The sequence below is a fragment of the Lentzea sp. NPDC004782 genome, assembly GCF_040609115.1.
GTDB lineage: Bacteria > Actinomycetota > Actinomycetes > Mycobacteriales > Pseudonocardiaceae > Lentzea.
The window spans coordinates 57124-166048 of sequence record NZ_JBEXJN010000008.1 but is presented as its reverse complement, the minus strand read 5'-3'; the positions used below and the strand labels follow the sequence as shown (position 1 = coordinate 166048).

Annotated in this window: 118 protein-coding genes, 1 tRNA gene, 1 pseudogene and 1 riboswitch (2 of these 121 running past the window's edge); of the genes and pseudogenes, 76 read left to right on the top strand and 44 right to left on the bottom strand. The window is 68.8% G+C overall.

All coding sequences use genetic code 11. The features are described from left to right. Together ABZV40_RS10365 and ABZV40_RS10360 are read left to right on the top strand one after the other, a co-directional pair. Positions 1-48 carry the 3' portion of a S28 family serine protease gene (locus ABZV40_RS10365; RefSeq protein ID WP_355438248.1) on the top strand. Its footprint begins 1323 nt before the window's first position, so the window shows 48 of its 1371 coding nt (coding positions 1324-1371); its start codon lies off the left edge, out of view; it ends in the stop codon at positions 46-48. Between the two features lie 15 nt (positions 49-63). Continuing rightward, positions 64-408 carry an NTP pyrophosphohydrolase gene (locus ABZV40_RS10360; RefSeq protein ID WP_355438246.1) on the top strand — a complete coding sequence of 115 codons (345 nt, stop codon included), beginning with the start codon at positions 64-66 and terminating at the stop codon, positions 406-408. On the opposite strand, the gene ABZV40_RS10355 is transcribed toward ABZV40_RS10360, so the two are convergent. Next, entirely contained in the window at positions 405-1178 is a 774-nt protein-coding gene (locus ABZV40_RS10355) for an HAD family hydrolase (RefSeq protein ID WP_355438244.1), read from the bottom strand. The two genes, ABZV40_RS10360 and ABZV40_RS10355, sit on opposite strands and share 4 nt — an antisense overlap. 306 nt (positions 1179-1484) lie before the next feature. Here ABZV40_RS10355 and ABZV40_RS10350 point away from each other — a divergent pair, with 306 nt between their 5' ends. Both ABZV40_RS10350 and ABZV40_RS10345 read left to right on the top strand, forming a co-directional pair. Then, complete coding sequence (locus tag ABZV40_RS10350; RefSeq protein ID WP_355438242.1) at positions 1485-1715, top strand: hypothetical protein; 231 nt, start codon at positions 1485-1487, stop codon at positions 1713-1715. Positions 1716-2023: 308 nt separating this feature from the next. After that, entirely contained in the window at positions 2024-2692 is a 669-nt protein-coding gene (locus ABZV40_RS10345; protein ID WP_355438240.1) for a dienelactone hydrolase family protein, read from the top strand. On the opposite strand, the gene ABZV40_RS10340 is transcribed toward ABZV40_RS10345, so the two are convergent. Continuing rightward, complete coding sequence (locus ABZV40_RS10340) at positions 2689-3708, bottom strand: NAD(P)-binding domain-containing protein (RefSeq protein WP_355438238.1); 1020 nt, start codon at positions 3706-3708, stop codon at positions 2689-2691. The genes ABZV40_RS10345 and ABZV40_RS10340 overlap by 4 nt on opposite strands. Before the next feature lie 221 nt (positions 3709-3929). On the opposite strand from ABZV40_RS10340, the gene ABZV40_RS10335 reads away from it, so the two are divergent. From ABZV40_RS10335 to ABZV40_RS10320, 4 genes are all read left to right on the top strand, one after another. After that, a complete protein-coding gene (locus ABZV40_RS10335; protein ID WP_355438236.1) occupies positions 3930-5750 on the top strand; it encodes an NHL domain-containing thioredoxin family protein in 1821 nt (606 codons plus the stop codon). Positions 5751-5786: 36 nt separating this feature from the next. Then, positions 5787-6080: a co-chaperone GroES gene (locus ABZV40_RS10330; RefSeq protein ID WP_355438346.1), complete on the top strand. Its 294-nt coding sequence runs from the start codon at positions 5787-5789 to the stop codon at positions 6078-6080. Between the two features lie 282 nt (positions 6081-6362). Next, the gene (locus ABZV40_RS10325; RefSeq protein WP_355438344.1) at positions 6363-8147 is read left to right on the top strand and encodes a VanW family protein; all 1785 of its coding nucleotides are present in this window, start codon (positions 6363-6365) and stop codon (positions 8145-8147) included. Positions 8148-8256: 109 nt separating this feature from the next. Then, entirely contained in the window at positions 8257-8985 is a 729-nt protein-coding gene (locus ABZV40_RS10320; RefSeq protein ID WP_355438342.1) for a DUF1206 domain-containing protein, read from the top strand. Positions 8986-9024: 39 nt separating this feature from the next. Here ABZV40_RS10320 and ABZV40_RS10315 read toward each other — a convergent pair whose 3' ends face one another. From ABZV40_RS10315 to ABZV40_RS10305, 3 genes are all read right to left on the bottom strand, one after another. Next, on the bottom strand, positions 9025-9477 hold the full coding sequence (locus ABZV40_RS10315) for a hypothetical protein (RefSeq protein ID WP_355438234.1): 453 nt from the start codon (positions 9475-9477) through the stop codon (positions 9025-9027). A 138-nt stretch (positions 9478-9615) separates the two neighbouring features. Beyond that, positions 9616-11451, bottom strand: a complete 1836-nt coding sequence (locus ABZV40_RS10310) for an acyl-CoA dehydrogenase (protein WP_355438232.1) — start codon at positions 11449-11451, stop codon at positions 9616-9618. A 151-nt stretch (positions 11452-11602) separates the two neighbouring features. After that, positions 11603-12637, bottom strand: coding sequence for an NAD(P)/FAD-dependent oxidoreductase (locus ABZV40_RS10305; protein ID WP_355438230.1), 1035 nt, complete (start codon positions 12635-12637; stop codon positions 11603-11605). A gap of 83 nt (positions 12638-12720) precedes the next feature. Here ABZV40_RS10305 and ABZV40_RS10300 point away from each other — a divergent pair, with 83 nt between their 5' ends. Continuing rightward, positions 12721-13299 (top strand): TetR/AcrR family transcriptional regulator, encoded by a 579-nt coding sequence (locus tag ABZV40_RS10300; protein ID WP_355438228.1) that lies wholly within the window; start codon positions 12721-12723, stop codon positions 13297-13299. Here the strand turns inward: ABZV40_RS10300 and ABZV40_RS10295 are convergent. Beyond that, positions 13261-13899, bottom strand: coding sequence for a response regulator transcription factor (locus ABZV40_RS10295; protein WP_355438226.1), 639 nt, complete (start codon positions 13897-13899; stop codon positions 13261-13263). The genes ABZV40_RS10300 and ABZV40_RS10295 overlap by 39 nt on opposite strands. Before the next feature lie 241 nt (positions 13900-14140). Here ABZV40_RS10295 and ABZV40_RS10290 point away from each other — a divergent pair, with 241 nt between their 5' ends. Further along, positions 14141-15661 carry a sodium:solute symporter family protein gene (locus ABZV40_RS10290; RefSeq protein ID WP_355438224.1) on the top strand — a complete coding sequence of 507 codons (1521 nt, stop codon included), beginning with the start codon at positions 14141-14143 and terminating at the stop codon, positions 15659-15661. Here the strand turns inward: ABZV40_RS10290 and ABZV40_RS10285 are convergent. Continuing rightward, positions 15651-16016 (bottom strand): hypothetical protein, encoded by a 366-nt coding sequence (locus ABZV40_RS10285; protein ID WP_355438222.1) that lies wholly within the window; start codon positions 16014-16016, stop codon positions 15651-15653. The two genes, ABZV40_RS10290 and ABZV40_RS10285, sit on opposite strands and share 11 nt — an antisense overlap. A gap of 91 nt (positions 16017-16107) precedes the next feature. On the opposite strand from ABZV40_RS10285, the gene ABZV40_RS10280 reads away from it, so the two are divergent. Beyond that, positions 16108-16524: a hypothetical protein gene (locus tag ABZV40_RS10280; RefSeq protein WP_355438220.1), complete on the top strand. Its 417-nt coding sequence runs from the start codon at positions 16108-16110 to the stop codon at positions 16522-16524. 352 nt (positions 16525-16876) lie between these two features. Here the strand turns inward: ABZV40_RS10280 and ABZV40_RS10275 are convergent. After that, positions 16877-16947, bottom strand: a tRNA-Gly gene (locus tag ABZV40_RS10275). A 72-nt stretch (positions 16948-17019) separates the two neighbouring features. Between ABZV40_RS10275 and dcd the strand changes: the two genes are divergently transcribed. Continuing rightward, positions 17020-17601 carry a dCTP deaminase gene (gene dcd, locus ABZV40_RS10270; protein ID WP_355438219.1) on the top strand — a complete coding sequence of 194 codons (582 nt, stop codon included), beginning with the start codon at positions 17020-17022 and terminating at the stop codon, positions 17599-17601. Between the two features lie 3 nt (positions 17602-17604). On the opposite strand, the gene ABZV40_RS10265 is transcribed toward dcd, so the two are convergent. After that, on the bottom strand, positions 17605-18585 hold the full coding sequence (locus ABZV40_RS10265; protein WP_355438217.1) for a cation diffusion facilitator family transporter: 981 nt from the start codon (positions 18583-18585) through the stop codon (positions 17605-17607). Between the two features lie 489 nt (positions 18586-19074). Here ABZV40_RS10265 and ABZV40_RS10260 point away from each other — a divergent pair, with 489 nt between their 5' ends. The 3 genes from ABZV40_RS10260 (at position 19075) to ABZV40_RS10250 (ending at position 21420) form a co-directional block, all read left to right on the top strand. Further along, positions 19075-19626 (top strand): MarR family transcriptional regulator, encoded by a 552-nt coding sequence (locus ABZV40_RS10260; RefSeq protein ID WP_355438215.1) that lies wholly within the window; start codon positions 19075-19077, stop codon positions 19624-19626. Between the two features lie 160 nt (positions 19627-19786). After that, complete coding sequence (locus ABZV40_RS10255) at positions 19787-21007, top strand: LPXTG cell wall anchor domain-containing protein (protein ID WP_355438213.1); 1221 nt, start codon at positions 19787-19789, stop codon at positions 21005-21007. Between the two features lie 32 nt (positions 21008-21039). After that, positions 21040-21420, top strand: a complete 381-nt coding sequence (locus tag ABZV40_RS10250; RefSeq protein ID WP_355438211.1) for a phage holin family protein — start codon at positions 21040-21042, stop codon at positions 21418-21420. Positions 21421-21483: 63 nt separating this feature from the next. Here the strand turns inward: ABZV40_RS10250 and ABZV40_RS10245 are convergent, their stop codons facing one another. After that, on the bottom strand, positions 21484-23703 hold the full coding sequence (locus tag ABZV40_RS10245; protein ID WP_355438209.1) for a (Fe-S)-binding protein: 2220 nt from the start codon (positions 23701-23703) through the stop codon (positions 21484-21486). A gap of 158 nt (positions 23704-23861) precedes the next feature. Between ABZV40_RS10245 and ABZV40_RS10240 the strand changes: the two genes are divergently transcribed. From ABZV40_RS10240 to ABZV40_RS10205, 8 genes are all read left to right on the top strand, one after another. Further along, positions 23862-24185, top strand: coding sequence for a multidrug efflux SMR transporter (locus tag ABZV40_RS10240; RefSeq protein ID WP_355438340.1), 324 nt, complete (start codon positions 23862-23864; stop codon positions 24183-24185). Further along, positions 24182-24757 (top strand): TetR family transcriptional regulator, encoded by a 576-nt coding sequence (locus tag ABZV40_RS10235; RefSeq protein ID WP_355438338.1) that lies wholly within the window; start codon positions 24182-24184, stop codon positions 24755-24757. The genes ABZV40_RS10240 and ABZV40_RS10235 overlap by 4 nt, the downstream gene beginning before the upstream one ends. Positions 24758-24761: 4 nt before the next feature. After that, positions 24762-25316, top strand: a complete 555-nt coding sequence (locus ABZV40_RS10230) for a hypothetical protein (protein WP_355438207.1) — start codon at positions 24762-24764, stop codon at positions 25314-25316. Positions 25317-25398: 82 nt separating this feature from the next. Continuing rightward, positions 25399-26229, top strand: coding sequence for a DUF4097 family beta strand repeat-containing protein (locus ABZV40_RS10225; protein WP_355438206.1), 831 nt, complete (start codon positions 25399-25401; stop codon positions 26227-26229). A gap of 191 nt (positions 26230-26420) precedes the next feature. Next, a complete protein-coding gene (dnaK, locus tag ABZV40_RS10220) occupies positions 26421-28280 on the top strand; it encodes a molecular chaperone DnaK (RefSeq protein WP_355438204.1) in 1860 nt (619 codons plus the stop codon). Beyond that, positions 28277-28912 carry a nucleotide exchange factor GrpE gene (gene grpE / locus ABZV40_RS10215; RefSeq protein ID WP_355438202.1) on the top strand — a complete coding sequence of 212 codons (636 nt, stop codon included), beginning with the start codon at positions 28277-28279 and terminating at the stop codon, positions 28910-28912. Before dnaK ends, grpE begins: the two co-directional genes overlap by 4 nt. 20 nt (positions 28913-28932) lie before the next feature. After that, complete coding sequence (gene dnaJ / locus ABZV40_RS10210; protein ID WP_355438200.1) at positions 28933-30090, top strand: molecular chaperone DnaJ; 1158 nt, start codon at positions 28933-28935, stop codon at positions 30088-30090. After that, positions 30087-30524, top strand: a complete 438-nt coding sequence (locus ABZV40_RS10205) for a helix-turn-helix transcriptional regulator (RefSeq protein WP_355438198.1) — start codon at positions 30087-30089, stop codon at positions 30522-30524. The genes dnaJ and ABZV40_RS10205 overlap by 4 nt, the downstream gene beginning before the upstream one ends. A gap of 15 nt (positions 30525-30539) precedes the next feature. On the opposite strand, the gene ABZV40_RS10200 is transcribed toward ABZV40_RS10205, so the two are convergent. Next, positions 30540-31421, bottom strand: a complete 882-nt coding sequence (locus ABZV40_RS10200) for an SDR family oxidoreductase (RefSeq protein ID WP_355438197.1) — start codon at positions 31419-31421, stop codon at positions 30540-30542. Positions 31422-31507: 86 nt separating this feature from the next. On the opposite strand from ABZV40_RS10200, the gene ABZV40_RS10195 reads away from it, so the two are divergent. After that, positions 31508-32083: a helix-turn-helix domain-containing protein gene (locus ABZV40_RS10195; RefSeq protein WP_355438195.1), complete on the top strand. Its 576-nt coding sequence runs from the start codon at positions 31508-31510 to the stop codon at positions 32081-32083. Here the strand turns inward: ABZV40_RS10195 and glyA are convergent. Then, complete coding sequence (gene glyA / locus ABZV40_RS10190) at positions 32066-33283, bottom strand: serine hydroxymethyltransferase (RefSeq protein WP_355438193.1); 1218 nt, start codon at positions 33281-33283, stop codon at positions 32066-32068. The two genes, ABZV40_RS10195 and glyA, sit on opposite strands and share 18 nt — an antisense overlap. Positions 33284-33296: 13 nt before the next feature. Continuing rightward, a riboswitch (ZMP/ZTP riboswitch) is annotated at positions 33297-33381 on the bottom strand. Between the two features lie 5 nt (positions 33382-33386). After that, on the bottom strand, positions 33387-34490 hold the full coding sequence (locus tag ABZV40_RS10185; protein WP_355438191.1) for an FAD-binding oxidoreductase: 1104 nt from the start codon (positions 34488-34490) through the stop codon (positions 33387-33389). A gap of 456 nt (positions 34491-34946) precedes the next feature. Here ABZV40_RS10185 and ABZV40_RS10180 point away from each other — a divergent pair, with 456 nt between their 5' ends. Further along, positions 34947-35408 (top strand): pyridoxamine 5'-phosphate oxidase family protein, encoded by a 462-nt coding sequence (locus ABZV40_RS10180; RefSeq protein WP_355438189.1) that lies wholly within the window; start codon positions 34947-34949, stop codon positions 35406-35408. Positions 35409-35593: 185 nt separating this feature from the next. Then, positions 35594-37153, top strand: coding sequence for an MDR family MFS transporter (locus tag ABZV40_RS10175; protein ID WP_355438187.1), 1560 nt, complete (start codon positions 35594-35596; stop codon positions 37151-37153). Here ABZV40_RS10175 and ABZV40_RS10170 read toward each other — a convergent pair. Continuing rightward, entirely contained in the window at positions 37150-37533 is a 384-nt protein-coding gene (locus ABZV40_RS10170; protein WP_355438185.1) for a VOC family protein, read from the bottom strand. The genes ABZV40_RS10175 and ABZV40_RS10170 overlap by 4 nt on opposite strands. Before the next feature lie 147 nt (positions 37534-37680). Here ABZV40_RS10170 and clpB point away from each other — a divergent pair, with 147 nt between their 5' ends. Both clpB and ABZV40_RS10160 read left to right on the top strand, forming a co-directional pair. Then, entirely contained in the window at positions 37681-40263 is a 2583-nt protein-coding gene (clpB, locus tag ABZV40_RS10165; protein ID WP_355438183.1) for an ATP-dependent chaperone ClpB, read from the top strand. Positions 40264-40301: 38 nt separating this feature from the next. Then, positions 40302-40742: a hypothetical protein gene (locus ABZV40_RS10160; RefSeq protein ID WP_355438181.1), complete on the top strand. Its 441-nt coding sequence runs from the start codon at positions 40302-40304 to the stop codon at positions 40740-40742. A gap of 164 nt (positions 40743-40906) precedes the next feature. On the opposite strand, the gene ABZV40_RS10155 is transcribed toward ABZV40_RS10160, so the two are convergent. Next, positions 40907-42070 carry a cytochrome P450 gene (locus ABZV40_RS10155; RefSeq protein WP_355438179.1) on the bottom strand — a complete coding sequence of 388 codons (1164 nt, stop codon included), beginning with the start codon at positions 42068-42070 and terminating at the stop codon, positions 40907-40909. Between the two features lie 89 nt (positions 42071-42159). Between ABZV40_RS10155 and ABZV40_RS10150 the strand changes: the two genes are divergently transcribed. From ABZV40_RS10150 to ABZV40_RS10120, 7 genes are all read left to right on the top strand, one after another. Continuing rightward, positions 42160-42894 (top strand): hypothetical protein, encoded by a 735-nt coding sequence (locus ABZV40_RS10150; protein WP_355438178.1) that lies wholly within the window; start codon positions 42160-42162, stop codon positions 42892-42894. Positions 42895-43096: 202 nt separating this feature from the next. Beyond that, positions 43097-43273 carry a peptidase gene (locus ABZV40_RS10145; RefSeq protein WP_355438176.1) on the top strand — a complete coding sequence of 59 codons (177 nt, stop codon included), beginning with the start codon at positions 43097-43099 and terminating at the stop codon, positions 43271-43273. Positions 43274-43323: 50 nt separating this feature from the next. Beyond that, the gene (locus ABZV40_RS10140; RefSeq protein ID WP_355438174.1) at positions 43324-44097 is read left to right on the top strand and encodes an SDR family oxidoreductase; all 774 of its coding nucleotides are present in this window, start codon (positions 43324-43326) and stop codon (positions 44095-44097) included. A 37-nt stretch (positions 44098-44134) separates the two neighbouring features. Next, a complete protein-coding gene (gene pyrE / locus ABZV40_RS10135; RefSeq protein ID WP_355438336.1) occupies positions 44135-44689 on the top strand; it encodes an orotate phosphoribosyltransferase in 555 nt (184 codons plus the stop codon). A 62-nt stretch (positions 44690-44751) separates the two neighbouring features. Next, entirely contained in the window at positions 44752-45120 is a 369-nt protein-coding gene (locus tag ABZV40_RS10130; RefSeq protein ID WP_355438172.1) for a DUF2784 domain-containing protein, read from the top strand. Continuing rightward, positions 45080-45757, top strand: coding sequence for a TrmH family RNA methyltransferase (locus ABZV40_RS10125; protein ID WP_355438170.1), 678 nt, complete (start codon positions 45080-45082; stop codon positions 45755-45757). The genes ABZV40_RS10130 and ABZV40_RS10125 overlap by 41 nt, the downstream gene beginning before the upstream one ends. A 25-nt stretch (positions 45758-45782) precedes the next feature. Beyond that, positions 45783-46880: a glycoside hydrolase family 76 protein gene (locus ABZV40_RS10120; protein ID WP_355438168.1), complete on the top strand. Its 1098-nt coding sequence runs from the start codon at positions 45783-45785 to the stop codon at positions 46878-46880. Here ABZV40_RS10120 and ABZV40_RS10115 read toward each other — a convergent pair. Then, positions 46870-47601, bottom strand: a complete 732-nt coding sequence (locus ABZV40_RS10115) for a TIM barrel protein (protein WP_355438166.1) — start codon at positions 47599-47601, stop codon at positions 46870-46872. The genes ABZV40_RS10120 and ABZV40_RS10115 overlap by 11 nt on opposite strands. Beyond that, on the bottom strand, positions 47595-48569 hold the full coding sequence (locus tag ABZV40_RS10110) for a LacI family DNA-binding transcriptional regulator (RefSeq protein ID WP_355438164.1): 975 nt from the start codon (positions 48567-48569) through the stop codon (positions 47595-47597). Before ABZV40_RS10110 ends, ABZV40_RS10115 begins: the two co-directional genes overlap by 7 nt. Positions 48570-48602: 33 nt before the next feature. Between ABZV40_RS10110 and ABZV40_RS10105 the strand changes: the two genes are divergently transcribed. Further along, positions 48603-49448 carry a PfkB family carbohydrate kinase gene (locus ABZV40_RS10105; RefSeq protein WP_355438162.1) on the top strand — a complete coding sequence of 282 codons (846 nt, stop codon included), beginning with the start codon at positions 48603-48605 and terminating at the stop codon, positions 49446-49448. After that, on the top strand, positions 49412-50047 hold the full coding sequence (locus tag ABZV40_RS10100) for a nucleoside/nucleotide kinase family protein (RefSeq protein WP_355438160.1): 636 nt from the start codon (positions 49412-49414) through the stop codon (positions 50045-50047). The genes ABZV40_RS10105 and ABZV40_RS10100 overlap by 37 nt, the downstream gene beginning before the upstream one ends. Here ABZV40_RS10100 and ABZV40_RS10095 read toward each other — a convergent pair. Continuing rightward, positions 50015-50680 (bottom strand): DedA family protein, encoded by a 666-nt coding sequence (locus ABZV40_RS10095; protein ID WP_355438158.1) that lies wholly within the window; start codon positions 50678-50680, stop codon positions 50015-50017. The genes ABZV40_RS10100 and ABZV40_RS10095 overlap by 33 nt on opposite strands. Before the next feature lie 150 nt (positions 50681-50830). Between ABZV40_RS10095 and ABZV40_RS10090 the strand changes: the two genes are divergently transcribed. Further along, positions 50831-52213 (top strand): FAD-linked oxidase C-terminal domain-containing protein, encoded by a 1383-nt coding sequence (locus tag ABZV40_RS10090; protein ID WP_355438156.1) that lies wholly within the window; start codon positions 50831-50833, stop codon positions 52211-52213. Here the strand turns inward: ABZV40_RS10090 and ABZV40_RS10085 are convergent. From ABZV40_RS10085 to ABZV40_RS10060, 6 genes are all read right to left on the bottom strand, one after another. Beyond that, positions 52210-53637 carry an amidohydrolase family protein gene (locus ABZV40_RS10085; RefSeq protein WP_355438154.1) on the bottom strand — a complete coding sequence of 476 codons (1428 nt, stop codon included), beginning with the start codon at positions 53635-53637 and terminating at the stop codon, positions 52210-52212. The two genes, ABZV40_RS10090 and ABZV40_RS10085, sit on opposite strands and share 4 nt — an antisense overlap. A 67-nt stretch (positions 53638-53704) precedes the next feature. Then, positions 53705-54376 carry a VTT domain-containing protein gene (locus ABZV40_RS10080; RefSeq protein WP_355438334.1) on the bottom strand — a complete coding sequence of 224 codons (672 nt, stop codon included), beginning with the start codon at positions 54374-54376 and terminating at the stop codon, positions 53705-53707. 68 nt (positions 54377-54444) lie between these two features. Further along, complete coding sequence (locus ABZV40_RS10075; RefSeq protein WP_355438152.1) at positions 54445-54639, bottom strand: hypothetical protein; 195 nt, start codon at positions 54637-54639, stop codon at positions 54445-54447. Next, complete coding sequence (gene nagA / locus ABZV40_RS10070; protein WP_355438150.1) at positions 54632-55795, bottom strand: N-acetylglucosamine-6-phosphate deacetylase; 1164 nt, start codon at positions 55793-55795, stop codon at positions 54632-54634. Before nagA ends, ABZV40_RS10075 begins: the two co-directional genes overlap by 8 nt. Beyond that, positions 55792-56703, bottom strand: a complete 912-nt coding sequence (locus ABZV40_RS10065; RefSeq protein ID WP_355438148.1) for an ROK family protein — start codon at positions 56701-56703, stop codon at positions 55792-55794. The genes nagA and ABZV40_RS10065 overlap by 4 nt, the downstream gene beginning before the upstream one ends. Before the next feature lie 107 nt (positions 56704-56810). Then, the gene (locus ABZV40_RS10060) at positions 56811-57347 is read right to left on the bottom strand and encodes a SigE family RNA polymerase sigma factor (RefSeq protein WP_233439237.1); all 537 of its coding nucleotides are present in this window, start codon (positions 57345-57347) and stop codon (positions 56811-56813) included. A gap of 67 nt (positions 57348-57414) precedes the next feature. Between ABZV40_RS10060 and ABZV40_RS10055 the strand changes: the two genes are divergently transcribed. After that, positions 57415-57699 carry a YciI family protein gene (locus ABZV40_RS10055; protein ID WP_109629507.1) on the top strand — a complete coding sequence of 95 codons (285 nt, stop codon included), beginning with the start codon at positions 57415-57417 and terminating at the stop codon, positions 57697-57699. Here the strand turns inward: ABZV40_RS10055 and ABZV40_RS10050 are convergent. Together ABZV40_RS10050 and ABZV40_RS10045 are read right to left on the bottom strand one after the other, a co-directional pair. Continuing rightward, entirely contained in the window at positions 57689-58540 is an 852-nt protein-coding gene (locus ABZV40_RS10050) for an SDR family oxidoreductase (RefSeq protein WP_355438145.1), read from the bottom strand. The genes ABZV40_RS10055 and ABZV40_RS10050 overlap by 11 nt on opposite strands. Positions 58541-58585: 45 nt before the next feature. Beyond that, a complete protein-coding gene (locus ABZV40_RS10045) occupies positions 58586-59512 on the bottom strand; it encodes an aldo/keto reductase (RefSeq protein WP_355438144.1) in 927 nt (308 codons plus the stop codon). A 30-nt stretch (positions 59513-59542) separates the two neighbouring features. Here ABZV40_RS10045 and ABZV40_RS10040 point away from each other — a divergent pair, with 30 nt between their 5' ends. Then, entirely contained in the window at positions 59543-60343 is an 801-nt protein-coding gene (locus tag ABZV40_RS10040; protein ID WP_355438142.1) for a TIGR03620 family F420-dependent LLM class oxidoreductase, read from the top strand. Here ABZV40_RS10040 and ABZV40_RS10035 read toward each other — a convergent pair. Beyond that, complete coding sequence (locus ABZV40_RS10035; protein WP_355438139.1) at positions 60333-60617, bottom strand: DUF427 domain-containing protein; 285 nt, start codon at positions 60615-60617, stop codon at positions 60333-60335. The two genes, ABZV40_RS10040 and ABZV40_RS10035, sit on opposite strands and share 11 nt — an antisense overlap. Positions 60618-60762: 145 nt before the next feature. On the opposite strand from ABZV40_RS10035, the gene fbaA reads away from it, so the two are divergent. Beyond that, a complete protein-coding gene (gene fbaA / locus ABZV40_RS10030; RefSeq protein ID WP_204764862.1) occupies positions 60763-61797 on the top strand; it encodes a class II fructose-bisphosphate aldolase in 1035 nt (344 codons plus the stop codon). A 60-nt stretch (positions 61798-61857) separates the two neighbouring features. On the opposite strand, the gene ABZV40_RS10025 is transcribed toward fbaA, so the two are convergent. After that, positions 61858-62670 carry an NAD(P)H-binding protein gene (locus ABZV40_RS10025; RefSeq protein ID WP_355438137.1) on the bottom strand — a complete coding sequence of 271 codons (813 nt, stop codon included), beginning with the start codon at positions 62668-62670 and terminating at the stop codon, positions 61858-61860. Positions 62671-62755: 85 nt separating this feature from the next. Here ABZV40_RS10025 and ABZV40_RS10020 point away from each other — a divergent pair, with 85 nt between their 5' ends. Further along, positions 62756-63151, top strand: a complete 396-nt coding sequence (locus ABZV40_RS10020; RefSeq protein WP_355438135.1) for a helix-turn-helix domain-containing protein — start codon at positions 62756-62758, stop codon at positions 63149-63151. Here ABZV40_RS10020 and ABZV40_RS10015 read toward each other — a convergent pair. Further along, positions 63116-64231, bottom strand: coding sequence for a hypothetical protein (locus ABZV40_RS10015; RefSeq protein WP_355438133.1), 1116 nt, complete (start codon positions 64229-64231; stop codon positions 63116-63118). The genes ABZV40_RS10020 and ABZV40_RS10015 overlap by 36 nt on opposite strands. A 250-nt stretch (positions 64232-64481) precedes the next feature. Between ABZV40_RS10015 and ABZV40_RS10010 the strand changes: the two genes are divergently transcribed. The 3 genes from ABZV40_RS10010 (at position 64482) to ABZV40_RS10000 (ending at position 66847) form a co-directional block, all read left to right on the top strand. Continuing rightward, positions 64482-64892, top strand: a complete 411-nt coding sequence (locus ABZV40_RS10010; RefSeq protein WP_355438131.1) for a DUF3151 domain-containing protein — start codon at positions 64482-64484, stop codon at positions 64890-64892. Positions 64893-65068: 176 nt separating this feature from the next. Then, positions 65069-65614, top strand: coding sequence for a hypothetical protein (locus ABZV40_RS10005; RefSeq protein WP_355438129.1), 546 nt, complete (start codon positions 65069-65071; stop codon positions 65612-65614). 93 nt (positions 65615-65707) lie between these two features. Next, a complete protein-coding gene (locus tag ABZV40_RS10000) occupies positions 65708-66847 on the top strand; it encodes an FUSC family protein (protein ID WP_355438127.1) in 1140 nt (379 codons plus the stop codon). Here the strand turns inward: ABZV40_RS10000 and ABZV40_RS09995 are convergent. The 3 genes from ABZV40_RS09995 to ABZV40_RS09985 all read right to left on the bottom strand — a co-directional run bounded on the left by ABZV40_RS09995 (position 66756) and on the right by ABZV40_RS09985 (position 68349). Beyond that, a complete protein-coding gene (locus ABZV40_RS09995; RefSeq protein WP_355438125.1) occupies positions 66756-67007 on the bottom strand; it encodes a hypothetical protein in 252 nt (83 codons plus the stop codon). The two genes, ABZV40_RS10000 and ABZV40_RS09995, sit on opposite strands and share 92 nt — an antisense overlap. After that, complete coding sequence (locus tag ABZV40_RS09990; protein WP_355438123.1) at positions 67007-67636, bottom strand: HNH endonuclease family protein; 630 nt, start codon at positions 67634-67636, stop codon at positions 67007-67009. The genes ABZV40_RS09995 and ABZV40_RS09990 overlap by 1 nt, the downstream gene beginning before the upstream one ends. Before the next feature lie 104 nt (positions 67637-67740). Next, positions 67741-68349: a hypothetical protein gene (locus tag ABZV40_RS09985; RefSeq protein ID WP_355438121.1), complete on the bottom strand. Its 609-nt coding sequence runs from the start codon at positions 68347-68349 to the stop codon at positions 67741-67743. Positions 68350-68459: 110 nt separating this feature from the next. Between ABZV40_RS09985 and ABZV40_RS09980 the strand changes: the two genes are divergently transcribed. Beyond that, the gene (locus tag ABZV40_RS09980; protein ID WP_355438119.1) at positions 68460-69749 is read left to right on the top strand and encodes an adenylosuccinate synthase; all 1290 of its coding nucleotides are present in this window, start codon (positions 68460-68462) and stop codon (positions 69747-69749) included. A gap of 4 nt (positions 69750-69753) precedes the next feature. On the opposite strand, the gene ABZV40_RS09975 is transcribed toward ABZV40_RS09980, so the two are convergent. Then, positions 69754-72162: a M48 family metalloprotease gene (locus ABZV40_RS09975; RefSeq protein WP_355438117.1), complete on the bottom strand. Its 2409-nt coding sequence runs from the start codon at positions 72160-72162 to the stop codon at positions 69754-69756. 144 nt (positions 72163-72306) lie between these two features. Here ABZV40_RS09975 and ABZV40_RS09970 point away from each other — a divergent pair, with 144 nt between their 5' ends. The 4 genes from ABZV40_RS09970 to ABZV40_RS09955 are packed head-to-tail and all read left to right on the top strand — an operon-like array spanning position 72307 to position 75884. Continuing rightward, complete coding sequence (locus ABZV40_RS09970; RefSeq protein WP_355438115.1) at positions 72307-73116, top strand: ABC transporter permease subunit; 810 nt, start codon at positions 72307-72309, stop codon at positions 73114-73116. Next, entirely contained in the window at positions 73101-73802 is a 702-nt protein-coding gene (locus ABZV40_RS09965) for an ABC transporter ATP-binding protein (RefSeq protein WP_355438113.1), read from the top strand. Before ABZV40_RS09970 ends, ABZV40_RS09965 begins: the two co-directional genes overlap by 16 nt. Further along, the gene (locus tag ABZV40_RS09960; protein ID WP_355438111.1) at positions 73783-74766 is read left to right on the top strand and encodes an ABC transporter substrate-binding protein; all 984 of its coding nucleotides are present in this window, start codon (positions 73783-73785) and stop codon (positions 74764-74766) included. The genes ABZV40_RS09965 and ABZV40_RS09960 overlap by 20 nt, the downstream gene beginning before the upstream one ends. After that, entirely contained in the window at positions 74763-75884 is a 1122-nt protein-coding gene (locus ABZV40_RS09955) for an LLM class flavin-dependent oxidoreductase (protein ID WP_355438109.1), read from the top strand. The genes ABZV40_RS09960 and ABZV40_RS09955 overlap by 4 nt, the downstream gene beginning before the upstream one ends. On the opposite strand, the gene ABZV40_RS09950 is transcribed toward ABZV40_RS09955, so the two are convergent. Then, positions 75874-76956, bottom strand: coding sequence for a glycerophosphodiester phosphodiesterase (locus ABZV40_RS09950; protein WP_355438107.1), 1083 nt, complete (start codon positions 76954-76956; stop codon positions 75874-75876). The two genes, ABZV40_RS09955 and ABZV40_RS09950, sit on opposite strands and share 11 nt — an antisense overlap. Positions 76957-77040: 84 nt before the next feature. Continuing rightward, complete coding sequence (locus tag ABZV40_RS09945; protein ID WP_355438105.1) at positions 77041-78609, bottom strand: Na+/H+ antiporter; 1569 nt, start codon at positions 78607-78609, stop codon at positions 77041-77043. A gap of 173 nt (positions 78610-78782) precedes the next feature. On the opposite strand from ABZV40_RS09945, the gene ABZV40_RS09940 reads away from it, so the two are divergent. Genes ABZV40_RS09940 through ABZV40_RS09925 form a run of 4 tightly spaced genes read left to right on the top strand, consistent with a single transcriptional unit; the run spans position 78783 to position 83820 of the window. Beyond that, positions 78783-80672 carry a TRAP transporter fused permease subunit gene (locus ABZV40_RS09940; RefSeq protein WP_355438331.1) on the top strand — a complete coding sequence of 630 codons (1890 nt, stop codon included), beginning with the start codon at positions 78783-78785 and terminating at the stop codon, positions 80670-80672. Next, positions 80662-81639 carry a TAXI family TRAP transporter solute-binding subunit gene (locus ABZV40_RS09935; protein ID WP_355438330.1) on the top strand — a complete coding sequence of 326 codons (978 nt, stop codon included), beginning with the start codon at positions 80662-80664 and terminating at the stop codon, positions 81637-81639. Before ABZV40_RS09940 ends, ABZV40_RS09935 begins: the two co-directional genes overlap by 11 nt. 16 nt (positions 81640-81655) lie before the next feature. After that, positions 81656-82912 carry a phosphoribosylamine--glycine ligase gene (gene purD, locus ABZV40_RS09930; protein ID WP_355438103.1) on the top strand — a complete coding sequence of 419 codons (1257 nt, stop codon included), beginning with the start codon at positions 81656-81658 and terminating at the stop codon, positions 82910-82912. Further along, positions 82909-83820, top strand: coding sequence for an ADP-ribosylglycohydrolase family protein (locus ABZV40_RS09925; RefSeq protein WP_355438101.1), 912 nt, complete (start codon positions 82909-82911; stop codon positions 83818-83820). Before purD ends, ABZV40_RS09925 begins: the two co-directional genes overlap by 4 nt. Here the strand turns inward: ABZV40_RS09925 and ABZV40_RS09920 are convergent. After that, positions 83810-84658, bottom strand: a complete 849-nt coding sequence (locus ABZV40_RS09920) for an AraC family transcriptional regulator (RefSeq protein ID WP_355438099.1) — start codon at positions 84656-84658, stop codon at positions 83810-83812. The genes ABZV40_RS09925 and ABZV40_RS09920 overlap by 11 nt on opposite strands. A 49-nt stretch (positions 84659-84707) precedes the next feature. Further along, the gene (locus tag ABZV40_RS09915) at positions 84708-86027 is read right to left on the bottom strand and encodes a hypothetical protein (RefSeq protein ID WP_355438097.1); all 1320 of its coding nucleotides are present in this window, start codon (positions 86025-86027) and stop codon (positions 84708-84710) included. 206 nt (positions 86028-86233) lie between these two features. Here ABZV40_RS09915 and ABZV40_RS09910 point away from each other — a divergent pair, with 206 nt between their 5' ends. The 8 genes from ABZV40_RS09910 to ABZV40_RS09875 all read left to right on the top strand — a co-directional run bounded on the left by ABZV40_RS09910 (position 86234) and on the right by ABZV40_RS09875 (position 92204). Next, positions 86234-86686 (top strand): hypothetical protein, encoded by a 453-nt coding sequence (locus ABZV40_RS09910; protein ID WP_355438096.1) that lies wholly within the window; start codon positions 86234-86236, stop codon positions 86684-86686. Between the two features lie 26 nt (positions 86687-86712). After that, on the top strand, positions 86713-87279 hold the full coding sequence (locus tag ABZV40_RS09905) for a DUF3558 domain-containing protein (RefSeq protein ID WP_355438094.1): 567 nt from the start codon (positions 86713-86715) through the stop codon (positions 87277-87279). A gap of 9 nt (positions 87280-87288) precedes the next feature. Beyond that, positions 87289-88554, top strand: coding sequence for a hypothetical protein (locus ABZV40_RS09900; protein ID WP_355438092.1), 1266 nt, complete (start codon positions 87289-87291; stop codon positions 88552-88554). A 22-nt stretch (positions 88555-88576) separates the two neighbouring features. Next, positions 88577-89314 (top strand): ESX secretion-associated protein EspG, encoded by a 738-nt coding sequence (locus ABZV40_RS09895; RefSeq protein WP_355438088.1) that lies wholly within the window; start codon positions 88577-88579, stop codon positions 89312-89314. Between the two features lie 104 nt (positions 89315-89418). Continuing rightward, positions 89419-89724 carry a hypothetical protein gene (locus ABZV40_RS09890; protein WP_355438086.1) on the top strand — a complete coding sequence of 102 codons (306 nt, stop codon included), beginning with the start codon at positions 89419-89421 and terminating at the stop codon, positions 89722-89724. Between the two features lie 10 nt (positions 89725-89734). Further along, on the top strand, positions 89735-90889 hold the full coding sequence (locus tag ABZV40_RS09885) for a transglycosylase SLT domain-containing protein (protein ID WP_355438328.1): 1155 nt from the start codon (positions 89735-89737) through the stop codon (positions 90887-90889). Between the two features lie 21 nt (positions 90890-90910). Next, complete coding sequence (locus tag ABZV40_RS09880; protein ID WP_355438084.1) at positions 90911-92041, top strand: pyridoxal phosphate-dependent aminotransferase; 1131 nt, start codon at positions 90911-90913, stop codon at positions 92039-92041. A 13-nt stretch (positions 92042-92054) separates the two neighbouring features. After that, positions 92055-92204 (top strand): hypothetical protein, encoded by a 150-nt coding sequence (locus ABZV40_RS09875; protein WP_355438082.1) that lies wholly within the window; start codon positions 92055-92057, stop codon positions 92202-92204. A 1-nt stretch (position 92205) separates the two neighbouring features. Here the strand turns inward: ABZV40_RS09875 and ABZV40_RS09870 are convergent, their stop codons facing one another. Together ABZV40_RS09870 and ABZV40_RS09865 are read right to left on the bottom strand one after the other, a co-directional pair. Continuing rightward, entirely contained in the window at positions 92206-92802 is a 597-nt protein-coding gene (locus tag ABZV40_RS09870; RefSeq protein ID WP_355438080.1) for an HAD-IA family hydrolase, read from the bottom strand. A 1-nt stretch (position 92803) separates the two neighbouring features. Then, positions 92804-93805 carry a GntG family PLP-dependent aldolase gene (locus ABZV40_RS09865; RefSeq protein WP_355438326.1) on the bottom strand — a complete coding sequence of 334 codons (1002 nt, stop codon included), beginning with the start codon at positions 93803-93805 and terminating at the stop codon, positions 92804-92806. A 123-nt stretch (positions 93806-93928) separates the two neighbouring features. Between ABZV40_RS09865 and ABZV40_RS09860 the strand changes: the two genes are divergently transcribed. The 7 genes from ABZV40_RS09860 to ABZV40_RS09830 are packed head-to-tail and all read left to right on the top strand — an operon-like array spanning position 93929 to position 99353. Continuing rightward, positions 93929-94447 carry a SigE family RNA polymerase sigma factor gene (locus ABZV40_RS09860; RefSeq protein ID WP_355438078.1) on the top strand — a complete coding sequence of 173 codons (519 nt, stop codon included), beginning with the start codon at positions 93929-93931 and terminating at the stop codon, positions 94445-94447. A gap of 26 nt (positions 94448-94473) precedes the next feature. Next, complete coding sequence (locus ABZV40_RS09855; protein ID WP_355438076.1) at positions 94474-95163, top strand: hypothetical protein; 690 nt, start codon at positions 94474-94476, stop codon at positions 95161-95163. Between the two features lie 27 nt (positions 95164-95190). Continuing rightward, complete coding sequence (locus ABZV40_RS09850) at positions 95191-95775, top strand: TetR family transcriptional regulator C-terminal domain-containing protein (RefSeq protein ID WP_355438074.1); 585 nt, start codon at positions 95191-95193, stop codon at positions 95773-95775. A 57-nt stretch (positions 95776-95832) separates the two neighbouring features. Then, positions 95833-96366 carry a SigE family RNA polymerase sigma factor gene (locus ABZV40_RS09845; protein ID WP_355438072.1) on the top strand — a complete coding sequence of 178 codons (534 nt, stop codon included), beginning with the start codon at positions 95833-95835 and terminating at the stop codon, positions 96364-96366. Then, a complete protein-coding gene (locus tag ABZV40_RS09840) occupies positions 96363-97118 on the top strand; it encodes a hypothetical protein (RefSeq protein WP_355438070.1) in 756 nt (251 codons plus the stop codon). Before ABZV40_RS09845 ends, ABZV40_RS09840 begins: the two co-directional genes overlap by 4 nt. A 25-nt stretch (positions 97119-97143) precedes the next feature. Further along, positions 97144-98562: an adenylosuccinate lyase gene (gene purB / locus ABZV40_RS09835; RefSeq protein WP_355438068.1), complete on the top strand. Its 1419-nt coding sequence runs from the start codon at positions 97144-97146 to the stop codon at positions 98560-98562. Further along, positions 98559-99353, top strand: coding sequence for an MOSC N-terminal beta barrel domain-containing protein (locus ABZV40_RS09830; protein WP_355438066.1), 795 nt, complete (start codon positions 98559-98561; stop codon positions 99351-99353). The genes purB and ABZV40_RS09830 overlap by 4 nt, the downstream gene beginning before the upstream one ends. Here the strand turns inward: ABZV40_RS09830 and ABZV40_RS09825 are convergent. Beyond that, on the bottom strand, positions 99350-99742 hold the full coding sequence (locus ABZV40_RS09825; RefSeq protein WP_355438064.1) for a hypothetical protein: 393 nt from the start codon (positions 99740-99742) through the stop codon (positions 99350-99352). The two genes, ABZV40_RS09830 and ABZV40_RS09825, sit on opposite strands and share 4 nt — an antisense overlap. Before the next feature lie 124 nt (positions 99743-99866). On the opposite strand from ABZV40_RS09825, the gene ABZV40_RS09820 reads away from it, so the two are divergent. Together ABZV40_RS09820 and ABZV40_RS09815 are read left to right on the top strand one after the other, a co-directional pair. Beyond that, positions 99867-100742, top strand: a complete 876-nt coding sequence (locus tag ABZV40_RS09820) for a phosphoribosylaminoimidazolesuccinocarboxamide synthase (protein ID WP_355438062.1) — start codon at positions 99867-99869, stop codon at positions 100740-100742. A gap of 50 nt (positions 100743-100792) precedes the next feature. Continuing rightward, entirely contained in the window at positions 100793-101443 is a 651-nt protein-coding gene (locus tag ABZV40_RS09815; RefSeq protein WP_355438060.1) for a DUF2334 domain-containing protein, read from the top strand. Here ABZV40_RS09815 and ABZV40_RS09810 read toward each other — a convergent pair. Together ABZV40_RS09810 and ABZV40_RS09805 are read right to left on the bottom strand one after the other, a co-directional pair. Then, positions 101406-102029, bottom strand: a complete 624-nt coding sequence (locus tag ABZV40_RS09810) for an MBL fold metallo-hydrolase (protein ID WP_355438058.1) — start codon at positions 102027-102029, stop codon at positions 101406-101408. The genes ABZV40_RS09815 and ABZV40_RS09810 overlap by 38 nt on opposite strands. Positions 102030-102154: 125 nt before the next feature. Continuing rightward, the gene (locus ABZV40_RS09805; RefSeq protein ID WP_355438056.1) at positions 102155-103135 is read right to left on the bottom strand and encodes an NAD-dependent epimerase/dehydratase family protein; all 981 of its coding nucleotides are present in this window, start codon (positions 103133-103135) and stop codon (positions 102155-102157) included. Here ABZV40_RS09805 and ABZV40_RS09800 point away from each other — a divergent pair. The 4 genes from ABZV40_RS09800 (at position 103134) to purL (ending at position 106808) form a co-directional block, all read left to right on the top strand. Beyond that, the gene (locus tag ABZV40_RS09800) at positions 103134-103556 is read left to right on the top strand and encodes a hypothetical protein (protein ID WP_355438054.1); all 423 of its coding nucleotides are present in this window, start codon (positions 103134-103136) and stop codon (positions 103554-103556) included. The genes ABZV40_RS09805 and ABZV40_RS09800 overlap by 2 nt on opposite strands. Before the next feature lie 95 nt (positions 103557-103651). Further along, complete coding sequence (purS, locus tag ABZV40_RS09795; RefSeq protein ID WP_355438052.1) at positions 103652-103891, top strand: phosphoribosylformylglycinamidine synthase subunit PurS; 240 nt, start codon at positions 103652-103654, stop codon at positions 103889-103891. Next, complete coding sequence (purQ, locus tag ABZV40_RS09790) at positions 103888-104559, top strand: phosphoribosylformylglycinamidine synthase subunit PurQ (protein WP_355438050.1); 672 nt, start codon at positions 103888-103890, stop codon at positions 104557-104559. Before purS ends, purQ begins: the two co-directional genes overlap by 4 nt. Continuing rightward, a complete protein-coding gene (gene purL / locus ABZV40_RS09785) occupies positions 104556-106808 on the top strand; it encodes a phosphoribosylformylglycinamidine synthase subunit PurL (protein WP_355438048.1) in 2253 nt (750 codons plus the stop codon). Before purQ ends, purL begins: the two co-directional genes overlap by 4 nt. Before the next feature lie 70 nt (positions 106809-106878). On the opposite strand, the gene ABZV40_RS09780 is transcribed toward purL, so the two are convergent. Further along, the gene (locus ABZV40_RS09780; RefSeq protein ID WP_355438046.1) at positions 106879-107670 is read right to left on the bottom strand and encodes a lysozyme; all 792 of its coding nucleotides are present in this window, start codon (positions 107668-107670) and stop codon (positions 106879-106881) included. Positions 107671-107712: 42 nt separating this feature from the next. Beyond that, the gene (locus ABZV40_RS09775) at positions 107713-108552 is read right to left on the bottom strand and encodes an aldo/keto reductase (RefSeq protein WP_355438044.1); all 840 of its coding nucleotides are present in this window, start codon (positions 108550-108552) and stop codon (positions 107713-107715) included. 78 nt (positions 108553-108630) lie between these two features. Between ABZV40_RS09775 and ABZV40_RS09770 the strand changes: the two are divergent. Further along, positions 108631-108925: pseudogene (locus ABZV40_RS09770) on the top strand (LysR family transcriptional regulator); its annotated part runs 509 nt beyond the window's last position; the annotation flags it as partial.

Genomic DNA, 108925 nt, shown 5'->3' with positions numbered 1-108925 from the left:
GACGAGGGACCGGACTCGCTGGACGCGCTGCGGGCGCGTCGGGGCTGAGGCACGCTGAGGGGCGTGAAGCCGTTGCTCGTGGTCGATGCCGCCAACGTCGTGGGTTCGGTGCCCGACGGGTGGTGGCGCGACCGGGCGGGCGCGGCCGAACGCCTCCGCGACGCGCTGCGGGGCCGGGACGAGGAGGTCGTCCTCGTGGTGGAAGGCAAGGCGCGCAACGTGTCCAGCGTCGACGGCGTCCGCGTGGTCGCGGCCTCCGGCGACGGTGACGACAAGATCGTCGAGGTGGTGCGGGCCGAGGGCGCCGGCCGTCCGGTGACCGTGGTGACCGCCGACCGCGAGCTGCGGCGGCGGGTGACAGCGCTGGGTGCAGAGGTGGCCGGACCCACCTCGGTGCCGCGCCGTTAGAGGTTGAACAGCTTTTCGAGGACCTGGGCGACGCCGTCCTCGGTGTTCGGCGGCGCGTGGTTGCGGCACGCCTGTTTGACGAGCGGGTGCGCGTTGCCCATCGCATAGGCGGTGCCGGCCCAGCCGAGCACCGACAGGTCGTTCGGCATGTCCCCGAACGCGATCACCTCTTCGCTGCCGATCCCCCTTGCGCGGCAGAGGGATTCGAGCGTCGCGGCCTTCGACACACCGGGCGGGCTGATCTCCAGCAGACCCGTGCCGCCGGAGTGCGTGACCGTGACGTGCTGCCCGACCGCCTCCCTGGCGATCTCCATCATGTGGTCGCTCTCGCGCTCCGGCGCCCACGCGAGCATCTGCACGACCTGGTGCGCCTCCTCGAAGACGTGGTCGAGCAGTTCGAGTGTCCGATGTGGATTCTTCGGCCCGAAGCCCCGGAAACCGGGCTCCGACAACACCTCCAGCCCGGTCTCGACCGCGATGCCGACGTCCGGGATCACCGAGGCCAGCGCCTCCGCCACCTTCCGCACCACGTCGAACGGCACCGTCTGCGCGTGCGTGACCTCCCGGTTCGTCAGGTCGTAGATCATGGCGCCGTTCGAGCAGATCGCCGTGCCGGTGAGCGCGAGGTCCTGCACGAACCGCGGCGGCCGTGCCGTGACGACCACGACGTCCGCGTCGACGGCGTCGAGCGCGGCACGGGTGCGGTCGCTCAGCACCCCACCGGGTTGCAGCAGCGTGCCGTCGAGGTCGGTCGCGACCAGTCTGATCATCGGCCGATTATCGGGCAGGATCTTCGCTCGTACGAAGGACTTAGCCCGGCTTGGACGTCCTGGCCGGATGAGGCCTGGGCCTCGAATATCCGTGCGGTGGCAATCAGTTGGAGGCGGTTGTCCGTTCCGTTCTGCCCGGAAACCCTTGCGGATACCCGTTCTGGTGAGTGCTGATGAGGAAACGGAGAAGTTCCATGTTCAATTCGGGCGCCCTGCGTCGGTCTGTCCTCGGGACCGTGGCAGCCACCATCGCGGTTGGTTCCGTTCTGACATCGTCCGCCGGCGCCTTCGCGGGGTGAGAGCGAGATGAGGGCGTCTGACTTCGGTCAGGTCGCCGCCGCTCCGGTGGAGAACAACGGGTCGATCGACGGCCTCGTCACCACGGCCGGTGCGCCGCTGGTCAACGTCAACGTCAACGTCCCGTGCCCCGCTCCGTGGCAGCAGGGTGGCCTGTTCGGCTCTGACTACAACGCCTGCAGCAACGCTCCGGTGTACCAGCAGGACGCGGTCGTCAAGGGCAGCCTGATCGGCCGGTAAGGCTCGATCTGCCGACACCGAAGCCACATCCTGAAAGTGACGGGGTGGATGTCGCCGCCGAGGGCTCGGGCGACATCCACCCCGTTCTCCCCAGCCGTTCTCGCGCTTGCGGGAAATGCTGGAAAGTTCGCTGATTTCCGTTGTCCGCCGGGTCGGCCGGATCTTCGGGGCCGCCTACCTGAAACACGGTTGTTCGGGTAGGCAGACGGATGGCCTCCACGAGCGGAACGAGGAAGCCCTGTTCGCTGCCACGGCAACCCCCGGGGCTTCTTCGGCTTCTCTTCTCGCTGATCGGGCAAGATCGGTCCATGACCCATCGAATTGACGGCATGCCCCTGCCGGTGTGGCTGCCCGAGTCCGGTTCCGGGCCCGGCATCGTCCTGATCCAGGAGATCTTCGGGCTGGACGGGTACCTGCGAGGTGTCGCGGAGAAGCTCGCGGCCCTCGGCTACGTCGTGGCCGTGCCCGAGCTGTTCCACCGCTTCGAGCCGGGCTGGGTGGGTGAGCACGACGAGGCGGGCATCCGGAAGTCGATGGAGGTCGTGGGCAACCTCGACTTCCCGCTGGCCGTGCAGGACGTCACCGCGTCGGTCGAGCACCTGCGGGGCCTGCCGGAGGTGACCGGTGGTGTCGGCGTGCTCGGCTTCTGCCTCGGCGGCACCCTGGCCTACTCGGCGGCCGTCGCCGCCGGCCCGGACACCGCCGTGTCGTTCTACGGTTCGGGCGTCCCCGACCAGATCGGCACGCTGGACCAGGTGTCCTGCCCGATCCTGTTCCTCTTCGGCACCGAGGATCCGTACCTCCCCGGCTACCAGAAGGTCGTGGACGCGGCGGAAGGCCATCCCGGCGCCGAGATCCACCTGGAGGCGGCGGGCCACGCGTTCCTCAACCACCTCGGCCCCTGGTACGCCGAGGAAGCCGCTCACCGCGCCTGGGACGTGACCACGGCGTTCCTCGCCCGCGCCCTGCCGGTCTAGGAGATGCACGGCACCGCGAGCTGCTGCGAGAAGAACCTCTCCAGCGGCTTGCGGTGCAGCCGGTGTTCCACGGCGATCAGCTCGTTCTTCCGGTAGTGGCTGATCTGCGTGCTGGTGACGACGAACCCGTTGCGCTCGGTCGTGGGCATCTCGTCGTAGAGGATCGCGTGCTGTCCTTGCGGCACAACCACATCCGCCAATCCCTCGGGAATCTGCCGCGCCCGGCTCGCGATGGTCGCGGCCAACGAGTCCGGCCGGTTCCTGAGCTTGCGGTGCGGCCACGGCACCCCGTGGTGCTCGGCCTCCAACGTCCGGTGCAACGCCCGCGCGGAATGCCTGATGGCCTTGATCGAGTCGCCGGTGATGACGTGCGCGTCGGGCCGGTCGAGGCTCGTGTCCCGCCGGAAGCCCGCACACACGATCACCTTGTCGTACCGCAGCTCCCCGGTGCCGTCGATGGCGACCACGAACTCGTTGCCCTGCTTGACGATCCGCTGCACCGCCCGCCCCACCGTGTGCGTGAGCCGCGCCGTGGCCGCGATGTTGTCGGCCGTCTCGAACGCACTGCGCCCGCGCCCGATGATCAGCACCCGCTTCCTCGCGTACAGGGTCGGATCCGTGCCGGCACTCGCGTAGGTGTCCGCGTGCTCGATCCCAGGGATGCTCGGCACGTGCGGCTTCTTGCCGATCGCGAGGATCACGTGCCGCGCCCGGTATTCCGCAGGGTCGCTGACGCGCGTGCCGTACCGGATGTGCAACGGCCGCGCGAAGTCCTCCAGATACCGCACCAGATCGTCCGCATCGGGAAACGCCCGCTTGCTGTACCGCCCGAACGGCACCCCGTCGAACAGCGAGTTGTCGTCCGTGGCGAGCACCCGATGCCTCGGGAACTCGCGGAAGAAACTCGCCGGTTCCGATTCCGCTTCCAGGATCACGTAGTCGCGGCCCGCCCGGTGCAGGAAACTCCCGATCTGCAAGCCCGCTGGGCCCGCACCGATCACCAGGTACTCCACCATCACGCACCTCCCGGCGTCCTCTACGCCGAAGCAGGCGCAAAGGTTCAGACGGGCGGTCTGCTTCCATCATCGCGGACTATGGGCGACTTCGGCCAATCAGAAGGCACATAAGCATTGTTGTGCTGATCGGCCGAACCGTCTTCGCCCTTGGTCGGGAACGGTGGTCGTCCACATGATGGACGCCGGAATGGACACCCTGTTCCACAGTGTTGGATACGGTCGTGACGACTGCCAAGCGCCGTGCCCGCGTCCGTGCCCCTGAACTGGTAGGACGCGGCTGGCTGAACACCGGTGACGCCGCGGTCAGCCTCAAGGACCTCCGCGGCAAGATCGTGCTGCTCGACTTCTGGACGTTCTGCTGCATCAACTGCCTGCACGTCCTGGACGAGCTGCGGCCCCTCGAGAAGGCGCACGAAGACGTCCTGGTCACCATCGGCGTGCACTCGCCGAAGTTCGTGCACGAGGCCGACCCGGACGCCCTGAAGGCGGCCGTCGAGCGCTACGAGGTGCACCACCCGGTCCTGGACGACCCGGAGCTCACGACCTGGCAGAACTACGCCGTGAAGGCGTGGCCCACGCTCGTGCTGGTCGACCCCGAGGGCTATGTCGTGCACGTCGCCGCTGGTGAGGGTCATGTGGAGGCGCTCGACACGATCATCAGGGAGCTGGTCGAGGAGCACGACGCCAAGGGCACGCTGCACCGCGGCACTGGTCCGTACGTCGCCCCGGAGCCGACGAACACCACGCTGCGGTTCCCCGCCAAGGCGATCGTCACCCCGAGCAACACGATCCTGGTGAGCGACTCCGCCCACCACAGCGTCGTGGAGCTGGAAGCGGACGGCGAGACCGTCATCCGCCGCATCGGCACCGGCGAGCGGGGCAGGGCCGACGGGCTGAACCCGACCTTCTCCGAGCCCGCGGGCCTCACGCTCGTCCCCAACACCCGCGGCTACGACGTCGTCGTCGCGGACACCGTGAACCACCTGCTGCGGGGCCTCAACCTGGAGACCGGCGAGGTCACGACCCTCGCGGGCACCGGTGAGCAGTGGCGCGACGGCGAGACCGACGGGCCCGCCGACAAGATCGACCTCACGAGTCCGTGGGACGTGGCCTGGTGGAACGGCGGCGTCGCCATCGCCATGGCGGGCAACCACACGCTGGGCTTCTTCGACCCCGAGACCAACACCACGAGAAGGCTCGCCGGCACCACGGTCGAAGGCATCAACGACGGACCCGCGGACCAGGCCTTCTTCGCGCAGACGTCCGGGCTCGCCGCGGACGGCGACCGGCTCTGGATGGTCGACTCCGAGACGAGCGCGCTGCGCTACCTGGAGAACGGCGAGGTGCACACCGTCATCGGCAAGGGGCTGTTCGCGTTCGGGCACAAGGACGGCGACGCCGACGAGGCCCTGCTGCAGCACCCGCTGGGCGTCACGGTGCTCGCGGACCACTCGGTCGCCATCTCGGACACCTACAACAACGCCATCCGGCGCTACGACCCCGGGACCGGCACCCTGACCACGATCGCGACGGACATCGCCGAACCGTCCGACGCCCTCCAGATCGACAACGAGCTGGTGGTCGTGGCGTCTGCGGCGCACCGGCTCGAACGCTTCTCCGCGGCCGCCACGAAGATCGACGGTCAGGAGCACGCGGTCAAGCGGCCGTCCACCGACATCGCGCCCGGTGAGCTGGAGCTCGCGGTCATCTTCACCCCGCCGACGGGGACGAAGCTGGACGAGAGGTACGGGCCCTCGACGCGGCTGGAGATCACCAGCTCACCGCCTGAGCTGATCGTCGAAGGCGCCGGGGTGAGCACCGAACTGGTACGGGCGTTGCGGATCAACGATCAGGTCACGAACGGCGTTCTGCACGTCGTAGCGCAGGCCGCCAGTTGCAGTGACGATCCTTCCGACGAACACCCGGTCTGTCGCCTGACCAGGCAGGACTGGGGCGTTCCGGTTCGAGTGGTCGCCGATGCACCTGCCCGGTTGCCGTTGCTGATGGGCGGCATGGACGAGGCCGGTCCGGCAGGCACGTAGACTCTGCGGGTGCCTGATGTCAAGCTCGAGATCCAGATGCTGTTCGACCGCGTCATGGTGCGCATCTCGCCGGAGGACGGCGAGCGGCGTTCCAGCGGAGGCATTGTGATCCCCGCTACGGCCCAGATGGCGAAGCGGTTGGCGTGGGGTGATGTGTTCGGAGTCGGTACCAGCGTGCGACACGTGAAGGTGGGCGACCGGGTGCTCTTCAACCCGGAAGATCAGCTTGAGGTCGAGGTGCAGGGCACCACGTATCTCGTGATGAGGGAACGCGACCTGCACGCTGTGGCCAGTGAGCTCACCGAGCACGGTACTGGTCTGTACCTATGAGCCGCCGGTTCGTGATCTGCGCCTGATAGCTACACACACATATGCCGCCTCAGGAGAGACAGGGCAACGGGGAGAGCTGTGCCGTACGACGCTGACAAGACGAGAGCGATGCCGCCGGTCCAGTCCGGCGGCACCGCCTCCGAGCAGACGACGAAGATCGCGCCCGTGAGCATCGACGCGCCCACCGCGGCGTGGCCGTCCGAGGAGCCGGACAACGAGGCGACCGTCGCCGCGCCCGTGCCCGGCGTCGGCTTTCCAGCCGGCGAGGACGCCACCGAGTTCATGCTGCCGGTGACGCAGGCGCAGCCGCGGCCTGAGGACTCCGGCGTCTACGGACCGGTGATGATCGAGCCGGGCGAGGACGAGGCGGCGCCCAAGAACGGCAAGAAGAAGGCCCTCCTCGTGGCCGCGGCCGTCGTCGGCGCGTTCGGCCTGCTCTACGGTCTCGACATCCTCGTGTCCAGCGGCAACGTGCCGCGCGGCGTGACGGTGGCCGGGGTCGACGTCGGCGGTATGAGCCACGCCGACGCCGAGAAGAAGCTCCGTGACTCGATCGGCCCGCGCCTGAGCAAGCCGGTCGCGCTCAAGGCCGGTGACGTCACGGCCGAGCTCGACCCCAAGTCCGCGGGTCTGGAGCTCGACTGGGACGCCACGATCGATCGTGCGGGCAGCCAGCCGCTCAGCCCGATCACCCGCGTCACCTCGTTCTTCACCAGCCGCGAGGTCGGTGTCGCGACGAAGGCGGACGACAAGTTGCTCGGTGGGGCGCTGGAGGCCATGCGGCCCAAGCTCGACCACGAGCCGATCGAGGGCACCATCAAGTTCGAGGGCGCCAGCCCCGTCGCCGTCGAGCCGCACGACGGCCAGAAGCTCAAGGCCGAGGAGGCCGTCGGCGCCGTCGTCGCGAACTGGGCGTCCGGCAACCCGGTCGCGGTCCCGATGGACTTCACCCCGGTCAAGACGACCAAGCAGGGCGTGGAGAAGGCCCTCAACGACGTGGTGAAGACCGCGGTCTCCGGTCCGGTCAAGATCAAGGGTGAGGGCAAGGACGCGACCCTCACGCCCGAGCAGATCGCCGGCACGCTGGCGTTCGAGCCGGGCGACGGCGGTGCGCTGAACGTCAAGCCCAACAAGGACAAGCTCGTCGAGGCGGTCGCACCGCAGCTCAAGGACACGATCAAGGAGGGCAAGGACGCCCAGATCGTGTTCGAGGGCGGCAGGCCGACCGTCAAGGAGTCGGTGGACGGCCTCGACGTCGACTGGGACAAGAACCTCCAGCCCTACTTCGACACGCTGACGAAGACCGACGGGCGCGAGGTCAAGTTCGAGTACAAGCACGCGCCCGCGAAGGTCACCACCGAGCAGGCGAACAAGATGGGCATCAAGGAGGTCATCGGCGAGTTCCAGACCGGTGGCTTCGCCGCTGCGTCCGGCGTCAACATCCGGGTCGTCGCCGAGAAGGTGAACGGCGCGATCGTCAAGCCGCACGAGACGTTCAGCCTCAACAAGTACACCGGCCCCCGCGGCACCGCGCAGGGGTACGTCGAGGCGGGCATCATCAACGACGGCATCCCCGACAAGGCGGTCGGTGGCGGTATCTCGCAGTTCGCGACGACGCTCTACAACGCGTCCTACTACGCGGGCATGAAGGACGCGGGCCACAAGGAGCACAGCTACTGGATCACGCGGTACCCGAAGGGCCGCGAGGCCACGGTGTTCATGGAACCCGACGGCACCAGCCTGATCGACATCGCGTTCACGAACCCGGACGACACGGGCGTCGCCATCCAGACGATCTGGACCCCCTCGTCGATCAAGATCGTGTTGTGGGGCACCAAGAACTACGACGTCACCGGCTCCACGAGCGCCGACTTCAACCCCACCCAGCCGCAGGAGAAGAAGGTCAGCAAGGCCGGGTGCTCGCCGAGCAACGGCGCCCCCGGCTTCTCGGTGACGGACACCCGCACGATCAAGGACCGCCGCACCGGCCAGACGCGCAGCGAGTCGCGCACGGTCCGCTACGACCCGCAGTTCAAGATCGTCTGTGAGCCGCCACCAGGCGGCTGAGCCTTCCGCAGGTTCGCAGTGGCCACGCGCGGGTATTCACCCGTTCGTGGCCACTGTTGCGAACGAGGCGCGAAGACACCCCGCCGTCCAGACGCTGGGGCGGGTGGGGATGGTTGTGTACGGAGCGGTCCACGTGCTCATCGCGTGGCTGGCACTCCAGGTCGCGTTCGGCGGCGACGCCGAGCGGACGGATTCGAAGGGCGCGCTGAGCGAGATCGCGCAGAACGGTGCCTGGCTGTTGTGGGCCGTGGGCATCGGACTGGTGTTCTTCGCGCTCTGGCAGCTGCTCCTGGCCTGCGTCGGCTACACCTACGTCACCAAGCAGCGCAAGCGGATCTCCAAGCGCGTCGGGTCCGCCGCCCGCGCCGTCACCTCGGGCGGTATCGCGCTCGGTGCGTTCAAGTACGCCACGAGCGGCAGCACCAAAGACCAGACGCAGCAACAACAGGAGCTGACCGGGCAGGTGCTCTCGTGGCCCGGCGGCCAGTGGATCGTCGGCGCGATCGCGATCGGCGTGATCGTCACCGCGGGCGTCATCGTCTACAAGGGCATCAAGAAGTCCTTCGAGAACGACCTCGACATGGGACGCGCGCCGTCGTGGATCGAGCCGGTCGGCCGGATCGGGTGGATCGGCAAGGGCGTCGCGTACGGCGTGATCGGTGTCCTCGTCGGACTGGCGGCGATCAAGGCGGATCCGCAGCAGTCCGGCGGCCTGGACAAGGCCCTGCACACGTTGGCGGCACAGCCTTTCGGCATGTTCCTGCTCAGCGCGGTGGCGATCGGCATCGCCGCGTTCGGCGTCTACTGCTTCGTGGCCGCGCGAGCGCTCCGGGGCTGATACGGCGGCGTAACGCCTGGTCGCACCAGTGACCAGGCGTTACGCGGTGCCGGTCGAAGTCATCCTGTGCCAATGACGTGCCGCGGCTTCTTGTGCGCTCGGCGACATGGCCGACAAGACCTGGCCCGGCATCACGTAGAAGACGTTGGGGTTGTGGTTGTGCGGGCCCCATCCGGAACTCCCCCGCAGCAGCAGGAGATCACCAGGCGTCGGGCTCATGTTCTGGAACCAGGAGTCCTGGCTGACCCCCGTCTTCTGCCACACGATCACGGCTTTGGTGCCGCGTCGCGCTCGTTGGTACACCTGCACGACGCTCGCCAACTCGGCTCCCGGCGAACTCGCGCACAAGGCGGTCATGTGCTGCCGGTGCCGGAACCACAGCTCGTCGCGGCTCTCCTGCCGCCTCTTCTGATACCGCCCGAGGAGGATCGCGATGAACACGAATCCGGCCGCCACGCCGAGCAGCAACACCACGCTCAAGAGTTCTGCCACAAGCCCCCCAAGCCGGTCAGCAGTTCACGCCGCACGATCTTTGAGGCCGAATGAGGCGTTGTCAACAACAGAAACGGGCCCCGCACCTCGGGCAGGAGGTGCGGGGCCCGTCGTCAGTTGTTCAGCAGCAGGAGCGACTCAGAAAGCGCTCTCGTCGATGTCCATCAGCGAGTTGTCGGTGGACTCGGCGATCTTGCGGCGGGCGGAGAGCTCCGGCAGCACGTTCTTCGCGAAGAACGACGCCACGGCGACCTTGCCCTCGTAGAACGCCTTGTCCTTGGCCGACGGCGTGCCGTCGAGCTTCTGCAGCGCGACCTCGGCCTGGCGCAGCAGCAGCCAGCCGACGAGCACGTCACCCGCGGTCATCAGCAGGCGGACCGAGTTCTGGCCGACCTTGTAGAGGTTGCGGACGTCCTCCTGCGACGAGGTCAGGAAGCCGACCAGGGCGCCCAGCATGCCCTGCAGGTCCTCGAGACCCTGCTTGAGCAGCGCGCGCTCCTCCTTCAGCCGGCCGTTGCCGCCCTCGTTGTCGAGGAAGGACTGGATCTCGCCGTTGATGAACGCGAGCGCCTGGCCCTTGTCACGGATGATCTTCCGGAAGAAGAAGTCCAGCGACTGGATGGCCGTGGTGCCCTCGTACAGGGAGTCGATCTTCGAGTCGCGGATGTACTGCTCGATCGGGTACTCCTGCAGGAAGCCCGAGCCGCCCAGGGTCTGCAGCGACTGCGCCAGCTGCTCGTACGCGCGCTCCGAGCCGACGCCCTTGACGATCGGCAGCAGCAGGTCGTTGACCTTGGTCGCGAGCTCCGCGTCCTCGCCGCCGAGCATCACCTTGTCCTGGAACGTCGCGGTGTACAGGTACACGGCGCGCAGGCCCTCGGCGTAGGCCTTCTGCAGCATGAGGCTGCGGCGCACGTCCGGGTGGTTGGTGATGGTGACGCGCGGGGCCGTCTTGTCCGTCATGCGGGTCAGGTCGGCGGACTGGACGCGCTCCTTGGCGTAGGACAGCGCGTTCAGGTAGCCGGTCGACAGCGTCGCGATGGCCTTGGTGCCGACCATCATGCGGGCGTACTCGATGACGTCGAACATCTGCGCGATGCCGTCGTGCACCTCGCCGAGCAACCAGCCCTTGGCGGGCACGCCGTGCTGGCCGAACGTCAGCTCGCACGTGGTGGACGCCTTGATGCCCATCTTGTGCTCGACGTTGGTCACGAAGGCGCCGTTGCGCTCGCCCAGCTCACCGGTCTGCGGGTCGAAGTGGAACTTCGGCACGAGGAACAGCGACAGGCCCTTGGTGCCCGGCTTGGCCTCGATGCCTTCGCCCTCGGGACGCGCCAGCACCATGTGCATGATGTTCTCGGTCAGGTCCTGGTCGCCGGACGTGATGAAGCGCTTCACGCCCTCGATGTGCCAGGAACCGTCGTCCTGCTTGATCGCCTTGGTGCGGCCGGCGCCGACGTCGGAACCGGCGTCCGGCTCGGTCAGCACCATCGTGGCGCCCCAGCCGCGGTCGATCATGATCTGCGCCCAGTGCTTGTCGCGCTCGGTGCCGTTGTTGTAGACGACCGTCGCGAAGCTCGGGCCCGCCAGGTACATGTAGATCGGCGGGTTGGCGCCCAGGATCATCTCCGACGCGGCCCACGCGACCGACGGGGGCGTGCCGAAGCCGCCCAGCGCCTCCGGCAGGAACATGCGGTACCACTCGCCGTCCCAGATCGCCTGGTACGACTTCTTCAGCGACTCCGGCAGGGTCGCGGAGAACGTGGCCGGGTCGTACTTCGGCGGGTTCCGGTCGGCGTCGGCGAACGAGTCCGCGAGCGGACCCTCCGCCAGGGTCTTCATCTCGGCCAGAACGCCGCGCGCGGTGTCCTCGTCGGACTGCTCGAACGGCCCCTTGCCGAGGTGGTCCTGCACGTTGAAGACCTCGAACAGGTTGAATTCGAGATCCCGGACGTTGCTCTTGTAGTGGCCCATCTCGTCAGCTCACTCCTCAGGGTCGCGGCGGGGTCGCCTACTGACCGGTAACAACAGGGTATTACTCGACAGTAACCCCGGCAAGGGCGACCACCCACTGGTGGCGAAGTAGACAGTCCCTCCGGCGACCTGAATCGGGCGTGAGCGCCGGTCAGACGCGTACCGGGCGTTCGGGGACCATGTCCTGCAGTCCCGCGTTCGTGCGTTCCTGTGCGTCGACTGCGCGCGGCAACATGACAGATTCGTAGGCTCGCACCCCGTCTCGGACACCGTGCTCGGCGATCGCGAGCGCGAGGTCGGCGGCGTCCTCCATGGCGAGGTTCGCGCCGACGCCCAGCGGTGGCATCAGGTGTGCGGCGTCGCCGAGCAATGTGACGCCCGGTGTGTGTTCCCACGCGTGGGGTACGGGCAGTGCGTACAGCGGCCGGTGGATGAGCTCTCCGGCGAGGAACGCCTTCAGCGACGGGTGCCAGTCCGCGTACAACTCCAGCAGTTCGGCGTTGGACGGCCTCCAATCCTCACGCGCGCGCATGCACGCGTACGCGCGGATGTGATTGCCGCTGTTGCGTTGCACCCACAGCAACAGGCCCTCGTGTGCCGCGACCATCGTGCCTTGGCCCGTGAGCTCGAGCAGCTCCTCGTCGTTGTCGTGGCTGGTCTCGACGAACGCCACGCCGGTGTACTGCGGCGTCGCGGGCGAGACCGCGGGGCGCACTCGGGACCAAGCTCCGTCCGCGCCGATGACCAGGTCGAACGTGTCGGCCGTGCCGTCCGGGAACGTGACCTCGCCCGGTGCCGCGGACTCGATGCCGAGGCCCCAGCTGACGGTGCCGGGCATGAGCGAGTCGAGCAGCAGCTGACGCAGCTGGCCGCGGTCGATCTCCGGCCGGAAGTCGCCCTCCGCCGGCTGGTGCTCGATCAACGCGGCCGTGGCGTGGTCGACCTCGCGCTGCTCCTGGCCCTCGAACCGGGCGAGCGCGCGCCACTCGTCGTAGAGGCCGGCGGTGCGGATGGCCTCCTGGCCGCTGCCCGCGTGCAGGTCGATCGTGCCGCCCTGCTGACGGGCGTCCGGCGAACTCTCGCGCTCGAAGACGGTGACGTTCTCGAAGCCGTGCAGCTGGAGAACGCGGGCACAGGTGAGGCCGCCGAGCCCGGCCCCTGCGATGGCGATGCGTGGTGTGGTCATGCCTTCGATGAAACCGCATCGACTTAAAAAGTGCAATGACTACACTTTTGAAGTGGCTCAACCCGCGAGGTAGGATCCCGCTCGTGACCGAACTCGGCCGCCGCGAGCGCAAGAAGCTGCAGACCCGCCAGTCGATCGCCGACGCGGCGCTGGAGCTGTTCCTGGCGCGCGGGTTCGACGCCGTGGGCGTGAAGGAGATCGCCGACCGTGCGGACGTGTCGGTGACGACGCTGTTCAAGCACTTCCCGAGCAAGGAGGCGCTGCTCTTCGACGAGGACGAGGAGACGGAGGCGGCGCTGGTCGCGGCCGTGCGCGACCGGCCGGCCGGGCAGTCGATCCCGCAGGCGCTGAAGAACCACTTCCTGAGCGTGGCCACCAACCACGCCGACCACCCGTTGTTCGCCACCTTCGTTCAGCTGGTCGAGAGCACGCCGTCCTTGCGCGCGTACCAACGTGCCCTGTGGCTCAGGCAGGGGACGTCGCTGGCGCACGCCATCGCCGAGGAGATCGGCGCGCCGCCGGACGACGTCAGGTGCGCGGGGCTGGCCCGGTTCGCGCTGGAGGCCCGAGACGTGATCTTCGGCCGCCAGGACCGCGAGAAGGTGGCGGAGACGTTGTTCGGGCTACTCGAGCACGGCTGGGCGGCCGATCAGCAGTCCTGACCGGTAGGCGAGCGACACCGCGTGCGTGCGGTCGCGCGCGCTCAGCTTGCGCAGGATGCCCTTCACGTGGGTGCGCACGGTCTCCACGGACACGATCAGCTCGTCGGCGACCTGCTGGTTCTCCAGCCCGTCCGCGATGAGCGTGAGCACCTCGTACTCGCGCCGGGTCAGCGTCGGCCGCTCCTTCGGCCGCAGGTCCGGGTGCACGTACCCGCGTGAACGGCACGTCTCGCCGATCACCCGCACGATCTGCTCAGGCTGAGCCGACCGCGGCACGACGCCGCGCACGCCCGCCTCCAGCGCGGTCGTCACGTAGTTCGCGTGCGAGTGCGCGTCCCGGACCAGCCCGATGACCAGCAGGTCCGGGTCCCGTTCGACCAGCAGCCGGGCGAGATGGCCGACCGGGTCGAGCACGGAGTCGATGAGCAGCACGTCGGGGCGCAGTCGTTCGTGCAGGCGAACGGCCGCGTGCAGATCACCGGTCGAGCCGAGCCAGCGCAGCCCGGCGGTGTGCTTCACCAGGGCGGACAGGCCCTCGCGGTAGAGCGGTACGGGGTCGATCAGCGCGACGCCGGGAGCAGGCCGGCCGGTCGGGAGCATCGGCACCTCCGTTCGTGCTTCCGGAGGTGAGACGCACGTCCCCTGGACGTGTTACGTGGAAAGTGCTGTTCATGTGGATGAACAAGGGTCACGAATGTGATTCAAGACCGGCGTAGGTCTTCCGTCACCCCGCAACGGTCTCGTAAGACCTACGTCACATATCCCGTGCGGATGTGCCAGGTTCCGCCGCCATAGGCCTGGTGCTCTCGCGGGCACACGTGTGTGCACGCAAGGAGGTCACATGGGCACCCTCGATTGGGTCGTGGTCGTCGGCTACTTCTTCGTGATGGTCGCGATCGGGCTCTGGTCGCGCGGGCGCGTCCACAACATCGCCGACTTCTTCACGGCAGGCGGCAAGATGCCGTGGTGGTTGTCCGGCATCTCGCACCACATGTCGGGCTACAGCGCGGTCATGTTCGTCGCGTTCGCCTCCGAGGCGTACCGGCTCGGCCTGACGGTCTACGTGTGGTGGTCGCTGACCATCGGCATCGGCGTCGGCATCGGTGCGTTCTTGTTCGCACCGCGCTGGAACCGGTTGCGCGCGAAGCACAACGTCGCGTCGCCGCTCGAATACCTGGCCAAGCGCTACAACCTGCCCACCCAGCAGGTCATGGCCTACGCGGGTGCACTGCTCAAGGTCGTCGACATCGCCGCCAAGTGGGCGGCCGTGGCCATCCTGCTCCGCGGCTTCGCGGGCGTCCCGATCACCTGGGGCATCATCATCATCGGCCTGGTCACGATGGTCTACTCCGTGCTCGGCGGCCTCTGGGCCGACGCGCTCACCGACTTCGGCCAGTTCGTCATCCAGGCGGCCGCGGGCTTCGCGATGTTCTTCGCCGTCGCCGGTCGCCTCGGCTGGGACTTCCCGGCGACGATCTGGGACAAGCTCCCGGAGAGCCACAGCGACCCGCTGGCCGGCCCGTACACGTCGACGTTCCTCATGGCGCTCTTCCTGATCAAGACGCTCGAGTACAACGGCGGCATGTGGAACCTGGCGCAGCGCTACATGGCCGCGCCGTCCGGCTTCGCGGCCAAGCGTTCCGCGCTGCTGTCGTCCGTGCTGTGGCTCGTGTGGCCGCTCGTGCTGTTCTTCCCGATGTGGGCGGCGCCGCTGATCGTGCCGGGCCTCGAAGGGGCCCAGGCGGAGAACGCGTACATCGAGATGGGCAAGCAGATGCTGCCCGCCGGCATGATCGGCCTGGTCCTGGCCGGCTTCTTCTCGCACACCATGGCGATGGTGTCGTCGGACGCGAACGTCATCGCCGCCGTCATCGACCGCGACATGCTGCCCCACGTCTGGAAGAGGGTGAAGTCGTTCTCCGCGGACGGTCAGCTGCTGCTCGCCCGCATCACGACGTTCACCTTCATCGGCGTCAGCATGATCATCGCGATCGCCTCCGGAGGCCAGGGCTTCGTGCTCAAGGTGGTGGTCGACCTGGTCGCCGCCACGATGGGCCCGATCGCGATCCCGCTGATGCTCGGCCTGCTCCCGTGGTTCCGCAAGATCGGTTCGACGGCGGCGATCGCCTCGGTCGTCGGCGGCCTCGCCATGTGGGCGTTCCTGTACATCGAGCAGATGAACAAGGCCGCCTGGGTCACCAAGGGCGTGCTCGTGTCGTGGCCCCTGCTGCTCTCGCTGGTGCTCTACCTGTCGATCGGCTTCCTGAAGAAGGAACCGTCCGCCGAACGCGACGTGCTGCTCGACTCGCTCAACACCGACGCCGACGCCGGCGAGACCGAGCCGGAGAAGGTCAGGGCGTAGCAGCCCGTTCGTTCTTCATGATCCTCGCTGCGGCGCACCCGAACAGGGTCGCCGCCGCGAGCCAGATGTAGGGCATCGGCGTACCGGTGTACGTCTGGGCCGTGGTCGCCAGAACCCCCGTCGCACCCGCCACGAGCCCGGTCGTGTGCGTGACCGGGGACGGGCTCTTCAGCACGGTGATGACGGCGATCGGCACGAGCAGGAAGCCGTAGGCCAGCACGCGGGTCAGCAGGTTGGCGTGGTCGACGACCTCGTACTTGAGCGCCGGCACCGCGAGCACCGTCAGCAGCACGCCGATCGCGAGCCCGATCGCGAGACTCAGCAGCACGGTCCGCCCTTGCCACATTCGCGTCATGCGGTTCAAGACGCGCACATCACCCGATGGTTGCCGTGGCGTGCGTCATCGTCACGAGACTCGCGCGGGCCGCGCATGCACAGTGGATGGCATGGGTGCGTGGTGTCCTGCAGATGACGCGGAACTGGCCGCGGGGTGGCGGCTGTGGCTGGAGCTGAGCGACCGCGTCTACCCGGACCCGTCCTGGGACGGCACCCCCGCCGACGCGATCCGGCAGGTCCGCGAGCTGCTGGCGGCCTGCGAGTCGATCCGCCTGGACTACCTCGCCGAGACCGCACGGCCGTCGGTCGCCCTCTTGCAGCTGCTGCAGTCGATGCCGTTCGTGGCGTCGTTCCCGGTCGACCTGTGGCACGACGACACGCACCCGTTGGACGTCGAACGCGCCGAACTGCTGCACGGCGACCTCGCGTCGTTCGCCGACCACGTGGCAGGTGTGCGCGCTGCACTGGCCCGCGGCGGCGGCTGGGTGGAACTGGACCGCCGCCCCTGGGGCCTACCGGTCGACTAACTAGCCGAGGGGCGGAAGCCCTCCGGCCGCGTCCATGGTTTCGGAGGCGCAGTCTCTGGCCGGGTCTGGATATCGGGGGCGAAGCCTCCGGTCGCCGGTGATGGGGGTCTGGGGGCGCAGTCTCTGGCCGGGTCTGGATATCGGGGGCGAAGCCTCCGGTCGCCGGTGATGGGGGTCTGGAGGCGCAGTCTCTGGCCGGGTCTGGATATCGGGGGCGAAGCCTCCGGTCGCCGGTGATGGGGGTCCGGGGGCGCAGCCCCCGGCTGGGGTCTGGGGGCTTGGCCCCCAGAAAAAAGCCGAGAGGCCGAGGAAGGTCTGCGCGTTCTGCAGACACACCTCGGCCTCGGTCGCGAGCGGGTGACGGGAATCGAACCCGCCTCTACAGCTTGGGAAGCTGTCGTTCTACCAATGAACTACACCCGCATGAGCAAGCTCGGAGCCGATCATACACAGCGCGGCAACGCCTCGTCGCGGAGTCTCGGTTAGCCTGTCCGGGTGCTGCTGAGTGACCAGGATCTGCGCAAAGAGGTCGAGTCGGGCCGTCTGCTGCTCGACCCGTTCGACGTCGAGATGGTTCAGCCGTCGAGCATCGACGTGCGACTGGACCGGTTCTTCCGGGTCTTCAACAACACCAAGTACACGCACATCGACCCGTCGGTGCAGCAGGACGACCTGACGAGCCTGGTGGAGGCGCCGGAGGGCGAGCCGTTCGTGCTGCACCCCGGCGAGTTCGTGCTCGGGTCCACCTACGAGCTGGTGACGCTGCCGGACGACCTGGCGGGGCGGCTCGAAGGCAAGTCCAGCCTCGGCAGGCTCGGACTGCTCACGCACTCCACCGCGGGCTTCATCGACCCCGGTTTCTCCGGTCACATCACGCTGGAGCTGTCCAACGTCGCGAACCTGCCGATCACGTTGCACCCCGGCATGAAGATCGGGCAGCTGTGCCTGTTCAAGCTGTCGAGCCCGGCGGAGCACCCGTACGGTTCGAAGCAGGCGGGCAGCCGGTACCAGGGGCAGCGCGGGCCGACGCCGAGCCGCGCCTACCTCAACTTCCACCGCACCGACACGCGCCGCTGACGCTCAGCTCAGCTCGCCGTACCGGTCGAGGACTCGCCGCCGGAGGTCGGGATCGGTGCGGGGCACCGGTTCCAGGAAGATCTCGTCGAGGTCCGGGAACGACGCGCGCAGCTCCGCGGAGACGCGCACGCAGGCGTTTTCGAGCTCGAACGCCGTGAGCGCGTCGTCGAAGTCGAGGCGCGCGCACAGCAGGACGCGGTCGGTGCCGATCAGCATCGTCAGGATGTCCACGACGGCGTCGACCTCGGGCACCTCGGCCAGTCGGCGCCAGATCGCCTTCACCATCACGGGATCGGCCTGCCGTCCGATCAGCAGTCCCTTGTTGGTGCGGGCGAGGGTGTACGCCACGAGCGCCAGCAGGACGCCGATCGCGAGCGAGGCCAGGCCGTCCCAGAACGACGAGCCGGTGAGCTGGTGCAGGCCGAGTCCGGCGAACGCGAGCACGAGGCCGACCAGCGCGGCGGAGTCCTCCAGGAAGACCGTCTTCACGGTCGGGTCGTCGGACAGGCGCAGGAAGTCGAAGAACCCGCGGCCGTGCGCGGAGGCCTCGGAGCGCACCTGCCGGAACGCCTGCGTCCACGACACGCTCTCCAGGACGAAGGCCAGGGCGAGCACGATGTAGCCGACCAGCGGCCGCGTCTGCTCCTCCGGTTCGCCGAAGATCGTGTGGAAGCCTTCGTAGAACGCGAACATCGCGCCGGAGGCGAAGATCGAGACGGCCGCCAGCAGCGACCAGAAGTAGCGCTCCTTGCCGTAACCGAACGGGTGCCGGCGGTCGGCCGGTCGGTCCGAGCGGCGCAGTGCGGTCAGCAGCAGCGCTTCGGTGAACGTGTCGGCCACCGAGTGCGCGGCTTCGGAGAGGATCGCCGCCGAACCGGTCAGCACGCCCGCGACCGCCTTGGTGACGGCGATCGCCAGATTCACCAGCAGCGCCAGAACCACGGTGAGTGTGCTTTCGCCAGAGCCCGGCTGCTTCTCGCTCATGGCGATCACTCTAGGCCTACGGACGCTGGCCCACAGTGCTGAGCCGAACCGCCCCTGACCGGCGAAAATCACGGTTGATCTCGGTCGGCAGCCGGGTACACCCCCTCGAACGACGCGATGGCGACCGGACGCTGGAGCGGCTGGGAAAACCTGCTGGGAATGTGCGGCTCTATTTGTGCTGAGCAAACCCCGGTGGTAGGAAAATGAGCATCAAGATTCGTGCCGCAGCCGACCGGTTGCATCAGGGGTGTTGTCTCCAGTGACCCCCTGGGCACGGGCGGCCTGGGGCGCTGACCCTCGGCGGCCCGGCCTGGTCGTTACTGCATTCGAGTGACATTCGCGGGGCCGCGCAACATTCCGAAGCCTTGCGGTGTCTTAAGGCTGGGATCTGCTCCGGGGGGACGCTGATCACCAGGGGGTAAGACGGAACGGCCCGCGTCCGGGAGAGACGCGGGCCGTTCCGCATGCGCCCGCAACTACCATCGTGGGATGGGCAAGCGTGGTGCGGACGACACCGATGCCGAGGTCGAGTCGTGGAGGGCCATGGTTCCGGCGATCGATCCGGTGGTCGAAGGCGTGGTCGACCGGGTGCACCAGATCAGCAAGTACCTCGACTTCCTCGCCACGGAGATCGCCGCGCCGCACGGGCTGAACCGCGCCGACTACGAGATCCTCGCCCGCCTGTTCTGGATCGGGCCGCCGCACCGGCTCACGCCCAAGCAGCTCGCGAACGGCACGCTGAGCCCGGCCACGACGATCACGAGCCGCCTCGACCGGCTGGAGAAGGCCGGTCTGGTGATCCGCGAGCTCGACCCGAGCGACCGCCGGTCGTTGCCCGCGACGCTGACCGACGCGGGCCGCGAGATCTTCCTGCAGATCGTCGCGGGCCAGGCCGAGCGGGAGAAGGACCTCTTCACCGCGCTGCCGGGCGGTGACCTCGAGAACCTGCGCGACCTGCTGCGGCAGGTGATGGAGGTGCTGGCGGGCGAGCTGGGCCCGGCCCACCGCCGCACGAGACTGGCACTCGACGACAAGGAGTAATTGCTACGAAGTCGTACTATCCGATATCGTGCTAACTGGGGCGCGAGAGGGAGGGGTGCGACATGGGTGGCTATCCGCTGTCGGAGTGACGGGGGTCACGAAACGCCGAAGCCCCTCAATTCCGATTACCCATTTGGAGTAATCGGAATCTGGGGGACAAGTGAAGAAGATCTCCGCCGTCGTGATGACGGCTGCCCTCGTGCTGCCGGCCGTGGCCACCTCCGCCGCGGCGGAGGACGAGAAGATCACCGTCGACGGTCTGGTCTGGCTCGACCGCGACCAGAACACGAAGCACGACCCGTCCGAGCCGGTGCTCGGCAACTGGCGCGGCGTTCAGGTCAAGAAGGTCGGCACCGACGAGGTCGTCGGCGAGTTCCCGACCGACGCCAACGGTCGTTACCGGGCCGAACTGCCCGCTGGGCGGTACATCATGACCGTGCTGGCCAACGGCGAGTACTCGACGACCAACGGGATGACGCGACTGGTCGGCAGCACCGCCACCTTCGACTTCGGCCTTCGCGGTGCCTCGATCGCCGGCAGGTCTTTCGCCGACATGAACCGGGACGGTCTTCGTCAGGCCGACGAGGAACTGCTCTCGCCGGGCACGCTCAACGGCAAGCCCGTGCCGATGCCTCGTGAGGACGGTCAGTTCAGCGTCGAGGACCTGCCGTACGGCAAGTACAAGTTCGTCCCGGCCGACTACACGAGCCACCGTCTCGTGCTGGCCGCGCCGAACGGCACGTTCGAGTTCACCCTGGGCGAGCTCGAGGGCCCGAGCCCGCTGGACGTCAGGTACATCAAGCCCAAGGGCGACCTGACGATCTCGACTCCCGCGCTGTCGCCGGCCAAGGACGTCTACGTCGTCGGCGACGAGGTCGAGGCGACGTTCCAGATCACGAACAAGGGTGAGGCGCCGGAGTCGCCGACCTTCACGACCGGGAAGTGGTCGTTGACCACGTTGGCGCACAGCGACAACGTCGAACCCACGCCGGGCTCGTACGACGAGTTCGCGGTCAAGTCGCCGTTGCTGCCGGGGCAGAGCATCGACGTGAAGATCCGCGTCAGGTTCGACAGCACCGAGCCCGAGCAGGTCAACGTCCTGGTACGGCCCAGCAGGTGGGGCGACGACCCCTTCAAGGACAACGTGCGGATCGTGCCGATCAAGGTCGCGGAGAGGAGCGCGGAGATCAGCACGCCTCCGGCTTCGAGCACGACCACCGCGCCGCCTGCCACCACGACCACGCCGGCCGTGGCCAAGGCCGGCGACAAGTCCGGTCTTGCCTCGACCGGTGCCTCGCCGCTGGGCTTCCTCGCTCTCGGCGCACTGCTGCTCGCGGCCGGGCTGGGCGCGTTCTTCGTGGCGCGCCGCCGCCGTTCCTGACCACATAGGACCCGCCACGGTTAGTCTGCGGCATGGGCATTCTGGTGCATGTGCTGCTGACTGCCGTGGCGGTCTGGGTCTCGACGGCCCTCCCCGGCATCGATCTGGGCGAGGGCAGCACCGGATCGCGGATCCTCACGCTGATCGGCGTCGCGGTGATCTTCGGTCTGGTGAACGCCGTGGTGAAGCCGCTCGTGAAGTTCTTCGGCTGCCTGTTCTACCTGCTGACGCTGGGCCTGATCGGGCTCGTCGTGAACGCGTTGCTGTTCATGTTCACCGGGTGGATCGCGGAGCGGCTCGACCTGCCGTTCCGCGTCGACGGCTTCTGGCCCGCGTTCTGGGGCGCGATCATCGTCGCCCTGACCGGCTGGGTGCTGAACGTGATCTACGACAAGATCACCGAGAACGACTGACCCCGCAAGAGCGAAGAGGCCCTCGGTCCACACCGGACCGAGGGCCTCTTCGCGTCGCAGTGCTTACGCGTTCGCCTCTTCCGCGGCCGGAGCCGCCTGGCCGCGCTTCACGGATTCGAGCAGCATCTGCGCCACGTCCACGACCTCGACGTGCGCACCGGCCTGGCCGTCGGACTGACGGGCCGTCACGCCGTCGGTGAGCATCACGCGGCAGAACGGGCAGCCGGTCGCGATCTTCGACGGCGCGGTCGACAACGCCTCGTCCACGCGGTCGATGTTGATCCGCTTGCCGATCCGCTCTTCCATCCACATCCGGGCGCCACCGGCACCGCAGCACATCGAGCGTTCCTCGTGGCGCGGCATCTCGCGCAGCTTCGCGCCGGACGCGCCGATGAGCTCGCGCGGTGCCTCGTAGACCTTGTTGTGGCGGCCCAGGTAGCACGGGTCGTGGTAGGTGACGTCCTCGGTGACCGGCGCGACCGGCACCAGGCGGCGCTCGCGCACCAGCTTGTTCAGCAGCTGCGTGTGGTGGACGACCTCATAGGTGCCGCCGACCTGCGGGTACTCGTTGGCCAGCGTGTTGAAGCAGTGCGCGCACGTGACGACGATCTTGCGCTGGCCGGCGGGCCGGTCCTCGAAGACCGAGTTGAGGACCTCGACGTTCTGCTGCGCGAGCATCTGGAAGAGGAACTCGTTGCCGGCGCGGCGTGCCGGGTCACCGGTGCAGGTCTCCTCCGGGCCGAGCACCGTGTACTTGACGCCCGCGGTGTGCAGCAGCTCGGCGACGGCACGGGTGGTCTTCTTCGCGCGGTCCTCGAACGCACCGGCGCAGCCGACCCAGAAGAGGTACTCGGCGTCGCCGAGCTCGCCGTCGAACACCGGCACCTCGAACTCCAGGCCCTCGGTCCACGCGAGGCGGTCCTTGGCGTTCTGGCCCCAGGGGTTGCCCTTGTTCTCCAGGTTCTTGAACATGCCGCCGAGCTCGGTCGGGAAGTTCGACTCGATCAGCACCTGGTAGCGGCGCATGTCGACGATGTGGTCGACGTGCTCGATGTCGACCGGGCACTGCTCGACGCACGCGCCGCAGGTCGTGCAGGACCACAGCACCTCGGGGTCGATGACGCCGAGCTCGTCGGGGCCGCCGACCAGCGGGCGCTCGGACTCGGCCATGGCCAGCACGTCGATCGACTCGAGGCGCTTCTTGTAGTCCTCGTACTTGTCCTCGACCAGGCCGACCTCGTCACCGGCCATGTCGCGCGAGCCGCCGGCCAGCAGGTACGGCGCCTTGGCGAACGCGTGGTCGCGCAGCTGGGTGATGACCAGCTTGGGGGACAGCGGCTTGCCGGTGTTCCAGGCGGGGCACTGCGACTGGCAGCGGCCGCACTCGGTGCAGGTGGAGAAGTCGAGCCAGCCCTTCCAGGAGAAGTCCTCGACCTTGCCGACGCCGAACACGTCCTTGTCCGGGTCGGCCTCTTCGAGGTCCAGGACCTTGCCGCCGGACATCATCGGCTTCAACGCGCCCAGCGCCACGCCGCCGTCGGCCTCGCGCTTGAAGTAGATGTTGAAGAACGCCGAGAACCGGTGCCAGGCAACGCCCATGGTCAGGTTCCGGCCGACCACGACCAGCCAGATCATGCCGGACAGCAGCTTGACCAGCGCCATGACCGACACCCAGATGGCGGCGGACGGCAGCAGGTGGGCCAGCGGCTGCGTCACGAACGACGTCCACAGCGGCGCTTCCTCAAGACCGCTCGACTGCTTGAACGCCTTCACGCCGAGGATGCCGAGACCCTCGATGATCACGACCGCCTCGACGAAGTACGCCGACTTGAAGTCCGAACCCTGGAAGCGGGAGACGCGGTCGGCGCGGCGCGGGTGGTTGCGCTGGCGGATGATCGCGAGCGCGACGCCACCGACGACGGTGCCGAGACCCAGCAGCTCGACCAGCAGCAGCCAGACGGACCACGTGCCGATGATCGGCCAGTGGAAGTGCGGGTCGAACACCTCGCCGTAGGCCTCGAACAGCACCGCGGAGCCGATCAGGAAGCCCCACATCACCATCCAGTGCCACGGGGCGACCGACCGGAACTTGGCCATCCTGGTGTGCGCGACGAACTCGACGATCAGCGTCCTCAGCCGCGGCCAGAACGGACCGTTGCGGGTCGCGTCCGGCTGGCCCAGCCGGATGATCTTGATCATCTTCCAGATGCCGGCGACGAACACGGCCCAGGCGACGACGCTCACCGCTACCGCGACGAGTCCGAGAACCAGCTGGAGGGTCATGGCGGGAGTCTAGGCCACGTTACTCGTGGGTAACCACTTGGACGTGGCCGGTGTCTCCTCACGTACCGGTCAAGTACCCGGAAGTTGATCAAAAACTTATGGAACAATTGTTCCAGTAGTTCGTGCTGCGTCCACTTTTGGGCAAACCGGAGGTCGCCGTGCTGTACCTGTATCTCGCTGCGGCGATCGTCGGAGAGATCGCCGCCACCGTCTCGTTGAAGCTGTCGGAGGGCTTCAGCAGACCGTGGCCGTCAGTGGTCGTCGTCATCGGTTACGCGATCGCCTTCACGGCCCTTTCGCGCGCGTTGAAGTTGGGTATGCCCGTGGGCGTCGCCTACGCCATCTGGTCCGCGGTCGGCGTGGCAGCCGTGGGGATCATCGGCTGGAAGTTCCTCGGTGAGACCCTCAACCCCACGATGGTCATCGGGTTGGCTTTGATCATCGGAGGCGTGGTGACGCTGGAGCTCGGGAGGGCGCACTGACTGCAGTGGTGGATGGCCGCAAGGCGCGCGGCGAGAAGAAGCGGCGGTCCATCGTCGAGGCGACGCTCCGGGTGATCGAGCGCGAGGGCGTCGTCGGTGTGACGCATCGCAGCGTGGCGCGTGAGGCCGGTGTGCCCACGACAGCGCCCACCTACTACTTCGCGTCGATCGACGACCTGTTGATCGCGACGCTGCTGTGGGTCGCCGAGGAGCTGTGCGACGACATGCTGCAGATCGTCGCGAGCGGCGGCACCGCACGTGAGATCGCCGTCTCGCTCGCCCGTGCGGTGAACGAGAACCGTGCGCGCACACTCGCCGAGTACGAGCTGTACCTGTTGGCGGGTCGTCGTCCCGAACTGAAAGCCGCCGCACGCCGGTGGCTCGACCTGGCCGTGGAGGCCGTCCGGCCCGCGGATCCGGTGGCGTTCCGCGCGTTCCTCGCGGCCGTCGACGGACTGCTGATCCAGGGCCTGATAGCCGATGTTGCTCCGAACGAGGAGGAGCTGGAGCCAATCGTGTCCTTCTTGATCCGCGGCCGCGACGATTTCACCCCTCCCGCGCGGGAACAATGAGGGCATGAAGTTCGCGCGAGAGGTGTCCGGAATCAGCCACGGGGTGAGCCTGGGGCTGCTGGCCGCGCTCTACGTCCGCGACTCGCTGGCGTTGTCCGTCGACGTCGAACCGCACGTGCCCGGCCTGGACCCGTCGCTGCCGGTGCAGGTGCCGGCCGGGGTGGACCGCGCCGCCGTGACCCGCGAGTGGCCGGGCTGGTGGACCGACGCGCTGGACGCGTGCACGCGCGGCGCCGAGCCGATCGCGCCGGAGAACGCCGAGGCGTTGCTCACCCGGCCGGCCTGTCGTGACGCGGTGCTGGCGCTCAAGCCCGGCATCGAGCAGCTGCACCGCGTGCAGGCCCCCGTCGCGCTGCCGATCGGCGACGTGCTGCGCGGCATCGAGTCGCGGATCGGCCGGTGGGCGCAGAGCGTCGAGCTGCACATCGCCGAGGTGCCCGTCGACGGCCTGCTGTGGGAGCGCATCGCGCCCGCGCACGTCCTGGCGTCGACGCGGTTCCTGAACGACCCGGCGCGCACGGCACCGGCGTTGCGCGCGGTCCTCGAAGACCTCGTCTGAGCCCGGGGTAGGGACAACCCCACCCCGCCTTCGGGGGCTGACAGCCGTGTCGCCGGCCCCCGCCGCCTCTAGTTTTGTGCTCATGCTGAGGACGGCGCTGGTGGCGGTGCTGATGGGGGCTCTGCTCTCCGGGTGTGGCATCCGCATCGTGAAGTACGAGTTCTCCGACGACCAGACGGTCGCGGAGAAGTTCACGTCGGTGCGGGTGCGCGCCGGCTTCGAGCAGGTGTCGATCCGGTACGTGCCGGGGCTGTCCGAGACGAAGATCCACCGCAAGGTTCAGCACGCCAAGAACAACAAGCCGTCCGGCGTCTCCCACCGGGTCGAGGGCAGCTCGCTGGTACTCGACGACTGCGGTGACCACTGCTCGATCGAGTACCAGGTGCAGCTGCCGTCCGCCGACATCGCGGTGGTGGGTGAGGACGTGAGGTCGGGGGACGCCACGATCGAGGGGGTGGCGTCGGTCGACTACCGCAACGGCTCCGGCCGGGTCGTGGTCCGCGACATCGCGGGCGACGTCCGGGTCGACTCGGGCTCGGGCGACTTCGACGCGACCAACGTCAGGGGCTCGGTGACCGCCACCCTCAGCTCCGGCAGGATCCGGCTGGACCAGCTGAAGAGCAAGGCGCTGGTCCACACGGGCTCCGGGGACATCACCGGCACCAGGCTCGACGGCGACGTGACGGCGGACGCCAGTTCCGGCGACGTCGCGCTCACGTTCGCGTCGCAGCGGTCGGTACGGGTGGACACCTCGTCGGGGAACGTCACCGTGCGGGTGCCAGGGGGTCCGTACAAGGTGGACGTGGCGTCGGGCAGCGATGAGCAGACGATCAGCGTGCCGACCGATCCGGCGGCACCGGTGGCCGTGCACGTGAGCACCGGATCGGGGCACGTCAGGGTGCTCGGGGGCTGAGCACGGCAGCGCAGGGGGAATGTGTCGAGGGCCACTCCGCACGGGGTGGCCCTCGGCGCGTTCTGAGGGAACAACCAGACCTTCCCCGCCGTTGGTTCAGTCAGAAAGCTTGAGTCGGGTAGGCTCAAGGTTGAGCGGGATGGCAAACTTGAGCCAACATCGCTCAACAAGTACTAGCGGAAGGAACTCCAATGGCGCGTGCAGTCGGCATCGACCTCGGGACGACCAACTCCGTCGTCGCCGTCCTCGAAGGCGGTGAGCCGACGGTCATCGCCAACTCGGAGGGCTCGAGGACGACCCCGTCCATCGTCGCGTTCGCGAAGAACGGCGAGGTCCTCGTGGGTCAGCCCGCGAAGAACCAGGCCGTCACGAACGTCGACCGCACCATCCGCTCGGTGAAGCGGCACATCGGCACCAACTGGAAGACCGATGAGATCGACGGCAAGCAGTACACCTCGCAGGAGATCAGCGCGCGCGTGCTGATGAAGCTCAAGCGCGACGCCGAGGCGTACCTGGGTGAGGAGATCACCGACGCCGTCATCACCGTCCCCGCCTACTTCGAGGACGCGCAGCGCCAGGCCACCAAGGAGGCCGGCCAGATCGCGGGCCTCAACGTGCTCCGCATCGTCAACGAGCCGACGTCGGCCGCGCTGGCCTACGGCCTCGACAAGGGCGAGAAGGAGCAGACCATCCTGGTCTTCGACCTCGGTGGCGGCACGTTCGACGTCTCGCTGCTCGAGCTCGGCGACGGCGTCGTCGAGGTCCGCGCGACCTCCGGTGACAACCACCTCGGTGGTGACGACTGGGACCAGCGCATCGTCGACTGGCTGGTGGACCGCTTCAAGCAGGCCAACGGCATCGACCTGACCAAGGACAAGATGGCCCTGCAGCGGATCCGCGAGGCCGCCGAGAAGGCCAAGATCGAGCTGTCCAGCTCGTCCACGGCGTCGATCAACCTGCCGTACATCACGGTCGACGCGGACAAGAACCCGCTGTTCCTCGACGAGACGCTGTCCCGTGCCGAGTTCCAGCGGATCACGTCCGACCTGCTCGACCGCACCCGTGCACCGTTCAACAACGTGATCAAGGACGCCGGCATCTCCGTCGGCGACATCGACCACGTGGTGCTCGTCGGCGGCTCGACCCGCATGCCCGCCGTCGCGGAGCTCGTGAAGGAGCTGACCGGCGGCAAGGAGCCCAACAAGGGCGTGAACCCGGACGAGGTCGTCGCCGTCGGCGCCGCCCTGCAGGCCGGTGTCCTCAAGGGTGAGGTCAAGGACGTCCTGCTGCTCGACGTCACCCCGCTGTCCCTCGGCATCGAGACCAAGGGCGGCATCATGACCAAGCTGATCGAGCGCAACACCACGATCCCGACGAAGCGCTCCGAGACCTTCACGACGGCCGACGACAACCAGCCGTCCGTGCAGATCCAGGTCTTCCAGGGCGAGCGCGAGATCGCGGCGCACAACAAGAAGCTCGGCATGTTCGAGCTGACCGGCCTGCCCCCGGCCCCGCGCGGCGTGCCGCAGATCGAGGTCACCTTCGACATCGACGCGAACGGCATCGTCCACGTGTCGGCGAAGGACCTGGGCACCGGCAAGGAGCAGTCGATGACCATCACCGGTGGCTCCGCGCTGCCGAAGGAGGACATCGACCGCATGGTCAAGGACGCCGAGGCGCACGCGGAGGAGGACAAGCGCCGCCGCGAGGAGGCCGAGGTCCGCAACCAGGCGGAGACGCTCGTCTACCAGACCGAGAAGGTCGTCAAGGAGAACGACGAGAAGCTCCCGGCCGACATCAAGGAGAAGGTCACCGCCGCGATCGCCGAGGCGAACGAGGCGCTCAAGGGCACCGACATCAACGCCATCAAGGCCGCGGTGGAGAAGCTCGCGACCGAGTCCCAGGCCATCGGCCAGGCGATCTACGCCAACGCGCCGGGTGCCGCCGGTGCCGAGGCCCCCGGTGCGGACGCGCCGGGTGCGGGCCAGGCCAAGGCCGGCCAGGACGACATTGTTGACGCCGAGATCGTGGACGAGGAAAAGAAGAAGTGACCGAGCCGAGGCACGCCGCCCCTGACGAGGAGCAGCCTCAGGTAGTCGTGAACGACCGGCGCCGGATCGACCCCGAAACGGGTGAGGTCCGGCCGTCGGCCCACGCTGCCGAAGAGGAGACGGCTGCTCCGGTTTCCGAAGAGCCCCTGGTCGCCGAGGTCGTGGACGAGGTGGCCGCCGAGCTGAAGACCCAGCTCGACGAGCGCACCGCCGACCTGCAGCGGCTCACCGCCGAGTACGCGAACTACCGCAAGCGGGTGGAACGCGACCGGGAAGCGGTGATCAACAACGCGAAGGCGGCCGTGGCCGCCGAGCTGCTGTCCGTCCTGGACGACATCGAGCGGGCCGCCGCGCACGGCGACCTGACCGGTGCCTTCAAGGCGGTGGCGGACAAGCTCGTGTCCACTCTGCAGAAGACCGGCCTGGAGCCGTTCGCGCACGAGGGCGAGGCGTTCGACCCGTCGGTGCACGAGGCCGTGCAGCACAGCACGTCCCCGGACGTCGACGGCCCGACCGTCACGGCCGTCCTGCGCCGCGGCTACACGTTCGGCGACAAGCTCGTCCGGCCCGCGCTCGTCGCGGTGACCGACCACGAGCCCGCTGCCGCCGAGCCGCAGGCCGAAGAGAGCTGACTGAAGGGAGGAGACGTCCGGTGAGTGCTAGGGACTGGATCGAAAAGGACTTCTACCGCGAGCTGGGCGTCTCCTCCGAGGCGTCGGCGGACGAGATCAAGAAGTCGTACCGCAAGCTCGCCCGCGAGCTGCACCCCGACGCCAACCCCGGGGACGCCAAGGCCGAGGCCCGCTTCAAGGCGGTCTCCGAGGCCTACGGCGTGCTGTCGGACCCGGCCAAGCGCAAGCAGTACGACGAGGCCCGTCGCCTGTTCGCGGGCGGCGGCGGCTTCCCCGGCGGGTTCGGCGGCGGTGGCGGGTTCGACGTCAACGACCTGTTCGGCCGCGCGGCCCAGGGCACCGGTGGCGGCGGCCTCGGCGACCTGCTGGGTGGCCTGTTCAACCGGCGCGGTGGTGGCACGGCTTCCGCGACGCGCCCGCGTCGCGGCGAGGACGTCGAGACCGACGTCCGCATCGACTTCACCGAGGCGGTGAAGGGCGCGACGGTGCCGCTGCGCCTGTCGTCCCCCGCCGCCTGCACGACGTGCGGTGGTTCCGGTGCCAAGCCGGGCACCGTGCCGCACACCTGCGCGACCTGTTCCGGTTCGGGTCTGGTCACCCGCTCGCAGGGCGCTTTCGCGTTCAGCGAGCCGTGCCGCGACTGCCGCGGGACCGGCCGGATCATCGACGACCCGTGCCCCGAGTGCGGTGGCGACGGCGTCAGCACCCGCACCCGCACGCTGACCGTGCGGATCCCGTCGGGCGTCGACGACGGCCAGCGGATCCGCCTCGCCGGACAGGGAGAACCGGGCCGCAACGGCGGACCGTCCGGCGACCTGTTCGTGCGCGTGCACGTCAACCCGCACAGCGTGTTCGGCCGTCAGGGCAACGACCTGACGCTGACCGCGCCCATGACGTTCCCCGAGCTGGCGCTCGGCACCACGTTGACCGTGCCCACGCTGGACGGCAAGGTGACCTTGAAGGTGCCTGCCGGTACCGCCTCCGGGCGCGTGCTGCGGGCTCGGGGCAAGGGGATCACGAAGCGGGACGGCACCGCGGGCGATCTCCTCATCACCCTGGAGGTCGCGGTGCCGAACAACCTGTCGGCCGAGGCCCGCAAGGCCCTTGAGGCGTACGCCGACGTCACGAAGGACCACGACCCGCGTGGTGATCTGAACGCACTTCTCGAAGGACGGTGAGTTCCGTGAGTTTTCCGTTCCCTCCCGGAACTGACGAGGACACGCCGTTCTTCGTGATCTCGGTGGCCGCGCAGCTCTCCGGTCTGCACGCCCAGACGCTGCGGTCCTACGACCGGATGGGCCTGGTGTCACCGGGCCGCACGTCGGGTGGCGGCCGCCGTTACTCGATGCGTGACATCGTGCTGCTGCGCGAGGTTCAGCGCCTCTCCCAGGAGGAGGGTGTGAACCTCGCCGGGATCAAGCGGATCATCGAGCTGGAGAACCAGGTCGACGCGCTGCGGTCGCGGATCACCGAGCTTCAGCAGGAGCTCGCGCAGGCGTGGGCGGCAGCCGACTCCACGGCCGCCGCCGTGCACGCGTCCTACCGGCGAGACCTCGTGCCGATCAGGCAGGAGACCGCGCTCGTCGTGTGGAAGCCCAAGCCCAGAAAGTAAGGCACCGCAAGCAGTTCACGCGAAGTAGAACCCGGCCTCCAGATCGTCCAGGAGGCCGGGTTCCTTCGGTTCCCAGCCCAGCAACGCCTTCGTGCGGGCACCGGACGTCGGGGCGTCAATCGAGACCATGTTCGCGAGCGGCCCGAAGTGCTCCGCCGGGACGCTCTCGACCGGCACGTCCAACTTCCGCCCGATGGCCTCGGCGATCTCCTTCAGGGTCACGGCTTCCTCGGCCACCGCGTGCAGCACCGACCCGGCGGGCGCCTTCTCCGCGGCGAGCCGGTAGAGCCGCGCCACGTCCAGCGTGTGTGCGGCCGACCAGCTGTTCGTGCCGTCGCCGGGGTAGCCGGACACACCGGTGGCGCGGGCGGTCCTGACGAGGAACGGGATGAAGCCCGCCGTGTCCAGTTCACTGTGGACGGTCGGCGGCAGCACGGCGACCGCGCCGCGCAGGCCCTCGGCGTCGATGATCAGGTTGCGGGCAGTGCCGCGGCTGTGGTCGTCCGGGACCCGCTCGTCCTCGGTGGCGGTGCGGCCCAGGCCCGAGTACGACAGCGTGCCGCCCGTGCCGATGAGCGGCTTGCCGGTGCCGGACAGCTCGTCGATGAACGCGCGGACGACCGCGATGTCAGCGGCGGACGCGCCGGTGTAGTCGCCCGCGAACATCTCCTCGTGCTTGAACGCCAGGTGGATCACCGCGTCCGCCTCGGCCGCGCCCTTGCGCAACCCGTCGAGGTCGTCGAGGTCGCCGCGCTGGACGGCCGCGCCCTGGGCTTCGAGCTTGGCCGCGGAGGCGTCCGAGCGGGCCAGTCCGACGACCGAGTGGCCGTGCCGAAGAAGTTCCGGAACCAGTGCGGAGCCGATGTGTCCGCTGGCACCCGTGACGAAGACCTTCATGAGCTGCACTTCCTCAAGTGATGGGACTTAGTCTCATCAACGGTAGCAGAGTGATGGGACTAAGTCGCATCACTTAGAATGAGGGTATGGGTCGATGGGAGCCGGACGCGCGGGAGCGGTTGGTGCGCGCCGCACTCGACCTGTTCTGCGAGCAGGGGTACGAGAACACCTCGGTCGCGCAGATCGCCGAACGCGCGGGCCTCACGAAGAGCACGTACTTCCGGCACTTCCGGGACAAGCGCGAGGTGTTGTTCGGCGGTCAGGACCAACTGCTCGAGCTGCTCACCAGCGGGATCATCGGCGCACCCCCGTCCGTCGGCCCGCTGGCCGCGGTGGAGGCGGCGCTCGTGGCGATCGCGGTCACGTTCACGGAAGAGCGCCTGGCGAACGCGCCGCGACGGCAGGCGGTGATCGCCGGCACCGACGAGCTGCGCGAACGGGACGCGTTGAAGATGGCCGGGTTCGCCCGTGCGATGAAGGACGCGCTGCGGCAACGCGGTGTGTCCGAGCTCGACGCGGACGTTGCCGCCGAGCTCGGTGTGCTGGCCGTCCGGCGCGGTTTCGACCGGTGGCTGGAGGACGGCGGGGACTTCGCGGAAGTCGCCCGCCGTGCACTCGAGGAGGTCCGGGTCGCGGCCGCGGAGCTACAGGGCGCCGAGTAGCTCCTCGACCTCGGCGGCGATGCGCTCCAGGGCCTGGTCGTTGTCGTGCGCGGCGATCGCGCGGTCGATCCAGTTCGCGATCAACGGCATCTGCTCGGGCTTCAGGCCGCGGGTGGTGATCCCGGCGGTGCCCAGCCGGATGCCGGACGGGTCGAACGGCTTGCGCGTGTCGAACGGGACCGCGTTGTAGTTCAGCTCGATGCCGGCCTTGTCCAGGGCCCGTGCCGCCGGCTTGCCGCCGATGAGCTTCGAGGTCAGGTCCACCAGGATCAGGTGGTTGTCCGTGCCGCCGGACACCAGGTCGAAGCCGCGGTCCAGCAACGCGTCCGCCAGCGCGCGAGCGTTCGCGACGACCGTGTGCGCGTACTCCCGGAACTCCGGCTGCGCGGCCTCGTGCAGTGCGACGGCGATGGCGGCGGTGGTGTGGTCGTGCGGACCGCCCTGCAGGCCCGGGAACACGGCGCGGTCGATCGCCTTCGCGTGCTCGGCGTCGCAGAGGATCATGGCGCCGCGCGGGCCGCGCAACGTCTTGTGCGTGGTCGTGGTGATCACCGGGGCGTGGCCGACCGGGGACGGGTGCGCGCCACCGGCCACGAGTCCGGCGATGTGCGCGATGTCGGCGACCAGGACGGCGCCGACCTCGTCGGCGATCTGCGCGAACGACGGGAAGTCGATCGTGCGGGGGATCGCGGTGCCGCCGCAGAAGATGACCTTCGGGCGTTCGGCCAGTGCGAGCGAGCGGACCTCGTCCAGGTCGACGACACCGGTGTCCTTGCGGACCTCGTACTGCACCGCGTGGAACCACTTGCCGGTGGCGGACACGCTCCAGCCGTGGGTCAGGTGGCCGCCCATCGGCAGCGACATGCCCATCACGGTGTCACCCGGCTGCAGGAACGCGAGGTACACGGCCAGGTTCGCCGGTGCGCCGGACAGCGGCTGGACGTTGGCGTGGTCGACGCCGAACAGCGCCTTGGCCCGGTCGATCGCCAGTTGTTCGATCTGGTCGACGACCTGCTGGCCCTCGTAGTACCGCTTGCCGGGGTAGCCCTCGGAGTACTTGTTGGTCAGCACCGAGCCTGTTGCTTCAAGCACGGCGGCCGACACGTCGTTCTCGGAGGCGATCATGCGCAGCTTGCCGGCCTGACGACGTTGTTCAGCCTGGATGAGGGTGGCGATCTCGGGATCGACTTCGTGCAGCACGGCATCACTCCGTGCCGGGCACCCAGGCGTTCGGTGCGCTCGGCCGTCGCTTCCCGGTGGTCAGTTCCACCCTCGGCACGCCAGTCGCTTCGACGTGCCGAGTCTAGTCCAGCGTGAACGGGTCGTACTTGATCCGGTCCAGCGGCGTTCCGGCGACGAGCATGCGCGACACGGTCGACCTGATCATGGCCGGGCTGCCGCAGACCAGGACGTCCCGCTCCTCCCACGCGCCGTAGCGGGTGACCACGTCGGCGAGGCTGCCCTGCTCGACGCCTCGGACGCCGGGGTCGGACTCCAGCACCGGCACGACCGTGAGCCACGGGTTCGTGGTCGCGATGCGCTGCAGGTTGTCCAGGTCGTAGAGGTCCTCGCGGGTCCGACCGCCGTAGAACAGGTGCACGCGCGGGTTCTCGCCGTACTGCGCCATCTCGTCGATGATCGCGTGCATCGGCGCCACGCCGGTGCCGCCGGCGACCATGAGGATGTCCGACCCGGCCGTGCGGTCGACCGACAGACGTCCCATGGGCGGTCCGATCCGCCACGTGTCACCGGCCTGCGTGTGGCCGACCACCGAGCGCGACACCCAGCCGCCGTCGACGGACCGGATGTGGAACTCGATGACGCCGTCCTCGCGCGGGGCGTTCGCCGGCGAGTAGTACCGCCACAGGCGCTTGCGCTGCGGCGTCTCCACGCTGACGTACTGCCCGGCCTTGTAGTTGACCGGGTGGTCGGGCTGCAGCCGCACGACCGCCAGGTCCCACGAGACGCGCTGGTGCTCCAGCACGGTGGCGTGCCAGTAGGCGGGCCCGTTGTCGGCGTCGGCGGCCTCCTGCATGGCCCGCGCCATCAACGTGTAGGCCTCCGCCCAGGCCATCTCGACCTTCGGCGTCCAGGCAGCGCCCGCGAACTTCTTCACCGCGGACAGCAGCGCCGTGCCGACAGCCTCGTAGTGGACGTTGATGACCCCGAACTTGCGGTGGTCACGCCCGAGCTGGCGGAGGAAGGGGATCAGGTCGTCCGGGCGGTCGACCATCTGCACCACGTGCACGAGAGCGCGCAGCAGGCGACTCCGCTGCACCTCCATGTTCGCGGGGAACATCTCGCGTGTGGCAGGCGAGAGCGAGAAGAGCATGCCGTAGAAGAACTTCGCCACTTCTTCGGCGTGCGGTTCCACCACCGCGAAGCTCTCCCGGATCATGCGCACCATCGCGGTGACGCCAGGCGGGGGCTCTCGGTGTGGCGGGGTAGGGATGGGGCTCAGCACAGCGTTCGCAGTCATGGTCCGCGCGCAGTCTCCACGTTCTCATTGGCGCCAGCAAGGCGCGGTAGTCCTCGTCAAGCATCCGTCCCCCGACAGAGTGGACAGTAACCCCTGATCGGAGGGTTTGACTCCTTGATGCCACCTTCGAGCGAAGTCCGATCACACTCCGTGAGTAGTTGTTACCGCAACCGTGTGAATCTGAGGGTCCGTCTGTACCGACTTGCGTGCTTGCGTGGGAGCGTGTTGCGGGTGTCCCTGCCTGACTTGACTGAAACCACCTCACCCGACCGTGTTGAGCGTCCAGGCTCACGCGGTGAGCACTTCCTCCAATGTGCCTTGGAGACGTCCGCTCGCGCTACACGCTTCTACGCGGACCAGGTACTCGATCATCTGAACCCGGCCATGGCCGAGTTCGTCGGGCGGATGGAGATGGCGTTCATTTCGACCGCCGATGCGGACGGGGAGTGCGACTCGACCCTGCGGGCCGGGCCGGCGGGGTTCATCCGGGTCATCGACTCCCGGACCGTCGCGTACCCCGAGTACCGCGGCAACGGCGTGATGGCGTCCCTCGGCAACATCATGGAGAACCCGCACGTCGGAATGCTGATGGTGGACTTCACCGAGGACCTGATCGGGCTGCACGTGAACGGGCGGGCCCGGATCGTGCCCCGGGAAGAGCTGCCGACCGAGGACCGGAAGGTCGAGCGCTGGGTGGTGGTGGACGTGAAGGAGGCCTACATCCACTGCCGCAAGCACATCCCGCGGATGATCCCGGTCGACCGCGTGCGCGACTGGGGTACGGACGACGTGAAGCGGAAGGGTGGCGACTACTTCGGGGTCAAGGCGGACAAGACCGCCGACTGACCTGCGTTGTCGCGTGGAGGGGCTGCCGGGAGACCTCGCCGGACAGCCCCTCTTCTCGTGTTCGGCTCCCCCTCCAGCGCCGCGCGCGACTCCCCGGTGTGACCTGTCAGCCACCGAATTAGTTGGCAGTGCTAACTATCTCCAGATATAGTTGTATGACATCAACCAACTAACTGGAGGTGTCCTTGAACCGGCCCTCGTCGCATCGGGAGATCCTCGAAGCGCTGTCCGGGATCTGGGTGGCGCTGCTCGTCGCGATCCTCAGCTCCACCATCGTCTCCAACGCTCTCCCGACGATCCTGGCCGAGCTCAAGGGCACCCAGACCCAGTACACGTGGGTCATCACGGCGATGCTGCTGGCCTCCACGGCCAGCACGCCGCTGTGGGGCAAGCTCGCGGACCTCTTCGACAAGAAGAAGCTGCTGCAGACGTCGATCGTGGTCTTCGTGGCCGGCTCGGTCCTGTCGGGGCTCAGCCAGAACATGGAGCAGCTCATCGCGTTCCGGGTGATCCAGGGGCTCGGCATGGGCGGTGTGCAGGCGCTCGGCCAGGTCGTGGTCGGCGCGCTGCTGAGCCCGCGTGAGCGCGGCCGGTACAGCGGTTACACCGGCATGGTGATCTCCGCGGGCACCGTCGGCGGCCCCCTGGTGGGCGGCTTCCTCGTCGACTGGCCGGGGTGGCGCTGGTGCTTCTTCGTCTGCGTGCCGCTGGCGCTGGTGGCGTTGGCCGTGCTGCACAAGACGCTGCACCTGCCGGTCCGCAGGCAGCACGTGAAGATCGACTACCTCGGTGCCACGCTCATCACGGGTGGTGTCAGCCTGGTGCTGATGTGGGTGTCGTTCGCGGGCAAGGACTTCGCCTGGTTCTCCAAGGAGAGCGCGCTGTTCGCAGGTGGTGCGGTGCTCGCGATGATCACCGCCTACTTCGTGGAGCGGCGGGCCAGTTCGCCGGTCATCCCGCTGCACCTGTTCCGGAACCGGACGGTCGTGCTGGCGATGCTCGGTGGCATTGCGGTCGGTACGGCGATGTTCGGCGCGTCGGTGTTCATGGGGCAGTACTTCCAGATCGCGCGTGGGTTCTCGCCCACCAAGGCCGGGATGCTGACGGTGCCGTTGGTGCTGGGGCTGAGCATCTCGTCGACGGTCAGCGGGCAGCTCATCGCCAAGAGCGGCAAGTGGAAGAGCTACCTGGTCTGGGGGGCGTTCTCGCTGGTCGCCGGGCTGGCGTTGCTCGGGACGATCGACCACACCACCAACCTGGTGCTGATGGGCGCGTACCTGTCGCTGGTGGGGGTCGGCGTGGGGCTGACGATGCAGAACCTCGTGCTGGCCGTGCAGAACGGCGTGGGGATGTCGGACCTCGGGGCGGCCAGCTCCACGGCCACGTTCCTCAGGTCGCTGGGCGGGACGGCCGGCGTCTCGGTGCTGGGTGCGGTGCTGGCCGCCCACGTCAGCACGAAGACGCTCGACCGCGGTTCCCTCTCCCCGGTCGTGCGGGCCTCCTACGGCGACTCGATGGGCGAGTTGTTCCTGATCGCCGCCGGGCTCGCGGTGTTCACGGTGATCGCGGTGCTGTTGATCAAGGAGCAGCCGCTGCGGGACTCCGTGGATGTCACTCCAACGGGTTCTGGTGCACAGACGGTCGCCACTGAGCTTGATCCACCTGTGGATACTGAACAGCGGATTGTGGACAACTCCGGATCTGCTGTGGACAAGCTGTTGGTACGAGTGGGTGACGGCAACTAGGACGTTGCCGCACGTTCGGCTGCGCTGCGTTCCACGCAGAACTCGTTGCCCTCGGGGTCGTGCAGGGTGACCCAGCCGGTGCCGTCAGGCCTGCGGTGGTCCTCGTAGATCGTGGCGCCGAGGCCGAGCAGGCGTTCCACCTCCTCGTCGCGGGTCGCGTCGGACGGCTGCAGGCAGATGTGCACGCGGTTCTTCACGGTCTTGCTCTCGGGGACCTCGATGAAGAGGTACTGGATGCCGCTCGGCAGCTTGACCATGCACTCCGGGTCGCCCGGGTTGTCGTCGGGGTGGACCGGCAGGCCGAGGACCTGACTCCACCACGTGGCCTGCTCGTAGGCGTTGCGGGCGTCGACGGTGACGTTGTGGACCGTTGAAGTCATGGCGCTGATCTTCGTTCATCTCCCACCTGCGGCCGCAGGATTTTCGCGACGGCCGTCACGTTCTCGTAGTTGAGCGGAACAGACTCAACTTTTCTGACGTTGTGCAGGATGATGGTCCATGCTGGAAGCTGACCACGAGGTGGAGGAATGGACGCTTTCAACCCGACGACGAAGACGCAGCAGGCGGTTTCGGCTGCGGTGCAGGCCGCCACGCTCAACGGGAACCCGGACGTGGGAACCGTGCACCTGCTCAGCGCACTGCTGGCGCAGACGGACGGGTTGACCGCGCCGTTGCTCTCCGCGGTGGGCGCCGACCCGGCCCAGGTCCGCAAGGAGCTCGAGCAGCTCTCCCGCGGGCTGCCCAGCGCTTCGGGCAGCACGGTTTCCGCCCCGCAACTCTCGCGCGACGCCGTGCGGGTGCTCGGCAAGGCGCAGGAACTCGCCACCGAGATGGGTGACGAGTACGTGTCCACCGAGCACCTGCTCGTCGGGCTCGCGCAGCACGGCGGTCAGGTGGCCGACCTGCTGCGCCGGCACGGTGCGACGCCGGACGCGTTGAAGGACGCGTTCGAGAAGGTGCGCGGGTCGGCGCGGGTCACGTCCCCCGATCCCGAGGGCACCTACAAGGCGCTGGAGAAGTACGGCGTCGACCTGACCGAACGTGCCCGCAAGGGCGAGCTCGACCCGGTGATCGGCCGTGACGCCGAGATCCGCCGGGTCGTGCAGGTGCTGTCGCGGCGCACCAAGAACAACCCGGTGCTGATCGGCGAGCCCGGCGTCGGCAAGACGGCGATCGTCGAGGGCCTGGCGCAGCGCGTGGTGGCCGGTGACGTGCCGGAGTCGTTGCGCGGCAAGCGGGTTGTCAGCCTGGACCTGGGCTCGATGGTCGCGGGCGCCAAGTACCGCGGTGAGTTCGAGGAGCGGCTCAAGGCCGTGCTGAAGGAGATCACCGACTCGGCCGGCCAGGTCATCACGTTCATCGACGAGCTGCACACGATCGTCGGCGCCGGTGCGACCGGCGAGTCGGCGATGGACGCCGGCAACATGATCAAGCCGATGCTGGCCCGCGGCGAGCTGCGGATGGTCGGTGCCACGACGCTGGACGAGTACCGCGAGCACATCGAGAAGGACGCCGCCCTGGAACGCCGCTTCCAGCAGGTGCTGGTCGGCGAGCCGTCGGTGGAGGACACGGTCGGCATCCTGCGCGGACTGAAGGAGCGCTACGAGGTGCACCACGGCGTGCGCATCACGGACGCCGCCCTCGTCGCCGCCGCCACGCTGTCGGACCGCTACATCACCGCGCGCTTCCTGCCGGACAAGGCGATCGACCTCGTCGACGAGGCCGCGTCCCGGCTGCGCATGGAGATCGACTCGCGGCCCGTCGAGATCGACACCGTCGAACGCGCCGTGCGGCGGTTGGAGATCGAGGAGATGGCGCTGTCCAAGGAGTCCGACGCGGCTTCGCTGGAACGGCTCTCCGCGTTGCGCGCCGAGCTGGCCGAGAAGCGCGAGGAGCTGTCCGCGCTGACCGCCAGGTGGCAGAACGAGAAGGGCTCAATCGACCGCGTGCGCGGCCTGAAGGAGCAGCTGGAGTCGTTGCGCGGCGAGTCGGAACGAGCCGAGCGCGACGGCGACCTCGGCCGTGCGGCCGAGTTGCGCTACGGCCGGATTCCCGCGCTGGAGAAGGAACTCGCCGCGGCCTCGGAGTCCACTCAGGACACCGCGATGCTCAAGGAGGAGGTCGGCCCGGACGACGTGGCCGACGTCGTCTCGGCGTGGACCGGCATCCCCGCCGGCCGCCTGCTGGAGGGCGAGACCGCGAAGCTGCTGCGCATGGAGGACGAACTCGGCCGCCGAGTCGTCGGCCAGGCGGAGGCCGTGCGCGTCGTGTCGGACGCCGTCCGGCGCACCCGAGCCGGCGTCGCCGACCCGGACCGCCCGACCGGTTCGTTCCTGTTCCTCGGCCCCACCGGCGTCGGCAAGACCGAGCTGGCCAAGGCACTGGCGGCGTTCCTGTTCGACGACGAGCGGGCGATGATCCGCATCGACATGAGCGAGTACTCCGAGAAGCACTCGGTGGCCCGCCTGGTCGGCGCGCCTCCCGGTTACGTCGGCTACGACCAGGGCGGCCAGCTGACCGAGTCGGTCCGCCGCCGCCCGTACTCCGTGGTGCTGCTGGACGAGGTCGAGAAGGCGCACCCGGACGTGTTCGACGTGCTGCTGCAGGTGCTCGACGACGGCCGCCTGACCGACGGCCAGGGCCGGACCGTGGACTTCCGCAACACGATCCTGGTGCTCACCTCGAACCTGGGCTCCACCGCGATCGCGAACCCGTCGCTGTCCGAGGTCGAACGGCGCGACGCCGTGATGGCCGTGGTGCAGCGCCACTTCAAGCCGGAGTTCCTGAACCGGCTCGACGACGTCGTGGTGTTCCACGCCCTCGCCACCGAGGAACTGACGTCCATTGTGGACATCCAGGTCGCCCGCCTGGCGGACCGGCTGGCCGCCCGCCGGCTGACGCTGGACGTGACGCCCGCGGCGCGCGACTGGTTGGCGCTGAACGGTTTCGACCCGGTGTACGGGGCGCGGCCGTTGCGGCGGCTGGTGCAGTCGGCGATCGGCGACCAGCTGGCGAAGGAGCTGCTGGCCGGTGAGGTGCGGGACGGCGACAAGGTGCGGGTCGACGTGATGGACGACCAGTCCGGGCTGATCGTGGGCCGCGGAGTCTGATCCGGATTTCCCCACAGGGCGCGGTAAGTTCGGGCCCCGTGGGGAAATTTCGCTATGTGCGGTACCAGGCGGTGGAGCCGACGTCCCGGGGCACCTCCGCCGGTGTCTTCGGCCTGGTGAACGGTCTGCGGAGGGCCGGTCGGCTCACCGAGGAGCAGGAATCGTTCTGTCGCACGACCGGTGACTGGTACAACGCGGCGTACACCGACCCGTCGACGGTTGATCCGGCCATCTACGACCGCACGATCAACCCCGGCGCCGCCGCGTGGTTCAAGGCCGGGGCGACGCACCTGCTGGGGCGGATATCTCCGCAAGTGTTGATCTTTATGAAGGGATCCTTCATCCACCCCGGATTCAGGAAGGGTCCCTTCATCGACAACGCTCGCCGCGTGGGCGCGCTCCCATCGGGCGGGCTGGACGACTTTGCCGGGGCCCTGCACCTCAGGTGCATGAAGGTTGCCTTTATAAAGATCAACTAGGGCTGATGCGCCTCGGAGTACCTGTTCGCCGTGTGTCGAACCACGCTCCCGTCCGCAGGAGGTCGAGAGATCTGTTGGCAGCAGGAAAGTTCCTGTTGATGTTGAGTTGGTGGTACTTGCAGACGCCATCAGAGTCGGCGCCGACTTCGATACAGGCCCTTAGGTCACCAGGCCACCGGTAGCGAGACCAGCGCACGCACGTTGGTCTCCAGCCGGTACGTCAGCTCCGACTCGTCCACCGCGAGCCGCAACGACGGGAACCGCTTCAACACCGCCAACAGCGCGATCCGCAGCTCCAGCTTCGCGAGCTGCGCGCCCAGGCAGTGGTGCGGTCCGAACCCCATCGCGAGCGGCGCCGCACCCGAACGCCCGAGATCCAGCCGGTCGGGATCCGGGAACACCGCGGGATCCCGGTTGGCGGCGGAGATGATCGGCAGCACCGCGGCACCCGCCTCCAGCCGCACCCCGTCCAGCTCCACCGCCTCGGTGGTGACCCGAGGCAAGGCCGCCGCCATCAGCCGCGAGAACCGCAGCAGCTCGTCGACGGCGGTGCCGATCAACGCCGGGTCGTCGGCCAGCCGCCGCATCTCCGCCGGATGCCGCAGCAGGGTCAGCAGCGAGTTGCCCAGCTGGTTGACGGTCGTGTCGTGCCCGGCCGCGAGCAGCAGCTGCAGGTTGGCGAGCAGTTCGGCGGACGTCAGGTGGCCGCCCTCGTCGTGCGCCAGGACCAGCGCGGTGATCAGCCGGGAGTCCGGCCGCAGGCGCTTTTCCTCGACCAGGTCCGCGAGGTAGCCCTGCACGTCGTTCTCCGCCTCGCGCAACTCCGCGGGCGTCAGCCGGGACGTCATCAGGCGGGCGGTCCACCGGCGGATGTCGGGCGCGTCGGAGCAGGGCACTCCGAGCAGCTCGCAGATCACCATGGTCGGCAGCGGCACGCACAGGCCCGCCACCAGGTCCCGTGGCCGGGCGTCGAGGAGTGCGTCGACGATCGCCTGGACGCGCGGCTCCAGCAACGCGACCATGCGCGGACTGAACGCCGAGGCCACGAGTCTGCGGGTGCGGGCGTGCTCGGCGCCCTCCATCGAGGTGAGCACCAGCGGGTTCGCACCGGACGGGACCGTGACCGGGCCGCCGGGGCGGGTGGCTTCGGCACGGCTGAAGCGCGGGTCGGTGAGGACTCGCCTGCAGGCGGCGTAGGACAGCGCCAGCCAGATCGGGGCCGGGCCCGTGGTGGCGGGCACCACCGGACCGTGCGAGGCGAGGAGTTCCTGGGCTTCCGGTTCGCCGTCGAACGAGCGCGGTGTGGTGAACGGGAACGTGGCGGACATGTCCCCAACCACGTCGAAACGGCTCGCCCAGTTCGCGACGCGGGGGAAGTGATCTTCGTTCCGCGGGCCGGACCCACTAGGCTTCCACTGTGGGCATACCGGCGTGGGTCTGGTTCACCGTCGCCGCGGTGGCGGGCGTGGCGGGGTTCGCCCTGCTCGCGACCGACCGGGCGCAACGAACCGCGCGTAATCGTGAACGGCGCCGTTGGGCTGCCCTGCGCGGCTGGCAGTTCGAGGAGACAGACCACGTGCTGCCGACGCGGTGGGAGGCGGGAGCCATCGCGTACTACGGCACCGGGCTCGCCCGTGACGTGGTCGCGGGCTCGACCTTCACCGCGGACGGCCGCAGGCAGGTCTACGTGCTCGACCACGAGACCGGGGGCAAGGTCAACTCGGTGCTGGTCGGCGTGCGCTGCCGGCGAGCGCTGTCGGTGGTGATCGAGCTCTGGTTGTCGACGGTTCCGTTCCAGCGCGACAACGACAAGATGCCGATGCCGGACCTGCTCGGGCCGGTCGGCTCGCGCTACGCCTTCGTCACCGACGTGCCGACCGCCCGGAAGATCATCACGCCCGACCTGATCGACGCCGCCGAGGAGATCGGGGGCGACGTCACGGTCGTCTGGATGGAGAACGACTGGGTGCTGGCCGCCGCGCCGCCGAACTCGTCGCCCGCGCGGCTGGAGCGGCTGCTGCGCGACATCGGTGAGCTGGCGGACGTCATCGACCCGTTCGACCCGGACCCCTCCGAGCGGGAGGAGCCGGTGGCGGAGGACGACGACGGCGGCGAGGTCTACCGGCCGTCGTTCGGGCGGAAGCAGCCGTAACCGAGGGTTCCTCGTAACACTGAGTGAACCGGTCGCACCGGCGCTACGGTGCGTCGATCGGCTATAGCCAGTGGTATTCCGCACCGTCCTCGAAGTGGTGTGATCCACGTCACACTTCACTCTGTGTAAAACATTCGAGGGTGATTCAGATACTCCGTGCGTAAGACGTCGTGTCCCCGAACCCCCCTCGGAAGGAATCACGATGTACGGAGGAAATGTTGTCACGCCCGTAGCTGTGGCGGGTACGGCGTCCACCGCGACGCTGGCCTACACGGGTGCGTCGGTCGGCTGGTTGCTGTTCGGCGGAGTCGCCCTGGTCGTTTCGGGCCTCGCACTGCGCCTGTTCGTTCTTCGTCGGCCGACGAAGAACGGAGCGTGATCATCGGCGCGCTTCCGACCCCGGCCTAGGTCCGACTACCGTGCGGTGGCATGCCAACCGCACTGGTGACCGGATCAACCGTCGGGATCGGGGCCGCCTTCGCTCGCCGGCTCGCCGCCGAGGGATATGACCTCGTACTGGTCGCGCGCACCGCGTCCGCGCTCGACGAGCTCGCACGTCAGCTGCACGACCGGCACGGCGTCCACGTGGACGTGCTGCCCGCCGACCTCAGCGACCACGGCGACCGCGCCAAGGTCGAGGCGCGGCTGGCCGAGTCGCCCGTCGACCTGCTGGTCAACAACGCCGGCTTCGCCAGCACCGGCGAGTTCTTCGCCGCGGACGTCGAGAAGCTGCAGGCCCAGCTGGACGTCAACGTCGCCACGGTGCTGCGCCTGTGCCGGGCCGCGATCCCCGGCATGATGGCGCGCGGCAAGGGCGACGTGATCAACGTGTCCAGCGTCGCGAGCTTCCTGCCCGGCCGCGGCACCAGCTACAGCGCGGACAAGGCGTGGGTGACGTCGTTCTCCGAGGGCATGTCCCTCGCGGTCGCGCACTCGGGCGTGCGGATCATGGCGCTGTGCCCCGGTTTCGTGAAGACCGAGTTCCACAAGCGGGCCGGCATCGACATGTCCAAGACGCCGGACTGGCTGTACGTCGACGCCGACCGGCTGGTGCACGACGCGCTGAGCGACCTGCGCCGCGGCAAGGTGCTGTCGATCCCCGGCGCCCAGTACAAGGCGATCGTGAGCCTCACGAAGGTGCTGCCGCGTGCCCTGGTGCGCAAGATGGCGTCCCGGTTCGCGGGCGGGCGTGGGCGCACCTGAGCCGGGTGTGCGAAGCTTGCGACCTGTGCGAACTGAAGTGGTCTTGGACGCGAACGCGAAGTCGGAACTCGCTCGTCTGGTGAGCGAATTGGCCGTCGTGCACGGCAAGGTGACCCTCTCCAGCGGCAAGGAAGCCGACTACTACGTCGATCTCCGCCGCGCGACGCTGCACCACGCGGCGGCCCCGTTGATCGGCAAGCTGCTGCGGCAGCTCACGAGCGACTGGGACTTCGTCGCGGTCGGCGGTCTCACGCTCGGTGCCGACCCGGTCGCCTACGCGATGATGCACTCGGCCGCGATCGACGGTGACGTGCTCGACGCCTTCGTCGTGCGCAAGGCCAGCAAGACCCACGGCATGCAGCGGCAGATCGAGGGCATCGACGTGCGCGGCCAGCGGGTGCTCGCGGTCGAGGACACCTCCACCACGGGTGGTTCGGTCCTCACGGCCGTGACGGCGCTGCGGGAGCACGGTGCCGAGGTCGTCGGTGTCGCCACGGTGGTCGACCGCGGTACGGGCGCCAAGGAGGCCATCGAGGCAGAGGGGCTGCCGTACCGGTACCTGCTGGACCTCAACGACCTCGGGCTCGGCTGACCGGGTTTTATCAAGCGCGCTTCGAGTCACCCCGTCCTAGTCTGGAGGACGGGGTGGTGCGAATGGCCAGGTTCCTAGCCGAAGCGGTCATGGTGCTGCACTTCGCCGTGCTGGCGTTCCTGCTCCTGGGCGGGTTCGTCGCCTGGCGGTGGCGCGGCGTGATCTACCCGCACCTGGCGATCGGTGCGTGGGCGATCCTCAGCCTGCTGGTGCCGGTGACGTGCCCGCTGACGACCGCGGAGGAGTTCTTCCGCGCGCGGGCCGGGATGCCGTCGCTGGGCACCGGGTTCATCGACCACTACATCGACGGCGTCTGGTACCCGGAGAGCGCGTCGACGCTGGTGCAGCTGGTGCTGGGGTCGATCGTGATCTTCTCGTGGATCGGCTTCTATGCTGGCCACCGTGCTGCTCGAAGGCTTTCACGCTGTTAAGCACGCGTTGCGCTTCGGCGCCGACGTGCATCCGTTGATCACGACGGACCTCAGCGCCGCGGTCGGCCTCGCGCAGACGCACGCGCCGGACCTCGTCGAGAGGTTCAGGGCCGCCACCGAGGTCGACCAGAACCACTTCAAGCTCCGTGTCGGCCGCACGCATCCGACCGGCGTGGCCGGGTTCGCGGAGAAGCCCGACCTGCCGTTCGACCGCAACGCGCCGATCGTCTTGCTCGACAACCCGCGCAACCTCGGCAACTTCGGTGCCGCGATCCGCGTGGCGGCCGGGCTCGACGCGGGTGGCGTGATCTCCACCGGCGACGTGGACCCGTGGCACCCCAACGTGCTGCGCGGATCGGCCGGCCTGCACTTCGCCCTCCCGGTCGCGAAAGCCGACGGCCTCGACTTCGACGGCGAGCTGATCGCGTTCGACGCGGACGGCGATCTGCTGACCGGGCAGATCCCCGACAACGCCGTGCTGGCGTTCGGTTCGGAACGCCACGGGCTGTCGGCGGAGGTCCGCGCGAAGGCCACCAGGGTCGTCCGGCTGCCGATGCGCGAGAAGGTCAGCAGCTACAACCTGACCACTTCCGTGGCCATGGGGCTGTACCACTGGGCGATTCACCGCGCTTCTTGATCGGTCAAGCACTCACCATGGCCCAGTGGTGATCGCGAAACTGCTGGCGGCGCGCGCGGGCGTCGCGGAGCGCGCGGTGTACTCCAGGCACCTTCGGCGGGTGTGGGGTGTGCCGGGCACGCTGCTCGGGGCGCGCGCTTGGCCCCCGTTGTTGCGGGACAAGCTGCACACGAGCTTCAACTACTGGTGGCAGGCGCACCTGCTGGACTGCATGATCGACGGCTACCTGCGCTCGCCCAGCGAGCTGCGCAAGGCGGCGATCACCAAGGTCGTGCGGGGCATCCGGGTGCGCAACGTCCTGGGGTGGACCAACGACTTCTACGACGACATCGCGTGGCTCGGTCTTGCCCTGCAGCGGGCCGAAAAGGACGTCGGTGTCGCGAAACCGAAGGCGCTCACCGCGATCGCGGAGCGGTTGCGGGACGGGTGGACCGACCACGCCGGCGGCGGCATCTGGTGGAAGCGCGACGACGACTTCAAGAACGTGCCCGCCAACGGTCCGGCCGCGATCTTCCTGGCCCGGCAGAACGAACGCACCGATCTCGCCCGCGCCCGGTCCATCGTGGACTGGATCGAGGACCACCTCGTGGATCCCGGAAACGGTCTCGCGTGGGACGGTCTGCACGTCCACCCCAACGGCGAGATCCGCGAGTACGAGAAGAACATCTACACGTACTGCCAAGGAGTTCTGATCGGCGCGTGCGTCGAGCTGGCCAGGCACGGGCAGCAGGACAAGTGGCTCGACAGGGCCGCCCGCACGATCACCGCGGTGCACGACGACCTGGCCACCAACGGCGTGATCAAGGGGCAGGGCGGTGGCGACGGCGGGCTGTTCGCGGGCATCCTCACCCGCTACCTCGCGCAGGCCGTGCTGGCGATCCCCGAGCTCGACCCGGAACGCCACGAGACCGCGGACCTGGCCAGGGAGCTCGTGATCCAGTCGGCGGAGTCGGCGTGGCTCAACCGCGCGATGGCGGTCAGCGGGCCGTTGTTCGGTCCGGAGTGGACGGTTCCGGCGGACGAGCGCGAGGGCCGCGACCTGTCCGTCCAGCTCGGCGGCTGGATGTGCCTGGAGGCCGCCGCCCTGCTTGAACGGCACGGCGTCGACGCGCCTACCCCTTGAGATAGCTCAACAAGGCCTTCGCGTCCTCGCGGAACTGTTCCGGCGAGTCGTCGAGCACGAACTCCAGCAGCACGTTGCGGTCGATGCCGTCCCGCGCCAGCTCCGTCAGCACCGGCTTCCACAGGTCGCGGCGCGCGGCGAGCGGCAACCGGTCCTGGTACCCACCCGGCCCCCACGAGAAGACGTGCGCGGTCACCGGTTCCAGCGTCCGCACCTCGTGCACGGCGGAGAACACGTCCTGGCCGCCGCGCGGCTGCCAGTACGGCACCACGCCGTCGACCTCGTCGAGCAGCTGGACTGCGGACTCCAGCGTGTCCGTGAGCGTGTTGCGGTGGTACTCCAACGCGATCCGCGTGCCCATCGCGTCGGCGTGCTCGACGGCGTGCCGCAACGCCTCGACCACCGGCCCGCGGTCGGGGCACTCGGCCGACCCGGACGTGCCGGCCCAGACCCGCACCAGCGGCGCGTCCAGCTCGGCCGCGGTCTCCAGGATCGCCGCCAGCTCGGACCGATCGGTGACACCCGCGCGGTAGTAGGACCCGTACGCGGCGACCTTCAACCCGGTGTCCAGCGCACGCCGTGCCGCCGCGAAGTCACCGGGCGGCACGTGCACGTCGCCGCCCCACTCCACGGCCTGCAGCCCGCACTCCGTCGCCAGGTCCCCGATCTCGGGGACCGTCAGCTGCCGGAACGTCACCGAGACGAGGCCGGGGATCAGCATCCGCAGGACTGCCGGTGCATCAGCGAGGGCGCGAGCCGGATGGTCTCCGGCGGCCGCTCGGGTTCGGCGATGCGGGAGAGCAGGAGCTTCACCGCGGTCCTGCCGATCTCCTCGACCGGCTGGGCCAGCGTGGTGAGCGGCGGGTCGATCAACGTCGCCCACTCGACCTCGTCGTAGGCGACGACGGCCAGGTCCGTGCCGAGCTTCAGGCCGCGGGCGCGCATCTCGTGCAGCATGCCGACCGTGACCAGGTGATCGGCCGCCACGACCGCGGTCGCCGGGTCGTCCTGGTCGAGCAGCGGCGCGAGCCAGCCGCTCTGCGACACCATCGCCTCGTCCCACTTCAGCCCCGCGCGGCCGAGACCGAGCCGGTAGCCGAGGATGCGCTCCTCGGTCGTCGCCACGCCCGCCTTGCCGCAGACGATGCCGATCCTGCGGTGCCCCAGTTCCGCGAGGTGCTTCACCAGACCCGAGGTGGCCTGGACGTTCTCCGGCCCGACCTGGTCGATGTCCTTGGCCACGGTCAGCCGGTCCACCAGCACGGTGGGGATGCTGAGTCTCTTGAGCTCGGGCAGCACGAGGCTGCCGCCGCCCGCCGACGGTGTCAGCAGCAGTCCGTCGACCCGTCTCGAGCGCAGCATCCTGACCGCGGTCTGCTCGGATTCGGGGGTGTCCCGCGTGTCGATCAGCACGAGCGAGTAGCCGTTGCGAGTCGCCTCGGACTCGATGGCGGCGATCAGCTCGGCGAAGTACGGGTGGGAGACCAGCGACACCGCGAGGCCCAGCGACTTCGTGCCGCCCATGACCAGCGATCTCGCGATGGCGTCGCCCGTGTACCCAGTTTCGTCGATCGCCTTCTGCACGCGCTCACGCGTGTCCTCCGCGACCGGCCTGGTCTCGTTGATCACGTGTGACACCGTGGTGATGGAGACCCCCGCGAGAGCCGCGACATCCCGCATGGTGACCATGGCCGGGACCTTACCCGTTTGGAGGAAGCCCAGATGGCAGCCGTGCTGTGTGTCGGGCTCACAACTCTCGACGTGACTCAACGGGTGGACGCCTTCCCGGAACCCGGCCAGAAGATCCGCTCGCTCGACGCGCAGCTCTCACCCGGCGGGCCGGCGGCCAACGCGGCCCGTGCCGTTGCGGCACTCGGGGGGAAATCGTCACTGCTCACCGCGTTGGGTGCCGACGCACTGGGTGAATTCGTGCGGGCGTCCTTGGACCCGGTGCAAGTGACGGCCGTGGCCGCGACGACGCCCGTGAGCATGGTCGTCGTCAGAACCGCAGATGGGGAGCGCACGGTCGTTTCCCGCAACGCGTCGGTGCCCGTCACGGCGCCCGACTTGTCCGGTCTGCTGGCGGCCGCGGACGTCGTGCTCTTGGACGGACATCATGACGGCCTGGTGATTCCCGTCGCCCGACAGGCGAAAGCTCTCGGATTGCCTGTGGTGCTCGACGCCGGTAGCTGGAAACCTGTCCTCGATCACCTGTTGCCGCTGGTGGACGTGGTTGCCTGCAGTTCGGGTTTCGAGCGGTCCGAGGCCGAGGTGCACTCGTACGGAGTGCCGCTGGTCATTCGCACGCACGGTGCGGAGCCGGTGACCTGGTCGCGGAACGGCTCGTCCGGCGAGGTGCCCGTGCCGGTGGTGGAGGTGAAGGACACGAACGGTGCCGGTGACGTCTGGCACGGCGCGTACGCCTACGCGCTGGCGTCAGGAGCGGATCCGGTGGCCGCCATCGGCTTCGCGTCGGAGGCGGCGGCCGTGCGGGTCGGTGCGGTCGGGGACTGGGTTGAGAGGCTGGCACGGTGGCAGGACAGCAGGTCAGGTTCGAGGAGCTGCTAGAGCGGGCCCGAGCGCTCACCGATCTGGGCGAGCGCAAGATCCTCGGGATCGGCGGGGCACCCGGCTCCGGCAAGTCGACACTCGCGCGCCGGCTCGTCGAGGCGCTCGACGGCCAGGCGGTGCTCGTCGAGATGGACGGCTTCCACCTCGCCCAGAGCGAGCTGGAACGGTTGCGGCTGGTCGAGCGCAAGGGCGCGCCGGACACGTTCGACATCCCGGGCTACGTCGACCTGCTCGGCCGGATCAAGGCGTGCGGGCCGGACCTGATCTACGCGCCGGAGTTCCGCCGCGAGATCGAGGAACCGATCGCGTGCGCGGTGCCGGTGCACCCGGACGTCCCGCTGGTCGTGACCGAGGGCAACTACCTGCTGCTCAACTACGACAAGTGGAAGCGCGTCCGGATCATCCTGGACGAGGCGTGGTTCCTGCACATCGACGAGGACGTGCGCGTGCAACGGCTGATCGACCGCCATCTGCGGTACGGCCGCACCCTGTCGGAGGCTCAGGAACGGGTGCTCCACGGCACGGACCACGTCAACGCGCTGATGGTCAACTCGTCGAAGAGCTCAGCGGACCTGCTGATCACTGAGGTGCTCTAGGTCGGCGTCGTCGTCGATCGGCTTGCGCATCTCCTGCCGGTAGCGCCAGAGGCCCCACCCGGTGCCGCCGAGGAAGAACGCGATGCTGACGATCACCGCGGCGGTCTCCAGCCACGGCAGCTCCTGCAGGATGCCCGCGCCGTAGTAGCCGGCGAGCACCAGCGTCGGCACCCACGCGACGGCTCCGATGGTGGTGGCGAGCGTGAAGCGGCGGAGGTCCATCCGCGCGGCACCGGCGATCATCGGCGCCAGCGTGCGGATCCACGGGATCCAGCGGGCCAGCACGACGGCCCAGAACCCGCGCCGGTCGAGGAAGTCGCCCGCGCGTTTGAGGTTGTGCCGGTTCAGCACCTTGCCGCCCTTGCGGGCGAGCACGCGGGTGCCGGTACCCCTGCCGATGAAGTACCCGACCTGGTTGCCGACGACGGCGACGATCAGGGCCACACCCGACAGAGCCCACGCCGACAGCTCGCTGTTGTGCTGCGCCAGCACCACGCCGGCGGCGAACAGCAGCGAGTCACCGGGCAGGAAGAGCCCGAAGATGAAAGCGCACTCGAAGAAGATGAAGCTCAGCACGATGAGCCACACGGCCACCGGACCGGCTGTCTCCAGCGAGGCGAAAGCATGCGCCACGGTGAACCAGCCTACGTCGTGCCCGCGCGGCGGCACGGCGACATCGGTCTAACGGGATGACTAAATCTGGATTGAGCACACTCGGTCACCACGTGAACTCCCTTCCGTCGAGCTCACCTTCGAGTGAACCAGTCGAATCGGACTAGCGTGGTGAGCATGGAGACGTTGCTCGCGGAACTGCGCACCGCACTGGGTGACTCCGGTGTGCTGACCGACGCTGATGTCACGGCGAGTTACCAGCGCGACATGATGCCGTTGGCGCCGCACGGCAGCCCGTTGGCGGTGGTGTTCCCGCTCAACACCGAGCAGGTGCAGGCGGTCGTGCGCGCCTGCGCCCGGCACCGCGTCCCCATCGTCCCTCGTGGAGCGGGCAGCGGCCTTTCCGGTGCGGCGAACGCCATCGACGGCTGCGTCGTCCTCGTCACGACCAAGATGGACGCCATCGTCGAGATCGACGCCGACAACCGCCTGGCCGTCGTCGAGCCCGGTGTGGTCAACCTCGACCTGCGCGGGGCCGTCGAGAAGAACGGCCTGTTCTACCCGCCGGACCCGAGCAGCTACGACTGGTGCACGATCGGCGGCAACCTCTCCACCAACGCCGGCGGCCTGTGCTGCGTGAAGTACGGCGTGACCACCGACTCGGTGCTGGGTCTGGAGGTGGTGCTGGCCGACGGCGAGGTGCTGCGGACCGGTCGCCGCACGGTCAAGGGCGTCGCGGGCTACGACCTGACGAAGCTCTTCATCGGTTCGGAGGGCACCCTGGGCGTGATCACCAAGGCCACGCTCGCGCTGAAGCCCCTTCCGCAGGCTCCCGCCACGCTGGTGGCCGCGTTCAGCAGCACCGCCACCGCCGGTGCCGCGGTCAGCCGGATCGTCCGCGAGGGTCTGGTGCCGTCGTTGATGGAGATCATGGACCGCACCTCGATCGAGGCCGTGGAGCAGTACCTGCGGACCGAGCTCGGTGCCGGCCCCGGCTGTGCGGCGCTGCTGATCTGCCAGTCCGACGCGGGCGGCGAGCAGGCACGCCACGAACTGCAGCAGATCGAGGCCATCTGCTCGGAAGCCGATCTCGTCTACGCCACGCACGACATCAACGAGGGCCGCGACCTGCTGACCGCGCGCCGGGCCGTGCTGACCGCGTTGGAGGTCTACGGCTCGTGGCTCACCGACGACGTGTGCGTGCCCCGCACCCGCATCGCCGAGCTGATCCAGGGCTGTGAGGACATCTCGAAGGAGATCGGCCTCAAGATCGCCGTCGTGGGCCACGCGGGCGACGGCAACATGCACCCGACCATCGTCTACAACCCCGCGTCCGAGGACGAGTTCGCCCGCGCGCAGAAGGCGTTCGACGACATCCTCGCGGTCGGCCTCGCGCTGGGCGGCACGGTCACCGGCGAGCACGGCATCGGCAAGATCAAGCGCGAGTGGCTCGCGAAGGAGATCGGGCCGGTCGGGCTCCGGGTCCACCGCGACATCAAACGTGCGCTGGACCCGGAGAACCTCTTCAACCCCGGCTCGATGTTCAGCCTCTAGCAGCACGACCGGACTGCCGCGCGGAACGGTTCCTGAGCGGCCTTCTCCACGTCCGCGAGCATGCTCTGCCGTTCTGCCGCGCCGAGCACCCGGCCGCGGGTCAGCACGGCGTGGATCCGTTGCGTGTTGCGGATGTCGTTGAGCGGGTTGCCGTCCAGCACGACGAGGTTCGCTTCCGCGCCCGGCGTCAGCGTGCCGTTGCGCGTGCCCGCGCTCAACGCCTCGCGGGGCGACAGGCCTGCCTCGACCAGCAGTTCCAGCTCGTCGTGCACGGAGAAGCCCGGGAACACGTACGGGTTGCCCGCGTCCGTGCCGGCCAGGATCTCCACGCCGTGGTCGTGCATCTCGGCGACCTGGTCCATGCGGCGCTCGAGGAACTCCGCCTGCTCGCGGATCTCCTGCGGCGTGACCGGGGCCCAGTTCCTGAGGTTGTCGCGCCACAGGTCCCGGTAGAACGCCGGCATGTACTTCATCCGGGAGTCGTTCGCGTACCGGTCCGCCGGGCCGGCGTACACCCGCATCGCGACCATCGTCGGGCACAACGCGGAACCGTTGCGCCGCAACCGTTTCGCAAGCTGCACGGCTTTCGGCCGGCTGTGGGACGAGCTGGCCAGGCGTTCGAGCTCCAGCACCTGCTTGAACCACGCGAACGGTTTCGCTGGGTCGAGCGGCAGGTCCGCGATCGCCTGGCGCAGCTCAGGTTCTCGCGTGCTCGTCGCGAGCGGCAGTCCGTACATGTGCTCGAACGTGCGCTGTCCCAGATCGCTGGCATCGCCCATGGCCACGTGGTCCGAGCAGTGCCCGGCGAACGTGATGTCCTGCTGCGAGCACTCGTCCGCGATGGCCGCGAGCGTGGGCCGGTCCAGGTACGAGTAGACCTTCACGAAGTCCGCGCCCTGGGCCTTCGCGTCGCGCACGGCCTGGCGCCCTTCGTCCGGCGTGGCGACGATCTGCGCGCCGGGAAGCGTCGAGTGCGGGCCGTCGATGATCGTGCTGCCGACGACCAGCCGCGGCCCGAACACCTCGCCGCGTTCGATGCGGTCCCGCAGCGCGTAGATCGGCGGGAAGCCCCACATCTCGCGGACCCCTGTCACGCCGTTGACCAGGCACAGCGGCAATGTGATGCGGTCCAGGTACGAGCCGTGCACGTGCATGTCCCACAGGCCTGGGATGACGAACTTGCCCGCGAGGTCGAGCACCGAGCAGCCGCGCGGCAACGGCAGGTCGCACCCGCCGACCGCGAGAACCTCGTCGTCCGCCAGCACGATGGTGGCGTCGCGGCGGACTCCGGAAGCGTCGACGAGCGTGACGCCGCGCAGCGCGGTGAGGCCGGGAGCGGCATCGGCCCGGCCCGGTGGCAGGACTGCTGCCGCACCGAGCCCGGCCAGCCAGCCCAGCACTTCACGTCGAGTGGTGTCGGTCATGCCGATCAACCAACACCGTGACGTTACGTGAGACTCAAATCCTTTCCAGCAGCGCTCATGCCGGTGATCAGCGTTCGACGCGCGGGATGATCTGCGTCGAGTCGTCCTGGAGCTGGACCTCCATGACCTGCGTGATGTCGTCCGCCTCTTCCTCCAGCAGCGACTTCTTCTCCTTGCGCGCCTTGATCACCTCGAAGATGATCGGCACGACCGAGACCAGCACGATCGCGATCAGCGTGATCTCGAGGTTCTTGCGGATGAACTCGACCTGGCCGAGGAAGTAGCCCAGCACGGTCAGGCCCGCCGCCCAGGCCACACCGCCGATCGCGGAATAGGTGAAGTACCTCTTCGGGTCCATGCGTCCGACACCGGCCATGGCGGTGATGAACGTGCGGACGATCGGCACGAACCGTGCGAGGACGATGGCGCGCGGACCGTACTTGTCGAAGAACTCCTGCGTCTTGTCGACGTACTCCTTCTTGAAGATCTTCGACTCCGGCTTGTTGAACAGCGCCGGACCCGCCTTGCGGCCGATGTAGTAGCCGCAGACGTTGCCGACGAACGCGCACACCGTCAGCAGCGCGCAGACGAGCCAGAGCGGGGTCGAGATGTGGCCCGCCGCGACGAAGAGACCCGCCGTGAACAGCAGCGAGTCACCCGGCAGGAAGAACCCGACCAGCAGCCCGCACTCGGCGAAGATGATCAGGCAGAGCCCGACGAGCATCCACGGGCCGAGCATCGTCAGCAGTTTTTCGGGGTCCAGCCAGTCTGGGCCCAATGCAATCGTCACGGCCACAACGGTACATGTCAGCTGAGCGTGATCACTGCGGCCACCGTGCCCGCTGCCAGGCCCAACAGCAGCGCGAGACCCAGCACCACCCATGCCGGCATGGGTGCCGGACGTTCTTCGGAAACCGGGACAGGTACGGCAAATCCGGCATTCGTGCTGGTCGCCTGCGCGCGCAACGCGTCGGTCACCAGCCGTTCCGGATCTTCAGCCATCCACCTGGTCCTTGACCCACTCGCCCTTGCTCATCACGTCCCTCGGCCTCAATTCTGCATCGAGCACCACGATGTCGGCCGCACAGCCCGGCTGCAGCTTGCCCGTGTCCAGGCCGAGCAGCTCCGCACCGCGGGTCGAGGCGGCGTACGCGGCCTCCACGAGCGACAGCCCGCAGGAGTTGACGGCGTTGCGGAAGGCCATGTCCATGGTCAGCGTGCTGCCGGCCAGTGCGGCACCGCCCGCCAGCGTCGGCACACCGTCGACCACGCGCACTTCGAGGCCGCCCACGTCGTAGACGCCGTCACCCACCCCGGCGGCCGCGATGGCGTCGGTGATGAGGACCGTGCGCTTGAGGCCCGCGTGGCGCGCGGCCAGGCGGACCGCGGTCGGGTGCAGGTGCACGAGGTCGCAGATGAGTTCGACGGTCACGCGCTCGTCGTCCAGCAGCGCGCCGATCGGGCCCGGTTCGCGGTGGTGCAGCGGGCGCATGCCGTTGAACAGGTGCGTCGCGACCGAAGCGCCCGCGTCGACGGCCGGGCGGACCTGCGCCTCGGTCGCGTCGGTGTGGCCGATGGCGGCGATGACGCCCGAGTCCACGAGCTGACGGACGGCGGCGACCGCACCTTCCAGCTCGGGGGCGATCGTGATCATCCGGACGGTGCCCTTGCCCGCGTCGAGCAGCTTCGTCACCGCGGTCTGCTCCGGCGGGCACAGGATCGCCGGGTCGTGCGCACCGCATCGCGCCGCACTGAGGAAGGGACCTTCGAGGTGGATGCCCGCGACGACACCCTCCTGGACCAGCTCGGCCAGCGCGGACACCTGGTCGGCCAGCTCCGGCACCGGGCGGGAGACCAGCGAGGCCAGCAACGTCGTGGTGCCGTGCCTGCGGTGCGCGGACGCGGCCTTGCGGACCTTCGCCGGGTCGTTGCTGGTGAACGCGTCACCGCCGCCGCCGTGGCAGTGGATGTCGACGAACCCGGGGACGATCGTGCCGCCACCGACGTCCGTCGTCGGCCCCTCGGGCGCGGCACCCTCGCCGACCGCGGCGATCCGGCCGTCCCGGACGCTGACCCACCCGTTCTCGAGCACCCCGTCCGGCGTGACGACCCGGCCGCCTGCCAGGGTCACGTCGACAGGTCCACCCCACGTGCTCATGACGCCTCCAGCATGTCGATGGCCAGCAGCGCGGCGCCGAGGAAGCCCGCCTCGTCGCCGAGCGCCGCGAGCCGCAGCTCCGGTCGGCGCTGGAAGGCGATCAGGCCGTCCAGCCTTTCCCGCAACGGCTCCACCAGCAGGTCCCCTGCGAGCGCGAGCCCGCCGCCCAGCACCACGGCTTCCGGGCCGAGCAGCGTGGCCAGCACCAGGATCCCCCTGGCCAGTGCGTCCACGGCCTCGTGCCACACGGCGACGGCGTCCTGCTCCCCGTCTTTCACCCTTCTGGCGACATCGGCGGCGCCGTTGACGGGCGTGCCGGTACGTGCGGTGTACCGGCGGGCGATCGCCGCGGAGGACGCCACTGTCTCCACGCAGCCGATCTGGCCACACGCGCAGGGCACGCCGTGGCCGACGTTCACATGTCCGATCTCACCGGCGTAGCCGTCGCCGCTGAAGATCTTCCCGTCGAGCAGCAGCGCGCCGGCGATCCCGGTGCCGATCGGCATGATCACCGCGTTGCGCAGGTCCTTCGCGGCACCCATCCGGCACTCGGCGAGCCCGGCGGCGCGCACGTCGTGCCCGAACGCGACGGGCACGCCCAGCCGTTCGGTGAGGACCGCGCTGAACGGGAACTGGCTCCACGGCAGGTTGGTCGTGTACACGCCGATGCCGTTGGCCTCGTCCACGATGCCCGGCGCCACGATCCCCACGGCGTCGATCTCGTGCTCGCAGGCCTGTCCGAGCTCGTCGACGAGCTCGGCGATCACGGCCAGCAGGGGCTCCAGCTCGCCGGGAGTCGCCCGGCGGGCGTGCTTCTGCGCCGCCACCGCGTCCGGGGTGCCGGCGACGAGCGCCGCCTTGGTTTCGGTGCCGCCGATGTCGACGGCGACCACGTGTCTGCGTGCCACGAGGACTGATCCTGCGGCATCGAGGCCCTATTGGTCTATACCAAGTGCCGGATTGGGGGCGTGTTCCTGCCCGATGAGACCGCTCTCACCGGGCAAAACGGCTTTCGTCAGCCCGCCATGATCTTCTGCAGGGCGTCCAGCGCGCGGGAAGCCGTCGACTTCACGGTGCCCTTCGAGATGCCGGTCGCCTCGGCGATCTCGGCCTCCGACAGGTCGCCGTAGTAGCGCAGCACGAGCACCTCGCGCTGACGCGGCGGCAGCTGCTGCAGGGCCTTGACCACGGCCTGGTGCTCCGCCGTCAGCATCGCGAGCGACTCGGCCGACCGCGCGTTCGCCACGTGCGGCGGGGTGTAGTCGCGGGCGGTCTTGCGCCGGCGCAGCACGCTGCGCGAGCCGTTGACCACGGCCGTGCGGAGGTAGCCCACGGCAGCCTGTGCGTCGCGCAGGCCCTTCCAGTTGCGGTGCAGGCCCGTGAAGGCCTCCTGCACCACGTCCTCTGCGGTCGCGGGCTCGTCCACCAGCAGCAGCGCGAGCCTGATGAGGCGCATGCGGTGCTGCTTGTACAGGTCTTCGAGCGTGAGAGGCCCTGTGGGAGGTCCTGCGACGCCGTCCTGGATCCGCAGGTTGGTCAGGGTGTCCTGCACGGTGCGCGGGGTTTCGTCGCCAACCACAAGGTAGGACGGTACCGGTCACCGTCGCTACGGTGGTCGCATGGCCCGCTTTGCAGTCGAATTGGTGTTCGGTCCCGATCGCGAGAAGCGTCTCGCGGTGCGCCCGGCACACCGCGAGTACATCGCCTCCCTCGCCGAGAAGGGCGTGGTTCTCGCCGCAGGTCCGTACGCGGACGACACCGGCGCGTTGATCATCTACGACGCGCCGGACGAGACGACGTTGAAGGAGATCATCTCCGCCGACCCGTACACACCGGCGAACGTGATCACCAAGTGGGAGATCCGCGTCTGGAACGCCCTGCTCGGCTCCTGGCTCACCGACTAGCGGCTCGTCCTCCCGGCCCGACCAGACCTGATGTGTCCGAAGCGGCCATCTGCCGGTCCGCGTCGGCCACCTCCTCGACCGCCTGGCGGTCCACGACCATCGGCGTGAACGCGCGGAAGTACTTCAGCGCGCCCACCCAGCCGGGGACGTGGACCGCCTTCGCTCGTTTCCGCACACCCCTGACCACGGCCTTCCCGACGTCGCGGACCGGGTACTTCTTGCCCGCCAGACCCGGCATGCCCTTGCGCAGCTTGCCGAACACCGGGTGCTCGTCGGCGCTGTCGACCATGTCCGTGGCGATCCACGAGAAGTACGCCGTGCCGACGTCCACGCCCAGGTGCCGGACCTCGGCCCGCAGGCTGTCCGCGAACGCCTCGCAGCCCGCCTTGGCCGCCGAGTAGGCCGCGTTGCCGGGAATGTGCACGATCGCGGCCAGCGACGACACGACCAGGCAGTAGCCGCGGCTGCGGATCAGGTGCGGCAGCGCCGTGCGAACCGTGCGCCACACACCGAGCAGATTGACCTCGATGACCCGTTCGAACGCCTTGGGGTCCATCGAGCGCACGAACCCGGTGGCCGCGATGCCCGCGTTCGCGATGACGACGTCGATGCCGCCGAAGTGCTCGGCGGCCTCGTTCGTGACGCGTTCGAGCGCGTCCCAGTCGGTGACGTCGGCTTCCCACGCCTTGCCGCCGGTCTGCCGCGCGACCTCTTCGAGCTGGGCCTTCTCGAGCCCGACGAGCGCGAGACGAGCCCCGCGCGCGGCCAGTTGCCTCGCCACCTCGGCGCCGATGCCCCTGGCCGCGCCGGTGATCAGTACCACCTTGCCCGTGACGTCCATGTCCGCCACGGTAACGCAACCTACTCCGAGTAAGCTACTGGCAAGTTAAATTGCGCTGAGGCGGTCCACCTCGGCCTGGGTGAGTTCGAGGCTCAACACCGGCAATAGGTCGTTGAGCTGCTCCAACGTGCGGGCGGACGCGATCGGCGCGGCCACCGTCGGCTGCTGCGCGAGCCACGCCAGCGCGACCGCCGCGACCGAGGTCGAGTGCGTCTCGGCCAGTTCGTCGAGCGCTTCGAGGACCTGCAGGCCGTGCTCGTCGAGGTGCTTGGAGGCGGCGCCCGCGCGAGGGCTGTCCACCTCGACGCCGGGCCGGTACTTGCCGGTGAGGAAGCCCTTGGCCAGCGAGAAGTACGGCACGGTGGCGAGGCCGTTCTCGGCGGCGACCCGCTGCAGTTCGCCCTCGAACTGCGAGCGGCTCACCAGGTTGTACTCGGGCTGCAGGGCCACGAACTTCGCGAAGCCCTCGCGTTCCTGGATCGCCAGCGCCTGCGCCAGCCGTTCGGCGGAGAAGTTGGACGCGGCGACGTACCGCACCTTGCCGTCGCGGACGAGCTGGTCGTACGCGGCCAGGGTCTCCTCAAGCGGCGTGTTCGGGTCGTCGCGGTGGACGTAGTAGAGGTCGATGTGGTCCGCGCCGAGACGCTTCAACGAGCGTTCGGCGCTGGTCAGGATCGTGTCGCGCTTCTGGTTGTCGAACCCGGCGAGCATGCCGACCTTCGTCGCCACCACGATCTCGTCGCGGTCGGCGCGCTTGGCCAGCCACCTGCCGATGATCGTTTCCGACTCGCCGCCGGAGTTGCCGTCCGCCCAGGCCGAGTACACGTCCGCGGTGTCGACGAAGTTCCCGCCGGCGGCGGTGTACGCGTCGAGCACGGCGAAGGAGGATTCCTCGTCGGCGGTCCAGCCGAAGACGTTGCCGCCCAAGCAAAGGCGGGACACGTTCAGGTCTGTGGTGCTCAAGTTCGGCATATTTCGAACCTACTCCGTGTTGAGGGGGACATGAGCGATCTTGGGAAGTTCGGCGTCTGGGGTTCGCGGTACGAGTGGGCCGACCGGATCGACGACGTGGTCGAACTGGAGGCGCTCGGGTTCGGGACGTTCTGGCTCGGCAGCTCGCCCGAATCGGACCTGGCGCTGCCCGAGCGGCTGCTGGGCGCCACGACGTCCATGACCATCGCGACCAGCGTCGTCAACGTCTGGCAGACCGAGCCGGAGGACCTCTCCCGCTCGTTCCACCGGATCGGCGGCGACCGGCTGGTGCTCGGCGTCGGCGTCGGCCACAAGCAGCTCGACCAGGCCTACGAGAAGCCGTACCCGAAGCTGGTGTCCTACCTGGACCGGCTCGACGTGCCCGCGGAGAAGCTGGTGCTGGCCGCGCTCGGTCCCAAGGTGCTGAAGCTCGCCGCCGACCGCACCGCGGGCGCCCACCCGTACCTGGTGCCGGTGGAGCACACCGCGCAGGCGCGCGAGGTGCTCGGCGACAAGCTCCTCGCGCCGGAGGTCACCGTGGTCGTGGAGCCGGACCCGGAGGCGGCGCGGGCCGTCGCACGGGAGCGGCTGGCGTACTACTTCTCGCTGACCAACTACACGAGCAGCTGGCTGCGCTGGGGCTTCACCGAGGGCGACCTCGCGGACAACGGCTCGGACCGCCTGATCGACGCGCTGGTCGCGCACGGCAGCCCCGACCAGGTGGCCGCGCAGCTGCAGGCGCACCTCGACGCGGGCGCCGACCACGTGGCCATCCAGTCGTTGAACGGCCACTTCACCGAACTGGCCGAGGCACTGGGGCTCAAGCGCTGATCTCGACGCCCTTCCAGAACGCCACGCGGCCCTTGATCTGCGCCGCGGCCTCCTTCGGCTCGGCGTAGTACCAGGCCGCGTTGGTGTTCTCGGAGCCGTCCACCTGCAACGAGTAGTAGTTCGCCGTGCCCTTCCACGGGCAGATCGACGTGTGGTCCGACGGCTTGAGGACGCTCTGGTCGACGGACTCCAGCGGGAAGTAGTGGTTGCCTTCGACGACCACCGTGTCGTCACTCGACGCGATGACCTTGTTGTTCCACCGGGCGGTAGCCATGTCTCCCACTATGCCCGTACCGGCGAGTAGCCAAACCGCGAGGTCGAACGGGCACTACGCCGAATTGGCCGCCGCGTTGGCCCCGTGACACACCCTCGTAGGATGCGTTTGACACGGCGTTCAGGGCACCTGAGGAGGACGACCGATGCCCATCGCAACCCCCGAGGTCTACGCGGAGATGCTGGACCGGGCCAAGGCGAACGAGTTCGCCTATCCCGCGATCAACGTCACCTCGTCGGAGACTCTCAACGCGGCTCTGCGCGGATTCGCTGAAGCCGAGAGCGACGGCATCATCCAGATCTCGACCGGTGGTGCCGAGTTCGCCTCGGGCACCAAGGTCAAGGACATGGTGACCGGCGCTGTGGCGCTCGCGGAGTTCGCGCACGTGGTCGCCGCCAAGTACCCGGTGAACATCGCGCTGCACACCGACCACTGCCCGAAGGACAAGCTCGACGGGTACGTGCGTCCGCTCATCGCGATCAGCCAGGAGCGGGTGGACAAGGGCGGCAACCCGCTCTTCCAGTCGCACATGTGGGACGGCTCGGCCGTGCCGCTGGAGGAGAACCTCCAGATCGCGAGCGAGCTGCTCGACCTCTCCGCCAAGGCGAAGATCGTCCTCGAGATCGAGGTCGGCGTCGTGGGCGGCGAGGAGGACGGCGTCGACAACGAGATCAACGACAAGCTCTACACGACGCCAGAGGACTACCTGAAGACCGTCGACGCGCTCGGCGCCGGTGAGAAGGGCCGCTACCTGCTCGCCGCGACGTTCGGCAACGTGCACGGCGTGTACAAGCCGGGCAACGTCAAGCTGCGTCCGGAGATCCTCAAGCAGGGCCAGGACGTGGCGGCGGAGAAGCTGGGCCTGCCGGCCGGCTCGAAGCCGTTCGACCTCGTCTTCCACGGCGGCTCCGGCTCGCTGCTGGAGGAGATCCACGAGGCCGTGTCGTACGGCGTCATCAAGATGAACATCGACACGGACACGCAGTACGCCTTCACCCGCCCGATCGCGGCGCACATGTTCACCAACTACGACGGTGTGCTGAAGATCGACGGCGAGGTCGGCAACAAGAAGACCTACGACCCGCGCAGCTACCTCAAGGCCGCTGAGCAGGCCATGGCCGCCCGCATCGCGCAGGCGTGCGAGCACCTCAAGTCGTCGGGCCGCATGATCGCGGGCTGATTTGCCCGATGAAGGGCTCCTTCATCCACGTCAGGTGGATGAAGGAGCCCTTCATCGCGTTCAGCGGAAGGCGGGGGCGTTGCGGGTGGCCCAGTCGGCGAACGCGCGTGGGGTGCGGCCGAGGACCGTTTCCACGTCCGGGCTGACGCGCAGCTCGGCTTCCGTCGGCGCGCCGAGGATGTCCAGCGTGTCGTCGGCGAGTTCGCTCGGCATCAGCTGCGACATGCCGGCGTGAGCTTCGGCTCGGGTCAGTTCGTGGAACCGCACCGGCTCGCCCAGTGCGGCGGCGATGGCTTCGGTCTGCTGCCTTGGCGTGACGACCTCCGGGCCCGTCAGCTCGTAGGTGCCACCGGTGTGCCGGTCGTTCAGCAGGCAGGCCGCCGCGACCTCGGCGATGTCCGCCGGGTCGATGATCGGCACGCCCACATCGCCGAACGGTGCGGCTACAACCCGTTGCGTGCGAACGGACTCGGCCCACCACAGCGCGTTGGACGCGAAGCCGCCAGGCCGCAGGACCACCCAGTCCAGGCCGGACTCCTTCAGCGTGTCCTCCAGCTCGCGCATCGCGATCCGCGTCGTGCCGAACGGCCTGGTCGTCACGCCCAGTGACGACAGCAGGACGACCCTGCGCACGCCGTTGTCCGCCGCCCGGCGGATGACGCCGGCCGAGTCACCCGACGGAAACAGGAACAACGCCTTCGCGCCGGCCAGGTCGAGGCTCGCCGGGTCAGCCAGATCCGCCGCCACGTGCCGGACGCCTTCCGGCACCTCCGCCGCGTGCCGCGACACGGCCGTCACCTGCTCGCCCGCGTCCGCCAGCGCTTGTGTGAGAGGCCTGCCGACGTTCCCGGTCGCCCCAGTCACCACGATCATGAACAGCTCCTTCGTCGATGTTGGTCACGACGCTAGGAACTGGCCTTACTTTTCGTAAGGACGTACCTCTGGGTAAGCTCCAGACGTGGCGGTTGGAGTTCAGTTCACGCGTACCGGGACGACCGAGCGGTATGAGGTGTTTCACACCGACTGTCTCGCGCGGCAGATGGTCGACCACGTCACCAGCCGGTGGGGCATCTGGGTGCTGATCTCGCTGCGGACCAACGATCTGAGGTTCTTCGAGCTGCGCGAGAGCATCCAGGGCATCAGCGAGAAGATGCTGTCCCAGACCCTGCGCGGGCTCGTCGAGGACGGCCTGATCTGGCGCAGGGTGGAGCCGACGACCCCGCCCCAGGTCACCTACGGGTTGACCGAGTTCGGGCGGGACGTCGGCGAGCCGCTCGCGGACCTGTTCGGGCGGATCACCCGGAAGCTGTCCGCCGATCTAGCCGAGCTTGAGCCGCGAGGCGAGCAGCTGTAGTTCCGGCCGGTGGATCACCATGTCCCCGACGGTCCACAGCACCGCCAGCAGCACCGCCGTGACCGCCGCCGAGGAGAACGAGATCGGCGGCCCCCACAGGTACTCCTGCTGGAACCAGATCCCGACGTAACCGACGGTCGTGACGGCCGCCGAGCCCAGCACCGCCGCGGCCGGCGTGGGCATCTTGATCACGTGCGCCGCGTCGACCGCGAGCCCGACGAAGATCAGGAACAGCGGTACGGCGGACTTCGGGAAGTCGATGCCCGCGAGCAACGGCCAGATCAGGCACCGGTACGCCACGTAGCCGCCCGCGACCGCAGTGGCCGCCCACGGCCGGTTGATCGTCCTGCGCGCGATCACCAGCACGATGGCCGCCGCGACCAGTCCCCACACCGGGTAGACCCAGTCCGCGATGGGCAGCGCGAAGTGCACGACCGCCTCACGTCCGATCGGGACACCCAGCTGGTCGGCGGCGAACTGCAGCAGGATCGGCTCCGCCTCGGGCCTACCGCTGTCGTAGGCCTGCAACGCACGCACGCCGTACTCCTGGTGCTGGTTGGGGAACCAGACGTTCTCCAGGAAGAAGAACCACAGCGCCACGAGCCCGAACGTCCGCGTGGTGCCGTCCGGGAAGTACTTCATCCACCCGCGGATCGCGCCGGCCAGCATGACCGCCGTCCCGAGGTAGAGCAGCGCGTGCGAGCCGCTCCACGACGTGATGTCGAGCCCGTTGATCCGGTGGTTGATGACGTCGATCGGCAGGGCGACGAGGAAGATCCCGCACCCGATCTGCATCAGCCGCAGGGCCGGTTTGTCCACACCGTAGCCGGTGAACGTGTGGAACAGCGTCAGCCCGACCACGATCACCGTGCCGACCGTGTTGATCAGGTGTGGCGGCGCCAGGTCGTCGCGCAGCCACTTGAAGTGCCACGAGACGTCCCACGACGACCCGAGAAGCTTGAGCACCAGACCGGCCAGCCACAGCCGGTAGAGCTGCCTGGTCAGCACCGCCGGTGTCTCCCTGCCCGGCGCGCCACGCTCCCAGTACTGGTCCCGGAACTGCCTTACCCCCTGAATCATCCGAACATCATGAGCGCACGTCCGGGGTCCAGGAAGGCAGAACCACCCTGGTTTTACCCTGATGTTTCCCATTCGTGTGCACGATGGGGTGAACGGCGTTGATCTGTTCGGCGTAGCCGGGAACCATGCCAGGCCATGAACAACAAGATCATCGCCGGCGTGCTCGTGACCGCTCTCATGCTGGCCGTTGTGGCCGCTGTCATGAGGGTGTTCATCTCCTAGCGACCGTCCGTGCGGCACGATGGGCCGCATGGTTGAGAACCTCCTCGGGCCCGAGCCGACCCGTCTTCCCGACCGCCCTGAGGCGCAGGCCGCCGCGGACGGCGGCACCGACCCAGCCAAGATCGTGCGGGCCTACCCGGACTTCTCCGAGGCGTGGGCACTGCTGGCCGAACGGGCGCTGCACGCCGGTGACCCCGTCGCCGCCTACGCCTACGCCCGCACCGGGTACCACCGCGGCCTCGACCAGCTGCGCCGCTCCGGCTGGAAGGGCTTCGGTCCCGTGCCGTGGGACCACCGGCCGAACCAGGGCTTCCTGCGCGCGCTGGCCGCACTCGCCCGTGCCGCCCGTGAGATCGGCGAGGACGAGGAGTGGGAGCGCTGCAGCACGTTCCTCGCCGACTCCGACCCCAAGGCCCCGGCCGCGCTGGGTCTGGCCTGACCTCGTTCTTTCCGGTGTCACACGGATAGAGCAGCGCTTCAGAGGCACCAATGCGGCGAATCACGCGTTGGTCGGTCATCTCCGGCCAACGCGTGAGGTGCCCCATGCCCCGTCACAGTCCTCGTCGAAGACCTCCCGTCCGTCCGGCTCGCCGTGTCGCCGGCCGCCCTCGGCAGGTGGACCGCCCGCCCGCGCCGGTCGTCGCGGAGCCGCCACCGTCGATCCACCGCATCGGCGCGTCGCTGAAGTGGCTCGTGGGCAAGGCGGCGGGCGCGGTGGTCGGGTTCGTCTTCATGACGGCGGCCACCTACACGCTGTCGTCGGTCGGCGGATGGGCGACGGCACTGCGCGTGGGTGCTGTGACGATCGTCCCGTTGCTGCTGATGCTCCAGATCGGACCGAGGATCACCACCGGCTTCTCGGCCGCCTCACCGATGGCTCAGTGGCTTCGGGTCAAGGTCGCGGTCCTCGTGGTGTTCGCCCTGCTGTTCCTGCCGGCGTTGTTCACCTGGACGGGCAATCCGGCCGCCTGCTACCACGCGATCTACGGCGGTGGTGCCGGGCTGGTGGTGGCGTTCGCCGGCTTCGTGGCCTTCATGAGGGTGGACCGGCGCGCAGCCGAGTGGATCATGAACAGCCGCCGCGGCTGGCGGTTCCACTACCGCGCCACCGCCTCGCTCTGCGTCGCGCTGGGCGTGCTCGTCGGCCTCGCGCTCAGCTAGCCGGTTGTGCCTGATGGCCCCGGGATCAAGACTGGCGACGGCAGAGACGGACGAGCCAGGTCGGGGTGAGCGGTGGGCGCGGTCGGTGAAGCGGTGGGGCGTGGGCTGACGCGGTGGCGCGGGGCCGCGTTGCCGATCGTCCAGTGCGCGCTGTCCGCCGGGCTCGCCTGGGTCGCGGCGACGCTCGTCATCGGACACCCGCGCCCGTTCTTCGCGCCGATCGCCGCCGTGGTCTGCCTCGGGGTCTCGCTGGGGCAACGGTTGCGGCGCGTCAGCGAGCTCGTCGTCGGCGTGTCGGTCGGTGTCGGCGTCGGTGACGCGTTGATCAGCTGGATCGGCTCGGGTCCCTGGCAGATCGCGCTGGTCGTCGCCCTCGCGATGTCGGCGGCCGTGCTGCTGGACGGCGGCTCGGTCATCGCGTTGCAGGCGGGCTCTTCCGCCGTGCTCGTCGCGACGCTGCTGCCGCCGAGCGCGGGCGGCGGGTTCGACCGGATGATCGACGCGCTGACCGGTGGGCTGGTCGGGCTCGCCGTGGCGGCGTTGCTGCCCGCGAACCCGGTCACCGTGGCCCAGCGGCAGCTCAAGGTGCTCACGAACACCCTCAGCGGCGCGCTGCGCAACCTCGCCGACGCGCTCACGGAGAAGGACGCGGTCAAGGCGGCCGGCGTGCTGGCCGAGCTGCGCACCAGCCAGACCACGATCGACGACTACAAGTCGGCGCTGCAGACCGGCAGCGAGATCGCGAAGATCGCGCCCATCCGGTGGCGGTCCAAGGACGAGCTCAGCCGGTACCAGACCGCGGCCGGCCCGGTGGACTACGCGATCCGCAACACCCGCGTGCTCGCCCGCAGGACCATGGCGGCGCTCAAGGCCGCCGAGGAGATCCCGGACGGCGTGCCGGAGGTGCTGAAGGACTACGCGGACGCCGTCGACCGCCTCAGGGCCGAGCTGGAGAAGGGCAGGACGCCCAAGGACACCAGGGAGGCCGTGCGGGGCGCCGCGCGGCATCTCACCGCGCGGCGCCTCGGCGGGGACGGGTTCTCGTCCAAGGTCGTGCTGGCGCAGATCCGCAGCGTGGCCGTGGATCTCCTCCAAGCCACCGGACTGAGCCGGAGCGAGGCGATGGAGGCGCTTCCGCCGCTCAGCCCTCCGGCCGGTTCAGCAGGCCCAGCAGCAGCTGGTGAACCGGCTCGTGATCACGAGGATCGGCCAGGGCGCACGAGCCGCCCGTGATGGCGTACCACTCCTCCGCGCCCTCGTAGCGGACCAGTGCGCGCAGCTTGCCGTCGTCGGACAGCTCCGTGCACAGCTCCAGGTCCCCGGTGACGACACCGACCTCGTCGGTCATCACGCCACCGGGGCCGGCCACGAAAGGCGAGGAGAGCGTGGCCATCAGCAGGTTCCGAGCATTTCCGTCAACGCCGTCTTCTCGCTCAGTTGCAGGGTCAGGTGGTAGTAGTCCTTGGTGTATACCCACATCTTGGCGTAGGTGCACCAGTAGGACCGCAGCGGTGGCTTCCAGGCCGCCGGGTCCTTGTCGCCCTTGGCCTGGTTGACGTTGTCAGTCACGGCGATCAGCTGCGTGCGCGTCGTGTCGTTCGCGAACGCCTGGCGCTGCGCCGTCGTCCACGACGACGCTCCCGACTTCCACGCTTCCGACAACGGCACGATGTGGTCGATGTCCACGTCGGAGGCCGCCGTCCAGGTCGCACCGTCGTAGGGCGAGTACCAGCTGCCGGAGACGGCGGCGCAGCTGGAGTCCCGCACCACGTTCGTGCCGTCGCGCCAGAGCACGTACTCGCGGGTGTTGCAGGTACCCGAGTAGGTGATCCAGTGCGGGAACAGGTCTCGTGAATAGCCCGCCGACGAGCCTTCGTCCTTGACGGTCAGCGCCGCGAGGTGGGCGCGGGCCTCGGTGAGGGTGGGGATGTTCTGGGGTGTCGCGAGTGCAGGGGAAACAAAACCGACGGCGAGTGCCAGGGTGGCAACGAGAACGCCGACGGTTCGGTTAACTTTTGACATCGTCCCGACCTTCCTTGTTGGAAGTGATCGGGACACACCCTCAGTGACAGTCTGGAATTAGGCAATACCTTTGGGTGACACTCAAGTGAATGACAAGCGCACGACTAGACGCCTCGAACGAGCCTCAAGTCCTCGGTGTGGCGGTACCAGGTCCACTTGTCGACCGGCCGCGGGTGCTTGTGACCGTCCAGAACCGCCGTCGTGGGCAGGCAGCCCAGCTGGAACGCGCGCGGACGGCTCTCCCGGACGCGCGAGCCGATCAGCCGCTTGTTGACGATTCGGATCACGAGGCCCAAGCCGCCTTCCGGGTCCGGCGTGCACTCGATCCGCGACGCCTGGCCGCGCAGGACGTTGTCCGCGTCGCTGTAGCCGACGCCACGGACCGGTGACAACACGCCGAGCCCCATGAGGACGCCGCCGACGTCGTCGCGCACGAACGGGACGGGATCTACGTCACCGTTCAGGGCGATGTCCAACGCCCGTTCCGGGTCCGTCGAGAGGCCCCACAGCGCGGCGACGGGCGACTTGCCCACCGGCACGTAACCGAGTGCCACCGAACCGAGCTTTTCCTTGCGCAGCAGCCGCAGTGCGACCGCGGCCAGGTCGGCGTCCGAGCCCACGACGATGAGCCGTTCGGCGTCCAGGTGCTGATCCACGTGGTCCTTGCCGGGGCGGGCCGGGACGACCTGCACCCCGTCACGTTGAGTGATCATTGGCAACTGCGTGTTTCCGCAGGCCAACACGATTCCGCGCACGGTCATCTCCTGGTCTACCCTCGCTTACCGGCATTCGCTCGAACCAGTCCAAGCGCTTGGAGTTTCACATGCCGGCCGTCGTGCTGATCGGTGCCCAGTGGGGCGATGAGGGCAAGGGCAAGGCCACCGACATCCTCGGTGAGCGTGTCCAGTGGATCGTCCGCTACCAGGGCGGCAACAACGCGGGTCACACCGTGGTCCTCCCGGACGGCCAGAAGTTCGCCCTGCACCTGATCCCGTCCGGCATCCTGACGCCCGGTGTGAAGAACGTCATCGGCAACGGTGTCGTGGTCGACCCCGGCGTGCTGCTCGAGGAGCTCTCGGGGCTGGAGGAGAAGGGCGTCGACACCAGCGGCCTGCTGATCTCGTCGGACGCGCACTTGATCATGCCGTACCACGTGGCCATCGACAAGGTGACCGAGCGCTACCTGGGCAAGGCCAAGATCGGCACCACCGGCCGCGGCATCGGGCCCGCCTACCAGGACAAGCTCGCCCGCGTCGGCGTGCGCGTCCAGGACCTGCTGGACGAGAAGATCCTCCGGCAGAAGGTCGAGGCGGCCCTGGACTTCAAGAACCAGGTGCTGGTCAAGGTCTACAACCGCAAGGCGCTCGACCCGGACCAGGTCGTCGACCAGGTGCTGGAGCGCGGTCAGCACTTCGTGCACCGCATCGCCGACACCCGCCTGCTGCTCAACCAGGCGCTCGACCGCGGCGAGATCGTCGTGCTGGAGGGCTCGCAGGGCACCCTGCTCGACGTCGACCACGGCACCTACCCGTTCGTCACGTCCTCGAACCCGACCTCGGGTGGCGCGACGGTCGGCTCCGGCGTCGGCCCGACCCGGATCAGCACGGTGATCGGCATCCTGAAGGCCTACACGACCCGCGTCGGCTCCGGCCCGTTCCCGACCGAGCTCAACGACGACATGGGCGAGTACCTCCGCAAGCAGGGCGGCGAGTTCGGTGTCACCACCGGGCGCTCGCGCCGCACCGGTTGGTTCGACGCCGTGATCGCCCGCTACGCCTCGCGCGTCAACGGCATCACCGACTACTTCCTCACCAAGCTGGACGTGTTGTCGGGCCTGGAGAAGGTGCCGGTCTGCGTCGCGTACGAAGTGGACGGTCGCCGCGTCGACGAGATGCCGATGACGCAGACCGACGTGCACCACGCCGTACCGGTCTACGAGGAGCTGCCGGGCTGGTTCGAGGACATCTCGCACTGCCGCGAGTTCGACGAGCTGCCGGCCAACGCCAAGGCCTACGTCGAGTACCTGGAGAGCATCATCGGCGCCCGCGTGTCGGCGATCGGTGTGGGTCCGGGCCGCGATCAGACGATCGTCCGCCACGACGTGCTCGGCTGACAGCTCACCGAAGGGCCGTGACCAGTTCCGCGAGCTGGTCACGGCCCTTGATCAGTTCTCGCGCCATCGTGCCGTCGTCCGGCCGCACGCCCCGGTAGGCGCCGAGACACGCTTCGGAGCCGTTGCTCAACGACCGCAACGTCTCCGTCCACATCGCACCGATCCGCGGGTCCGGCGGTGGCGGGAACTCCTCTCCGGCGATCTGGGCCAGTGCCGCGCACGCCGCCTCCAGGCGGGTGTCGTTGTCCGGCTTGGTCTCGGCCCACAGCGCGGCGTTCGCCTGGTCCACGGCCGCGAGCCGCTCCAGGCCGCCGCCGATCTTCCAGATGCGCAGTGCCTGCGCGGGATCAATCGGCGCGGAAGTCGTTGTCGTCGCCGGAGCCGGCGGAGACGACGAGATCGTCGGTGGGGTGCTCGTCGGTGCCGGCGCCAGGAGTGGCACGGCGGTGGGGGCTTTCGGCCACCACGACGCCACGGCGACCGAGACCACCGCGAGCCCGATCGGCCCCCACGGCCGCGCCTGCCGTTGTGGGCGGCGCACCGCGTACAGGCTTCCGGCCAGGGCCGCGAGCGTGCCGAACAACGGCAGCACCTGGTGCGGGCGCGTGGCCAGGACGCTGTCGACCTCCGCACCGCCCTGCAGGTGCGTCAGCCAGATCGCACCGGTCGCGACCAACCCGATCAGCCACGCCACGAGCAACGCGCCGACCCGGTCCACCCACCGGGAAGCCACGAGCACCACGACGAACTGAACGATCACCACCGCCACGACCTGCCGGACCGTGCTGGTCAACGGGTCCGTGCCGGTGCGGAGCAGTATGACGACGGCGACCGCGAGCACACCTCCCGCCGCACCGGACACCGCGGCGGCCCTGGGGAACTCGCGGCGCAGCATGAGCGGCACGAGCCAGACGAGGGCGAGTGACACGACGGTCAGCACCCGGTTGGAGTTCAGCAGAAAAGGGACCACGACAACGTCCACAAGAGACGGACTCGGGCCGCGAAGGGTCTCCAGTGCCGGTCCGAGGAGGTCGCGCCACGTCGCCGTGGCGAAGCGGACCTCGGAAAACCCGCCCAGCAGCGTGAAGGTCACGACCGCGGTGGAGAGTCCGAGAAACCAGCCGTGCCAACGGGTGCGCACGAGCGTGGCGCAGTACCCGGCCCACATGGTCACGAGCACGGCCGTGCCGACGAGGACCGCCCAAGCGATCACGACGAGCACCGCGACGGGGTCGAAGTTGTAGCCGTCCAACCGGTCGCCGAGCACCAGGCCGAGACCGAGGGCGAGACCGGCCCACGCGAACACCCCGCGCCTGGCCCCGAACGCGGCGCCGCGCCACGCGATCAGTCCGATCAGCGCGGTGATCAGGACCGCCCAGCCGGCGCGCAGGACGAGGAACGACTGGTTGTCCGCGCGGTACCAGGTCAGCACCTGCAGTGCGGCGCGGGTGTGCCACCACGCGAGCTGCAACGCAGCCGTGCAGCCCAACACCTCCCAGAAACCCGGTCGCAGCAACGAGTCGGGGTCGCGCATCGCCGCGGACCTGGCGGCCGGCACCGGGTGCAGGCCGAACCAGCGGCGCCACCACCGGGAGGGTGCGAGCACGCGGTACGGCTCCGCGGACCCGGTCCACCGCGCCACGAAGGCGTCGGCGTGCTGTTCCCTGGCCCTCAGCACGGCGACGCGGGCGAGGAACACCAGCACCGCCAGCGCTGTGAGCCGCGCGACCAGACCGGCCGTTTCGGCGTCTTGCAGGGACCTGGCCCTGGTGACCAGAAAGGGCGCGAGCACCACGACCACGAACGCCCGCCAGAGCGCGAGTGTCGCGTACGTGATCGTGACGTCGGACCGGACGTGCGCGAGCTCGTGCAGAACGATGGCGCGGAACGTCGGCCGATCGGTCCGGTGCAGCGCGAGCATGCCGGCGTTCAGCACGACGTACTTGCGCCGGTGGTTGCCGAACGCGGCACCCCCTGCTCGCACGCTGGCCGGGTCGAGCAGGAACGTCGTGTGCGGGAGACCGGCCTGCGCGGCGAGCTCCGAGAGGGTCTCGTGCAGCTCTTCCGGCGCGGGCACCAGCTTTCGCATGCGGATGCGCCACAGCGGGCGGACGAGGTAGATCAGGAGACTGACCGCGAAGAGCAGCACGAGACCGCCGAAGAGCCACAACGCGTGGGGAAGAGCGGTCTGGGCCAGGCACGCCCGATAGGCGTCCCACTTCGAGTCGTCCGGATCGGCGAAGTAGGTCTTGGTCAGGTACAGCCCGGAGCTCACCTGGCAGCGCTCGTTGTCCGCCGTCAGGTTCGCGTACTGCCCGAAGACGAACAGCGTGGTCGCGATCGTCAGCAGCACGAGCGACGCGAACCTCAGCGTGGTGCCTGAGGGCACCCCGGATCTCTCCCCCTCGTTCATGTCCGAATGGTGATCGTCGGATACCGCGCTGTCACTCGGCCGTTGGTGGGAAACCACCCGGAAACCGATTATCTCGAACTACGACGCATTTTCACGATTTGGGCGTCGTTGACTCGCGCTCTGGGCTCGCCTGTACTCCAGACCATGACCTTGTCCATGGCCGGGGTGGCCGCGCGACTGAAAGTCGCGCCGCCGCAACGGGCGCGAAAACTGAAGCTGCCACTGCGTTGGATCAGCCCGATCGCGTTGGTCCTGCTGTGGCAACTGGCCAGCTCCACCGGGGTGCTGCCAGCCGACAAGCTGGCTTCGCCCAGCACCGTCGCGCAGTCCGCCGGTGAGCTCGTCGCCAACGGCCAATTGGGCGAGGCGTTCGCGGTTTCAATCTCGCGCGTTTTCTTCGGATTCCTCATCGGTGGTGTCATCGGTGTGGCTTTGGGGCTGGTTTCCGGCCTTTCCCGGTGGGGCGAAACGTTGCTCGACCCGCCCGTCCAGATGGTGCGGACGCTTCCGCACCTCGGCCTGATCCCGTTGTTCATCCTGTGGTTCGGCATCGGCGAGGAACCCAAGCTGGCGCTGGTCGCGGCCGGTGTGGCGTTCCCGCTCTACCTCAACCTGCACGCGGGCATCCGGCAGACCGATCCCGGCCTGGTCGAAGCGGCGAAGGTCCTGGGCTACCGCCGGATCGAGCGGATCGTGCACGTCGTGCTGCCGTCCGCCGTGCCGCAGACCCTGGTGGGACTGCGGATCGCGCTCGGCACCGCGTGGCTGTCGCTGATCGTCGGCGAGCAGGTCAACGCCGACGCCGGGCTCGGCTTCCTGATCAACAACGCCCGTGAGTTCCTCCGCACCGACGTCGTGGTCGTCGGCCTCGTGGTCTACGCGCTGCTCGGCCTCACGACCGATGCGCTGGTGCGGCTGCTGGAGAGGAGGGTGCTGCGATGGCGAGTGCGGTGAGCATTCGTGGTTTGCGCAAGGCTTTCGGGCCGCGGACCGTGCTGAACGGGATCGACCTGGAGATCGCGCCGGGTGAGTTCGTGGCGCTGCTCGGCCGCAGCGGCTGCGGCAAGTCGACGTTGCTGCGGATCCTGGCGGGCCTCGACCGCGAGATCGAGGGCACCGCGACGGTTCCCGGCACGGTGTCGATCGCGTTCCAGCAGCCGCGGTTGTTGCCGTGGCGCAAGGTCTGGCGGAACATCGCGCTGGGCCTGCACAGGCCGGACGGGCGCGCGGTCGCGCTCAAGGCCCTGGAGGAAGTGCGGCTGCCCGATCACGCAGACGCGTGGCCGCTGACGTTGTCCGGTGGTGAGGCGCAACGGGTCTCGCTCGCACGGGCGTTGGTCCGCGAACCCGACGTGCTGCTGCTGGACGAGCCGTTCGGCGCGCTGGACGCGTTGACCAGGCTCGCCATGCACCACCTGGTGGAGGACCTGTGGGTCCGGCACCGGCCGGCCGTGCTGCTGGTGACCCACGACGTCGACGAGGCGTTGCTGCTGGCCGACCGGATCCTCGTGCTCGACGAGGGCCGGATCGTCGCCACGCACCACGTCGACCTGCCCCGCCCGCGCCGCCGGGCCTCCGTTGTGGAGCAACGCACCCGCGTGCTCGCCGACCTGGGAGTGGATGTTGAAACAGCTGCCTAGCCGCAACTGGCGCAGAAACTGGCTCGGTCTGCTCTCCGCGATCCTGCTCACCACCGGGTGCTCGGCGACCGCGCAGGACACCCCGGCCGGTGACGTCGTGCTGAAGGTCGGTGACCAGAAGGGCGGCGCGAAGGCGTTGCTGACGGCCGCGGGTCTGCTGAAGGACTTCCCGTACAAGATCGAGTGGTCGACGTTCACCTCCGGCCCGCCGCTGCTGGAGGCCGCGTCCGCCGGTGCGATCGACGTCGGTGGTGTCGGCAACACACCGCCGATCTTCGCCGCCGCCGCGAACGCCAAGATCGCCGCGGTCGGTGCGTCGAAGGGCGATGTCGAGGCGGACGCGATTCTGGTGCCGGAGAACTCGCCCCTGCACAGCGTCTCGGACCTGAAGGGCAAGAACATCGCGGTGGCCAAGGGCAGCTCGGCGCACGGCCAGGTGCTGCTGACGTTGCGCGCGGCCGGTCTCACGACCAAGGACGTGACGCTGAACTTCCTGCAGCCCTCCGACGCGTACAGCGCGTTCACACAGGGCAAGGTCGACGCGTGGGCGGTCTGGGACCCCTACACCGCGCAGGCGCAGCAGGAGGCCAAGGCCCGCGTGCTGGCCGACGGCCGGGGCAGGGCGAACGGGTACGGCTTCCAGGTCGCGGGCCGCAAGGCGCTGGACGACAAGGGGAAGACCCCGGCGCTCAAGGAGTACCTCGTCCGCTACTACAAGGCGCAGAAGTGGGCCGACACGCACCGCGAGGAGTGGGCGAAGGCGTGGGCGGCGGAAACGGGGCTGAAGTACGAGGTCGCGCTGGTCGCGGTCAACCGCAACGGCGACCTGCCGGTGAAGATCGACGACACGCTGGTCTCCTCCGAGCAGGAGCTCGCCGACGCGTTCACCGAGGAGAAGACGTTGCCGGGCGAGGTCGACTTCGCGAAGTTCGTCGACACGAGGTTCCAGGGAGATCTGACATGAGCGTCACGCTGCACTGGTTCCTGCCGACGTCCGGCGACGGGCGCACGGTCGTGGAGCACTTCCACGCCCAGCGCGCACCCGCGGCCGGGGCGCGTCGTGAGCCGGACATCGACTACCTGGCGCAGATCGCGCGCACGGCCGAGCAGGTCGGGTTCACCGGCGTGCTCACGCCGACCGGAACGTGGTGCGAGGACGCGTGGCTGACCACGTCCGCGTTGATCGCGCAGACCACGAAGCTGAAGTTCCTGGTGGCGTTCCGGCCGGGCGTGCTCTCGCCGACGCTGGCCGCGCAGATGGCCTCGACCTACCAGCGGATCTCGCGTGGCCGGTTGTTGCTGAACGTCGTGACCGGTGGCGATTCCGTTGAGCAGCAACGGTTCGGCGACTGGCTCGACCACGACCAGCGGTACGCGCGCACCGACGAGTTCCTGCAGGTCGTGCGCGGGATCTGGACCGGGAAGCCGTACTCGTTCCACGGCGAGCACTACCAGGTGCGGGACGCGACCGTGCTGGCCGCGCCGGACCCGGTGCCGCCGATCTACTTCGGCGGCTCGTCGGACGCGGCGCTGCCGGTGGCGGCACGCAACGCCGACGTCTACCTGACGTGGGGCGAACCGCCGGCGGACGTGGCCGCGAAGATCGAACGGGTGCGGGCGCTCACGGATCGCCCGATCCGGTTCGGCATCCGGCTGCACACGATCAGCCGGGACACCTCGGCCGAGGCCTGGGAGGCGGCGGCCCGCCTGCTCGACGCGCTGGACCCGGCTGCCGTGGCGAAGGCGCAGGAACAGCTCCGCGCGTCGGAATCCGTTGGCCAGCAACGGATGCTCGCGTTGCACGGCGGTGATCTCAGCCGTGGCGTGCGCGGCCTGGAGATCTACCCGAACCTGTGGGCGGGCGTCGGGCTGGTGCGCGGTGGTGCGGGAACGGCGTTGGTGGGTTCGCACTCCGAGGTCGCGGACCTGATCGAGGAGTACCACTCCATCGGGATCAGCGAGTTCGTCCTCTCCGGCTACCCGCACCTGGAGGAGGCCTACTGGTTCGGCGAGGGCGTGCGGCCGCTGCTCGCGCAACGCGGGTTGCTCGGCAGCGACCGCACGCTGGTGCTCAGCGCTTGACCTCGGCCTCGATGGCCGTGTCGGGGTTGTCCGCGAACAGGCCGTCGAGACCGGTCTTGAAGAACACGTCGTACTCCTCGAAGGCCCGGCCGTACGCGGCCGGGTCGGTCGAGGACCGGAAGTCCGCCGGCAGGAACGAGTTCTCGTTGCGGAACGTCCAGGCGTGCACGGCCAGACCGACCTTGTGCGCGTCCGGGACGAGCGTGGTCGGCGGCTTGAGGAAACCGGCGGCGTCCCGCGGGATGATCAGGTCCTTGGTGACGCCGACGCCGTCCGCGTACGACCTGACCTCGCGCAGACCCGCGGGCGTGACCAGGTCGGCGTAGGTGCGCTTGTCACCGGCGACGACGAAGTCGTACGGCGCGCCCGAACCGTTGACCAGCTGGATCAGCGGCACGCGCAGGGACTTGTTCAGCTGCTTGAGGTTCGCCACCTCGAACGACTGCACGAACACCTTGGCACCCCGCCGGTTGAGGCCGTTGCGGTTCAGCACGTCGACGAGCTTCGGTTCCAGCGCGAGGCCGATCGACTGGAAGTACGTCGGGTGCTTGGTCTCCGGGTAGATGCCGATCTCGCGGTGCAGCTCGCGGGACAGGCGCCTGGTGAGGTCGATGATCTCCTGCAGCGTCGGCACCTGGAAGCGGCCGTCGTAGAGCGTGTTGCGCGGGCGGATCGCGGGGATGCGTTCCTTGGCGCGCAACGTCTTCAGCTCGGCGAGCGTGAAGTCCTCGGTGAACCAGCCGGTGATCGTCGTGCCGTCGACGACCTTGGTCTTCTTGCGGTCGGAGAACTCCGGCTTCGTCGCGACGTCGGTGGTGCCGCCGATCTCGTTCTCGTGCCGCGCGACCAGCTGACCGTCCTTCGTGGACACCAGGTCCGGCTCGACGTAGTCGGCGCCCAGGCGGGCGGCGAGCTCGTAGGACGCGAGCGTGTGCTCGGGCCGGTACGCCGACGCGCCGCGGTGCCCGATGACGATCGGGCCCTTGTCGTCGTGCGCGGAGGCGGAGGGCAGGGTTGCCACCACCGCACCCGCGAAGACGAGGACCACGGCGGCGAGAACTCTCCGATGCATCGTTCGACCTCCCAGTTCGTGTTGAGAGCGCACCCAAGCATCGCAACACGAAATGCAGGTGAACGGTTGCTCAAGGGGCAGCGTCTATTCACGTGACAGGGCGGCTTCCTCCAAGTCCAGCTCCCGCAGCACCCGGAAGAGCACCTCGTCGTCGATCTCGCCGTGGTCCCGCGCCCTGACGAACTCGTCACGCTCCGCGCTCAGCATCAGCCGGCGCAGCCTCCGGTACGCGGCCGCCGGGCTCTCCTCGTCCTGGCGCCCGAGCCGTTCCCACGCGGCGTTGCCCCGGTGCTCGGCCAGGGAACGCAGCTGGTCCCGCACGTGGTCGGGCACCTCGCCGATCTCCTCGTCGAGCCTCGTCACGGCGGCCTGCGCGGCCCGGTGCTGCACCTGCGCCTCGGCCAGGGCGTCCTGACGCGCGTCGTCGCCCGCGAAGCCGATCTTGTCGATCACCCAAGGCAACGTCGTGCCCTGCAGCAACAACGTCGCGACCGTGACCACGAAAGCGCAGAACACGATGATGTCGCGGCCGGGAACCTCCTGCGGGATCGCGGCGGCAGCGGCCAGGGTCACCACACCGCGCATGCCCGCCCACGCGATCACCGTCACCTGGCCTGGATGCGGCCGGCGTTCCCGTTCCCGTATGCCCTTGGACAGGTACCTCGGGATGTACGTGGCCGGGTACATCCAGACGAACCGCGCGAGGATCGTCGCCAGCAGCACGGCACCCGCGCCCAGCAGCAGACCGCTGTTCAAGTTGACGTCGCTGACGATCGTCGACAGCTGCAGCCCGATGAGCGCGAAGACGAACGACTCCAGCAGCACGTCCACCGACCGCCACACCGCCGCGTCCTGCAGGCGGGTCGTGTAGGTGCCGCGCGGCGAGTGGTGGCCGACGTAGAGGCCCGCGACGACGACCGCGAGCACGCCGGAGAACTGGACGTCGTGGAACAGCAGGTGCGGGCCCTCCTCGGCGAGCAGGTAGGCGCCGAACGGCACGAGCAGGCCCAGCGCGCTCTCCAGCACGCCCTCGCAGAGCCGCTTGCGCAGGAACCGGACCGCCACGCCGACGACCAGCCCGATCGCGATTCCACCCACCGTGACCAGCACGAACATGCCGACGCCCGCGAGCGGGTGCATCGCCGCGCCGACCGTGGCCGCCACCGCGACCTTGAACGCGGTCAGCGCCGTGGCGTCGTTGATCAGGCTCTCGCCGACCAGCAGCGTCATCGCCCGGCGCTGCAGACCGAGCTTGCGCCCGATCGCGACCGCCGCGACGGCGTCCGGTGGCGCCACGACCGCCCCGAGGACCAGCGCGGCGGCGAACGGGAGGTCCGGGAACACCAGCTTCGCCGTGACGCCGACCACGAGCGTCGTGAACAGCACCAGCCCGACCGCGAGCAGGCCGATCGGCCGCAGGTTCGCGCGGATGTTCAGGTACGAGCTGTCCAGCGCGGCGCTGTAGAGCAGCGGCGGCAGCACCAGGACCAGGATCAGGTGCGGGTCCAGCTCGAACTCCGGCACGCCCGGTATGAACGAGACCACGAGCCCGACGGCGACCAGCACCAGCGGAGCCGGCCAGTTGAACCGGCGGGCGATGGACGTGACGACCAGCGCCCCGAGCAACAACAGCAGCAGTTCAGGCCCGACCATGCGCTCATTCTGCGTAAAGACCGGCGGCATGACCTCCTCGCACGTGAGGAGCGCTGTCCGAGTCTTTGCAATCTCTTCGGATCAACCCCCTGCTGCTGTGATCGCGACCACAGTACGTTCGGTTGGTGGCCAGCCCCGATCTAGCCCGCATCGTCGCGGAGCACGACGAGGAGATGCCGTCGCGTTCGCTCTCGCCCAGGTGGGAGCGAGCGCTGTGGATCGCCGGTCTGCTGATCGCGTTCCTGGTGCTGAAGCAGGTGTTCTTCCCGTTCGCCAAGGGAAGCCAGTACTACCTGATCATCTTCCTGGCGGTGACGCTGCCGCTGGTGTTCCTGTCGTACGGCCGCGGGCACGCGCCGCCGTGGTGGGACTGGGTGCTGGCGCTGGTGGCGTTCGTCGCCGGCGCGTACCCGCTGTTCGGGGGCTTCGACGAGTTCCTGAACCGGCAGGGGCAGCTGACCGCGCTGGACGTGCTCGCGGGCTCGGTGTTGCTCGTGCTGATCCTGGAGGCGTGCCGGCGCACGACCGGATGGGTGCTTCCGGTGGTGTGCCTGGCGTTCATCGCCTACGCCTACTACGGCGGGTTCCTGCCGCCGTCGTGGTCGATCTCGCACTCCGGCGTCGACTACGCGCAGATCATCAACGGGTTCTTCAACGACTTCAGCGGGTTCTACGGGACGCCGCTCGACGTCGCCGCGACCTACATCGTGCTGTTCACGATCTACGGCGCCGTGCTGAACGCGTCCGGTGCCGGGAAGTTCTTCGTCGACGTCAGCTTCGCCGCCTTCCGCAAGTCGCGGACGGCTCCCGGCCGCACGGCCGCCACCGCGGGGTTCCTGCTCGGGACCGTCTCCGGTTCCGGGACCGCGACCACCGTGTCGCTGGGCGCGGTGACGTGGCCGATGCTGCAGAAAGCCGGTTATCCCAGGGAGAACGCGGGCGGCCTGCTCGCCGCGTCCGGCATCGGGGCGATCCTGTCGCCGCCCACCCTGGGCGCGGCGGCGTTCATCATCGCCGAGTACCTGGAGGTGTCGTACCTGTCGGTGCTGATCTGGGCGATCATCCCGACGCTGCTGTACTACCTGGGCATCGCGCTGGCCGTGGAGGCGGACGCGCGGCGGTTCGGGGCCCGGCCGGTGGACGTCGACGCGCCGCGGTTCCGGCACGTGCTGAAGCTCGGCTGGTACCACTTCCTGTCGCTCGGGATCATCATCGTCTTCCTGGCGCTGGACATCCCGGTCTACCGCGCGGTCGTGTACGCGACGGGCGTGGCGGCGTTGTTCGCGTTGGTCAACCACCGGCGCGACTGGTTCCGGCTGATCGCGGACGCCCTGTCGATCGGGGTGCGTTCGGCGTTGCCGGTGATCGCGGTGTGCGCGGCCGCGGGTGTGGTCACGTCGACGATCACCAAGACCGGGCTGGGGCAAGCGCTTGCGGGCTCACTGGTGGACCTGGCGTCGGCGGTGTCGTCGTCACCGGTGGTCGTCTTGATGCTGACGGCGGTGTTCGCGGCCGTGGCGGTGTCGGTGCTCGGGCTGGCCGTGCCGGTGACGGCGTCGTTCATCATCTCGTGGGTCGTCATCGGGCCGGCGTTGATCACACTGGGCGTGGAGCCGGCCGAGACCGCGATGTTCATCTTCTACTACGCGGTGCTGTCCGAGGTGACGCCGCCGACCGCGCTCGCCGCCGTGGCCGCGGCAGCGCTGACCGGCGGCGACGTGATGAAGACGATGTGGCAGACGTGGAAGTACACGCTGCCGGCGTTCCTGGTGCCGCTGGCGTTCGTGCTGACCGACGCCGGTTCCTCGCTGTTGTTGCGCGGGCCGTTGCTGGACTCGTTGTGGACGTCCGGCGCGTCCGCTCTGGGGGTGGCCGCCCTCGCGGTGCTGACGGGCGGCTGGTTGTTCGGCCCCGCGCGCTGGCCGGAACGCCTGCTGTGCGTGCCGGCCGCGTTGTTCCTGCTCTACCTGCAGCCGTTGACGATCGCGATCGGGGTCGGGTTCCTCGTGGCGGCCGTCGCGGTCCACCTGGTCACTCGTGGGAGGGTTCGTGATGCTGCGTAAGTACGCGATCGGCGCCATCGCACTGGCGCTCGTGGTTTCCGGGTGTGGCGGAAAACGCACGCCCACGACCCCGGACGCGTCGGGCGGTGGCACGTCGTGCGAGGCGTCCGACGGCCGGATCACCATCGCGACCGGCAACTCCGGTGGCGTGTACTTCGTGGTCGGCGGAGGCCTGGCGAAGCTGATCTCCGACCACACGAAGCTGAAGGCGTCCTCCGCCGAGACCGGCGCGTCCGTGCAGAACATCCAGCAGCTCGTCTCCGGCACGTACGACATCGCGTTCTCGCTGGCCGACACGGCCGCGGACGCGGTGAACGGCACCGGTGCGTTCAACGGCAAGAAGGAGAAGATCGCGGCGCTGACCCGGATCTACCCGAACTACACGCAGGTGCTCGTCCGCGCCGACTCCGGCATCAACTCGATAGCGGACATGAAGGGCAAGCGGATCTCCACGGGGTCGCCGAAGTCCGGCACCGAGGTGATCGCCGGCCGGTTGCTGAAGTCGGCGGGGCTCGACATCGACTCCGACGTCTCGGCCCAGCGGCTGGACCTGACCAAGACCGCCGACGGGATGAAGGACGGCAGCATCGACGGCCTCATCTGGTCGGGCGGGCTGCCGACGCCGCAGATCACGGACATCACGACGTCGCTGAAGGACAAGGTCAAGTTCGTCGACATCAGCCCGTTGCTGCCGGCGATGAAGAAGATCAGTTCGGTCTACGACAGCGGGAAGATCCCGGCTGCGACGTACGGCACCTCGGACGTTGCGACGATCGTCGTACCGAACCTGCTGCTCGTGCGCGAGGACTTCCCGGCCCCGAACGCGTGCGCCATCACGAAGCTGATCTTCGACAGGAAGGCTGACCTGGAGAAGGTCCACCCGGCCGTGAAGGACATCTCCCGCGACAAGGCGGCGGCGTCCGACCCGGTCCCGCTGCACCCTGGAGCGAAGCAGGCGCTCGGCTGAACTACGCTGGGGCATCGTGCGCGTCCTGGTCATCGGGTCTGGAGCCCGTGAGCATGCCCTTGTCCTCGCGTTGTCGCGCGATCCGCAACTGACTGCTTTGGCGTGCGCGCCGGGCAACGCGGGCATCGCCGGGCACGCCGAGATCTACGGCGTGGACGTCGCAGATGCCTCGGCCGTCGCCACCCTCGCGAAGGAGTGGAAGGCCGACCTCGTCGTCATCGGCCCCGAACAACCGCTGGTCGTCGGGGCCGCCGACGCGGTCCGAGACCTCGGAATCCCCTGCTTCGGGCCTTCGCGCGCCGCCGCGCGGATCGAGGGCTCCAAGGCGTTCGCGAAGGACGTCATGAACGCGGCGGGCGTGCCGACCGCCCACAGCGAGGTCGTGGACAACCCGGCCCGCCTGGACGCCGCTCTCGCGCGTTTCGGCCCGACGTGGGTCGTGAAGGACGACGGGCTGGCCGCGGGCAAGGGCGTCGTCGTGACGTCCGACCTGGCCGCCGCCCGTGCACACGCGATGACGTTGCTCGACGACGGGCACCCGGTGCTGCTGGAGTCCTTCCTGGACGGTCCGGAGGTGTCGCTGTTCTGCGTCACCGACGGTGTTTCGGTCGTGCCGCTGATCCCGGCGCAGGACTTCAAGCGCGTGGGTGACGGAGACCACGGCCCGAACACTGGTGGCATGGGCGCTTACGCGCCGCTGCCGTGGGCCCCCGAGGGCCTGGTCGACGAGATTGTTTCGCGTTGCGTGCAGCCGGTCGTCGACGAGCTGCGCGCGCGGGAGACACCGTTCGTCGGCCTGCTGTACGCGGGTCTGGCGCTGACGTCCTCCGGCGTGCAGGTGATCGAGTTCAACTGCCGCTTCGGCGACCCGGAGACGCAGTCCGTGCTCGCCCTGCTGAAGTCGCCGATCTCCTCGCTGTTCCTCGCCGCGGCCAACGGGACGTTGGCTTCACTCCCGGCGCTGGAGTGGGAGAACGGCTACGCGGTGACCGTCGTCGTGGCCGCCGAGGGCTACCCCGGCCGCCCGCGCACGGGCGACGTGATCACCGGATCCGAGGCCGAAGGCGTGCTGCACGCCGGCACCCGCCGCCGCGAGGACGGCGCCGTGGTCTCCGCCGGCGGCCGCGTGCTGTCGGTCGTGGGCACCGGCAAGTCGCTGTCGAAGGCCCGCGAGCGCGCCTACAAGCGCATCGCGGACATCCACCTCACCGGCTCGCACCACCGTTCGGACATCGCGTCGAAGGCGATCGACGGCCAGATCACGGTGCCATGAGCCTGCTGGGCTGCGTGCTGGGCGGGGCCGTCGGTGACGGCCTCGGCGCACCGATCGAGTTCTCGTCGATCGACGTGATCCGCCGCCAGTACGGCCCTGACGGCGTCGTCGACCTGCCCACGTTGGAGATCACCGACGACACCCAGATGGTGCTGTTCACGCTGGAGGGCCTGCTTCTGGCGCGTGAGCACGGCGTCGACCCGTTGCTGACCGTGCGGGCCGCCTACGCGCGCTGGCTGCACACGCAGGGCGGCCCACCGGTCGCCTCCGACGGCTGGCTGATGGCGGACCAGCGCCTGCACTCACGGCGGGCGCCGGGCCACACGTGCATCACCGCGTTGAAGCACAACGAGAAGAACAACTCGAAGGGCTGCGGCGGCGTGATGCGCGCCGCCCCCGTCGCCGTGTGGTCCAGCGACGTCCGCGAGGTCTTCACCCTCGCCGTCGGCACCGCCCAGATGACCCACCACCACCCGAGCGGCTACCTGTCGGCAGGCGTCCTGGCCGTGATCGTCCGGCAGCTGCTCGGCGGTGCGGACCTGCCGTCCGCCGTGGCCGTGGCCCGAGCCGAGCTGGTCCGCTGGGACGGCCACGAGGAGCAGACCTCGTTGCTGGACAAGGTGATGGGCGGTCTCGGCCCGCTCACCCCGGAAGAGATCGAGTCCGAACTGGGCGGAGGCTGGGTGGGCGAAGAGGCCCTGGCCATCGGCCTGCACGCCGCACTGGTCGGCGCGGATTTCGCTGACGCGGTGCGCATCGCCGTGAACCACTCCGGCGACTCGGACTCAACCGGTTCGATCTGCGGCAACATCCTGGGCGCCCGAGACGGCGTCGCCGCCATTCCGTCCTCGTGGCTGTCCGTGCTCGAACTGCGAGACGTGATCGAACGCCTCGCCCTCAGCTGGTGACGGGAATCCACAACTCCGCTTCGGCCTGGTCGCCGTCGATCCGCGTGCGCAGCATCGACGGCCCCTCAACGCTCTGGTAGCTGTTGGACGGGAACCACTGCGCGTACACGTCCCGCCACATGTGCTGAATCGTCTCGGGATAAGGCCCCTGCGTGGTGAACACGGCCCACGTGTGCCCAGGCACTTCGACGGTCTCCAAGTCCTCGGGCGCCTCCCGGCTCGTCACCACCCCCTGGAAGTAGTCGAGCTGATCCCCTTCCTCGACCCCCTCCTGGTTGTACGTGAGCGCGAGCATCCCCTCCGGCTCCCCGTCGCTCATCGCCTTGATCCGCTCCAACGTCGGCATGCCGACGCCCTTCACGAACTCGACGATCGCGGGGTTCATCCCCAGATGCACCAACGGCACCCGCGTCCCCAGCCCGACCACCTTGAACGCCTCCTTGTTCACGATCCGGTACTCCATGCTCGTACTCCCCTCGACAACCAGCCTGAACGTGAGAATCTGCTGCGACCGCAACGCTTTCCTGCTCGCGCGGGCCTCCTGCGGCCCAACGCCGTGCATGGCCCGGAACGCCCGCGCGAAGGCCTCGTTGGACCCGTACCCCCACCGCGTGGCGATGTCGAGCAGCGAGTCCTGTCCACTGAGGACCTCACTGGCCGCCTTCGTGAGCCGCCTGCGCCTCACGTACTCGCTGAGCGGCATGCCCGCGAGCGCACTGAACAACCGGCGCAGGTGGTACTCACTGGTGCCCGCGATCCGCGCGAGCGCCTTGACGTCGACCTCGCCGCCGAGGTCTGCCTCGATGCGGGCCATGGCTTCGTTGAGTCGTTCCAGCACGTCCACAACGCTATGGGCTTCGCTGCCGGCGCACCCGACTTCCTGTGCCCTATCCGATCGCCTTGCGCACCTCGTCGACCATCCGCTTGGCAATGGGGGCGAAGACCTCGTTGTACGTCTTCGCGTCTTTTGGAGCCCAGTTGCCGTCCCCGGTGAGCCTGACCTGCGTCCGCCCGGCGACGAAGGACATGGTCGGACTGCCACCACCCACCAGGTAGCTGCACGTCGCGAAGTCCCCGATCTTCTCGTCCGTCAGCACTGGTTCGCCGAACATCTTGCTCGACGGTGAGTTGGGATTGCAGTCCTGTGCGTTCCGGACCGCCATGTCGGTGTCCCGGTACGTCCGCAGCTCGACCTTCAACGCCTTGCCGTTGCTGCGCGACTTGGCGTTGTACCACTCGGGCGAGAGCCGCCTGCAGTCCTGTTGGTTCGAGTAGTAGTAATGAGTCTCGTTCTTGTCGTTGACGAACTTCTCCACGCCCTCCCGTTCGTGGAACTCCGCTTCCACGATGCCGGAGTCCTTGCTCTGGGTGAGCTCCTCGAACAGTTCAGCGCTCAGGACGTCGCAGGCGTTCGGCACCTTCTCGTACCGGCCGGTGTGCACGTGGGTCGTCAGGCCTTGCGGCCCCTTGGTGAGGTTCTGCGCGACCTGCTCGACCAGCTTCATGAAGGTGGCCTTGTGGTCGGTGATCTCCTTGTTGTCGGCCATGGCCGAGGCGCCGACGATGGCCTGAGCCCAGCCGTCGCTGGTCGTGATGCGGGCATCGAAGCTGTCCGGCTTCGACCCTCTCGACAACACGGTCTTGAGGCCTCCGACGGTGAGGAGAGTGTCGCCCTTCACCGCGTAGTCCGCGGGCAGCAGGCTGCTGAACGGCCGCTGGTAGATGGCGATGGAGATTCGCTCGATCCGGTTCTCAAGCATCGGTTCGTACATGCAGACCGAGATCGGAGCGAGTTCGTCCTTGACGGTGGCCTCAGCCGCAGGCACCGATCGGGCCAGGTAGGTCTGGTTGTGCCAGCCGTGCGCGGCGTCCCGGAAGCCCAGCTCTTCGAGCAACGTCGCGGGCATGACGGTGCAGGCGTCGAACACGGCCACGTCGCCATACTTGGTGACCTCCCCGACCTTCTGCGCGATCACCGCGGCGTCCACAGGCCCAGGTTCCTGCCCCACGACCGGCTGGGGCCCGCTGGCACCCTTGATCAGGATTGCTGCGGTGACACCTCCACCGAGCAGAACCAGCGCCCCGAAGACCGCCGTGATGATCAACCCGGTGCGCCTTTTCCTCGGCGGCGGCAGCTGTTGCTGCGGGTACTGCTGATACGGATAGGGCAGTTGATACGGCTGTTGCGGCGGCTGTGGCCCGTGCACGTGTCCCCCAGGCGGTCGTGTGTGTTCCTCCCCTCAAGTCGCGGAAGCTACCGGAATCGGTGGGTTGCGCCAGCGGAAACGGAACTGAGAGTGACGCGGAACCAACGTGGGGTGGTCTTCGTCCAACCACAGGTACGTCTTACGCAGGCGTTGGTAGCCTGCGAAGCGGGACCGAACCGTTACCAACCGTACGGGGGTAGGACGTCGTGACACAGGAGAACGCGGGGGCGGATGCCGTTCTCGGTGCCGCTGCTGGGCTGGCCGGGGGTGCCGTCGCGGGGGCGGTCGCGACATTCAAGGCCGCGTCGTCGATCATGGACAGAATCTCCTCGGGTCCGTCTACCCAGCACTTCCACGTCGACAAAGACACCGTGCTGAAGGCCGGCAAGGTCATCCACGACCAGCTCGGCCTGTTGGAGGGGGCGTACACGAAAAACGTTCCCAAGCTGCGGATCCCCTCCAGTGAGGATCAGGTCACTGACGATGTCGTCAAGGCTTGGAACGACCGGCTGGTTTTTCACGAAGATTCGTATGCCAACAGGATCACTCTCTACATGGAGAAGCTGCGAAACCTCTCCGACCAGCTGAAGGCGTCGGCGCAGCAGTACGGATTCACCGATGATGAGGTCAAAGCCGTTTTCAGCAAGTCGAAAGAGTAACGATGCGTATATCAAAGCTTGCTGCAGTGGCGGTCTTCGCGGCGGCTGTTTCGGCTTGTACCACCAGTGGAGAGAAGGGGAATCCCACTCCTGCTCCGCCGTCAACCGGCTCGTCTGGAAACGATTCTTCCAACAAGCTGCCGGAGCGGCCGCAGGCTCTCAGGTTGGATTCGGTGGACACCTGCAAGCTGTTGACCGCGGATCAGATGAAGCAGATCAGCGTTGTTTCGACTGATCCGGTGAAACTGCCCCTGGTGAACGGACAGGAGTCGCCCAGCTGCGACTACGGGAGTGACGGCGGCTTCAGCTATCAGGTCGGTGCTGTGACTCACAAAGGTGTTTCGTACTGGCTTCAGGGCGGCGGCAACGTTGACGCAACGGTGATCAAGGTCGGCGATTACGGTGCGGTACAGGTGAAGCTCAAGGGTGGTTCCGGGTTCGACTGTTCAGCGGCGATCGATGTCGCTGAAGGGCAACAGTTGATGGTCAGCTACATCCCGACGACCACTAAGGAGAAGGACCAGGCCGTACTGTGCGGGAAGGCTGAGAAGGCCGCTGGTCTCGCGCTCTCGACGCTCAAGACATTGAAGTGAGGGGGAGCCATGTCGGGTTATCGGCAGCTCAATGACTGGAACTTCGACGGTTGGTCCAACCAGCAACTCGCCGACGAGGTCAAGAAGCTTTCCGGCAGCACCATCGCAACGCAGTTCAGCGAGGCGTCCGAGGCGTTGCGCACGCTTGCCAACTCTCTTGAGTTCATCGATCAGACGATCCGGGCACAGCTCAAGGAACTCAAGATCGAGTGGGGTGGTGCTGCCGCCGAGAAGAGCCACGACACGACGCAGGTCGTCGCCGCTGGCGCCGATGACAGCCGTCAGGCGTCGAACCAGAACTCTCAGGCCATCGCGCAGCAGGGCGAGAGCACCAGCCTCGCTCGCTACAGCACTCCGCCGGAGCAGGATCTGCGTCGCGACTCTGAGAAGAGCCTGCTCGACAAGGGCGCGAGTCTCATCGGCATCGAGACTGATCACGCGGCCGAGGTGGAGGCGACCAATCGGGCGCGTCAGCAGGCCATCGACAGCCTCAACGGCTATGTCTCGAACAGCCAGGGCTCCCTCGACGGCTTCCGCGCGCCCGACAAGGCCCCGGACATCGTCGTTGCCAGCGCGGCCGTCAGCACGCCGGTCGGACCTCCCGTCGGCATGCCTCAGACCGGCACCCCCGGCATCCACGGCACCCCTGGCTTCCCAGGAATGCCCGGCACCCCGGGCACGCCCGGCACCCCTGGCGTGCCGGTGGGCCCGACCCCGAGCATCCCCGGCAACACCACTGGCGTGCTCCCAGGCAACAACCCCACCCCGCTCGCAACGGGCCCAGGTCTGCCCAAGCCGTTCGGCTCGCCGGTCCCGATCGGCCTGGCCGCCGCGGGCGCCGCCGCAACGGGCCTGGCAGGCGCGGCCGGCACCGCCAAGGGTGCCCAGGTGGTGGGCGGCGGCCGCGGTCCGAGTCAGGCGCCGAAGACTCCCATCGCCCCCAACGGGCCGAAGGGCGCGCCGAGCACGATCGGTGAGGGCAAGGGTGGCGCGGCAGGCAGGGGCGGGGTGCCCGGCAAGGGCGGCGCGATGACGCCTGGTGGTGCGACCGGCGTTGGGCCTGAGGCGGCCAACCGGAGCGGTGCTGCGGGCAGGGGTGGTGCCGGCGGTAAGGGGTCCGGGTCGCTCATGTCGCCTGCGGCCGGTACGGCCAAGGGTGAGGACGAGGAGGACGGCGAGCACGTGCGCAAGTACGGCGTCGACTCCGATGACGTGTTCGGTGACGAGCGCATGGTGGTGCAGTCCGTCATCGGCGAAGAACCGAAGGACGAGTAATCCCTTGAGCTCACCGGGTTCTGTGGTTTTGTCCACAGTGGAGTTCGCCGTGGTCTGGGAGGCGCAGCGCCTCCCGGCCGCGCACGTCGCGCTGGACACGCGGATTCCCTCCATCACCCACACCGAGAAGGCCGAGGTGGTGAAGAGGGCCTGGGAGTCGTTGGAGGGGCGCGGCCTGGCTCGCAACGGCCGGGTCGTGCCCGAGTTGGCGGACGGGTTCGCGTTGCTGGCCAACGCGAACGTCTCGATCGACCTGTGGATCTGGGCCGACCGGCAGATCAGCGGGCTGGCGGCGGCCATCGGGGACGAGGCGATCCTGGCGGTGCAGGATCGCGACGAGATGTGGTTGATCGAGGCGCGCGGGACGGCGCTGGCGGAGGCGGCCGTGTCGGTGGCCGGGGAGATGCCCGCGGGGTTCGGGCGGTCGATCAGCCTGCCCTACGACGAGCTCGTCCGGGCGGCGAAGGACGTCGGGCTGGACGCCCAGCGGTTGATCACCGCGTTGGAGCGGCAGGGGATGCGGCTCGGTGACGCGCAGGAGCTCGCCGGGATGCTCGACGGGACGTCGACGCGCGGGCAGTTCGGGGTGCAGCGCAACGGGCAGCGCGCCAAGCGGGTCGTTTCGTTCCACGACACGCACAACGGGCGGTACCTGCGGCAGCTCAAGCCGAGCAGTGACGGGCGGCAGTGGTGCACCATCACGCCCGTGGACAACCAGCGGCTCGCCGGGGCCGTGTGGGAGCTCCTGCAAGAGGTCTGAGGAACGTTCGCGCCTGCCCCTGCGTCTCAATCTCGGATATCACCCGACCGTGCAACGCAATTCGTTCTAAGGTCGGCGAGGAGACACTTAGGGGGTAGGCGCGCATGGCTGTGGCCAAGTTCAACAGCGAAGCCATGGAACAGTGCCGCACGACCGTGAGCAGCCAGGCCGGGCAATTCGGCGCGATCGGTGACGGCTTTTCCAATCAGTACGGCAATCCGGACATTTTCGGAAAACTCGGCGCTTCCGGTGCGGTGCAAAGCGCCGTGACCGCGATGGACCAGGCGGGTGCGCAGGAGTTCGAGGCGGCCGAGAAGGTGCTCCGCAAGGTCGAGAGCGCGCTCGACGCGATCCAGACCAACGTCGAGGACACCGAGCAGGCCAACAAGAACTCCCTGAAGGCGGTGTGACGTGAGCGCGATGGACGAGGTCGCGGCGCTGCCCGGTGGGGCTGAGCTGGCCGCGCTCGCTGACAAGATCGAGACCGCGCAGCCGCAGGCCGTGCGCGACATCGCGAACCGCTGGAAGCAGGCGGCCGGCAAGTGCGGTGACCAGACGAACGTCCTGCAGAAGTCGGTGACCCAGCTCGACGGCGCGTGGGAGGGCAGGTCGGCGGACGGTTTCGTCGCCTACATGGGCAACGTCACGAAGGCCGGCACCTCGATGGCGGACGGCCTCAACGGCGCCGCGGCCGACCTGGAGGCGGTCGCGAACGCGTTGGAGTCCGCCAAGACGTCGATGACCGGCATCTGCGAGAACCTGCTGAGCCGGGCCCGGCAGGCCCGCCAGCAGCTGCACAACCAGCCGCAGGAGGACGTCGACAGCGTCATCCGCAGCTACTGCGCCGAGGCGACGAGCGACGCGAAACCCGTGATCTCCCAGGCGGAGAACGCCGTGAACGCCGCCGCCGGCACCCTGAAGGGCCGGCCGGGCGCGCTGTCACCGAAGTTCTCGTCCATTGAGGACCCGAACACCCAGTCGTTCACCCCGGCGCCGGGCAAGCCGATCGAGTGGGCACCCACCCCGCCGCCGGACGACACCACCAAGCAGTCCTCTTCGGACTCTCCCCAGCCGCAACAGCAGTCGGCCCCCGCACCTCAGCACCACGGCGGTGGCGGCGGTGGCGGAGGCGGCGGTTCCGAGAGCGGTGGCGGAGGCGGCGGAGGTGGTGGTGGCCTCGGTCCGAGCGGCGGCCCGCCGTCGGGCAGCCCGCCTCCCGGCAACGTCCAGGAGTGGATCCGCGAGGCCATCAAGATCCTGCAGGCCAACGGCGTCCCGGTCACCGACGACAACATCGACGAGATCTGGAAGATCATCGAGAAGGAGTCGAGCGGCAACCCGCACGCCATCAACCTCTGGGACTCGAACGCCCAGGCGGGTCACCCGTCGAAGGGGCTGATGCAGTGCATCGACTCGACGTTCAACGCCCACAAGCTGCCCGGCCACGACGACATCTGGAACCCGGTCGACAACATCATCGCCGGTGTCCGGTACACGTTCTCGCGCTACGGCGGCTTCGAGGGGCACCCCGGTCTCAAGTCGATGGCGCACGGCGGTGGCTACCAGGGCTACTGAGCAGGGAGTTAGCCTGGCGGCATGCTGACCGTGGCCGCCCGCGCCGACGTACCGCCCTTCCACGTCATGGACGTGCTTTCCGCTGCCGCGCAACGGCAGCGGACGCACGGCGACGTGATCTCGCTGGCCGCCGGGCAGCCGTCCAGCCCGGCGCCGAAACCGGTGCGCGATGCCGCGGCGAAAGCTCTGGACGAGCACCCGCTGGGCTACACCGAGCAGCTCGGCATCCCCGAACTGCGCAACGCCATCGCCGGGCACTACAAGCGTGAGTACGACCTCGACGTGACCGCCGACGACGTGGTGGTCACGACGGGGTCGTCCGGGGCGTTCACGCTGGCGTTCCTGGCCGCGTTCGACGCGGGCGACCGCGTCGCCCTGGCCCGGCCCGGCTATCCCGCCTACCGCAACATCCTCAAGGCGCTGGGGTGTGAGGTCGTCGAGCTGCCGTGCGGGCCGCAGACGCGGTTCCAGCCCACGGTCGAGATGCTCGACGAGAGCCTGAAGGGCGTGATCGTCGCGAGCCCGGCCAACCCCACCGGCACCGTCGTGGACGTCGGCCCGATCGCGCGGTGGTGTGCCGACAAGGGCGTCCAGCTGGTCAGCGACGAGATCTACCACGGCATCAGCTACGGCGAACCGCTGCACTGCGCGTGGGAGACGTCGAGGGAAGCGATCGTCGTCAACTCCTTCTCGAAGGCGTTCGCCATGACCGGGTGGCGGCTGGGCTGGATGTTGCTGCCCGAACGCCTGCGCCGTGCCGTGGACTGCCTGACCGGCAATTTCACGCTGTGCCCGCCCGCATTGGCGCAGTACGCCGCGGTCGAGGCGTTCCACCCGGATGCCTACGCGGAAACCGCACAACACCTGAAGAGGTACAGGACCAACCGGGATCTCCTTCTCGAAGGCCTGACGAACCTGGGCATCGACAAGCTCGCCCCGGCGGACGGGGCGTTCTACGTCTACGCGGACGTCCGGCACCTGACGGACGACTCGATGGCGTTCTGCCGCCGGTTCCTCGACGACACCGGCGTCGCGATCGTCCCCGGCATCGACTTCGACCCGGTCGACGGGCACCACTTCGTGCGGATGTCGTTCGCCGGTGCAACAAACGACATCGAGGAGGCGTTGGTACGTCTGAAGGCATGGCTTTGAAGGGGAGGCAACCGTGTGGGCGATCATCGGCTGGCTGGTGGCGGTCTGGATCGTGCTCGCCGTCGTCGGAGCGGTGGTGAAGGGACTTTTCTGGCTCGCTGTGATCGGAGGAGTGCTCCTCGTGGCCACTGCGGCTTACGGTGCGATCAAATCCAAGCGGTGACCTAGGCGCTGAGGTCGCCGAACTCCGTGCGGAGCTCAACGCGCGCAGCAGCGGCTGACGTCCACAACCGTGCGTCCCAGCCCGCGGCCAGCGCACCGTCCACGTTGGTGGCCCGGTCGTCGAAGAAGATCACGTCGGACGAGCCGATCACGGACTCGACGTGCGTCCAGATCGCCGCGTCCGGCTTCGCGTACCCGAGGTCGCCGGAGAAGACCAGGTGCCGGAAGTGCTTGGCCCACGGCACCTTCTCGGCCAGCCGCGCGAACGTCGCCGGCGCGTTGGACAGCAGCGCCAGCGGCACGCCCAGCGCGTCCAGATCGTCGATGAGGGCAACGGTTTCCGCGACCGGCTCGTCCAGCCAGCCCGCGTTGTCCATCGCGGTCAGCTCGCGCACGGCGGCGGAGTCGAACGTCAACCCGAGCGAGGACCCGATCAACGCCCAGTAGTCCGCGTCCGACCCACCGCGGTCGTAGGCGTCGCGGTCCCAGTAGGCCGCCTCGAACCGCTCCCGCGGCACGCCGAGACGCGCGGCCATCGCGGGGATCGCCGGGTTCCGCTGGCTGATGACCTCGCCGAAGTCGAACACGATCCAGCGCATCTCAGGCGTCCTCTCGCAGTCGGCGCAGCACCTCGGCGATGTCGGACGAGTCCACGTCGCCGTGCGTCACGAACCGAACCTTGCCGGACATCGGACTGGCGAAAACCCCGACATCGCGCAACGACGTCAGCGTCTTGTCCAGGTCCGGCACCGACGCGAGGACGATGTTCGTGGCGGGCTCCGGCACGTCCCACCCCAGCGCGCGCAGTCCCGCCGCCAGTGCGGAGGCGTTGGCGTGGTCGGCGGCCAGCCGGTCGATCCGGTCCAGCGCGACGAGACCGGCGGCGGCCAGCACGCCACCCTGCCGCACCCCGCCGCCGAGCATCTTCCGCACGCGCCGCGCCTCGACCACGAACGAGGCCGACCCGGCCACCACGGACCCGACCGGCGCTCCGAGGCCCTTCGACAGACACACCTGCACGGTGTCCACGCCCACGGTCAGCGCGGCGGGCGGCACGCCGAGCGCCACCGACGCGTTCCACAACCGGGCGCCGTCCAGGTGCACGGCCAGCCCGACGGACCGTGCCGCGGACACCAGCCGTGCGTGCTCATCAGGCTCGGTCAACGTGCCACCGGAGGCGTTGTGCGTGTTCTCCAAGCACAACAACGTGGTCTTCAACCCGTAGTAGGGCGACTCACCACCACCGGCGGCGACCACGGCCTCCGGTGACAGCACTGCGAGCCCGTGGGGCATGCCGCCGGCCAGCCAGGCGGCGGTCCCGAGTTCGGCGTCCAGCACGTGCGCGCCGAGCGGGGCCAGGAACCGGTCACCGCGCTTGAGGTGCAGGAACAACGCGATGAGGTTGCCCATCGACCCGGAGGGGACCCAGAGCGCGGCCTCGACGCCGAGCAACGCGGCCACCCGCTCCTCCAGGGCGGCCATCGTCGGGTCGTGGTCCAGCACGTCGTCGCCGACCTCGGCCGCCGCCATCGCGCGGCGCATCTCCTCGTCCGGCTGGGTGACGGTGTCGGAGCGCAGATCGATGGGGGTCACAAGCCCGATCACATCACATCCGGCGAACGACCGAGGGGGTGATGTAGCTCTCTCCGGTGGTTCGTGCAACCGTTGGTGCCTCAGATTCCGTCCGGTCAGTGCAACTCGAGGAACGAGCGGAGAGCAGTCCGCGTGGATCAGCGCGACGAGCAGGAGTTCGCGGAGTACTTCGTGGCTCGCCGTGAGGCCGTGCGCCGAACGGCATACCTGCTGTGCGGCGACTGGCACCGCGCTGACGACTTCGCGCAGACGGCGTTCGTGGCGGTGCACAGGAGGTGGCGGAAGATCCGGGACAAGCAGGCTCTCGACGCCTACGTGCGGCGCACGCTGGTGCGCGCGGTGATCGACGAGTCGCGCCGTCCGTGGCGGCGCGAGAAGTTCACCGACGAGCTGCCGGAACCGCCGACGACGGACACCGAGGTCGGCGAGACGGTCGCGACGCGCGACGCGTTGATGAAGGGCCTGCGCAGAGTTCCGCCGCGGCAACGGGCGGTGCTCGTGCTGAGGTTCCTCGAAGGCCTCGACGTCACGGCCACGGCCGAGGTGCTGAAGTGCTCGGAAGGAACTGTGAAGAGTCAGACCGCCCGCGGCCTGACCGCGTTGAGGGAAGCTCTCGGTGACGCCATCGACGACCTGCGACCGGCGTCGTGACCACCAGCGGAAGGAGGACGACGTAGATGGACGAGCAGAAGCTCGCGGACCTGTTCCGCGACGCCGCGCACGACGCGCCACCGGCGTCCTTCGACGCGAGTGACGTTCGGACGGCTTCGCGACGCGCCACCCTCCGCAGGCGCAACTCGATCGCCGCCGGCACTACTCTGGTCGTGGTGCTCGGCCTCGGTGGTGTCGTGGCGGGTGCCGGCTGGTTCGGCTCCGAGAAAAGCGCCACCATGAACAGCGCGGGGCCGGGTCAGCAGAAGGACGAGTCGGCCCCGACCGAGCTGATGACCCCGCTGCAGGTCCAACCGAAGACACAAGACTTCCCCGGTGACGCTTCCACGCAGGGAGATGCGTCAACGCCGGGGAGCGCCGGTTTCACGACCGGCGCCCCACGCGCAGTGCAGGGCTGCGCGGCGGTGGACCGAGAGCTCGCAGACGCCCTCGCCGGCGAGCTTTCGGTCTCACCGGGTCTCGCCGAGGCCCCCTCGGTGACCTGTTCCCCCGACTCCCGCGCGGCCACCTTCAAGATCAACGGCGTGACGATCACGGCGATCGTGACGCCGCAGGAGTTCAAGCCGCCGGACGGTGCGCGGACGGAGAAGGCGAAGACCGCCGCGGGCCAGGACCTCTACGTCCTCACGCAGGGCGACGGCGCGCTGAAAGACCAGGTCAGGTCCATCGCGGACGCACTGGCGCCGAGGTTCTGACCACCCGCCCAGTACCCTGGCGCGACTATGACGGCAGCAACCCCCAAGGGTGAGCGCAGGCGGCAGGCGCTCGTCGAAGCCGCGTCCGCACTGCTCGTGGAAGGCGGCTTCGACGCGATCAGGCACCGCGCGGTCGCCGAACGCGCAGGTCTGCCGCTCGCTTCGACCACCTACTACTTCGACTCGCTCGACGAGCTGATCACCGCGGCGGTGGAGTTCCACGGCCGCGGCGAACTGGCGAGCTGCCGCGCCCGCCTGGCCGAGCTCTCGCACGAGCTGTCCGACGAGAACGTGCTGGTCGACCTCGTCCTCGACCTGCTCGTCGGCCAGGACGACACCGACACCGAGACGATGCTGCTGCGCTACGAACGCCTCGTCGCGACCGGCCGCCGCCCGTACCTGCGCCCGTTGATGCGCGTGCTGTCCACGGAGCTGCACGCGCTGATCGCCGACATCTTCGCCCGCTCCGGCCGGAACATCGCCTCCGACCGGGTCGAGGAGCTGATCGCACTGGTCGACGGCGCGATGGTGAACGCGTTCATCGAGCTGAAGCCGGACCCGCGCGGCGTCGCGGCCAGGATGCTCCGAACGGCTCTTTCCCGTCAGGTTTGATGCAACCCCGCGTTCCTCCGATGCGTTCCCCTGGTTGAGGACGCGAGAGGGGATCGCATGCGCAAGGCCGATGAGCAGGGCTTTCGCGAGTTCGCGGCAGCCAATGCCGCGTCTTTGCGACGCACTGCCTATCTGTTCTGTGGCGACTGGCACACGGCAGAGGACCTGATGCAGTCGAGCCTGATGAAGATGTACATGGCCTGGAAGCGCATCAAGGACCTCGACAACCTGATCGCGTACGCCCGCAAGGTGCTGCTGCGCACCTGGCTGGACGAGAAGCGCAGGCCGTGGCGCAGAGCCGAGCAGCGCGACGGGGAGCTGCCGGATGCCGCGGACGTCAGCGTGGATCCCGACACGACCGGCGCGAAGCTGTGGGCCCGTGAGCTGGTGCACACGGCGTTGCTGCAGGTGCCGCCGAGGCAACGGGCGGTGCTCGTCCTGCGTTATTTCGAAGACCTCTCGGTCGCCGAGGTGGCGGTGGCCATGGGGTGCACCGAGGGAACGGTCAAAAGCCAGACGGCGCGCGGCCTCGCGACGTTGCGCGCCATCGTGGAGAAGCTCGACAGCAGTTCGGGGAGGGTCGCGTCGTGAGTGAGCAGGAGATCCGTGAGGGCATGCTGCTGGCCGTCTGGGACGAGCCGCCGCTCGACTTCGACCCGGACGCCCTGATCAGGCGGGTCGAACAGAAAAAAAGTCGGCGACGAGCGCTGGTCGGTGTGGGCGTGGCTACGGCGATGATCGTCGTCACCTCGCTCACGTTGCCCGGCCTGCTGCCGCGCGACCAGGACAGCCAGCTGGGTTCCGGGAGCCAGACGGCCACCTCCGCGCCGCCGAGCGAGTCGGTGGACCAGAAGGCCCAGCGCATCGGGGACGGGCTGGCGGAGAAGCTCGGGCTGAGGATGACCAACCTCAAGGAGGTCTACGCGACCTTCCGCCCCGGCGCGTACGCCTACCAGGCGAACACGTCGAAGACTCTTCCGTCCCGGCCGGGTGACCCCGAGCTGTCCGGCTTCGTCCACCTCACCGACCAGATCGGACCGACGGCGATCCAGGTCATCCTCACCAAGGACAAGTCCCTCGAGCGGATGCTCTGCATGGGCGCGTCCACGTGCCACGACGTGAAGCAGAACGACGGCACGACCGTCACCGAGGCCGAGTACACCGACGGTGGCCCGGACATCACGCGGGCCGTGTCGCTGCGCAAGTTCCAGAGCGGGTACTACGCGCAGATCTCCAGCTTCAGCTACAACCCGGCGACGAACCAGGGGCTGAGGCAGACCGTGCCGGTGCCCGTGGCGGTCCTCACAGACCTGGTCACGAGCCCCGGCATCGCCTGGCAGTGAGGTCGAGGTGCACTAACCTGACGGGGTGAGCAAGCCGCGCATCGCCAACGTCCTCGCAGGTCGCTACGCCTCCACGTCGCTGGCGACGCTCTGGTCGGCAGAGCACAAGATCGTGCTGGAGCGCCAGCTCTGGCTCGCCGTGCTGCGGGCGCAGGCGGCCGCGGGCATCGACGTGCCGGCCGGTGCGATCGCCGACTACGAGCGCGTGCTGGAGCAGGTCGACCTGGAGTCGATCGCCGCGCGTGAGCGGGTGACGCGGCACGACGTGAAGGCGCGCATCGAGGAGTTCAACGCGCTGGCGGGCCACGAGCAGGTCCACAAGGGCATGACCTCGCGCGACCTGACCGAGAACGTCGAGCAGCTGCAGGTGCTGCGGTCGCTGGAACTCATCAGGTCCAAGGTCGCGGCGGTGCTCGGACGGCTGGCGCGGCTCGCGGCCGAGCACTCCGACCTGGTCATGGCCGGTCGTTCGCACAACGTGGCGGCGCAGGCCACGACGCTGGGCAAGAGGTTCGCGACCGGCGCGGACGAGCTGCTGGTGGCGTTCAGCAGGCTGGACGAGCTGATCGCGCGCTACCCGTTGCGCGGCATCAAGGGCCCGGTCGGCACCGCCCAGGACATGCTCGACCTGCTCGGCACGCCAGAGAAGCTGGAGGAGCTGGAGCGCACGGTCGCGGGCCACCTCGGCTTCGAGCGCGTGCTGACGTCGGTCGGCCAGGTGTACCCGCGTTCGCTCGACTTCGACGTGGTGTCCACGCTCGTGCAGCTCGCCGCGGCGCCGTCGTCGGTGGCGAAGACCATCCGCCTGATGGCCGGCCACGAGCTCGTGACCGAGGGCTTCAAGCCCGGCCAGGTCGGCTCCAGCGCGATGCCACACAAGATGAACACCCGCTCGTGCGAGCGCGTGAACGGCTTCGCGGTGATCCTGCGCGGTTACCTGTCGATGGTCGGCGAGCTCGCGGGCGACCAGTGGAACGAGGGCGACGTGTCGTGCTCGGTGGTCCGCCGGGTCGCGCTGCCGGACGCGTTCTTCGCGTTCGACGGGCTGCTGGAGACGTTCCTGACGGTGCTGGACGAGTTCGGTGCCTACCCGGCGGTGGTCGCGCGTGAGCTCGACCGCTACCTGCCGTTCCTCGGCACGACCAAGGTGCTGATGGCGGCCGTGCGTGCGGGTGTCGGCCGCGAGACCGCGCACGAGGCCATCAAGGAGAACGCGGTGGCCGTGGCGCTGGCGATGCGCGAGGAGGGGCTCGCGCAGAACGACCTGCTGGACCGGCTGGCCGCGGACTCCCGCCTGCCGCTCGACCGAGCCGCGCTGGACGCGCTGCTGGCCGACCGCCTGTCGTTCACCGGCGTGGCGTCGGCCCAGGTGGCGTCCGTGGTGGAGCAGGTCGCCGCGGTCGTCGACAAGTACCCGGCGTACGAGCCGGAGCCGATTCTGTGATCGTTTCCGGCCTGCACGTCTATCCGGTCAAGGGCTGCGGCGGCTACTCGGTCGCCTCGTCGCCCGTTGATCTCACGGGGTTGCGCGGCGACCGGATGATGATGCTGGTCGACGCCGACGGCACGTTCCTGTCGCAGCGCAAGGTCCCGGCGATGGCAGCACTGCACCCGTACCTCATGGACTCCGCGCTGGTGCACGGCGGGCAGTCGTTCCCGATCGTCGCGGACGGGCCGCGGGTTCCCGTGGTCGTGCACAAGTGGCAGGGCTTCGGCATCGACCAGGGAGACGCCGCCGCCGCGTCCTTCTCCGACGCGCTCGGGATGTCCGTGCGGCTCGTGCGGACGCCGCCGGACCTGCGCCGCGAGTCGGGCGGGAGGACGGCGGGCCTGGTCGGGTACGCCGACGCGCACGCGGTGCTGATGATCTCGCTGTCCTCGTTGGACGGACTGAACGCGCGGATTCTGCAGCGCGGCGGTGGCCCGGTGCCGATGAACCGGTTCCGCCCCAACATCGTCGTGTCCGGGTGGCCCGAACCGCACACCGAGGACCGGGTGCGGCGTGCGGTGATCGGTGACGTGGAACTGGGCTACGCCAAGGACTGCGTGCGGTGCGCCGTGCCGATGGTCGACCAGGAGACGGGCCGCAAGGACGGTCCTGAACCGACCAGGACGCTCGCCACCTACCGGCGTGACCCGGACGGCGGTGTGACCTTCGGGATGAAGGCGGCCGTCGTCGCCACCGGCACGATCGCGGTCGGCGACAAGATCGACGTGCTGGAGTGGGCCGCCTAGACCTTGTGCCAGCGCAGGCGGTCGCCGCGCTGGGGGTCCTTCTGGCACACCAGCGGTTCGCCGAGCGGACCGATACCGCTCGCACCCTCGGGATCGCACGGCGCGCCCTCGTTGACCAGCAGGCCCTGCTGCGGCGGCGTGGACGGCGTCGTGGACTGCTGCGCGGGCGGTGGCGTCTGCACGGTCGGCGGCTTCGGCCGGGTGGTCGTCGTGGTGGCAGTCGTCGTCGAGGTGCTGACCGAGGTGTCGGTGAGGTCCGGGGTCGGCACGATGCTGACCGACTGGTGTGAGGGCGTGTTCTGTGAGCTCGTCGCGGGGGACGAGATGGGGCTGGAGTCGAAGCTCCACCCCACCACTCCCAGCACGACGAGCAGGCCGATGCTGGCCAAAATGGGAACCCATAACGCCTTACGGGTGAACACGGGTGCACTGTAGGCGTCGGTGAAATCGATCTGCAGTGGAGCAAGGGGTGTGCATCCGGTTGCCGGAACCCGTGCACGTACGCTGGTCAGCGTGCCTACGCTCGCTGACTACCAGCACGTCGCCCGCGGCAAGGTTCGTGAGCTCTACGACGTCGACGACGAGCTGCTGCTGTTCGTCGCGTCCGACCGGATCTCCGCCTATGACCACGTTCTGAGCACCGAGATTCCGGACAAGGGCCGGGTCCTGACCGCGATGAGCGTGTTCTGGTTCGAGCGGCTCACCCCGAACCACCTCGTCGCCTACGACGACCCGCGCATCCCCGCCGAGGTGCGCGGCCGGGCGTTGCTGGTGCGCAAGCTCAAGATGGTCGACGTCGAGTGCGTGGCGCGCGGGTACCTGACCGGTTCCGGCATGGCCGACTACACCGCCACGGGCGCGGTGTGCGGGATCGAGCTGCCGGCCGGGCTGGTGGAGGCCTCCGAGCTGAACCCGCCGATCTTCACGCCCGCGTCGAAGGCCGAGATCGGGGCACACGACGAGAACGTGTCGTTCGAGGTCATCGCGGCGAAGCACGGTGTCGAGCTGGCGTCGAAGCTGCGCGACCGCACGATCGAGCTGTACAGCGAGGCGCGCGCGTACGCGTTGACGCGCGGTCTGATCCTGGCGGACACGAAGTTCGAGTTCGGGTTGGACTCGTCGGGTGAGCTGGTGCTGGCCGACGAGGTGTTCACGCCGGACTCGTCGCGGTACTGGCCGGCCGAGGGCTACGAACCGGGGCGCGTGCAGCCGTCGTTCGACAAGCAGTACGTGCGCGACTGGCTGACCTCGCCGGCGTCCGGGTGGGACCGCAAGAGCGACACCCCGCCGCCCCCGCTGCCTGCGGACGTCGTCGAAGCCACCCGCAAGAGGTACGTGGAGGCGTACGAGCGGCTCACCGGCCGGTCTTTCGCTGACTGGCTCGCCTGAGTTGGTTCTGGTTTCACGCGGATGTCACCACGGCGTGGCGCACTCAGAGCGTGCATTCACAGCTCGTGGTCTCACTGTCCGGCATCGGTCCGCAGACACTCGACCGATGCGCTGATCTCGCCGCGGCCCTCGACCCGCGGAAGGTGCCGTTGTCGCTGCTCGTGGTCCCCCGCGAGCTCGGCGAGGCACAGGAATGGGTGCGTCGGCGCGTCTCCTCGGGCGACGCCGTCGTGCTGTACGGCCTCGGCCAACGGCGGCTACCTGCCTATGAGGCGGGGTTGTTGTTGACGGGCGCCCGTGTGCAGATGGAAGCCATCGGGCTCAACGCCGACACGTTCGCGCCACGTCGGTGCGTGGCGTCGCCCGGCACGTTGATCGCGCTGGCCAAGCACCGCTTCAACCGCTGCGCCGACGCCCACGCCGTCCGCGAGATCGGCACGGGCCTCGCGACGATCGGCCGCCTGCACGCGCTGACCGAGCGCAGCAGCTTCGGTGAGCTGCGGTCGCTCGCGCTGGTCTACGCGACGGCCCGGTCCGCGCGCCGCGGTGGCCTGACCAGGATCACCGTCGACGCCCGTGACCTGCACCGGCCCGGTGCGCGACAGGCCGTGCTCGACGCCGTGGACATCGCACTCGCCCACGACGCCGCGCCGACCACCTACGTCAGACTGCCGTCTCCTCGGCAGGCGTCAGCGGCCTGACCTCGGTGCCGTCCGGCTTGAGCATGTCGAAGATCCGGTAGGCGTTCTCCGGCATCGACAGCAGCTTCTCGTGGATCGGCACCGCCACGCGCGGCTTGATCGCGCGCATGAAGTCGACGGCCTCGCCGAGCCGCAGCCACGGCGCACCGGTGGGCAGTCCGAGCACGTCGATGTCCTCGTCCGGCACGAACAGCGAGTCGCCGGGGTGGTAGAACGCGCCGTCACCGATCACGTAGGCGGTGTTCGGCACGATCGGGATGTCCTCGTGGATCATCGCGTGCCTGCCGCCGACGACCTTGACCGTCGTGTCGCCGACCTTGAGGACGTCACCGGGCCGGGCGACCGTCGGGTTCTCGACGCTGGGCGCCGATCCCTCGTCCACGATCAGCTGCGCCTGCGGGTTGGCCGCGAGCAGCTTCGGCAGCCGTTCGACGTCCAGGTGGTCGTAGTGCTGATGCGTGATCAGCACGGCGTCCAGGTCCTGCACGTCCTCGAACCCGGCGGAGAACGTGCCGGGGTCGATCAGGATGCGCGTCGACCCGGTGTCCAGAAGCGCGCAGGCGTGACCGAAATGGACAACTCGCACGGATTCCTCCATTGCCGACTCTTGGCGGACTGACACGAACCGGGAGTTCGATCTTCGTCGACGGCGACTCCCGACGCGACCGGTTTCCCGGCGATGTCCGTGACAGGCTGTCGTCGCCGCGCAGATCAGCTCACTGCGGTGAGGATCTCCTGCTCCTCTTCCCGCGTGAGCCCGGCCTTGCGGGGCCGGTCCAGCCCGAGGCCGCGCTCGTACTCCAGCGAGTCGAGCGCGGTCTCGGCGAGCGGCCTGACCCGCAGCCCGTTCGCCAGCGCGTTGCTCACGTCGCGGCCGACCATCTTGGCCCACTCCCGCGGCAGCCACAGCGGCAACGACCGCGGCCCCGCCCACGGGTTGATCTCCAGCTGCTGCAGCACGCTCTCCGGCACGCTGACGATCTGCGTCCCCGGCGCCGCGGTGGCCCCGGCGATCTCCCCGATCGCCATCTGGAACGGCATGACCGGCCCGGTCGAGTCGTACGTGCCCGTGACCCGCTCCTCGGCCGCGAACACGATCCACTGCGCCAGGTCGCGCACGTCGATGTGCTGGAACCCGAGGTCAGGACTGTCCGGCACCACGACCCTGCCGCCCTGCGCCATCCGCGCGGGCCAGTAGCCGAACCTGTCGCTCGGGTCGTCCGGCCCGGTGATCAGGCCGGCCCTGACGATGAACTCCCGGCCCGCGACCGCTTCCCTGACCGCGTTCTCGCTCGCGACCTTCACGCTGCCGTACCGCTCGGGGGTGAACTCCTGCGTCGGATCGTCTTCGAGCGGCGGCAGCAGCTCGTCGCTGCCCGTGCCGTGGTCCGCGTAGACCGAGATGCTCGACACGAACGTCCAGTGCGGCGTCGTCGCGCCGAACGCCTCCAACGCGTCCCGCACCCAGTTCACCGAGTACTTGGACACGTCGATCACCGCGTCGAACTGCTCGCCCGCCAGCTGGTCGAACGCACCGGGCCGGTTCCTGTCGATCGAGATGAGCCGTGCGCCGTCGGGGACCTCACCCGACGCACCGCGGGCGCCGCAGAGCACCTCGTGGCCCCGGCGCACCGCCTCCGCGGTGATCGCCTTGCTGAGGAACACGGTTCCGCCGAGCACCAGGATCTTCATGATTCCCAGCATCCGTGGGCCGGGCCGGTATGGCCACCGGTCTCGCTTTCGGCGTAACGCCTCGATCGGTTGGACGTGGCGAAACAACACGTACCTGCTGGTGGTGGCCGTGGTGCCGCCTGGCCGGCTGCACAAGTTCCGGAAAGCCCTGCGCTGTCTGCTGATGCCGGGACAGCGGGAGCTGCGTTGCAGGAAGGAGACTCCCGGCCGCCGCAAAGCGATCGCGTCCCGGCTGGTGGAAGAGAAGGTCTCCGTGCGGCTGTACAAGCGCAGCTGTGATGAGGGTGATGAGCAGGCACGCCAAGCGCGCCTTCGGCGGCTCGTCGAGGATCTGCTGACAGTCTTACGGGCCTCGGCGACTCCATCTGTACCAAACCGTCCGCCGAGGCAAGCTCGTTCACTCGATGGCGCGGCCTGGTGAAGATGTGCCGCCGACCACGTGTCGACGAGATGAAGCCCCAGGTCAGGTAGGGTCTCGGAGTACCGCCAGCCCCTCGAACCCGGGAGCAGTCTGTCGTGGCCCGAGTCGTCGTCGACGTCATGCCGAAGCCCGAAATCCTCGACCCGCAAGGCCAGGCGGTGGCGAACGCGCTGCCGCGTCTTGGCTTTGACGGCATCACCGCCGTCCGCCAGGGCAAGCACTTCGAGCTGGAGGTCGCCGACGACGTCGACGACGCCACGCTCGCCAAGATCGCCGAGTCGTTCCTCGCCAACCCCGTGATCGAGGACTGGACCGTGCGCAGGGTCGAGGCATGAGGGTCGGTGTCATCACCTTCCCCGGCACGCTCGACGACGTCGACGCGCAGCGGGCCGTCAGGTACGCCGACGGCGAGGCCGTGCCGTTGTGGCACGGGGATCACGACCTCAAGGGCGTTGACGCGGTCATCGTGCCCGGTGGGTTCTCGTACGGCGACTACCTGCGGTGCGGTGCCATCGCGCGGTTCGCGCCCGTCATGCAGGAAGTGATCGAGGCCGCGAACAAGGGGATGCCGGTTCTGGGCATCTGCAACGGCTTCCAGATCCTCGCCGAGGCGCACCTGTTGCCGGGTGCGCTGGTCCGCAACCACAAACTGCACTTCGTGTGCCGCGACCAGTGGTTGAAGGTCGAGAACAACACCACGGCCTGGACCACTCGCTACGACAAGGGCGCGGAGATCCTCGTGCCGCTGAAGTCCGGCGAGGGCGGTTACCAGGCCGACGAGGACACCCTCAAGGAGCTCGAAGACAACGGCCGAGTGGTGTTCCGGTACGTCGGCGAGAACCCGAACGGCAGCCGCAACGACATCGCGGGCATCACCAACGCCAAGGGCAACGTCGTCGGCCTCATGCCGCACCCCGAGCACGCCATCGACGCGCTCACCGGACCGACCGACGACGGACTGGGCATGTTCCTGTCCCTGCTCGACCTGGTGGTGAAGGCGTGATCGACACCGTCAAGAACGCGGAAGCGACGCCGGACCAGGAGCAGCCCTACAAGGAGCTGGGCCTGAAGGACGACGAGTACGCGCGCATCAGGGAAATCCTCGGCCGCAGGCCGACCGACGCCGAGCTCGCGATGTACTCGGTCATGTGGAGCGAGCACTGCTCCTACAAGTCGTCCAAGGTGCACCTGAAGTACTTCGGCGAGACGACGACCGAGGAGATGCGCGGCAAGATGCTCGCGGGCATCGGTGAGAACGCCGGCGTCGTCGACATCGGTGACGGCTGGGCGGTCACGTTCAAGGTCGAGAGCCACAACCACCCGTCGTACGTCGAGCCCTACCAGGGTGCGGCCACGGGCGTCGGCGGCATCGTGCGCGACATCCTCGCCATGGGGGCCCGGCCGCTCGCGGTCATGGACCCGCTGCGGTTCGGCAATCCGGACGCGCCGGACACGAAGCGGGTTCTGCCCGGCATCGTCGCGGGGGTCGGCGGGTACGGGAACTGCCTCGGCCTGCCGAACATCGGCGGCGAGGTCGTGTTCGACGAGTCGTACCAGGGCAACCCGCTGGTCAACGCGCTGTGCGTCGGCGCGATGCGAGTCGAGGACCTGCACCTCGCGCACGCGAGCGGCACCGGCAACAAGGTCATCCTGTACGGCGCGCGCACGGGCCTCGACGGCATCGGTGGCGTCTCGGTGCTGGCGAGCGAGACGTTCGACGACAGCGCGGGCAAGCGCAAGAAGCTGCCGAGCGTCCAGGTCGGCGACCCGTTCACGGAGAAGGTGCTGATCGAGTGTTCGCTGGAGCTCTTCGAGAAGGGCCTCGTCGTGGGCATCCAGGACCTCGGCGGCGCCGGGCTGTCCTGCGCCACGAGCGAGCTGGCGTCCGCCGGTGACGGTGGCATGCACGTGTACCTCGACCGCGTGCCGCTCAGGGCCACCGGCATGACCCCGGCCGAGATCCTCTCCAGCGAGTCCCAGGAACGCATGTGCGCGGTCGTCGAGCCGGGCGACGTCGAGGCGTTCCTGGAGGTCTGCCGGAAGTGGGACGTCATCGCCACCGAGATCGGTGAGGTCACCGACGGCGACCGCCTGGTGATCACCTACCACGGCGAGGTCGTCGTGGACGTGCCGCCGCGGACCGTCGCCCACGAAGGCCCGGTCTACCACCGTCCGATCGAGCGCCCGGCCGACCAGGACGAGCTGCAGGCGAACACGCCGGACTCGCTCGAACGGCCGGACGACCTGCTGGAACTGATCAAGGTCATGGCGGCCAGCCCCAACCTGGCCTCCAGGAAGTGGGTCACGCAGCAGTACGACCGGTACGTCCGGGGCGGCACGGTGCTCGCGCAGCCCAGCGACGGCGGCATGATCCGGATCGACGAGGAGACCGGCCGCGGTGTCGCTCTCTCGACGGACTGCAACGGCCGCTACACCAAGCTCGACCCGTACGAGGGTGCACGACTCGCGCTGGCCGAGGCCTACCGCAACGTCGCGGTCACGGGTGCCACCCCGGTCGCCGTCACGAACTGCCTCAACTTCGGCTCGCCGGAGGACCCGGCGGTCATGTGGCAGTTCGAGCAGGCCGTGAAGGGTCTCGCGGACGGCTGCGCGGAGCTCGGCATCCCGGTGACCGGCGGCAACGTCAGCTTCTACAACCAGACCGGCTCCACGGCGATCCTGCCGACGCCGGTCGTGGGCGTGCTGGGCGTGATCGACGACGTGCGCCGCCGCATCCCCACCGGGATCGGGGCCGAGGCCGGTGAGACGCTGCTGCTGCTCGGCGAGACGAAACCCGAGTTCGGCGGCTCGGAGTGGGCCCACCACGTGCACGGTCACCTGGGCGGTCTGCCGCCGAAGGCCGACCTGAAGCGGGAGAAGCTGCTCGGCGAGATCCTCGTCGCGGGTTCCCGTGACGGCATGGTCTCCGCCGCGCACGACCTCTCCGAGGGCGGCCTGGCCCAGGCGCTGGTGGAGACGTGCCTGATCGGTGAGACGGGCGCGCGGGTGTTCCTGCAGGGCGACCTGTTCACCGAGCTGTTCAGCGAGTCGGCCGGACGCGTGCTGGTCGCCGTGCCGCGGACCGAGGAGCAGCGCTTCACCGACATGTGCACCGCGCGCCGCCTGCCGTGGCGCAAGGTCGGCGTCGTCGACCCGGAGTCGAAGGCGCTGGAGATCCAGGGCCTGGGCGAACTCACCCTGGCTGAGCTCCGCGAGGCCTGGGAGGGCACCCTCCCGGCCCTGTTCGACTGATTTCACGGAACGCGGGGGCCCCACGTTTCCTCCAGGGGAACGCGGGGCCCCGCGTTCCTCGAAGCCGGCGTCAAGAGGCGGCGACGCGTTGCAGCTGGTCGAACTTGCCGTTGAACAGGTTCTGGTCGCCGGGGAAGAGCCCGGCCGCCTGCCACTGCCAGATGGTGTGGAAGTCGAAGCCGAGAGGTAGTGGCCCGAGCTTCGAGTTGTACTGCGCGATCCACAGCGGGTTGTTGTCGCCGAACTTCACCGAGCCGCCGACGCACTTGTTCCACCAGCTCGTGGACGTGTAGATGGTCGGATGACGCTTGGTGCGCGTGAACACCGTGTCGCTGAACGACTTCACCCAGGCGGTCATCGCGGCCTGGTCCATGCTGTAGCAGGTGTCGCCGTACGGGTTGTACTCCAGGTCCAACGCCGGCGGCAGCGTCCTGCCGTCGGGTGACCAGCCGCCGCCGTTGTTGACGAAGAAGTTCGCCTGTGCGGCGCCGTCGGACCGGTCCGGCAGGGCGAAGTGGTACGCGCCGCGGATCATGCCGACGTCGTAGGAACCGTTGTACTGCTGGGTGAACTTCGGGTTCCGGTACTGGGTGCCCTCGGTCGCCTTGACGTAGGCGAACCGGGCTCCTTTGTCCCTCGAGGACTTCCAGTCGACGTCGCCCTGGTGACTGCTGACGTCCATACCGGGAACCTTGCCGTCTGTCGGCGGGTCCTCCGCTGTTCGGAGATCACCGGTGCCTTCGTGTTTGAGGATCTGGGAGCCCGCCGTGTGGTCCGCGGAGCCCTCGGGCAAGGGCGCCGCGGACGCGGGGGCCGGCGAGAGGCCGGCGACGATCGCCACGATGCTGATCAAGGTCCGCATGGACTAGATCGTGCGACCATTTGTCCTAATTTGCCACCGGGATCACCCGTCCAGGCGGGTCAACTCGTCCTCGGTCAACTCCAGGTGGGTGGCCGCGGCGGAATCGCGGATGCTCGCGGGCCGGGAAGCACCCGGAATGGGGATCACCACTTCGGACTTCGCCAGCATCCACGCGAGACACACCTGGTGCGGGCTCACGCCGTGGGCGTCACCGACCTCCTTGAACGGTCCGGCCAGCGCACCCGCCTTGCTGATGCCGCCGAACGGGCTCCACGGCAGGAACGCGATGCCGAGCTTGTCGCACAGCTCCAGCTCCGGCTCGCTCGACCGGAACGACGGCGAGAACTGGTTCTGCACGGCCGCCAGCCGCCCGCCGAGGATGTCGTTGGCCTGCACGATCTCGTCCGGGTTGAAGTTCGAGACACCGGCGTAGCGGATCTTGCCGTTGTCCAGCAGCTCCTTGAGCACCCCGACCGACTCGGCGATCGGCACCTTCGGGTCCGGCCGGTGGAACTGGTACAGGAAGATCTGGTCGACACCGAGCCGCCGCAACGACGCGTCGACGGCCTTGCGCAGGTACTCCGGGCGTCCGTCGAGGCCCCAGCCACCGCCCGGCACGCGGGTGTGACCGCCCTTGGTCGCCACGAACACCTCTTCCGAACGGCCGCGCAGCGCCTCGGCGATCAGCTCCTCGTTGTGGCCGAAGTCGCTGTCGTCGAGCGAGTAGGCGTCGGCGGTGTCGATGAACGTCACGCCCGCGTCGAGCGCGGCGTGGACGGTCTCGATCCCCTGCGCGCGGTCCGGCCGTCCCTTGATGGAGACGGGCATGCCGCCCAGGCCGATGGCGCTGACTTCCACTTCTCCGATACGACGCTTCTGCATGAATCCCACTCTGGCCCACACCGATTAAGCTGTCCAACGCAAAGAAGTGATCCCATTGAGCACTGCGGGTGATGAATCGTGGAACTCAGGCAGCTGGAGCACTTCCTCGCGGTGGCCGACGAATCCCACTTCACGCGGGCCGCCCGCCGGATGCACGTCTCCCAGTCGGGTCTCTCGGCGTCGATCCGGGCGCTGGAGGTCGAGCTCGGCGCACCGCTGTTCCTGCGCACCACTCGCCAGGTCGAGCTGACCCAGGCCGGACGGGCGCTGCTGCCCGAGGCACGCCGGGCGTTGAGCAGCGTCGAGTCGGCCAGGGACGCCGTCGCCGCGGTGCAGGGGCTGCTGCGCGGCATGTTGTCGGTCGGCAGCCTGC

What these genes read in the sequence shown, in the direction of transcription:
- ABZV40_RS09985 (WP_355438121.1), bottom strand. Translation starts at nt 68,349, where the DNA reads ATGATCACTCAACGTGACGGGGTGCAGGTCGTCCCGGCCCGCCCCGGC.
- ABZV40_RS10080 (WP_355438334.1), bottom strand. Translation starts at nt 54,376, where the DNA reads ATGCTCGGCCCGTGGATGCTCGTCGGGCTCTGCCTGATCATCTTCGCC.
- ABZV40_RS09945 (WP_355438105.1), bottom strand. Translation starts at nt 78,609, where the DNA reads ATGGTCGGGCCTGAACTGCTGCTGTTGTTGCTCGGGGCGCTGGTCGTC.
- fbaA (WP_204764862.1), top strand. Translation starts at nt 60,763, where the DNA reads ATGCCCATCGCAACCCCCGAGGTCTACGCGGAGATGCTGGACCGGGCC.
- ABZV40_RS09990 (WP_355438123.1), bottom strand. Translation starts at nt 67,636, where the DNA reads ATGTCAAAAGTTAACCGAACCGTCGGCGTTCTCGTTGCCACCCTGGCA.
- ABZV40_RS10085 (WP_355438154.1), bottom strand. Translation starts at nt 53,637, where the DNA reads ATGACCGACACCACTCGACGTGAAGTGCTGGGCTGGCTGGCCGGGCTC.
- ABZV40_RS09885 (WP_355438328.1), top strand. Translation starts at nt 89,735, where the DNA reads ATGGACGAGGTCGCGGCGCTGCCCGGTGGGGCTGAGCTGGCCGCGCTC.
- ABZV40_RS09850 (WP_355438074.1), top strand. Translation starts at nt 95,191, where the DNA reads ATGACGGCAGCAACCCCCAAGGGTGAGCGCAGGCGGCAGGCGCTCGTC.
- ABZV40_RS10295 (WP_355438226.1), bottom strand. Translation starts at nt 13,899, where the DNA reads ATGCTCCCGACCGGCCGGCCTGCTCCCGGCGTCGCGCTGATCGACCCC.
- ABZV40_RS10250 (WP_355438211.1), top strand. Translation starts at nt 21,040, where the DNA reads ATGGGCATTCTGGTGCATGTGCTGCTGACTGCCGTGGCGGTCTGGGTC.
- ABZV40_RS09980 (WP_355438119.1), top strand. Translation starts at nt 68,460, where the DNA reads ATGCCGGCCGTCGTGCTGATCGGTGCCCAGTGGGGCGATGAGGGCAAG.
- ABZV40_RS10010 (WP_355438131.1), top strand. Translation starts at nt 64,482, where the DNA reads ATGGTTGAGAACCTCCTCGGGCCCGAGCCGACCCGTCTTCCCGACCGC.
- purQ (WP_355438050.1), top strand. Translation starts at nt 103,888, where the DNA reads ATGAGGGTCGGTGTCATCACCTTCCCCGGCACGCTCGACGACGTCGAC.
- ABZV40_RS10185 (WP_355438191.1), bottom strand. Translation starts at nt 34,490, where the DNA reads ATGGTGCGCATGATCCGGGAGAGCTTCGCGGTGGTGGAACCGCACGCC.
- ABZV40_RS09935 (WP_355438330.1), top strand. Translation starts at nt 80,662, where the DNA reads ATGCTGCGTAAGTACGCGATCGGCGCCATCGCACTGGCGCTCGTGGTT.
- ABZV40_RS09940 (WP_355438331.1), top strand. Translation starts at nt 78,783, where the DNA reads ATGCCGTCGCGTTCGCTCTCGCCCAGGTGGGAGCGAGCGCTGTGGATC.
- ABZV40_RS09950 (WP_355438107.1), bottom strand. Translation starts at nt 76,956, where the DNA reads ATGCATCGGAGAGTTCTCGCCGCCGTGGTCCTCGTCTTCGCGGGTGCG.
- ABZV40_RS10305 (WP_355438230.1), bottom strand. Translation starts at nt 12,637, where the DNA reads ATGACCACACCACGCATCGCCATCGCAGGGGCCGGGCTCGGCGGCCTC.
- ABZV40_RS10130 (WP_355438172.1), top strand. Translation starts at nt 44,752, where the DNA reads ATGGCCAGGTTCCTAGCCGAAGCGGTCATGGTGCTGCACTTCGCCGTG.
- ABZV40_RS09845 (WP_355438072.1), top strand. Translation starts at nt 95,833, where the DNA reads ATGCGCAAGGCCGATGAGCAGGGCTTTCGCGAGTTCGCGGCAGCCAAT.
- ABZV40_RS10285 (WP_355438222.1), bottom strand. Translation starts at nt 16,016, where the DNA reads ATGACGCGAATGTGGCAAGGGCGGACCGTGCTGCTGAGTCTCGCGATC.
- ABZV40_RS10180 (WP_355438189.1), top strand. Translation starts at nt 34,947, where the DNA reads ATGGCCGAGTTCGTCGGGCGGATGGAGATGGCGTTCATTTCGACCGCC.
- ABZV40_RS10105 (WP_355438162.1), top strand. Translation starts at nt 48,603, where the DNA reads ATGGCAGCCGTGCTGTGTGTCGGGCTCACAACTCTCGACGTGACTCAA.
- ABZV40_RS10245 (WP_355438209.1), bottom strand. Translation starts at nt 23,703, where the DNA reads ATGACCCTCCAGCTGGTTCTCGGACTCGTCGCGGTAGCGGTGAGCGTC.
- ABZV40_RS10035 (WP_355438139.1), bottom strand. Translation starts at nt 60,617, where the DNA reads ATGGCTACCGCCCGGTGGAACAACAAGGTCATCGCGTCGAGTGACGAC.
- ABZV40_RS09805 (WP_355438056.1), bottom strand. Translation starts at nt 103,135, where the DNA reads ATGAAGATCCTGGTGCTCGGCGGAACCGTGTTCCTCAGCAAGGCGATC.
- ABZV40_RS10025 (WP_355438137.1), bottom strand. Translation starts at nt 62,670, where the DNA reads ATGATCGTGGTGACTGGGGCGACCGGGAACGTCGGCAGGCCTCTCACA.
- ABZV40_RS10230 (WP_355438207.1), top strand. Translation starts at nt 24,762, where the DNA reads ATGAAGTTCGCGCGAGAGGTGTCCGGAATCAGCCACGGGGTGAGCCTG.
- ABZV40_RS09960 (WP_355438111.1), top strand. Translation starts at nt 73,783, where the DNA reads ATGTTGAAACAGCTGCCTAGCCGCAACTGGCGCAGAAACTGGCTCGGT.
- ABZV40_RS10260 (WP_355438215.1), top strand. Translation starts at nt 19,075, where the DNA reads ATGGGCAAGCGTGGTGCGGACGACACCGATGCCGAGGTCGAGTCGTGG.
- ABZV40_RS10310 (WP_355438232.1), bottom strand. Translation starts at nt 11,451, where the DNA reads ATGGGCCACTACAAGAGCAACGTCCGGGATCTCGAATTCAACCTGTTC.
- ABZV40_RS09855 (WP_355438076.1), top strand. Translation starts at nt 94,474, where the DNA reads ATGGACGAGCAGAAGCTCGCGGACCTGTTCCGCGACGCCGCGCACGAC.
- ABZV40_RS09955 (WP_355438109.1), top strand. Translation starts at nt 74,763, where the DNA reads ATGAGCGTCACGCTGCACTGGTTCCTGCCGACGTCCGGCGACGGGCGC.
- ABZV40_RS09965 (WP_355438113.1), top strand. Translation starts at nt 73,101, where the DNA reads ATGGCGAGTGCGGTGAGCATTCGTGGTTTGCGCAAGGCTTTCGGGCCG.
- ABZV40_RS10355 (WP_355438244.1), bottom strand. Translation starts at nt 1,178, where the DNA reads ATGATCAGACTGGTCGCGACCGACCTCGACGGCACGCTGCTGCAACCC.
- ABZV40_RS09775 (WP_355438044.1), bottom strand. Translation starts at nt 108,552, where the DNA reads ATGCAGAAGCGTCGTATCGGAGAAGTGGAAGTCAGCGCCATCGGCCTG.
- ABZV40_RS09900 (WP_355438092.1), top strand. Translation starts at nt 87,289, where the DNA reads ATGTCGGGTTATCGGCAGCTCAATGACTGGAACTTCGACGGTTGGTCC.
- ABZV40_RS10140 (WP_355438174.1), top strand. Translation starts at nt 43,324, where the DNA reads ATGCCAACCGCACTGGTGACCGGATCAACCGTCGGGATCGGGGCCGCC.
- ABZV40_RS10325 (WP_355438344.1), top strand. Translation starts at nt 6,363, where the DNA reads ATGCTGCCGGTGACGCAGGCGCAGCCGCGGCCTGAGGACTCCGGCGTC.
- ABZV40_RS09975 (WP_355438117.1), bottom strand. Translation starts at nt 72,162, where the DNA reads ATGAACGAGGGGGAGAGATCCGGGGTGCCCTCAGGCACCACGCTGAGG.
- ABZV40_RS09870 (WP_355438080.1), bottom strand. Translation starts at nt 92,802, where the DNA reads ATGCGCTGGATCGTGTTCGACTTCGGCGAGGTCATCAGCCAGCGGAAC.
- ABZV40_RS10200 (WP_355438197.1), bottom strand. Translation starts at nt 31,421, where the DNA reads ATGAAGGTCTTCGTCACGGGTGCCAGCGGACACATCGGCTCCGCACTG.
- ABZV40_RS09970 (WP_355438115.1), top strand. Translation starts at nt 72,307, where the DNA reads ATGACCTTGTCCATGGCCGGGGTGGCCGCGCGACTGAAAGTCGCGCCG.
- ABZV40_RS10330 (WP_355438346.1), top strand. Translation starts at nt 5,787, where the DNA reads ATGCTGTTCGACCGCGTCATGGTGCGCATCTCGCCGGAGGACGGCGAG.
- ABZV40_RS10110 (WP_355438164.1), bottom strand. Translation starts at nt 48,569, where the DNA reads ATGGTCACCATGCGGGATGTCGCGGCTCTCGCGGGGGTCTCCATCACC.
- clpB (WP_355438183.1), top strand. Translation starts at nt 37,681, where the DNA reads ATGGACGCTTTCAACCCGACGACGAAGACGCAGCAGGCGGTTTCGGCT.
- nagA (WP_355438150.1), bottom strand. Translation starts at nt 55,795, where the DNA reads ATGAGCACGTGGGGTGGACCTGTCGACGTGACCCTGGCAGGCGGCCGG.
- ABZV40_RS10345 (WP_355438240.1), top strand. Translation starts at nt 2,024, where the DNA reads ATGACCCATCGAATTGACGGCATGCCCCTGCCGGTGTGGCTGCCCGAG.
- ABZV40_RS09890 (WP_355438086.1), top strand. Translation starts at nt 89,419, where the DNA reads ATGGCTGTGGCCAAGTTCAACAGCGAAGCCATGGAACAGTGCCGCACG.
- ABZV40_RS10195 (WP_355438195.1), top strand. Translation starts at nt 31,508, where the DNA reads ATGGGTCGATGGGAGCCGGACGCGCGGGAGCGGTTGGTGCGCGCCGCA.
- ABZV40_RS09800 (WP_355438054.1), top strand. Translation starts at nt 103,134, where the DNA reads ATGATTCCCAGCATCCGTGGGCCGGGCCGGTATGGCCACCGGTCTCGC.
- ABZV40_RS10125 (WP_355438170.1), top strand. Translation starts at nt 45,080, where the DNA reads ATGCTGGCCACCGTGCTGCTCGAAGGCTTTCACGCTGTTAAGCACGCG.
- ABZV40_RS09925 (WP_355438101.1), top strand. Translation starts at nt 82,909, where the DNA reads ATGAGCCTGCTGGGCTGCGTGCTGGGCGGGGCCGTCGGTGACGGCCTC.
- ABZV40_RS10225 (WP_355438206.1), top strand. Translation starts at nt 25,399, where the DNA reads ATGCTGAGGACGGCGCTGGTGGCGGTGCTGATGGGGGCTCTGCTCTCC.
- ABZV40_RS10290 (WP_355438224.1), top strand. Translation starts at nt 14,141, where the DNA reads ATGGGCACCCTCGATTGGGTCGTGGTCGTCGGCTACTTCTTCGTGATG.
- ABZV40_RS10015 (WP_355438133.1), bottom strand. Translation starts at nt 64,231, where the DNA reads ATGATTCAGGGGGTAAGGCAGTTCCGGGACCAGTACTGGGAGCGTGGC.
- ABZV40_RS09780 (WP_355438046.1), bottom strand. Translation starts at nt 107,670, where the DNA reads ATGCGGACCTTGATCAGCATCGTGGCGATCGTCGCCGGCCTCTCGCCG.
- ABZV40_RS10040 (WP_355438142.1), top strand. Translation starts at nt 59,543, where the DNA reads ATGAGCGATCTTGGGAAGTTCGGCGTCTGGGGTTCGCGGTACGAGTGG.
- ABZV40_RS10145 (WP_355438176.1), top strand. Translation starts at nt 43,097, where the DNA reads ATGTACGGAGGAAATGTTGTCACGCCCGTAGCTGTGGCGGGTACGGCG.
- ABZV40_RS10265 (WP_355438217.1), bottom strand. Translation starts at nt 18,585, where the DNA reads ATGAGCGAGAAGCAGCCGGGCTCTGGCGAAAGCACACTCACCGTGGTT.
- ABZV40_RS10350 (WP_355438242.1), top strand. Translation starts at nt 1,485, where the DNA reads ATGAGGGCGTCTGACTTCGGTCAGGTCGCCGCCGCTCCGGTGGAGAAC.
- ABZV40_RS10340 (WP_355438238.1), bottom strand. Translation starts at nt 3,708, where the DNA reads ATGGTGGAGTACCTGGTGATCGGTGCGGGCCCAGCGGGCTTGCAGATC.
- ABZV40_RS10320 (WP_355438342.1), top strand. Translation starts at nt 8,257, where the DNA reads ATGGTTGTGTACGGAGCGGTCCACGTGCTCATCGCGTGGCTGGCACTC.
- dnaK (WP_355438204.1), top strand. Translation starts at nt 26,421, where the DNA reads ATGGCGCGTGCAGTCGGCATCGACCTCGGGACGACCAACTCCGTCGTC.
- ABZV40_RS10045 (WP_355438144.1), bottom strand. Translation starts at nt 59,512, where the DNA reads ATGCCGAACTTGAGCACCACAGACCTGAACGTGTCCCGCCTTTGCTTG.
- ABZV40_RS10050 (WP_355438145.1), bottom strand. Translation starts at nt 58,540, where the DNA reads ATGGACGTCACGGGCAAGGTGGTACTGATCACCGGCGCGGCCAGGGGC.
- ABZV40_RS10075 (WP_355438152.1), bottom strand. Translation starts at nt 54,639, where the DNA reads ATGGCTGAAGATCCGGAACGGCTGGTGACCGACGCGTTGCGCGCGCAG.
- ABZV40_RS10155 (WP_355438179.1), bottom strand. Translation starts at nt 42,070, where the DNA reads ATGTCCGCCACGTTCCCGTTCACCACACCGCGCTCGTTCGACGGCGAA.
- ABZV40_RS10055 (WP_109629507.1), top strand. Translation starts at nt 57,415, where the DNA reads ATGGCCCGCTTTGCAGTCGAATTGGTGTTCGGTCCCGATCGCGAGAAG.
- ABZV40_RS09995 (WP_355438125.1), bottom strand. Translation starts at nt 67,007, where the DNA reads ATGGCCACGCTCTCCTCGCCTTTCGTGGCCGGCCCCGGTGGCGTGATG.
- ABZV40_RS10280 (WP_355438220.1), top strand. Translation starts at nt 16,108, where the DNA reads ATGGGTGCGTGGTGTCCTGCAGATGACGCGGAACTGGCCGCGGGGTGG.
- ABZV40_RS10170 (WP_355438185.1), bottom strand. Translation starts at nt 37,533, where the DNA reads ATGACTTCAACGGTCCACAACGTCACCGTCGACGCCCGCAACGCCTAC.
- ABZV40_RS09880 (WP_355438084.1), top strand. Translation starts at nt 90,911, where the DNA reads ATGCTGACCGTGGCCGCCCGCGCCGACGTACCGCCCTTCCACGTCATG.
- ABZV40_RS10115 (WP_355438166.1), bottom strand. Translation starts at nt 47,601, where the DNA reads ATGCTGATCCCCGGCCTCGTCTCGGTGACGTTCCGGCAGCTGACGGTC.